Annotated in this window: 109 protein-coding genes (1 of these 109 cut by a window edge); 59 read left to right on the plus strand and 50 right to left on the minus strand. The window is 66.6% G+C overall.

Translation table 11 applies throughout. From position 1 onward, the window contains the following. Both flhC and flhD read right to left on the minus strand, forming a co-directional pair. Positions 1-440, minus strand: partial view of a flagellar transcriptional regulator FlhC gene (gene flhC, locus F9K07_RS25970; protein ID WP_159596157.1) — the 5' portion only. The gene continues 97 nt to the left of window position 1, outside the view; only the first 440 of its 537 coding nucleotides appear in the window; it begins with the start codon at positions 438-440; its stop codon lies beyond the left edge, outside the window. A 48-nt stretch (positions 441-488) separates the two neighbouring features. Beyond that, complete coding sequence (gene flhD / locus F9K07_RS25975) at positions 489-830, minus strand: flagellar transcriptional regulator FlhD (RefSeq protein WP_159596158.1); 342 nt, start codon at positions 828-830, stop codon at positions 489-491. A gap of 478 nt (positions 831-1,308) precedes the next feature. On the opposite strand from flhD, the gene F9K07_RS25980 reads away from it, so the two are divergent. From F9K07_RS25980 to F9K07_RS26010, 7 genes are all read left to right on the plus strand, one after another. Next, positions 1,309-2,499, plus strand: a complete 1,191-nt coding sequence (locus F9K07_RS25980) for a flagellin (RefSeq protein ID WP_159596159.1) — start codon at positions 1,309-1,311, stop codon at positions 2,497-2,499. A gap of 76 nt (positions 2,500-2,575) precedes the next feature. Then, positions 2,576-3,985, plus strand: coding sequence for a flagellar filament capping protein FliD (gene fliD / locus F9K07_RS25985; protein WP_159596160.1), 1,410 nt, complete (start codon positions 2,576-2,578; stop codon positions 3,983-3,985). Between the two features lie 145 nt (positions 3,986-4,130). Continuing rightward, complete coding sequence (locus F9K07_RS25990; protein ID WP_159596161.1) at positions 4,131-5,327, plus strand: flagellin; 1,197 nt, start codon at positions 4,131-4,133, stop codon at positions 5,325-5,327. A 133-nt stretch (positions 5,328-5,460) separates the two neighbouring features. Continuing rightward, a complete protein-coding gene (locus F9K07_RS25995) occupies positions 5,461-6,612 on the plus strand; it encodes a flagellin (protein WP_159596162.1) in 1,152 nt (383 codons plus the stop codon). Positions 6,613-6,889: 277 nt separating this feature from the next. Next, entirely contained in the window at positions 6,890-8,065 is a 1,176-nt protein-coding gene (locus F9K07_RS26000; RefSeq protein WP_159596163.1) for a flagellin, read from the plus strand. Positions 8,066-8,286: 221 nt separating this feature from the next. Next, complete coding sequence (gene fliS / locus F9K07_RS26005; protein WP_159596164.1) at positions 8,287-8,700, plus strand: flagellar export chaperone FliS; 414 nt, start codon at positions 8,287-8,289, stop codon at positions 8,698-8,700. A gap of 3 nt (positions 8,701-8,703) precedes the next feature. Then, a complete protein-coding gene (locus F9K07_RS26010; protein WP_159596165.1) occupies positions 8,704-9,003 on the plus strand; it encodes a flagellar protein FliT in 300 nt (99 codons plus the stop codon). Positions 9,004-9,076: 73 nt separating this feature from the next. On the opposite strand, the gene fliE is transcribed toward F9K07_RS26010, so the two are convergent. Further along, the gene (gene fliE / locus F9K07_RS26015; protein ID WP_159596166.1) at positions 9,077-9,391 is read right to left on the minus strand and encodes a flagellar hook-basal body complex protein FliE; all 315 of its coding nucleotides are present in this window, start codon (positions 9,389-9,391) and stop codon (positions 9,077-9,079) included. 181 nt (positions 9,392-9,572) lie between these two features. On the opposite strand from fliE, the gene fliF reads away from it, so the two are divergent. The 6 genes from fliF (at position 9,573) to fliK (ending at position 16,530) form a co-directional block, all read left to right on the plus strand. Next, complete coding sequence (gene fliF, locus F9K07_RS26020; RefSeq protein WP_159596167.1) at positions 9,573-11,270, plus strand: flagellar basal-body MS-ring/collar protein FliF; 1,698 nt, start codon at positions 9,573-9,575, stop codon at positions 11,268-11,270. A 21-nt stretch (positions 11,271-11,291) separates the two neighbouring features. Continuing rightward, a complete protein-coding gene (fliG, locus tag F9K07_RS26025) occupies positions 11,292-12,290 on the plus strand; it encodes a flagellar motor switch protein FliG (RefSeq protein WP_159596168.1) in 999 nt (332 codons plus the stop codon). 160 nt (positions 12,291-12,450) lie between these two features. Further along, on the plus strand, positions 12,451-13,158 hold the full coding sequence (locus tag F9K07_RS26030; protein WP_159596169.1) for a FliH/SctL family protein: 708 nt from the start codon (positions 12,451-12,453) through the stop codon (positions 13,156-13,158). A gap of 162 nt (positions 13,159-13,320) precedes the next feature. Beyond that, a complete protein-coding gene (fliI, locus tag F9K07_RS26035) occupies positions 13,321-14,745 on the plus strand; it encodes a flagellar protein export ATPase FliI (protein ID WP_236582062.1) in 1,425 nt (474 codons plus the stop codon). Continuing rightward, positions 14,742-15,206, plus strand: coding sequence for a flagellar export protein FliJ (gene fliJ, locus F9K07_RS26040; protein WP_159596171.1), 465 nt, complete (start codon positions 14,742-14,744; stop codon positions 15,204-15,206). Before fliI ends, fliJ begins: the two co-directional genes overlap by 4 nt. A gap of 22 nt (positions 15,207-15,228) precedes the next feature. Then, positions 15,229-16,530: a flagellar hook-length control protein FliK gene (fliK, locus tag F9K07_RS32110; protein ID WP_159596172.1), complete on the plus strand. Its 1,302-nt coding sequence runs from the start codon at positions 15,229-15,231 to the stop codon at positions 16,528-16,530. A 61-nt stretch (positions 16,531-16,591) separates the two neighbouring features. Here the strand turns inward: fliK and F9K07_RS26050 are convergent, their stop codons facing one another. After that, a complete protein-coding gene (locus F9K07_RS26050; RefSeq protein WP_159596173.1) occupies positions 16,592-18,754 on the minus strand; it encodes an ankyrin repeat domain-containing protein in 2,163 nt (720 codons plus the stop codon). 168 nt (positions 18,755-18,922) lie between these two features. Here F9K07_RS26050 and F9K07_RS26055 point away from each other — a divergent pair, with 168 nt between their 5' ends. The 8 genes from F9K07_RS26055 to F9K07_RS26090 all read left to right on the plus strand — a co-directional run bounded on the left by F9K07_RS26055 (position 18,923) and on the right by F9K07_RS26090 (position 24,984). Continuing rightward, complete coding sequence (locus F9K07_RS26055; RefSeq protein WP_159596174.1) at positions 18,923-19,498, plus strand: flagellar basal body-associated FliL family protein; 576 nt, start codon at positions 18,923-18,925, stop codon at positions 19,496-19,498. 19 nt (positions 19,499-19,517) lie between these two features. Next, positions 19,518-20,522: a flagellar motor switch protein FliM gene (fliM, locus tag F9K07_RS26060; protein ID WP_159596175.1), complete on the plus strand. Its 1,005-nt coding sequence runs from the start codon at positions 19,518-19,520 to the stop codon at positions 20,520-20,522. Further along, positions 20,512-20,937: a flagellar motor switch protein FliN gene (gene fliN / locus F9K07_RS26065; protein WP_159596176.1), complete on the plus strand. Its 426-nt coding sequence runs from the start codon at positions 20,512-20,514 to the stop codon at positions 20,935-20,937. Before fliM ends, fliN begins: the two co-directional genes overlap by 11 nt. Positions 20,938-21,006: 69 nt before the next feature. After that, positions 21,007-21,357: a FliO/MopB family protein gene (locus F9K07_RS26070; RefSeq protein ID WP_159596177.1), complete on the plus strand. Its 351-nt coding sequence runs from the start codon at positions 21,007-21,009 to the stop codon at positions 21,355-21,357. Positions 21,358-21,376: 19 nt separating this feature from the next. Continuing rightward, entirely contained in the window at positions 21,377-22,120 is a 744-nt protein-coding gene (gene fliP / locus F9K07_RS26075) for a flagellar type III secretion system pore protein FliP (RefSeq protein WP_159597114.1), read from the plus strand. Positions 22,121-22,127: 7 nt separating this feature from the next. After that, on the plus strand, positions 22,128-22,397 hold the full coding sequence (fliQ, locus tag F9K07_RS26080) for a flagellar biosynthesis protein FliQ (RefSeq protein ID WP_159596178.1): 270 nt from the start codon (positions 22,128-22,130) through the stop codon (positions 22,395-22,397). Positions 22,398-22,405: 8 nt separating this feature from the next. Then, positions 22,406-23,173: a flagellar biosynthetic protein FliR gene (fliR, locus tag F9K07_RS26085; protein ID WP_159596179.1), complete on the plus strand. Its 768-nt coding sequence runs from the start codon at positions 22,406-22,408 to the stop codon at positions 23,171-23,173. 248 nt (positions 23,174-23,421) lie between these two features. After that, positions 23,422-24,984, plus strand: a complete 1,563-nt coding sequence (locus tag F9K07_RS26090; RefSeq protein ID WP_236581537.1) for a methyl-accepting chemotaxis protein — start codon at positions 23,422-23,424, stop codon at positions 24,982-24,984. Positions 24,985-25,334: 350 nt separating this feature from the next. Here F9K07_RS26090 and F9K07_RS26095 read toward each other — a convergent pair whose 3' ends face one another. Genes F9K07_RS26095 through F9K07_RS26105 form a run of 3 tightly spaced genes read right to left on the minus strand, consistent with a single transcriptional unit; the run spans position 25,335 to position 30,160 of the window. Next, positions 25,335-26,990, minus strand: a complete 1,656-nt coding sequence (locus tag F9K07_RS26095; protein ID WP_236582064.1) for a class I adenylate-forming enzyme family protein — start codon at positions 26,988-26,990, stop codon at positions 25,335-25,337. Then, positions 26,980-29,151 carry an acetate--CoA ligase family protein gene (locus F9K07_RS26100; RefSeq protein ID WP_159596181.1) on the minus strand — a complete coding sequence of 724 codons (2,172 nt, stop codon included), beginning with the start codon at positions 29,149-29,151 and terminating at the stop codon, positions 26,980-26,982. Before F9K07_RS26100 ends, F9K07_RS26095 begins: the two co-directional genes overlap by 11 nt. A 40-nt stretch (positions 29,152-29,191) precedes the next feature. Next, positions 29,192-30,160, minus strand: a complete 969-nt coding sequence (locus F9K07_RS26105) for a Bug family tripartite tricarboxylate transporter substrate binding protein (protein ID WP_159596182.1) — start codon at positions 30,158-30,160, stop codon at positions 29,192-29,194. 174 nt (positions 30,161-30,334) lie between these two features. Between F9K07_RS26105 and F9K07_RS26110 the strand changes: the two genes are divergently transcribed. The 7 genes from F9K07_RS26110 to F9K07_RS26140 all read left to right on the plus strand — a co-directional run bounded on the left by F9K07_RS26110 (position 30,335) and on the right by F9K07_RS26140 (position 36,892). Further along, positions 30,335-31,501 (plus strand): thiolase domain-containing protein, encoded by a 1,167-nt coding sequence (locus tag F9K07_RS26110; protein ID WP_159596183.1) that lies wholly within the window; start codon positions 30,335-30,337, stop codon positions 31,499-31,501. Between the two features lie 4 nt (positions 31,502-31,505). Beyond that, a complete protein-coding gene (locus tag F9K07_RS26115; protein WP_201451482.1) occupies positions 31,506-31,922 on the plus strand; it encodes a Zn-ribbon domain-containing OB-fold protein in 417 nt (138 codons plus the stop codon). Then, a complete protein-coding gene (locus F9K07_RS26120) occupies positions 31,919-33,097 on the plus strand; it encodes an acyl-CoA dehydrogenase family protein (RefSeq protein ID WP_159596184.1) in 1,179 nt (392 codons plus the stop codon). The genes F9K07_RS26115 and F9K07_RS26120 overlap by 4 nt, the downstream gene beginning before the upstream one ends. Beyond that, a complete protein-coding gene (locus F9K07_RS26125) occupies positions 33,094-34,194 on the plus strand; it encodes an acyl-CoA dehydrogenase family protein (protein ID WP_159596185.1) in 1,101 nt (366 codons plus the stop codon). The genes F9K07_RS26120 and F9K07_RS26125 overlap by 4 nt, the downstream gene beginning before the upstream one ends. A 2-nt stretch (positions 34,195-34,196) precedes the next feature. Then, positions 34,197-35,045 carry a MaoC/PaaZ C-terminal domain-containing protein gene (locus tag F9K07_RS26130; RefSeq protein ID WP_159596186.1) on the plus strand — a complete coding sequence of 283 codons (849 nt, stop codon included), beginning with the start codon at positions 34,197-34,199 and terminating at the stop codon, positions 35,043-35,045. Between the two features lie 58 nt (positions 35,046-35,103). Continuing rightward, positions 35,104-36,090 (plus strand): Bug family tripartite tricarboxylate transporter substrate binding protein, encoded by a 987-nt coding sequence (locus F9K07_RS26135; protein WP_159596187.1) that lies wholly within the window; start codon positions 35,104-35,106, stop codon positions 36,088-36,090. Between the two features lie 61 nt (positions 36,091-36,151). Then, positions 36,152-36,892: an enoyl-CoA hydratase-related protein gene (locus F9K07_RS26140; RefSeq protein ID WP_268894730.1), complete on the plus strand. Its 741-nt coding sequence runs from the start codon at positions 36,152-36,154 to the stop codon at positions 36,890-36,892. 59 nt (positions 36,893-36,951) lie between these two features. On the opposite strand, the gene F9K07_RS26145 is transcribed toward F9K07_RS26140, so the two are convergent. The 7 genes from F9K07_RS26145 to F9K07_RS26175 form a co-directional block, all read right to left on the minus strand. Then, positions 36,952-37,911, minus strand: a complete 960-nt coding sequence (locus tag F9K07_RS26145; protein WP_159596189.1) for a Bug family tripartite tricarboxylate transporter substrate binding protein — start codon at positions 37,909-37,911, stop codon at positions 36,952-36,954. 31 nt (positions 37,912-37,942) lie between these two features. Beyond that, complete coding sequence (locus F9K07_RS26150; protein WP_159596190.1) at positions 37,943-38,458, minus strand: hypothetical protein; 516 nt, start codon at positions 38,456-38,458, stop codon at positions 37,943-37,945. After that, positions 38,458-39,663 carry a phosphotransferase family protein gene (locus F9K07_RS26155; RefSeq protein ID WP_159596191.1) on the minus strand — a complete coding sequence of 402 codons (1,206 nt, stop codon included), beginning with the start codon at positions 39,661-39,663 and terminating at the stop codon, positions 38,458-38,460. The genes F9K07_RS26150 and F9K07_RS26155 overlap by 1 nt, the downstream gene beginning before the upstream one ends. Further along, a complete protein-coding gene (locus tag F9K07_RS26160) occupies positions 39,660-40,643 on the minus strand; it encodes a DUF7065 domain-containing protein (protein WP_159596192.1) in 984 nt (327 codons plus the stop codon). The genes F9K07_RS26155 and F9K07_RS26160 overlap by 4 nt, the downstream gene beginning before the upstream one ends. Positions 40,644-40,651: 8 nt before the next feature. After that, the gene (locus tag F9K07_RS26165; protein WP_159596193.1) at positions 40,652-41,656 is read right to left on the minus strand and encodes a Bug family tripartite tricarboxylate transporter substrate binding protein; all 1,005 of its coding nucleotides are present in this window, start codon (positions 41,654-41,656) and stop codon (positions 40,652-40,654) included. Positions 41,657-41,700: 44 nt separating this feature from the next. Then, on the minus strand, positions 41,701-43,866 hold the full coding sequence (locus F9K07_RS26170; protein WP_159596194.1) for an acetate--CoA ligase family protein: 2,166 nt from the start codon (positions 43,864-43,866) through the stop codon (positions 41,701-41,703). 194 nt (positions 43,867-44,060) lie between these two features. Beyond that, positions 44,061-44,978, minus strand: coding sequence for an SDR family NAD(P)-dependent oxidoreductase (locus F9K07_RS26175; RefSeq protein ID WP_159597117.1), 918 nt, complete (start codon positions 44,976-44,978; stop codon positions 44,061-44,063). 183 nt (positions 44,979-45,161) lie between these two features. Between F9K07_RS26175 and F9K07_RS26180 the strand changes: the two genes are divergently transcribed. The 3 genes from F9K07_RS26180 to F9K07_RS26190 are packed head-to-tail and all read left to right on the plus strand — an operon-like array spanning position 45,162 to position 47,857. Next, positions 45,162-46,127, plus strand: coding sequence for a Bug family tripartite tricarboxylate transporter substrate binding protein (locus tag F9K07_RS26180; protein ID WP_159596195.1), 966 nt, complete (start codon positions 45,162-45,164; stop codon positions 46,125-46,127). Between the two features lie 46 nt (positions 46,128-46,173). Further along, the gene (locus F9K07_RS26185) at positions 46,174-46,956 is read left to right on the plus strand and encodes a CoA-transferase (RefSeq protein WP_159596196.1); all 783 of its coding nucleotides are present in this window, start codon (positions 46,174-46,176) and stop codon (positions 46,954-46,956) included. A gap of 34 nt (positions 46,957-46,990) precedes the next feature. After that, positions 46,991-47,857, plus strand: coding sequence for a CoA transferase subunit A (locus F9K07_RS26190; RefSeq protein WP_159596197.1), 867 nt, complete (start codon positions 46,991-46,993; stop codon positions 47,855-47,857). Here the strand turns inward: F9K07_RS26190 and F9K07_RS26195 are convergent. Genes F9K07_RS26195 through F9K07_RS26205 form a run of 3 tightly spaced genes read right to left on the minus strand, consistent with a single transcriptional unit; the run spans position 47,854 to position 51,024 of the window. Continuing rightward, positions 47,854-48,990 (minus strand): CaiB/BaiF CoA transferase family protein, encoded by a 1,137-nt coding sequence (locus F9K07_RS26195; RefSeq protein WP_159596198.1) that lies wholly within the window; start codon positions 48,988-48,990, stop codon positions 47,854-47,856. The two genes, F9K07_RS26190 and F9K07_RS26195, sit on opposite strands and share 4 nt — an antisense overlap. After that, positions 48,983-50,149: a CaiB/BaiF CoA transferase family protein gene (locus F9K07_RS26200; protein ID WP_159596199.1), complete on the minus strand. Its 1,167-nt coding sequence runs from the start codon at positions 50,147-50,149 to the stop codon at positions 48,983-48,985. The genes F9K07_RS26195 and F9K07_RS26200 overlap by 8 nt, the downstream gene beginning before the upstream one ends. Beyond that, on the minus strand, positions 50,146-51,024 hold the full coding sequence (locus F9K07_RS26205; protein WP_159596200.1) for a FadR/GntR family transcriptional regulator: 879 nt from the start codon (positions 51,022-51,024) through the stop codon (positions 50,146-50,148). Before F9K07_RS26205 ends, F9K07_RS26200 begins: the two co-directional genes overlap by 4 nt. 39 nt (positions 51,025-51,063) lie before the next feature. Here F9K07_RS26205 and F9K07_RS26210 point away from each other — a divergent pair, with 39 nt between their 5' ends. Genes F9K07_RS26210 through F9K07_RS26235 form a run of 6 tightly spaced genes read left to right on the plus strand, consistent with a single transcriptional unit; the run spans position 51,064 to position 57,518 of the window. After that, entirely contained in the window at positions 51,064-52,233 is a 1,170-nt protein-coding gene (locus tag F9K07_RS26210; protein ID WP_159596201.1) for a CaiB/BaiF CoA transferase family protein, read from the plus strand. Positions 52,234-52,248: 15 nt separating this feature from the next. Next, entirely contained in the window at positions 52,249-53,154 is a 906-nt protein-coding gene (locus tag F9K07_RS26215) for an enoyl-CoA hydratase/isomerase family protein (RefSeq protein ID WP_159596202.1), read from the plus strand. Next, on the plus strand, positions 53,151-54,350 hold the full coding sequence (locus tag F9K07_RS26220; protein WP_159596203.1) for a CaiB/BaiF CoA transferase family protein: 1,200 nt from the start codon (positions 53,151-53,153) through the stop codon (positions 54,348-54,350). The genes F9K07_RS26215 and F9K07_RS26220 overlap by 4 nt, the downstream gene beginning before the upstream one ends. Before the next feature lie 16 nt (positions 54,351-54,366). Further along, a complete protein-coding gene (locus F9K07_RS26225) occupies positions 54,367-55,326 on the plus strand; it encodes a tripartite tricarboxylate transporter substrate binding protein (protein WP_159596204.1) in 960 nt (319 codons plus the stop codon). 37 nt (positions 55,327-55,363) lie between these two features. Next, positions 55,364-56,506, plus strand: a complete 1,143-nt coding sequence (locus F9K07_RS26230) for an acyl-CoA dehydrogenase family protein (RefSeq protein WP_159596205.1) — start codon at positions 55,364-55,366, stop codon at positions 56,504-56,506. Positions 56,507-56,531: 25 nt separating this feature from the next. Beyond that, positions 56,532-57,518 carry a Bug family tripartite tricarboxylate transporter substrate binding protein gene (locus tag F9K07_RS26235; RefSeq protein WP_159596206.1) on the plus strand — a complete coding sequence of 329 codons (987 nt, stop codon included), beginning with the start codon at positions 56,532-56,534 and terminating at the stop codon, positions 57,516-57,518. A 27-nt stretch (positions 57,519-57,545) separates the two neighbouring features. On the opposite strand, the gene F9K07_RS26240 is transcribed toward F9K07_RS26235, so the two are convergent. Further along, the gene (locus tag F9K07_RS26240; RefSeq protein WP_159596207.1) at positions 57,546-58,343 is read right to left on the minus strand and encodes a FadR/GntR family transcriptional regulator; all 798 of its coding nucleotides are present in this window, start codon (positions 58,341-58,343) and stop codon (positions 57,546-57,548) included. Between the two features lie 83 nt (positions 58,344-58,426). Between F9K07_RS26240 and F9K07_RS26245 the strand changes: the two genes are divergently transcribed. After that, the gene (locus F9K07_RS26245; protein ID WP_159596208.1) at positions 58,427-59,323 is read left to right on the plus strand and encodes a PaaX family transcriptional regulator; all 897 of its coding nucleotides are present in this window, start codon (positions 58,427-58,429) and stop codon (positions 59,321-59,323) included. A 25-nt stretch (positions 59,324-59,348) separates the two neighbouring features. On the opposite strand, the gene F9K07_RS26250 is transcribed toward F9K07_RS26245, so the two are convergent. Next, positions 59,349-60,938 (minus strand): class I adenylate-forming enzyme family protein, encoded by a 1,590-nt coding sequence (locus F9K07_RS26250; protein ID WP_159596209.1) that lies wholly within the window; start codon positions 60,936-60,938, stop codon positions 59,349-59,351. Further along, positions 60,935-62,173, minus strand: a complete 1,239-nt coding sequence (locus F9K07_RS26255; RefSeq protein ID WP_159596210.1) for a CaiB/BaiF CoA transferase family protein — start codon at positions 62,171-62,173, stop codon at positions 60,935-60,937. Before F9K07_RS26255 ends, F9K07_RS26250 begins: the two co-directional genes overlap by 4 nt. A 77-nt stretch (positions 62,174-62,250) precedes the next feature. Between F9K07_RS26255 and F9K07_RS26260 the strand changes: the two genes are divergently transcribed. Both F9K07_RS26260 and F9K07_RS26265 read left to right on the plus strand, forming a co-directional pair. Next, positions 62,251-63,111 (plus strand): enoyl-CoA hydratase/isomerase family protein, encoded by an 861-nt coding sequence (locus F9K07_RS26260; protein ID WP_159596211.1) that lies wholly within the window; start codon positions 62,251-62,253, stop codon positions 63,109-63,111. A gap of 6 nt (positions 63,112-63,117) precedes the next feature. Then, positions 63,118-63,957: an enoyl-CoA hydratase-related protein gene (locus F9K07_RS26265; RefSeq protein ID WP_159596212.1), complete on the plus strand. Its 840-nt coding sequence runs from the start codon at positions 63,118-63,120 to the stop codon at positions 63,955-63,957. A 19-nt stretch (positions 63,958-63,976) separates the two neighbouring features. On the opposite strand, the gene F9K07_RS26270 is transcribed toward F9K07_RS26265, so the two are convergent. Together F9K07_RS26270 and F9K07_RS26275 are read right to left on the minus strand one after the other, a co-directional pair. Then, positions 63,977-64,336 carry a YciI family protein gene (locus F9K07_RS26270; protein WP_159596213.1) on the minus strand — a complete coding sequence of 120 codons (360 nt, stop codon included), beginning with the start codon at positions 64,334-64,336 and terminating at the stop codon, positions 63,977-63,979. Between the two features lie 27 nt (positions 64,337-64,363). Then, entirely contained in the window at positions 64,364-65,110 is a 747-nt protein-coding gene (locus F9K07_RS26275; RefSeq protein WP_159596214.1) for a sulfite exporter TauE/SafE family protein, read from the minus strand. Positions 65,111-65,206: 96 nt separating this feature from the next. Between F9K07_RS26275 and F9K07_RS26280 the strand changes: the two genes are divergently transcribed. Further along, entirely contained in the window at positions 65,207-65,449 is a 243-nt protein-coding gene (locus F9K07_RS26280; RefSeq protein ID WP_159596215.1) for a glutaredoxin family protein, read from the plus strand. 123 nt (positions 65,450-65,572) lie between these two features. On the opposite strand, the gene F9K07_RS26285 is transcribed toward F9K07_RS26280, so the two are convergent. From F9K07_RS26285 to F9K07_RS26300, 4 genes are all read right to left on the minus strand, one after another. Continuing rightward, positions 65,573-66,940 carry a Kelch repeat-containing protein gene (locus F9K07_RS26285; RefSeq protein ID WP_159596216.1) on the minus strand — a complete coding sequence of 456 codons (1,368 nt, stop codon included), beginning with the start codon at positions 66,938-66,940 and terminating at the stop codon, positions 65,573-65,575. Between the two features lie 247 nt (positions 66,941-67,187). Continuing rightward, positions 67,188-68,771: an MFS transporter gene (locus F9K07_RS26290; protein WP_159596217.1), complete on the minus strand. Its 1,584-nt coding sequence runs from the start codon at positions 68,769-68,771 to the stop codon at positions 67,188-67,190. 500 nt (positions 68,772-69,271) lie between these two features. Further along, a complete protein-coding gene (locus F9K07_RS26295) occupies positions 69,272-69,901 on the minus strand; it encodes a response regulator (protein WP_159596218.1) in 630 nt (209 codons plus the stop codon). Then, positions 69,879-71,027 (minus strand): hybrid sensor histidine kinase/response regulator, encoded by a 1,149-nt coding sequence (locus F9K07_RS26300; RefSeq protein ID WP_159596219.1) that lies wholly within the window; start codon positions 71,025-71,027, stop codon positions 69,879-69,881. Before F9K07_RS26300 ends, F9K07_RS26295 begins: the two co-directional genes overlap by 23 nt. 159 nt (positions 71,028-71,186) lie before the next feature. On the opposite strand from F9K07_RS26300, the gene F9K07_RS26305 reads away from it, so the two are divergent. The 6 genes from F9K07_RS26305 (at position 71,187) to F9K07_RS26330 (ending at position 76,857) form a co-directional block, all read left to right on the plus strand. After that, complete coding sequence (locus tag F9K07_RS26305) at positions 71,187-71,630, plus strand: hypothetical protein (protein WP_159596220.1); 444 nt, start codon at positions 71,187-71,189, stop codon at positions 71,628-71,630. A gap of 64 nt (positions 71,631-71,694) precedes the next feature. After that, entirely contained in the window at positions 71,695-72,057 is a 363-nt protein-coding gene (locus F9K07_RS26310; RefSeq protein WP_159596221.1) for a response regulator, read from the plus strand. Positions 72,058-72,087: 30 nt separating this feature from the next. Further along, positions 72,088-74,178 carry a chemotaxis protein CheA gene (locus F9K07_RS26315; RefSeq protein WP_159596222.1) on the plus strand — a complete coding sequence of 697 codons (2,091 nt, stop codon included), beginning with the start codon at positions 72,088-72,090 and terminating at the stop codon, positions 74,176-74,178. A 13-nt stretch (positions 74,179-74,191) separates the two neighbouring features. Next, complete coding sequence (locus F9K07_RS26320) at positions 74,192-75,115, plus strand: CheR family methyltransferase (protein WP_159596223.1); 924 nt, start codon at positions 74,192-74,194, stop codon at positions 75,113-75,115. Further along, positions 75,102-75,731, plus strand: coding sequence for a chemoreceptor glutamine deamidase CheD (gene cheD, locus F9K07_RS26325; protein ID WP_236581544.1), 630 nt, complete (start codon positions 75,102-75,104; stop codon positions 75,729-75,731). The genes F9K07_RS26320 and cheD overlap by 14 nt, the downstream gene beginning before the upstream one ends. Before the next feature lie 28 nt (positions 75,732-75,759). Further along, positions 75,760-76,857, plus strand: coding sequence for a protein-glutamate methylesterase/protein-glutamine glutaminase (locus tag F9K07_RS26330; RefSeq protein WP_159596225.1), 1,098 nt, complete (start codon positions 75,760-75,762; stop codon positions 76,855-76,857). Between the two features lie 3 nt (positions 76,858-76,860). On the opposite strand, the gene F9K07_RS26335 is transcribed toward F9K07_RS26330, so the two are convergent. Further along, complete coding sequence (locus F9K07_RS26335) at positions 76,861-77,577, minus strand: hypothetical protein (RefSeq protein WP_159596226.1); 717 nt, start codon at positions 77,575-77,577, stop codon at positions 76,861-76,863. A gap of 231 nt (positions 77,578-77,808) precedes the next feature. On the opposite strand from F9K07_RS26335, the gene F9K07_RS26340 reads away from it, so the two are divergent. The 7 genes from F9K07_RS26340 (at position 77,809) to F9K07_RS32335 (ending at position 83,035) form a co-directional block, all read left to right on the plus strand. Next, positions 77,809-78,378 (plus strand): DUF2889 domain-containing protein, encoded by a 570-nt coding sequence (locus F9K07_RS26340; protein ID WP_159596227.1) that lies wholly within the window; start codon positions 77,809-77,811, stop codon positions 78,376-78,378. Between the two features lie 77 nt (positions 78,379-78,455). Next, on the plus strand, positions 78,456-79,364 hold the full coding sequence (locus tag F9K07_RS26345; RefSeq protein ID WP_159596228.1) for a c-type cytochrome: 909 nt from the start codon (positions 78,456-78,458) through the stop codon (positions 79,362-79,364). Between the two features lie 108 nt (positions 79,365-79,472). Then, a complete protein-coding gene (locus F9K07_RS26350) occupies positions 79,473-80,639 on the plus strand; it encodes a hypothetical protein (protein ID WP_159596229.1) in 1,167 nt (388 codons plus the stop codon). After that, positions 80,636-81,451, plus strand: coding sequence for a GSU2403 family nucleotidyltransferase fold protein (locus tag F9K07_RS26355; RefSeq protein WP_159596230.1), 816 nt, complete (start codon positions 80,636-80,638; stop codon positions 81,449-81,451). The genes F9K07_RS26350 and F9K07_RS26355 overlap by 4 nt, the downstream gene beginning before the upstream one ends. 12 nt (positions 81,452-81,463) lie before the next feature. Beyond that, positions 81,464-81,898, plus strand: coding sequence for a DUF1810 domain-containing protein (locus F9K07_RS26360; protein WP_159596231.1), 435 nt, complete (start codon positions 81,464-81,466; stop codon positions 81,896-81,898). Between the two features lie 338 nt (positions 81,899-82,236). Continuing rightward, entirely contained in the window at positions 82,237-82,638 is a 402-nt protein-coding gene (locus tag F9K07_RS32330; protein WP_236581546.1) for a hypothetical protein, read from the plus strand. A gap of 37 nt (positions 82,639-82,675) precedes the next feature. After that, positions 82,676-83,035: a DUF3883 domain-containing protein gene (locus F9K07_RS32335; protein ID WP_236581548.1), complete on the plus strand. Its 360-nt coding sequence runs from the start codon at positions 82,676-82,678 to the stop codon at positions 83,033-83,035. A 111-nt stretch (positions 83,036-83,146) separates the two neighbouring features. Here F9K07_RS32335 and F9K07_RS26370 read toward each other — a convergent pair whose 3' ends face one another. Continuing rightward, positions 83,147-83,929 carry an SDR family oxidoreductase gene (locus F9K07_RS26370; protein WP_159596232.1) on the minus strand — a complete coding sequence of 261 codons (783 nt, stop codon included), beginning with the start codon at positions 83,927-83,929 and terminating at the stop codon, positions 83,147-83,149. Continuing rightward, on the minus strand, positions 83,926-84,252 hold the full coding sequence (locus F9K07_RS26375) for a nuclear transport factor 2 family protein (protein ID WP_159596233.1): 327 nt from the start codon (positions 84,250-84,252) through the stop codon (positions 83,926-83,928). The genes F9K07_RS26370 and F9K07_RS26375 overlap by 4 nt, the downstream gene beginning before the upstream one ends. A 102-nt stretch (positions 84,253-84,354) precedes the next feature. Here F9K07_RS26375 and F9K07_RS26380 point away from each other — a divergent pair, with 102 nt between their 5' ends. Next, positions 84,355-85,293 carry a LysR family transcriptional regulator gene (locus F9K07_RS26380; protein WP_159596234.1) on the plus strand — a complete coding sequence of 313 codons (939 nt, stop codon included), beginning with the start codon at positions 84,355-84,357 and terminating at the stop codon, positions 85,291-85,293. A gap of 355 nt (positions 85,294-85,648) precedes the next feature. Here F9K07_RS26380 and F9K07_RS26385 read toward each other — a convergent pair whose 3' ends face one another. The 5 genes from F9K07_RS26385 to F9K07_RS26405 all read right to left on the minus strand — a co-directional run bounded on the left by F9K07_RS26385 (position 85,649) and on the right by F9K07_RS26405 (position 90,677). Further along, the gene (locus F9K07_RS26385) at positions 85,649-86,956 is read right to left on the minus strand and encodes a DUF445 domain-containing protein (protein WP_236581558.1); all 1,308 of its coding nucleotides are present in this window, start codon (positions 86,954-86,956) and stop codon (positions 85,649-85,651) included. 120 nt (positions 86,957-87,076) lie between these two features. Beyond that, complete coding sequence (locus F9K07_RS26390) at positions 87,077-87,577, minus strand: hypothetical protein (protein ID WP_159596235.1); 501 nt, start codon at positions 87,575-87,577, stop codon at positions 87,077-87,079. Between the two features lie 152 nt (positions 87,578-87,729). Beyond that, complete coding sequence (locus F9K07_RS26395) at positions 87,730-88,689, minus strand: succinylglutamate desuccinylase/aspartoacylase domain-containing protein (protein ID WP_236581573.1); 960 nt, start codon at positions 88,687-88,689, stop codon at positions 87,730-87,732. Between the two features lie 8 nt (positions 88,690-88,697). Next, the gene (locus F9K07_RS26400) at positions 88,698-89,678 is read right to left on the minus strand and encodes a Bug family tripartite tricarboxylate transporter substrate binding protein (RefSeq protein WP_159596237.1); all 981 of its coding nucleotides are present in this window, start codon (positions 89,676-89,678) and stop codon (positions 88,698-88,700) included. 105 nt (positions 89,679-89,783) lie between these two features. Further along, positions 89,784-90,677 (minus strand): LysR family transcriptional regulator, encoded by an 894-nt coding sequence (locus F9K07_RS26405; RefSeq protein WP_159596238.1) that lies wholly within the window; start codon positions 90,675-90,677, stop codon positions 89,784-89,786. A 166-nt stretch (positions 90,678-90,843) separates the two neighbouring features. Between F9K07_RS26405 and F9K07_RS26410 the strand changes: the two genes are divergently transcribed. Further along, on the plus strand, positions 90,844-92,190 hold the full coding sequence (locus F9K07_RS26410) for an NAD(P)/FAD-dependent oxidoreductase (RefSeq protein WP_159596239.1): 1,347 nt from the start codon (positions 90,844-90,846) through the stop codon (positions 92,188-92,190). 121 nt (positions 92,191-92,311) lie between these two features. Here the strand turns inward: F9K07_RS26410 and F9K07_RS26415 are convergent, their stop codons facing one another. The 5 genes from F9K07_RS26415 to F9K07_RS26440 all read right to left on the minus strand — a co-directional run bounded on the left by F9K07_RS26415 (position 92,312) and on the right by F9K07_RS26440 (position 98,107). After that, positions 92,312-93,052, minus strand: a complete 741-nt coding sequence (locus F9K07_RS26415) for a class I SAM-dependent methyltransferase (RefSeq protein WP_159596240.1) — start codon at positions 93,050-93,052, stop codon at positions 92,312-92,314. 269 nt (positions 93,053-93,321) lie between these two features. Then, positions 93,322-93,768: a universal stress protein gene (locus F9K07_RS26425; RefSeq protein ID WP_159596242.1), complete on the minus strand. Its 447-nt coding sequence runs from the start codon at positions 93,766-93,768 to the stop codon at positions 93,322-93,324. Between the two features lie 92 nt (positions 93,769-93,860). Then, a complete protein-coding gene (locus F9K07_RS26430) occupies positions 93,861-96,506 on the minus strand; it encodes a PAS domain-containing protein (protein WP_159596243.1) in 2,646 nt (881 codons plus the stop codon). After that, on the minus strand, positions 96,503-97,552 hold the full coding sequence (locus F9K07_RS26435) for an ABC transporter substrate-binding protein (RefSeq protein WP_159596244.1): 1,050 nt from the start codon (positions 97,550-97,552) through the stop codon (positions 96,503-96,505). The genes F9K07_RS26430 and F9K07_RS26435 overlap by 4 nt, the downstream gene beginning before the upstream one ends. A 117-nt stretch (positions 97,553-97,669) precedes the next feature. After that, positions 97,670-98,107, minus strand: coding sequence for a BON domain-containing protein (locus F9K07_RS26440; protein WP_201451483.1), 438 nt, complete (start codon positions 98,105-98,107; stop codon positions 97,670-97,672). 154 nt (positions 98,108-98,261) lie between these two features. Between F9K07_RS26440 and F9K07_RS26445 the strand changes: the two genes are divergently transcribed. Together F9K07_RS26445 and F9K07_RS26450 are read left to right on the plus strand one after the other, a co-directional pair. Continuing rightward, positions 98,262-99,071, plus strand: coding sequence for a trypsin-like peptidase domain-containing protein (locus tag F9K07_RS26445; RefSeq protein WP_159596245.1), 810 nt, complete (start codon positions 98,262-98,264; stop codon positions 99,069-99,071). Beyond that, positions 99,071-99,898 (plus strand): DNA-binding transcriptional regulator, encoded by an 828-nt coding sequence (locus F9K07_RS26450; RefSeq protein WP_159596246.1) that lies wholly within the window; start codon positions 99,071-99,073, stop codon positions 99,896-99,898. Before F9K07_RS26445 ends, F9K07_RS26450 begins: the two co-directional genes overlap by 1 nt. A gap of 153 nt (positions 99,899-100,051) precedes the next feature. Here F9K07_RS26450 and F9K07_RS26455 read toward each other — a convergent pair whose 3' ends face one another. From F9K07_RS26455 to F9K07_RS26485, 7 genes are all read right to left on the minus strand, one after another. Next, complete coding sequence (locus F9K07_RS26455) at positions 100,052-100,894, minus strand: hypothetical protein (RefSeq protein WP_159596247.1); 843 nt, start codon at positions 100,892-100,894, stop codon at positions 100,052-100,054. Between the two features lie 20 nt (positions 100,895-100,914). After that, positions 100,915-101,541 (minus strand): flavin reductase family protein, encoded by a 627-nt coding sequence (locus F9K07_RS26460; protein ID WP_159596248.1) that lies wholly within the window; start codon positions 101,539-101,541, stop codon positions 100,915-100,917. 9 nt (positions 101,542-101,550) lie between these two features. Further along, the gene (locus F9K07_RS26465; protein ID WP_236581575.1) at positions 101,551-102,006 is read right to left on the minus strand and encodes a nuclear transport factor 2 family protein; all 456 of its coding nucleotides are present in this window, start codon (positions 102,004-102,006) and stop codon (positions 101,551-101,553) included. Continuing rightward, positions 102,003-102,977, minus strand: coding sequence for a Bug family tripartite tricarboxylate transporter substrate binding protein (locus tag F9K07_RS26470; RefSeq protein WP_159596249.1), 975 nt, complete (start codon positions 102,975-102,977; stop codon positions 102,003-102,005). Before F9K07_RS26470 ends, F9K07_RS26465 begins: the two co-directional genes overlap by 4 nt. Positions 102,978-103,015: 38 nt before the next feature. Continuing rightward, the gene (locus F9K07_RS26475) at positions 103,016-103,897 is read right to left on the minus strand and encodes an amidohydrolase family protein (protein WP_159596250.1); all 882 of its coding nucleotides are present in this window, start codon (positions 103,895-103,897) and stop codon (positions 103,016-103,018) included. A 114-nt stretch (positions 103,898-104,011) separates the two neighbouring features. Continuing rightward, positions 104,012-104,992: a Bug family tripartite tricarboxylate transporter substrate binding protein gene (locus tag F9K07_RS26480; protein WP_159596251.1), complete on the minus strand. Its 981-nt coding sequence runs from the start codon at positions 104,990-104,992 to the stop codon at positions 104,012-104,014. 45 nt (positions 104,993-105,037) lie between these two features. After that, a complete protein-coding gene (locus tag F9K07_RS26485) occupies positions 105,038-106,072 on the minus strand; it encodes a TauD/TfdA family dioxygenase (RefSeq protein ID WP_236581577.1) in 1,035 nt (344 codons plus the stop codon). A gap of 122 nt (positions 106,073-106,194) precedes the next feature. Between F9K07_RS26485 and F9K07_RS26490 the strand changes: the two genes are divergently transcribed. After that, positions 106,195-107,115 (plus strand): LysR family transcriptional regulator, encoded by a 921-nt coding sequence (locus tag F9K07_RS26490; RefSeq protein WP_159596252.1) that lies wholly within the window; start codon positions 106,195-106,197, stop codon positions 107,113-107,115. 74 nt (positions 107,116-107,189) lie between these two features. On the opposite strand, the gene glxR is transcribed toward F9K07_RS26490, so the two are convergent. The 4 genes from glxR to F9K07_RS26510 form a co-directional block, all read right to left on the minus strand. Then, complete coding sequence (glxR, locus tag F9K07_RS26495; protein ID WP_159596253.1) at positions 107,190-108,101, minus strand: 2-hydroxy-3-oxopropionate reductase; 912 nt, start codon at positions 108,099-108,101, stop codon at positions 107,190-107,192. 32 nt (positions 108,102-108,133) lie between these two features. Further along, on the minus strand, positions 108,134-108,922 hold the full coding sequence (locus F9K07_RS26500; RefSeq protein WP_159596254.1) for an HpcH/HpaI aldolase family protein: 789 nt from the start codon (positions 108,920-108,922) through the stop codon (positions 108,134-108,136). 34 nt (positions 108,923-108,956) lie between these two features. Further along, on the minus strand, positions 108,957-110,291 hold the full coding sequence (gene gudD, locus F9K07_RS26505) for a glucarate dehydratase (RefSeq protein WP_159596255.1): 1,335 nt from the start codon (positions 110,289-110,291) through the stop codon (positions 108,957-108,959). Between the two features lie 134 nt (positions 110,292-110,425). Beyond that, positions 110,426-111,376 carry a Bug family tripartite tricarboxylate transporter substrate binding protein gene (locus F9K07_RS26510; protein WP_159596256.1) on the minus strand — a complete coding sequence of 317 codons (951 nt, stop codon included), beginning with the start codon at positions 111,374-111,376 and terminating at the stop codon, positions 110,426-110,428. Positions 111,377-111,429: the final 53 nt, after the last annotated feature.

Raw genomic sequence — 111,429 nt, forward strand, 5'->3', positions numbered from 1 at the left:
CTCACGAAGTGGCCGCCGCAGCAGGAGCACTTGGTCAGGGTCAGCATGCCGTTGTCGACGAACTTCACCAGGCGCCAGGCGCGGGTGACGGAGAGCAAGGGCTCGACGGCGCTGGCCGTCATCTGGTCGCTGTAGAGGCGGAAGGCCTTGATGACCGTGTCGATCTCTTCGAGCTCGCTGGTCTTGGAGAGGTATTCGTGGATGTTGAGGAACAGCGACGAATGGATGTTGGGTTGCCAGGTCAGGAACCAGTCGGTGGAGAAAGGCAGTTGGCCCTTGGACGGCGACTTGCCCGCGACTTCCTTGTACAGCCGCAACAGCCGTTCATACGAAAGGCTGGTTTCGTACTCCAGTACCTGCAGGCGCGCGCCCAGCTGGATCAGGGCCACCGCGCGTTCGATATCGCGCGATTCGTTGAGGATGCTTTTGCCTGCGGCCATGGTCGGCTCCTGGAGATGTAACGGCGTGAGAGGAAAACGAGACAGCGATCAGTGCGCCGTGGCCGCCATGGATTCGGCGAATTTGCCGGCCATGAGGATGCTGGCGTGCAGCTGGGTGGTGGTGCTGTTGTCCACCTTCTTCACGTTGTGGCTGGTCAGCAGGTTCCACACCAGATCGTCGTCCACACGGAAGCGGCACAGCAGCATGTTGCTCGACGCGATCTTGAGCAATTGCGCGGTAGACAGCATGCCCAGCAGGTCGGCGGCTTCCTCGGTGATGCCCAGGCGGAACAGCGCTTCGGCGCGGTCCTTGCGGATCAGGTTCTGCGCCAGCATGAGGTAGGTCAGGTTCGCTTCGCGGATTTCGGCGAGGATTTGGTCGTTGTCCATGGTGAGGGTCCTTCGTTCGGTGGGCACCGCCGTGTGGGCGTTGCGTTTACATGTGCTGACTCGATGTGTTGAATTGTGTCGACGGGTAAAAAAACTTGAATCGGCGAATGGCTGCGCACACCGTCAGGTGCGCAATACCCCCCTGTCATCCAGATTCCTACATCTTTGGTGTTCAGTTGGGCGCTTTTCGTGATGCACCGCACGAACGGGCGAGGGACAAGGCACCAGGCCGCTGCACGGCAAAGCCTTGAACAGACGGCAAACACACCGGTTTATTGGCCCGTTGTGGCGCGGTCAAACCTCAAGAATCTCCAGTCATCACCGAAATTGACTCAACGAACTTCCAAATGGGTTCGTCGTGCAGCCCGGCAAGGGCGGCGAGCAGCGACGGTGGAGGCCCGAAAGGGTCGACGCGGCGATGGGCACAAGAGCCTGTCAAACCGGTTCACTTTCCAGGTCCCATTTACAGGAGTTAGCCATGTCCACCACCATCAACACCAACCTGATGTCGATGAATGCTCAGCGCAACCTGAGCAGCACGTCCAGCTCGCTGGCCACTTCCATGCAGCGCCTGTCCTCGGGCCTGCGCGTCAACAGCGCCAAGGACGACGCCGCCGGGCTGGCGATCTCCGAGCGCATGAACACCCAGGTGCGCGGCTTGAACGTGGCCGCGCGCAACGCCAACGACGGCATCTCGCTGGCCCAGACGGCCGAAGGCGCGCTGGGCAAGGTCGGCGACATGCTGCAACGCATGCGCGAACTCGCCGTGCAGTCGGCCAACGCCTCCAACAACAGCAGCGACCGCACGGCCCTCAACGCCGAAGTGACGCAGTTGCGCCAGGAAATCGACCGCGTGTCCAAGACCACGTCGTTCAACAGCACCAACCTGCTCGACGGCTCGTTCGCCAACGCCACCTTCCAGGTCGGCGCCAACGCGGGCGAAGGCATTTCCATCGACAGCATCGTCAACGCCAACACCACCGCGCTCGGCCAGACCGCCGTGCACATGACGGCCAAGATCGTGCCGCCGGCCACGCCGGTCGCGCCGGCCGTGCTGGCCGCCATTCCCACCGGTGGCGCAACGCCGCTGACCATCAACGGCGCCGACGGCGTGGCCGTGAACCTCGGCCCGATCGGCGAGGCCACCACACTGGCACAGCGCGCGGGCCAGATGGTGGACGCGATCAACGCCAAGTCCACCGACACCGGCGTGTTCGCCCGTCCCACCTACACCGCCGGCGTGGTGGATGGCTACGAGGTGTTCTCCGACCGCGCCCTGGTGGCCGGTGACTTCGGCAACTTCGGCGCTGGCACGACCGGTGCGGGCGCGGCCACCGCGGCCGCCGCCGACTCGTTCGTGGCCGACATCAACGTCAACAGCTTTGGCGATTCGCAACTCGCGCTCAAGGTGATCGACAACGCCATCAACGCGGTGAACAGCTCGCGCGCCGACCTGGGCGCGCTGCAAAGCCGCTTCGAGAACGCGGTCTCCAACATCCAGATCACGGCGGAAAACCTCTCGGCCGCGCGCGGGCGCATCGTGGACGCCGACTTCGCCAAGGAAACCTCCAACCTCTCGCGCGCGCAGATCCTGCAACAGGCCGGCACCGCCATGGTGGCGCAGGCCAACCAGGTTCCGCAGGGCGTGCTCTCGCTGCTGCGCTCCTGATCCACCACACACGCCATGACACCACACGCCACCTGCTCCTTCACGCAACCGTGCCGCGCCGGCGGGGAGATCTGACATGGGCATTTCCTCCACCGGCCTGGCCAGCGGCGTTCCCATCGACAGCATCGTCTCGCAACTGGTGGCGCTCGAACGCGCCCCGCTGGTGCCCCTGCAGGCGCAGGCGACCAAGTTCCAGAGCAGGATCTCGGTCTTCGGCACGCTGACGTCGATGATGAATTCGCTCGGCGAACTGGGCACCAAGCTGGCCGACCCGAACGCGTTCAAGGCCGTCAAGGGCAGTTCCTCGCAGGACAAGGCGGTAGGCATTACCGTGGCCGCGGGCACCGCACCGACGGCGATGTCGGTCGAGGTGCAGCAGCTGGCCAAGGCGCAATCCACCGCCAGCGTGGCCGTGCCCAAGGACACCGCCATGGGCGCGGGCAGCCTCAAGATCACCATCGGCGACTGGAGCTCCGGCTCGTTCGTGGCGGGCGACAAGACCCCGGTGGACATCGAGATCGCCGAGGGCGAAGACACCCTTACCCAGATCGCCGCCAAGATCAACGCCGCCGACGCGGGCGTCACGGCCACCGTTCTGCGCGACGCCTCGGGCGAGCGGCTTTTGATGCGCTCGAAGGAAACGGGCGAAGCCCTGGGCTTCGAGGTCCAGGCCACCGACGCCGACGGCGTGGCCACCGACGGCCTGTCTCGCCTGGCGGTGCAGACCGGCGTGGCCTCGGGCGTGCAGATCACGCACGGCGCGAACGCACTGGCGACCATCAACGGAATCGACATCGTCTCGGCCAGCAACACCTACAAGGACGGTATCCCCGGCATCACGCTGCAGTTCTCGCAGCTCACGACCTCGCCGGCCGAGGTCGCGGTGACCCTCGACAAGGAGGCGATGACCAAGACCATCCAGTCCTTCGTCGACGCGTACAACGCGCTCAACGACATGCTCACCAGCACCACCGGCTACAACCCCGACACCAAGGTGGCCGGGTCGCTGCAGGGCGACAGCACCGCCGTGGGCCTGCAGGGCGCGCTGCGCGGCATGATGCGCTCGTTCACCCCCGGTGGCGAGTTCACCACGCTGGCCGACATCGGCATCGAGATCAAGTCGGGCGGCAAGATGAGCATCAACAGCACCAAGCTCAGCGAGGCGCTGGACAAGCCGGATGCTGTGCAGAACCTGTTCAACGCCGACCACATCGACCCCACGGCGCAAGGCTTCGGCGAGAAACTCAAGACGTTTGCCGAAGGCTTCGGCGGGGCCAGCGGCACGCTGACGTCGCGCACAGAGTCGCTGCGCGCGGCCGTCACGCGCAACACCAAGGAACAGGACAAGGTGAACGAGCGCGCCTCCCGCGCCGAGACGCGCTACCTCAAGCAATACAACGCGATGGACGCGATGGTGGGCCAGCTCAATTCGCTCAACGCCTTCGTCACGCAACAGATCGCGCAGTGGAACAAGGCCAGCTCCTGACAGCGCGCAGCCGACTTTCTCCCTCGCCCTGGCGCCCCGCGACCAGGGCTTTTTTTTGCGGGCTACGCCTCAAGAATCCAAGCGCGACACCGAAGTGAGAACCATCGGGTGAACGGTTCCGCCCCCCTCTCTCATGAGTTCCTCCATGACGACGATCAACACCAACGTGATGTCGATGACGGCCCAGCGCAACCTGGGCACCACGTCTTCGTCGCTGGCCACGTCCATGCAACGCTTGTCTTCGGGCCTGCGCGTCAACAGCGCCAAGGACGACGCCGCCGGCCTGGCCATCTCCGAGCGCATGAACTCGCAAGTGCGTGGCTTGAACGTGGCCGCCCGCAACGCCAACGACGGCATCTCGCTGGCGCAGACCGCCGAAGGCGCGCTGGGCAAGGTCGGTGACATGCTGCAGCGCATGCGCGAACTGGCCGTGCAATCGGCCAACGCCTCCAACAACAGCAGCGACCGCGCGGCCCTGCAAGCCGAAGTGACTCAGCTTACCCAGGAAATCGACCGCGTGGCGAGCACCACCTCGTTCAACGGCACCAAGCTGCTCGACGGCTCCTTCGCCAACGCCACCTTCCAGGTCGGCGCCAACGCCGGCGAGGCTATCTCTCTCCAGAGCACGGCCGACGTACGCTCTGCGAGCCTCGGGGGCGCCACATTCCTCTCCACGGTGGGAATGAGCTGGGCCGCAGGAACGGCCACGTCGGCAGGCACCATCAGCGGCATTTCGGTGACGGGCCCGAAGGGGAACATCATCTCCGTGAGGGATGTGGACGTCGCCTTGGGGGACACGGCAGCGCAAGTCGTGAAAAAGATGGAGGCAGCCTTCAACGCCGCCACCTCCGAAACCGGGCTGATTGCGCGCGCGGTCGCGGGTACCGCCCAGATGTCGCTCGACTCCGTGACCGACTGGGTGGACAGCAGCGGTGCTGCAGCGGGCTTCAACATCAGCGGGGGGACCAGCAGCGCCGCAGGTCTTGGCACCTTTGGCTTGACTGGTGGCCCCGGAGCCAACTGGGTCCAGCAGCTGGAAGACCTGGACGTCAGTACCGTGATCGGCGCAGGCCGAGCGATCACGCTCGCCGACAAGGCAATGACCACCATCAACTCGGCTCGTGCCGACCTGGGTGCCCTGCAAAGCCGTTTCGAGAACGCGGTGGCCAACATCCAGATCACGGGCGAGAACATCGCCGCCGCACGCGGGCGCATCGTCGACGCCGACTTCGCCAAGGAAACCTCCAACCTTTCGCGCGCCCAGATCCTTCAACAGGCCGGCACCGCCATGGTCGCCCAGGCCAACCAGGCGCAGCAAGGCGTGCTCTCGCTGCTGCGCTGACCGTCCCGGGAGACCGGTGGGCTAAAGAATTCGTGGCGTCCTCCGAAATAGAAACCAACGAACTTCACCGAGGGTTCGTGGCCCGGGCAACCGGACAAGTTCAGCTCACTCAACCGCTCAACAGGAGTTTTTCATGTCTACCACCATCAACACCAACGTGATGTCGATGACCGCCCAGCGCAACCTGGGCACCACCTCTTCTTCGCTGGCCACTTCCATGCAGCGCCTGTCCTCGGGCCTGCGCGTGAACAGCGCCAAGGACGACGCCGCCGGCCTGGCCATCTCCGAGCGCATGAACGCACAAGTGCGCGGCCTGAACGTGGCCGCCCGCAATGCCAACGACGGCATCTCGCTGGCCCAGACCGCCGAAGGCGCGCTGGGCAAGGTCGGCGACATGCTGCAGCGCATGCGCGAACTCGCCGTGCAGTCGGCCAACGCCTCCAACAACAGCAGCGACCGCACGGCCCTGCAGGCCGAAGTGACGCAACTGAGCAAGGAAATCGACCGCGTGGCCGGCACGACCTCGTTCAACGGCACCAAGCTGCTCGACGGCTCGTTCGCCAACGCCACCTTCCAGGTCGGTGCCAACGCCGGCGAAGGCATCGCCATCGACAGCATCGTCAGCGCCAAGACCAGCTCACTGGGCGACACCTCGCTGATCACCGGCGCCGGCACCATCACCACCACGGCCGGTGCGAACGTCGCCATCGCGGCCGGCGACCTGACCGTCAAGGGCGTGGAGCTGGGTCCGATCGCCGCCGCAACGACCGCCAGCCAGCGCACCCTGCAAGTGGTGGACGCGATCAACGCCAAGTCTTCGGATACCGGTGTGTTCGCCAAGGCCACGCTGGACGCCAACGGCAACGCGACCGCCTTCGAAGTGTTCGGCGAAAGCGCGATCGCCGTGGCCGATTTCGGCGGCTTCACCGCCGCTGCCACCGGCACGGTGGCCGTCGGCGCCGCCGCCACCAGCCAGCTCGACGACATCAACGTCAACAGCTTCGGCGACGCACAAAAGGCGCTCAAGGTGATCGACACGGCGATCAACGCGATCAACAGCTCGCGCGCCGACCTCGGCGCCCTGCAAAGCCGCTTCGAGAACGCCGTGGCCAACATCCAGATCACGGGCGAGAACATTTCGGCTGCGCGCGGCCGCATCGTGGACGCCGACTTCGCCAAGGAAACCTCCAACCTCTCGCGCGCCCAGATTCTGCAGCAGGCCGGCACCGCCATGGTCGCCCAGGCCAACCAAGGCGCCCAAGGCGTGCTCTCGCTGCTGCGCTGATCGCGTCGCGGGCATCGCCTCCAGTGGCGGTTGTGCGGTGAACACCGCGCAACCGCCTTTTTTCTTTTCAATATCCCGTTCGGGCTGAGCTTGTCGAAGCCCTTGCAAACCAACATCACAAGAAGGCTTCGACAAGCTCAACTCGAACGGAACATACGTAACGCGCTAAAGATTCCGACTGCGCCACCGAAGTTAGACACAACGAACTTCACTGAGGGTTCGTGGCCCGGGCAACCGGACAAGTTCAGCTCACTCAACCGCTCAACAGGAGTTTTTCATGTCTACCACCATCAACACCAACGTGATGTCGATGACCGCCCAGCGCAACCTGGGCACCACCTCTTCTTCGCTGGCCACCTCCATGCAGCGCCTGTCCTCGGGCCTGCGCGTCAACAGCGCCAAGGACGACGCCGCCGGCCTGGCCATCTCCGAGCGCATGAACGCCCAGGTGCGTGGCCTCTCGGTGGCCGCGCGCAATGCCAACGACGGCATCTCGCTGGCGCAGACCGCTGAAGGCGCGCTGGGCAAGGTCGGCGACATGCTGCAGCGCATGCGCGAACTCGCCGTGCAATCGGCCAACGCCTCCAACAACAGCAGCGACCGCACGGCCCTGCAGGCCGAAGTGACGCAGCTGAGCAAGGAAATCGACCGCGTGGCCGGCACGACCTCGTTCAACGGCACCAAGCTGCTCGACGGCTCGTTCGCCAACGCCACCTTCCAGGTCGGTGCCAACGCCGGTGAAGGCATCGCCATCGACAGCATCGTCAGCGCCAAGACCAGCTCGCTGGGCGAGCTCTCCGCCACCGAACATTTCGTGGCAACCGTGGCGGCGCCTTCCACCGCCGCCAACGCCGCGATCCCTGCGGGCACCGCCGGCTGGTCGATCAAGAATGCTGCGGGCGTGGACGTGGCCCTGGGTGGCATCGCCGCCTCCACCACCGCCGCGCAGCGCACCACGCAAGTGGTGGACGCGATCAACGCCAAGTCTTCGGATACCGGTGTGTTCGCGCGCGAACTGGCCGCTGGCGGCTACGAAATCTTCTCCAGCCGCGATCTGACCGCCGCCACCGACTTCGGCGCGGCCTTCACCGCGGCCACCACCGGCGCGCCTGGCGACACCGCGCCGCCCGCCACGCTGACCACGCTGTCGGCCATCAACGTGAACAGCTTCGGCGACGCACAGAAGGCCCTGCAAGTGATCGACAAGGCGATCAACTCGATCAACAGCTCGCGCGCCGACCTCGGTGCCCTGCAAAGCCGCTTCGAGAACGCCGTGGCCAACATCCAGATCACGGGCGAGAACATCTCGGCTGCGCGCGGCCGCATCGTGGACGCCGACTTCGCCAAGGAAACCTCCAACCTCTCGCGTGCCCAGATCCTGCAGCAGGCCGGCACCGCCATGGTCGCCCAGGCCAACCAGGGCGCCCAAGGCGTGCTCTCGCTGCTGCGCTGATCGCGCGGCGGCCCCATCCGTTCTCCTCCAGGGGGTGGTCGCGCGGTGAAAGCCGCGCGGCCTTTTTTTTGCCCGTGAGACGGCCGCCACGTCGGCGCGCCGGCGCAAAAGAGAAGGGGAAAAAGCACACCATTGCCCCACCAATTGCTGCCGTTCAGACCTACAGACACGCCGCTGAGTGCCGATAAGAAAAGCATCAGACCACAGCAGGAACCCAAGCCATGTTCACCTCTGTCAATACCCGCGCCGCTTCCGCCTACAAACGCGTTGCCGTCGACACCGGCGTGCAGACGGCCGACCCGCACACGCTGGTCGCCATGCTGTTCGAGGCCCTGATCCAGAGCCTGAACCTGGCCCGTGGCGCCCTGGAACGCCAGGACGTGGTGGCCAAGGGCATGGCCATTGGCAAGTCGATCCGCATCATGGAAGAAGGCCTCAAGGCCGGCCTGAACCTGAAGGAAGGCGGACAGCTGGCGGCCAACCTGAAGAGCCTGTACGACTACAGCATCCAGCGCCTGACGCTGGCGAACCTGCGCAACGACATCGCCCCCATCCGCGAGGTGCTCAACCTCATCGAACCCTTGGCCGACTCATGGAAGCAGATGCGCACCGAAGGCGCGTTGCAGGGAGCCTGAAAAATGGAACACGGTTTGATCGACTACTACAAGGCCATCGAAAACACCAGCCAGCAGATGCTGGTGGCCGCCCAGGGCGAGAACTGGGACGAAGTGGTGCGCCTCGAAGGTGCCTGCGCGGTGCTGATCGCACAGCTGCGCTACAAGTCCAAGACCGACGAACTCGGCCCGGACGAGCGCAAGGAGAAGGTGCGGATCATGCAACGCATCCTGCGCACCGACGCCGAGATCCGCTGTCTGGCCGAGCCCTGGTTGAGCGATCTGGCGCAGATGATCGACAGGGGCAGCCCGGCGGTGCACTAGAGATCAGAGATCACCCCCCTGCGCCGCTGCGCGGCTTCCCCCCTCCGTGGCGCGCCTTGCGGGGAGTCCTGCTCTAGACGCTCATGTTCATGATGTCGGAATAGGCTTGCACCATGCGGTTGCGCACGTGCAGCGTGGCCTGGAACCCCACCTGGGCTTTCTGCATGGCGAGCATGGTTTCTTCCAGGCTCACCTTGGGGTTGCCCAGTTGCACCTGGGTCTGCAGGTTGGAGGCGGCTTCCTGCGAGGCGCTCACTTCCTTCAGCGCATTCTTGAAGTTGGCGGCAAAGCCGGACTCCACGCCCCCCGCCGCCCCCGGCTTCTTCAAGGCCGATGAGCCGATGCCGTTCAGGGCCTGGCTGCCCAGAGGGGAAATGCGCATGTCCATGGGGGACTCCTTCCAAGAAAACGAATGGGACGATGCTAGGCCGGCCCTCCCCGCCGCGGGCCGGGAATAAGGGTGCAATCCCCCGCCTTTTCATGGCTATGGCGGGGGCACCGGGACCGAATAATCGACCGCACCAGGGGTTCCGCCCCCGTGCATCGACCCCCAACCCGAAGCCCATGCCATGAGCACCACCGCCGTTGCCGAACTGGACATCACGCCGACCACCGCGAAACCCCGCAGTGCCTTCGGCGAAGGTTTTGCGCGCATGGACCCGGCGCAGAAGGTCAAGCTCGGCGTGGGCGCGCTGGCCCTGATCGCCGTGGCGCTGGCCTTCTTTTTCATGGGCCGCCAGCCCGAATGGCGCGTGCTCTATGCCAACCTGGGCGACAAGGACGGCGGCGCGGTCGTGGCCCAGCTCTCGCAGATGAACGTGCCCTACAAGCACGCCGAAGGGGGCCAGGCCATCATGGTGCCGGCCGACAAGGTGCACGACACGCGCCTGCGCCTGGCCTCGCAAGGCCTGCCCAAGGGCTCGGTCACCGGTTTCGAGCTCATGGAAGCCAACCGCTTCGGCATGACCCAGTTCCAGGAACGCCTGACCTTCCAGCGCGGCCTCGAGGGCGAGCTCACCCGCTCGATCCAATCGCTTTCCTCGGTGGCCTCGGCGCGCGTGCACCTGGCCCTGCCGAACCAGAATGGCTTCTTCCGCGAGCAGCAGAAACCCAGCGCCTCGGTGCTGCTCACGCTGCACGCCGGGCGCACGCTGGACCGCGCGCAGGTCGCCGGCATCGTGCACCTGGTGGCCTCCAGCGTGCCCGAGATGAACCCCAAGGCGGTCAGCATCGTGGACGACGCCGGCTCCCTGCTCTCCAGCCCGCCCGATGGGCAGGCGCAGGGCGCGGACACCCAGAAGCTGCAGTACGTGCAGCAGCTCGAACAGCTCTACACCCGCCGCATCCTGGACATGCTGGAGCCCCTAGTGGGCCGCAACAACGTCAAGGCACAGGTGAGCGCCGAGGTCGATTTCTCGCAAGTCGAATCCACCAGCGAACAGCACCGCCCGAACCAGGGCGCCGACACCACGGCCACGGTGCGCAGCACGCAGACCCTGGAGGACGGATCGGGCGCGCGCGCGCAGCCCTCGGGCGTGCCCGGCGCCGTGAGCAACCAGCCTCCGGCCACCGGCACCGCGCCCATCAACGGCGCGGCGGCCCCGGTGGGCGTGGCCAGCGCCCAGAACGGCACCGACCAGGCCGGCAACATGCGCCGCCAGTCGGTGGTGAACTACGAGGTCGACAAGACCGTGAAGGTGGTGCGCGAGTCCAGCGGACAGGTCCGGCGCCTGAGCGCGGCGGTGGTGATCAACCACCGCACCACGCTGGACAAGGCCGGCAAGGAAACCACCGCCGCCATCCCGCCCGAACAACTCGAACAGATGACGGCCCTGGTGCGCGAAACCATCGGCTTCAACCGCGAGCGCGGCGACTCGGTGAACCTGGTGAACGCTGCCTTCAACGTCGAGAAGACCAGCGAAGCGGACGAGGCCGTCTGGTGGCAACAACCCGCCAACCAGGACGTGATGCGCAGCCTGGCCTGGCCGATCGGCATGGTCGGCCTGGGTCTGCTGCTGCTGCTGGGCATGGTGCGCCCGGGCCTCAAGCTGATCAAGAACCCCGCGCCGCGCCTGGAGGCCACCGCCGTGCAGCCCCTGAGCGCGGTGCTCAACGAAACACCGGAGCGCCCAGGGCTGCCGATGCCGAGCAACGAGCCCACGCCCGAAGCCCTGCGCCTCTCGGACGCCAAGCGCCTGGCGCTCGAAAATCCGGCCGCCGTGGCGAACATCGTCAAGGGTTGGGTCAACGGCGAAGCGCCGGCCTGAGCGCGCACAGGGAGCAAGATCATGGAAGACCAAGGCATTCAGGACGCGGCCATCTTTCTCATGTCGCTGGGCGAAGAGGAAGCGGCCGAAGTGTTCAAGCACCTCTCGCCCAAGGAAGTGCAGAAACTGGGAGAGACCATCGCCAAGACGCGCTCGGTGTCGCACGAGCGCGTGGACCAGGTGATGCAGAAGTTCACCGACGCGGCGTCCTCGCAGAGCCTGCTGGTGTCCGACACCGACAACTACGTGCGCGCGGTGCTCAAGCGCGCGCTGGGCGACGACAAGGCCTCGCTGCTGATCGACCGCATCCTGCAGGGTGGCGACGTCTCCGGCATCGAAAGCCTGAAGTGGATGGACCCGCTGTCCATCGCCGAACTGCTGCGCAACGAGCATCCGCAGATCGTGGCCGCCATTCTGGTGCACCTGGAGTCCGACCAGACCGCGGGCGTGCTCAAGAACTTCACCGAGCGCACACGCAACGAAGTGATGCTGCGCATCGCCACGCTCGAAGGCATCCAGCCCACCGCCCTCAAGGACCTCAACGAAGTGCTCTACAAGGTGCTGGCCGGTGGCGACAAGATTCGCAAGACCTCGATGGGCGGCGTGAAGACCGCCGCCGAGATCATCAACATGATGGGCACGCAGATCGAGACCTCGGTGATCGAGTCGATCCGCGAGTTCGACGCCGACCTGGCCCAGAAGATCATGGACAAGATGTTCACCTTCGAGGACTTGCTCAAGCTCGACGGCAAGTCGGTGCAGATGGTGCTCAAGGAAGTGGCCACCGAGTCGCTGGTGATCGCGCTCAAGGGTGCCACCAACGAGCTGCGCGAACTCGTGCTCTCCAACATGTCCAGCCGCGCGGCCGAAGCGCTGCGCGAAGACCTCGAATCGCGCGGCCCGGTGCGGCTGTCGGAAGTGGAAGCGCAGCAGAAGGAAATCCTCAAGGTCGTTCGCCGTCTCTCCGACGAGGGCCAGATCGTGATCATGGGTGGCGGCGAAGAAGAGGCTTTTGTATGAGGAAGAAAACACCCCCCGCGCCGCTTCGCGGCTCCCCCCTCTCTATCGCCTTCGGCGGGAGGGGGGCGACACCTGGGGCCGGCGAAGCCGGACCCTCGGTGCCCCTGGATGACGTCACCTCTTTCGTGGCGCCTCGCGCTGACGTGTCGATCTGAATTCCATGGCATCCAGCAAACCCAATCCCCATACCCGCTTCATCCCGCGCGAAGAAATCTCGGGCGTGTCGGCCTGGCATTTTTCCGCTGTCGATGGCAGCGACGACACACCCAAGGCATCGGTGAGCGAAGATCCCGTGCCCGCCGAGGGCGTGACCTCCGAGGTGCTGCAGGAAGCGCGCCAGCAGTCCTACGCCGAAGGCTTCGCGCGCGGCCGCGATGCCGGTGGCCAGGAAGTGCGCGACGCGCTCGAAGCCACGGTGCGCAAGACCGCCGAAGAGACCGCCGTGCGCATGGCGCAACTGCTGCACAACACGCGCGACCACCTCAAGAAGAGCGAAGCCAAGATCTCGCGCCAGATCCTGGAACTGGCCTGCGACCTGGCGCGCCAGGTGGTGCGCCAGGAACTCAAGAGCGACACCGAGCACATGAAGCCGGTGATCGCCGAAGCCCTGGACCAACTCGTGGACGACGGGCAACCCGCCACCGTGCGCATGAACCCCGGCGACCTCGCCCTGATGCAAGGCGCACTGCAGGAAAACATGGGAAACCACCCGGTGGAATTCGTGGCCGATGCGGCCATCAGCCCCGGCGGCTGCCTGATCGAATCGCCCTCCATGCGGGTGGACGCCACGATCGAAAAACGCTGGACGCGCGCCGTCGGCAACCTCGGCCTCGAAACCCCGTGGAACCCGGAGAACGCCGATGTATAGACAGGACACACCCCTGCCGCGCTTCGCGCGCCCCCCTCAAGGGGGCGTCGCTGGCCGTCCGGCAAAGCCGGCCCGGCGGCGACTCTGGGTTAGACCCGTGAGCGCGAGGAGCACCGCATGACCGACAGTGTCTTTGGGCCAGAAAGCCGCTGGGGCAACTTCATGGAAGACGTGCGCGCCAGCGCCAGCGTGAAGACGCCGCTGGAAGTGCGCGGCACGCTCACCCGGCTGGCCGGCCTGGTGCTCGAAGCCGTGGGCCTGAAGGTGCCGGTGGGTTCGCAGTGCCTGATCGACAACGGCCACAAGGAGCCGGTGCTGGCCGAGGTGGTGGGTTTTTCCCAGGACCGCGCCTACCTCATGCCCGCTGGCGACACGCATGGCCTGTCCAGCGGCGCCAGCGTCACGCCGCTGGCGCCCTACCGCACCGTGCCGCGCGTGGGCCAGGCCAACAAGCCGCCTTCGCCCGACGACCGGGGCACCCTGCGCCTGCCCCTGGGCCGTGGCCTGCTCGGCCGCGTGGTCGACTCGCACGGCAACCCGCTGGACAAGATGGGGCCGATCGAGAACGTCGACATCGAACCCATGGACCGCGCACCGCTCAACGCGATGGAACGCGACCCGGTGCGCACGCCGCTGGACACCGGCGTTCGCGCCATCAACGCCTTGCTCACCGTGGGCCGTGGCCAGCGCATCGGCCTCTTCGCCGGCTCCGGCGTGGGCAAGAGCGTACTGCTGGGCATGATGGCGCGCTACACCAAGGCCGACGTGATCGTGGTCGGCCTGATCGGCGAGCGCGGCCGCGAAGTGAAGGAATTCATCGAGGACATCCTCGGCGTCGAAGGCCGCCAACGCGCCGTGGTCGTGGCGGCTCCCGCAGACGCGCCCCCGCTGGTGCGCATGCAGGGCGCGGCCTACGCCACCGCGATCGCCGAGCGCTTCCGCGACGACGGCCTGGACGTGCTGCTGCTCATGGATTCGCTCACCCGCTACGCGATGGCGCAGCGCGAGATCGCGCTGGCCATCGGCGAGCCACCCGCCACCAAGGGCTATCCGCCTTCGTGCTTCGCCAAGCTGCCGCAGCTGGTGGAGCGCAGCGGCAACGGGCTCAACGGCAGGGGTTCGATCACCGCGTTCTACACCGTGCTCTCCGAAGGCGACGACCAGCAAGACCCGATCGCCGATGCGGCGCGCGCGATTCTCGATGGCCACATCGTGCTCTCGCGCGCGCTGGCCGAGTCGGGCCACTTCCCCGCCATCGACGTTGAGGCCTCGGCCTCGCGCGTGATGCACAACGTGGCCGGTGCGGTGCACCTGGACATGGCCCGCCGCTTCCGCGGCCTGTATTCGCGCTATCAGAAGAGCCGCGACCTGATCCAGCTCGGCGCCTATGTGGCCGGCAGCGACCCCGAGACCGACCGTGCCATCGTGCTCTACCCGGCGTTGCAACGCTTCCTGATGCAGGGCATGCACGAAGCCGCTTCGCTGCCCGAGAGCCTGCAGCAGATGAAGGAGGCGCTGCAGGACGAGAAGGAGAAGGCCGCGCCACAGCGCCAGGCCCGCCCGCACCACAACCCATATAGCGCATGACCCAGCTACAAACCCTGCACAAGGTGGTGGACATCGCGGAAAAACGGCGCGACGAAGCCCTGGGCGCGTTGGCCCAGAAGCAGCGCGAGCTGCAAGCCGCGCAGAGCCAGATGGACCAATTGGCCGCGTACGCGAAGGAAGCCGAAGCCCGCTGGGCATCGCGCAGCGCGGTGGGGGTGGACGCGGCCCTGCTCATGCACCACCGCCAGTTCATGCAAAAGATTCACCACGCCATGGAATTCCAGCACAGCGTGCTCAGCGAGCGGCAGCAACAGATCGACCAGGCCCAGGCACAGGTGCACGTGGCCGAACGCGACCTGGCCGGCCTGCGCAAGTTCACCGACCGCAAACAACAGGCCATCGACCTCAAGGTCCAACGCCAGGACCAGAAGCAGACCGACGAGATGGCATTGACCATCCACCTGCGCCAGCACCTGGCGCAATCCCTGGCCCGCCATTGAAGCCCCCAGACGAGAGCAGCCCATGACCACCACCGCCTCCACCGGCAGCACAGCCGCCAAGCCCGCCGAGCACGCCCACAAGCCCCAGCAGGACAAGGCGCGCCCCGAAGCGGACAAGGCCGGCCAGGCCTCGGACCTGTTTTCCGCGATGCTCGCGCTGATGAGCGACGCCCAGGGCGACGCCAGCGCGGCGGACGAAGCGCTGGACACCCACAAGAAGGAGGCCGATGCCAACGCTCTCGATCCCTTGGGCGCCATGCTGGCCTGGATGAAGCGGGACCCCGCCAGCGACGCCGACGGCCAGGCGCGTGCGGGCACACCGGGGGCCGCAGCCGGCACCGCCACCCAAGCGCCGCGCGAAGGCGGCATCGGCATCGATGGCATGGCACGGGTCGATGAACCCGCCCCGCCGCTGGCCAACCCCAGCGCGCAGGCACGCGCCGCCTCGCGCCCCGCCTTCAGCCCTCTCAACCCGCACGCGCCCGTCCCCGCCGCATCGGCCGCCGACGGGCAGGCATCCGGCGGTGGACCCCAGCCGCTGGCGTGGCAACGCGGCGGCCCTGTGGGCAGCACCGATGCGCTGCAGCAGCAACAGGCGGCGCAACTGGCCCAGGTGCGCACCACCGTCGCCATGAACGAGCGCTTGGGACTGGCCAGCCCGTCGCCCGAGCGCGGCGCGGTGGCGCTGGCCCCAAGCGAATTCGCGTCCACCCAGAACGCCTTCAACATGGCGGGCGGCAATGCCGCCGGCGTGAAGACCGGCCCGGTGTCGGGCATGGCCGCAACGGGCGACAGCAACACCGCGGGCCTCGTGGGTGTGGGTGCTGCCAACGATGGCAGTGGCGGCAGTGGCGGCGCCAGCGGAGACGCTTCTGCCCAGGCACAAGGCAACGACGCGCAGAACCCCTACGCCGCCGAAGCCGAGACCAGCACCGTGAGCCACTGGGGCACGCAGCACCTGCGCCACGCCAGCCTGCGCGTGGGTGGCGAAGGCAGCGCCGACGCGATCGACATCCAGTTGCAGCTTCAAGGCCAGGAGGTGCAGGTGAACTTCCAGACCGACAACGCCGAAGCGCGTGCGCAACTGCGCGAGAGCGCGGGCGAATCGCTGGCCGATCTGATGCAGCGCGGTGGCATCCAGCTGGGCAGCGTGTCGGTGGGGTCGCAGGGACCGTCGCACGGCGACGGGTCACAGGCGCATGCGGCCACGGCACAGATGCCGCGCGCCGCACAACGCCAGCCGTCACCACCGCAGGCGGTGTCCCGGGAGCCCATCGAGCACACGCGCGCCGACGGCTCGCGACCGCTGGATGTGTTTGCCTGAAGGCTCGTCAGACCATGGGGTTCGAGGCCCGCAGTGGGGCCTTGTCACGCACACACATGCGTCAGACGCGCATCGCGCCCGCAGCGGCTCTCAACAGCCGCACCGTCTCCTCGTGTTTCCATTCAAGCGCCAAGTGCAGCGGCATGAGCCCCGCCGTGTTGGCCTGATGGATCGAGGCCTTGTGGTCCAGCAACAGCTGGACCACACCATGGTGGCCCGCTCTGCTGGCGGCGTGCAGCGGCGTGTCGCCTTGTTTGGCGGTCGCGTGCACTTGATGTGGCGCCTGCGACAGGATGAACCGGACGATGTCCAAATGGCCTTTCTGGCTCGCGTGGTGGAGTGCCGTCAGCCCGAATGCATCGCACTCGTTCAGATCCACACCGTGTTCGATCACCAGCGCCTTGACCTCGGCAAAGTGGTTGTCGCTGGCATGCATCAACAGCAGGCCGACCCGGATTCGGTGCGCATCCCGCGGCTGCAGATCACCGAGCTCTTGCGCCTTCAGCGTGGCGCGCTCATGGATCACCAGCGCTTGCTGGTGGGCATCCCACGTCAAGGTGTTCATGGGGGGCGCGGAGCGCTGCAACAACGCAATACCGGGTTGGCCGGTGGTTCGCTCAGTACCGCCATCTTCGATCCACAAGACCAGCGCCTGCATGTTCAGCTCGATCAAATTCGTGCCGTCGCCGCCAACCGTGGTGATGTGAAGCCCCTGATAGCCGCCATCCTGGTGACGCGGCCGAGGAATGCCCGGATCGTGTTGAAACCGGCCGCGCATGGCTTCGATGGCCCGCTTGATGTCACAACCCAAGCCGAGGATGCGCAACACGCCTTTTTCAAACAGCAAGCGAAACACCTCGACCAAGGGCGCACGCTCGCTGCGGCCCAAGATCACCATCACCTGCTGGTAGGCGTCGTCCCAGTACGAGTGAAAGTTCAGCGCGACCATGTCGCCATCCATCCTGGGCAGATCCATCAAGCCTTGCCAACTCAGGTCTTGCATACCATCGCCCAGCTTGTGCATCTCGATCCCGGCCGCGGCACCGCATTTGAAAAAGGGGCCGTGGTCCCAAGCCGCATGGTCTGCGCCCACGATGATCCAACACCGCTTGAACGTCGTCGGGGCGAGCTGGATGGGCTGGGCCATTTGTGTCATTTGCAGGGATTGGATGACTTTGAGCGGCTGGCCACACTGCGCCGCCAGACCCACCGGCAAGGTGCGCCAGTCGTTGGGCTGGTTGGCCATTTCCCGGAACTTGTCGGCTGGCATGGCGGCCCGCAGCGCCTCGGTGTTTTCCGGATGGCGGGTGTTCATGGCAGCCATGTGCAAGGCGGTATGACCGCGAATGCCCCGCGCATGCAGGTCCACGCCTTGCTTGATCAGCCAAGCCACTGTGAACGGGCTCCCGTCCCGACAGGCGACCAGCAGTGGAGACCATCCGTTGGGCAAGGATGTGTGAACGTCCGCCCCTTTGGACTGCAACAACTTCGCCATGTCGAGAAGCTCGTGTGAAATGGCGAGGTAAAACGGGGTGGCACCGGCGGTGCGGCGGGCGTTTACGTCGGCCACACCAAGCCCCAGCAGCATTCGAACGACGGATTCCTGGCGGTGGGCCAGTGCCAGGTGCAGCGGCGTCGAGTGGTTGTCGACCGTGCGGGGGTTGGGATGGGCCTTGCGGTTCAACAGCGCAGCCACGATGGTGAAATGGCCCGCCTTGGCCGCTTCGTGCAAGGGCGTCATGCCTTTGTGGTCGGCTTGGTTCACATCAGCGGTGCCCTGCCACAACAGGACATCGACAATGCCTTGCTCCACCGCCCCCGGCTGCCGCACGGCCAGCTGCAAGGCGGTTCCTCCCGTGCTCAAGGGCTTGTTCAGCACGGAGGGATGTGCCTTCAACAGCGCCTCCACCGCCTTCTTGTCGCCATCGACGATGGCCCGTTCCAGCTGCTGCGCGTGGCTCAGACCGGCTTCGCGAACAGCCTGCGCCTGGATGGAGAGCGTAGGCTGTGGCGCCAACGCCGTCGTCGTGGTGGTCACGTCACCCGGCAATGCGGTGGCGGTCGTTTGTGTGGTCGACGTGGTGGTCGTGGTAGTCGTGGTATTTGTGGTGGTCGTGGTGGTGGCTGGGCCGCCTGGCCCGCTCGGTAGGTGGAGCGGGGGTGCGGAATCGGGTTGCAGCCCGGTCGGTTGTCGGGTGTACGGCGTCGCAGAGGTGTTGTTCATAGAGCGTCTCATCGGGGTGATGAGGTTCATGAAACGCGACAGTCTGCGAGGTTCCCGCACGGAATAGCCGGCTTTTCAAGCCCTTTTCCAGCGACCACCGCAAGGGTGAGCGCTGAATAATTCTTTCCACCCCACACGGCTTCCCGTGTGCGTCGTTGAAGGAATTCCATGTCTGCCGCTGCTGCCACCGCCACCGCTGCCGCTCCCGAAGCGCCCAAGAAGAAAAGCAAGAAACTGCTGTTCATCGTGCTCGGCGTGGTCGTGCTCGCCGTGCTGGGCGCGGCCGCGGCGCTGTTCATCCTCAAGAAGAACACCGCCGAGGACGACTACGAAGAAGACGACGGCCATACGCCCGTGGCGCAGGCCAAGACCTCCAAGACCGCCCCCACCTTCCTGCCGCTGGAAAACATGGTGATCAACCTGGCCGATCCGGGGGGCAACCGCTTCATCCAGCTCGGCCTCACGCTGCAGTTGCAGGACGCCGTCACCGAAACCGCGGTGAAGTCCTACCTGCCAAGCATCCGCAGCCAGGTGCTGGTGCTGATCTCGCAGCGCACGACCGAGGAACTGCTGGTGGTCGCGGGCAAGGAAAAGCTGGCCAACGACATCATCGCGACCATCTCCAAGGAAATGGGCTACGCCATGCCTGCCGAGAAGAACGCCGACGGCACACCCCCGCGCCGCACGCGCGCCGCACCCAACCCGGTGCAGGCCGTGCTGTTCTCCAGCTTCATCATTCAATAACCGAACCGGGCAACGCGCCATGGCCGACTCGTTTCTGTCCCAGGAAGAAATCGACGCCCTGCTCGAGGGCGTGACCGGCGAGAGCCAGAAGCTCGCCAAGGAAGAGGCCCCCACCGGCGGTGTGCGGGACTACAACCTCTCCAGCCAGGAACGCATCGTGCGTGGGCGCATGCCCACCATGGAAATCGTCAACGAACGGTTCTCGCGCAACCTGCGCCTGGGCCTGTTCAACTTCATACGCCGCAGCCCCGAGATTTCGGTGGGCGCGGTGCAGGTGCAGAAATACAGCGCCTTCCTGCGCGAGCTGGTGGTGCCGACGAACTTCAACATCATGGCAATCCGCCCGCTGCGCGGCAACGGCCTGGTGGTGTGCGAGCCTTCGCTGCTGTTCGGCGTGATCGACAGCCTGTACGGCGGCACCGGCAAGTTCCACACCCGCATCGAAGGGCGCGACTTCTCGGCCACCGAACAGCGCGTGATCAACCGCCTGGTGGACGTGGTGTCCGAGGAATACAAGAAGGCCTGGCGCGGCGTGTACCCGATCGAGCTGGCCTACCAGCGCTCGGAAATGCAGCCCCAGTTCGCCACCATCGCCACGCCCAGCGAAATCGTGGTCTCCACCAGCTTCTCGCTGGAGATCGGCGACATCTCGGGCTCGTTGCACATCTGCATGCCCTACGCCACGCTGGAGCCGATCCGCGACGTGCTGTACTCCGCCGTGCAGGGCGATGCCATCGAAGTCGACCGCCGCTGGGTCAAGCTGCTGAGCCACGAGATCCAGGCCGCCGAGGTGACCATGGTGGCCGAGCTGGCCCAGACCGAGGCCACGGTGGAACAGCTGCTGGCCATGCAGATCGGCGATTTCATCGAGCTCGACCGCTCGCCCACGATCAAGGCCCACGTCGACGGCGTGCCCGTCTTCGAATGCCAGTACGGCACCCACAAGGGCAAATACGCGCTGCGCGTGGAACGCAATCTGCGCGGCACCGAATCGCACTGGTTGGGAGATTCCTATGTCAACTGATACCACCACCAACACCATGAACGACGCCGCCGTTGCCGACGAATGGGCCCAGGCCCTGGAAGAACAGGCTGCCACCACCGAAACGGTGGCCGACAGCGCACCCGAGTTCGAGGCCAGCACCGCGCCCGCGACACCCGGCGCAGGCCCGATGCAGGACATCCAGATGGTGCTGGACATCCCCGTGCAGCTCTCGGTGGAACTGGGCCGCACCCGCGTGCCGATCAAGTACATCCTGCAGCTCGCACAGGGCTCGATCGTCGAACTCGATGCGCTGGCCGGCGAACCGATGGACGTGCTCATCAACGGCTATCTGATCGCCCAGGGCGAGGTGGTGGTGGTGAACGACAAGTTCGGCATCCGCCTGACCGACATCGTGACGCCGTCCGAACGCATGCGCCGGGTGAGCCGTACTTAAGGCCGGGACGGATTCGGGGCTGGGCTCTCTACACTGGCGCCCTCCTCCTCCGCTCAAGGACCGATCGCCATGTTGCAAAACCTCACCCCCGTCCTGGTGCTGCTCGCCGTTCTGGTGGGCATTGCCTTCGCACTGAAATGGGCGCGCCGCCGCCTGCCCGGTGCGGCCGGCCACAGCGGCCCGCCGATGCAATTGCTCTCCCAGCTCTCGCTGGGCCCCCAACAGCGGGTGGTGACGATGCAGATCGGCCAGGGCGAAGACCGCGTGTGCCTGGTGCTCGGCGTCTCGCCCGGCAGCGTGAACACGCTGCACCAGATGAAGATGCCGGCCGACCTGCCCGAGTCGCCCATTGCCACGCCAGCGTCCGGTTTTGCCGCGCGGCTGGCCCAGCTCACCCAACCTCCCAAACCCCATGCTTGAGAAGGCTTCACACCGCCACATGCTGTTGGCCGGCCTGCTGCTCCTGTGTGCCAGCGGCGCCTGGGCACAAGGCGCTCCGGCCTCCCCCGGCCCCTCGCTGCCGATCATGATCGGCCAGGGCGCGGGCGGCAATTCCTACTCGGTGCCGATCCAGACGCTGCTGTTCTTCACCGCGCTGTCCTTCCTGCCGGCCGTGCTGCTGCTCATGACGGGTTTCACCCGCATCGTGATCGTGCTCTCGCTGCTGCGCCAGGCGCTGGGCACGCAATCGGCGCCCCCCAACCAGGTGATCGTCGGCCTGTCGCTGTTCCTCACGCTGTTCGTGATGGGCCCCACGCTGGACCGCGTGTACGCCGACGCCTACGAGCCCTATTCCCGCAACGCGATCAGCTTCGAACAGGCACTCGATCGCGGCCAGCTGCCCATGCGCGAATTCATGCTCAAGCAAACGCGCCAGTCGGACTTCGAACTCTTCGCCAAGCTGGCCAAGCTGCCCGCCGACGTGACCGCGCAGAACGCGCCGTTTCGCGTACTGGTGCCGGCCTTCGTGACCAGCGAACTCAAGACCGCGTTCCAGATCGGCTTCATGATCTTCATTCCGTTCCTGGTGATCGACATGGTGGTCGCCAGCGTGCTCATGTCGCTGGGCATGATGATGCTCTCGCCCGTGCTGGTGGCACTGCCGTTCAAGCTCATGCTGTTCGTGTTGGCCGATGGCTGGAACCTGTTGATCGGCTCCTTGGCCGCATCCTTCTCGACTTAGGAAAGCCATGGATCCCCAAGCCGCTCTCACGATGGCGCAGAACGCGCTGTTCATGCTGCTCATGGTCGCCGCGCCGGTGCTGGCCACGGTGCTGGCCGTGGGCCTGCTGGTGAGCCTGTTCCAGGCCATCACGCAGATCAACGAGGCCACGCTGGCCTTCGTGCCCAAGCTCATCGCGGCCATCGCGGTGTTCGCCATCGCCGGCCCCTGGATGATGACGACGATGGTCGAGTTCATCCGCAGCACGATCCTCTCGATCCCCAACTACGCGGTTTGAGCGCGGCGATGCCGACCTTCACCGAAGCCCAGATCATGGCGCTGGTCATGCCGGTGTTCTGGCCGTTCCTGCGCATCCTGGCGGTGTTCTCCAGCGCGCCCATCTTCTCCTCGCGCTCGGTGCCGATGCGCACCCGGGTGGGCCTGGCAATGCTGGTGGCGCTGTGCGCGCAGGCGGGTTTGCCCGAACAACCCATGGTGGCCCTCACCGATCCGGGCGCGTTCGCCGCGGTCGTGCAGCAGGTGGTCGTGGGCGTGGCCATCGGCCTGGCGGTGCGCATCGTGTTCGCCGCGGTCGAACTCGCGGGCGAACTCATCGGCTTGCAGATGGGCTTGAACTTCGCGGGCTTCTTCGATCCGTCCACCAACTCGCAATCGAGCACGGTCGGACGCTTCTTCGGCAACACCACCATGCTGCTGTTCGTGGTGATGGGCGGCCACCTCATGTTGCTGCAAGCGGTGATCGCCAGTTTCAACACCTTCCCCGTGGGCGCAAGCGCCTTCGAGTCGGTCAACCGCATGCAGCTGCACGAGCTGGGCGCGGTGGTGTTCCGCTACGGTCTCTGGATCGCCCTGCCGATGATCGGCATGCTCATCTTCATCAACATCGTGCTGGGGTTCATCTCGCGCATCGCGCCGCAGATGAACGCCTTCGCCATCGGTTTTCCGCTGACGCTGTCAGCGGGCCTGGTGGGCATCGCCTTCACGCTACCGATGCTGGACGCGCCAGTGGCCGCGCTGATGCGTCTGGCGACCAACATCTTCACGGGTGGATAGGAACACCCCCCTGCGCCGCTGACGCGGCTTCCCCCCTCCGCAGCGCGCCTTCGGCGCTTCGAGGGGGGACGGCATCTCGGGCCGGCAAAGCCGGACCCTTGATGCCCCTGGACCGACTCCCCCTCGCGCGTCGCCTCTCTTTGCGCCGCCGCCTGTCCAGCCACACTCAAAAAGACGCGCAGCGCGCCGACATTCCTGGCGAGACCGTGTATGTTCGCATCGTGTCCCCTCCTCCACGGAAGCCATTCATGAAACTTCGCACCCAGATTCTGTGTCTCGGCCTGGCGGGCGCCGCACTGGTGTCCGCCGCGGGCGGCATCGGCCTGCTGGCCGTCTCCTCCATGGCGACCAAGGTGGAAGCTTCGGCACTCGCCAGCCAGGCGCTGCATGCCGCGCTGAGCGCGGACATGATGCACGATGCCCTGCGTGGCGATGCGCAGCGCGCCTTGCTCGGTGTGATGAAGGGCGACGCCGCCACGGTCGCGGCCGCGCGTGCCGACCTGGACGACCACGTCACCACACTCGACGCGGCGCTGCAGAAGATCGCGCAAGCTGGCATCGACGCCGAGGCGCAGAAGGCACTCGACGCGGCCCTGCCCGCGGTGAACCAGTACAAGGCGGCCGCACTGGCGGTGGTCGGCGGCGCGGCGCAGGACGTGGCCCAGGCCGAAGCCCAGGCACCCGCGCTGAACAAGGCGTTTGCCGAACTCGAAGACGCGCTGGAAAAGCTCTCCGGCATGATCGAGGAAGACGGCGCGGCCATCTCCGAGGCGGCAGCGGCCAGCGTGAAGCAATCGCTCTGGACCATCGCACTGGCCGTGCTGGCGGCCACCGTGGCCCTGGTGATCGGCGCGCTGTGGGTCGCCCGCCTCATGGCGATCCCCATGGACCAGGCCGTGTCCGCCGCCGGCCACCTCGCCCAGGGCGACCTGACCATGCCGATTCGCCTGGTGGGCAACGACGACACGCGCCAGTTGCTCGAAGCCATGCGCACCATGCAGCAGCGCATCGGCGAAACCGTGGGCCACGTACAGGACAACGCCGCGCTCGTCTCCGAAGCCAGCGCGCAGATCGCCCAGGGCAACACCGATCTCTCCACCCGCACCGAGCAGCAAGCTTCGGCGCTGGAAGAAACCGCGGCCTCGATGGAACAGCTCGGCACCACCGTGCGCCAAACTGCCGACCACGCAGGCAAGGCCAACGAGCTGGCGCGCAACGCCTCGCAGGTGGCGGCCGAGGGCGGCGATGTGGTGGGCAAGGTGGTCGAGACGATGCGGGGCATCAACGACAGCTCGCGCCGCATCGCCGACATCATCGGCGTGATCGATGGCATCGCGTTCCAGACCAACATCCTGGCGTTGAATGCCGCCGTGGAAGCGGCGCGCGCGGGCGAACAGGGGCGCGGCTTCGCGGTCGTAGCGGGTGAAGTGCGCACGTTGGCGCAGCGCAGCGCCGAAGCGGCCAAGCAGATCAAGGGCTTGATCGACGCCAGTGTGGAACGGGTGGCCAGTGGCACGGTGCTGGCCGATCAGGCCGGTGCGACCATGCAAGGCGTGGTGAGCGCGATCCGCCGCGTCTCGGATCTGGTGGGCGAGATCAGCAGCGCCACCAGCGAACAGAGCGCGGGCGTGGGCCAGGTTGGCGAGGCCATCGGCCAGATGGACAAGGTCACGCAGCAGAACGCGGCGTTGGTGGAGGAAAGTGCGGCGGCTGCCGACAGTTTGAAACAGCAGGCGGTGCAGATGGTGCGGGCGGTTTCTGTGTTCAAGGTGAACCGGGAGGCTCGCTTGGGGTTGTCTTCTTTGGGCTGAATTGCCCTTTGCCCTTTGCCCTTTGAAGTAGCTTTTTCTCTTTCGTGGCGAGCCGGGTCTCGGCCCGGCGGCCGACTCACTTTTCTTTGCTTCGCCAAAGAAAAGTAAGCAAAAGAAAGGCGAGCCGAAGACCGGGCCCCTTCGGGGCTCCTTGCGCTGCTCGGTGTGCGGGGAGAAGTTCGCAAACTCGCTTCGCTCAAACACGCGAACTTCTTTTTCCCCGCACCCCTGCGCTGCTCAGCCCGGCCTCACGGCAGATGCGGATGCGGGTGCGGGTGCGGGTGCGGGTGCGGGTTTCCTCAGAGATCGGCTTTAGCGTGACCAGTTGCGCGGTAGCGCACGTTGTGGACTCAAACCTGCACCGGTTTTCGCGAGGGTTTCTCAAACGGTTCGGGCTTGAGGGCGCCTTGCGCGATCTGCTCGCGCAGAGCGTACTTCTGGATCTTTCCAGAACTGGTGGTGGGAAAACTGTCCACGCAATACCAGCGTACTGGCAGCTTGTAGGCCGCCAGCCGCGAGCTGCAGTGGTGGTAAAGGTCAAGTGCGGTGGGGCGCGCCACACCAGGGTTCAGCTGCACCACGGCCGCCACCACTTCGCCCCACTGCGTGTCGGCCTCGCCCACAACCTGCACCTCCTGTACGGCAGGGTGCTGCCGCAACACCTCCTCGATTTCCATTGGGTAGATGTTCTCGCCGCCGCGAATGATGCAGTCCTTCAGGCGTCCGGTGATGCGCAGGTAACCCGCGGCGTCCATCGCCGCCACGTCACCGGTGCACAACCAGCCATCGGCAGTGACGGCGTCGGCCACGCCCGCCGGCAGCGAGAAGTAGCCCTGCATCACCTGGTAGCCACGCACCCAGATCTCGCCGGGCTCGCCAATGGCGCGCACCGCGCCCGTGGCCGGGTCGGCAACCTTGAGTTCCGCACAGCGCGCCGGGCGGCCAATGCTGGTGGTCTGGCGCTCCAGCGTGTCGTCGGGCGAGGTCTGGCAAATCACGCCGTTGGCCTCGGTCTGGCCGTAGGTGATAGTGAAGCGACTGCCCAGTTCTTCGCGCGCGCGGCGCACCAGCCAGTCGGGCACGAGGGAGCCGCCGCTCATGAGCGTGCGCAGCGAGCGCAGATCGCGCTGCGGCCGCTCGGGGTGGTCGAGCATGCGCATGACCATGGTCGGCACACCGTGGAAATGGTTGACCTGCTCGCGTTCAATGATGCGCAGCATGTCGCCCGCATCGAACTGCGGCTGCAGCACGAAGGTGCCGCGCGAGGTCAGCGCGCCCAGGTGGCTGCCGGCGCTGCCGCCGACGTGGAACAGAGGCATGGCCGTGGCCCACACGCCGCCATCGGGAAAGGTGGCGCGCTGCGCTGCGAAGCGCGAGGCATTCACCAGGCCCAGGTGGTGCAGGCGAGCCCCCTTGGGTTTGCCGGTGGTGCCGGAGGTGAACTGAATCTGCGCCACGTCGTGGGGCGAGACCACCGGCAATCCAATGCCGGGCTGGCTTTGTGCGGTGAAGTCACCCCATTGCGCCAGCTCGAAGCACTCGCGCAAGGCCGGCAGACGGCCCCGCAACTGCGCGACCACGTTCGCCACGTCCAGACCACGGTACTCGCGCACATGGAACAGCCCCACCGCGCCAGAGGTCGAGAGCACGTGGTGCACCTCTTCGCCGAGGTAGGCCGGGTTCACCGTCACCAACACCAGCCCGGCCATGGCGGCGCCATGCTGCAGCAGCACCCACTCGGCGCAGTTCGGCGACCACACGGCCACCTTCTCGCCAGGCCTGAAATGGCGCAGCAGCGCGCGCGCCGAGCGCTCGGCCTCGGCCAGCAGTTGGGCATTGGTCCAGCGCCGCGTGGGCATGGGTGGCAGCGGGGCTTCCACGAAACCGATGCGCTCGGGCACTTCGCGCGCGAGTTGGCGCAGCAGATCGCCGATGGTGATGTGCAGCAGCGGTTGGTCGACCTCGGCCGGCCACAGGGATTCGGTGAGCGCGACCTCAGGCGGCATGTGCACGCGGCTGTTCGGCCGCCTCCACTGGAGTCAACACGATCAGGGCGTCCACCGCGATCACCTTGCCGTCGGACACCACCAGGGGGTTGACGTCGAGCTCGTCGATCAGCGCCGGGTGGTCGGCCAGCAGCTCGCTCACACGGGCCACGGCCTGCGCGACCTGCGCCACGTCGGCCGGCGGTGCACCGCGAAAGCCGTCGAGCAAGGCGCGCCCGCGCAGGCGGTCGAGCAGACCGCGCGCCTGCCCTTCGCTCACCGGTGCCAGCGCCACCGCGCTGTCCTTGAGCAGCTCCACGAAGATGCCGCCCATGCCGACCACGATGGTCGGGCCGAACAGCGGATCGCGCCGCCCGCCAACGATGAGTTCCAGGTCGCGCCGCACCATGGGCTGCACCAGGATGCCGTCGATGCGCGCACCGGGCACGTGGGCCGAGGCGCTGCGCTGGATGGCCTGCCAGGCCTCGCGCACCGCGTCAGCGTTGTGGATGTGCAGCTTCACGCCACCGGCTTCGGTCTTGTGCGGAATGTCGGCCGATTGCACCTTGAGCACGACCGGATAGCCAAACTGCTCGGCTGCGGCCACGGCCTGTTCGGGCGAGGTCGTCAGTTGCTCGGCCACCACGGGTACGCCATACGCGGCGAGCACGGTTTTGGCGGCGCTCTCGGTGAGCGTGTGGCCCTGCGGCACGGCGTTGACCAAGGCACGCGCGGCCGAGGCTTGGCTCAGGCGCGCGGCCTGCTGGCGCTGTTGCTGCAGGCGCTGGCCATACAGGTGCCAGGCGCGCAGCGTGGCCATGCAACGCTCCATCGAACGGAACAGGCACAGGTAAGGGCTGGCTTCCACCTCCTTCGCACCGGGCCCGTCCAGCCACTGCGACAACCAGACGCAGCACACCGGTTTGCCAGACGCGCGCGCGGCTGCTTCCAGCGCCAGCAGGCGCGAAGTGCCAGGTGCGTAGGCATAGGGGTGCGGGATGACGAGTGCGCCGTAGGTGTCGCTCTCCAGCAGGGCGCTGGCACACGCGGGCAAGGACGCGGGGTTGCTGAGGATCTGCGCCGTCACGTCGCAGGGGTTGCGCGCCGAACCGAACTCCGGGATGTGCGACTTGAGCACCGCCTGCACCTCGGGCGAGGGCTGCGGCAAAGGCACCGCGTGCAGCTCGGCCTTGTCGGCCACCATGATGGTCGCACCGCCCGAGGTGGCCAGCGCTGCCACGCCGGTGCTGCGCGGCAGGCCGGCCTTGGCGAAGAAGGCCGCAGTTTCCACCAGGGCTTCGAAATCGTCCACCTCCACGATACCCACGCTCTCGAAGGCCGCGCGGTACACCGCCGCCGAGCCGGCCAGCGACCCAGTGTGCGACATCGCCGCCTGCATGCCCTCTTCGCCGGTGGCGATCTTGTGCACGATCACCGGCTTGCCCGCGCGCGTGGCGCGCCGCGCCGCTTCCAGCAGGCGCTGCGGATCGGCCATGCCTTCGAACAGGCAGGCAATCACCTTGCAGGCCGGGTCTTCGGCCAGGTAAGCCACCTGGTCGGCGACGTCCACATCGCAGGAATTGCCCGCCGACAGCACGTGCGAGAACACGTAGCCGTGCTGCGCGGACTGCGCCAGCGCCAGACCCAGACCACCGGACTGGCTCACCAAACCAATGCCCATCGTGGTCAGAGCATCCGCGTTCATGTCGGGTGCTTCGGCGAAGGTCAACCGCAGTCGCCCGCCGTCGGACAGGATGCCGATGCAGTTCGGGCCGAGGATGCGCATGCCGCTGCGCTGCGCCAGGGCCGCCAGGTCGTCCTGCATCTGGCGGTGTTCGGCGTGGCCGGTTTCCGCATAGCCCGAGGCGTAGACGATCGCGCCGCGAATGCCGTGGTCGGCGCAGTCCTGCGCCACGGCCTGCACCGCGTCGCGCGGCACGGCGATGACCGCGCAGTCCAGGCCGCGAGGCAATTGCGCCACCGAGGGCACGACCCGTTCGCCGCCGTCGCCCGCACGCTTGGGGTTCACCACCCAGACGTCAATGCCGCTGCCGGCCAGGTTGGCCGCGGTGCGTGCGCCGAAGGAGAAAGGCTTGGACGAGAAGTCCACCACCGCCACGCTGCGGGGTTGGAGCAAGGGACGGAGTTCGGAAGCGGCGAACAGGTCGCGGTGAAAGGTCATGGGGAACAACAAAAGGATCAGGAAAAGGAACGACGAAGCGTCATTGCGGCTTGATGCCCAGGGACCGGATGAGTTCGGCCCAGGTCTTCATGTCGGCGTCGATGTCCTTGCGGAAATCGGCAGGAGCACGCCAGTCGACCTGCAGATCGCGATCAGCCCACTCGCGCTGGAACTCGGCATCGCGCGTGATGGCATGGGCCGCTTGCGTCAGCTTCGCCAGCACCGGCTGTGGCGTGGCAGCGGGCGCGAACAGGCTCAGCCACACGCCGGAAGAGCGGTAGCGCGGGTAACCCTGGTCGGCCAGCGAGCGCACGTCCGGCATGGACGCGATGCGACCGGTGGACAGCGAACCCAGCGCCTTGACGCGGCCATCCTTCACCAGCCCCTTCACCGACGGGATCGAGAAGATGCCGCCCTGAACCTGGCCACCCAGCACGTCGGTGATGGCGGCGGACTCGCCCTTGTAGGCCACCACCGGCAGGTTCAGACCGTTGTCCTGGATGAAGGCGCGGCTGAACACGTCGCCCGCCGAGGCCGTGGCATAGGTGCCGAGCGACCAGGACTTGTTGGCCTTGGCTTCCTCAATGAACTCCTTCATGTTGTTCGCCTTGACCTGCGGGTGCACCACGAACACCAGCCCGGTCGTGCCCAGTTGGCCGATGGGCGCGAAGTCGCGCACCGTGTCGTACGGCAGGTTGGTGCTGAGCGCGGCCTGCTGGATGTGGGTGGTCGACGTGAACAGCAGTGTGTAGCCATCGGCCGGGGCCTTGGCCACCGTGGCCGCGCCCAGCTGGGTGCCGGCGCCCGGTCGGTTCTCCACCACCACCGGTTGCCCCAGGCGGGTGGAGAGGCGGCCCGCGAAGACGCGCGCCCAGTTGTCGGTGCCGCCGCCAGCGGCAAACGGCACGACGATACGAATAGGCTTGTCGGGGAAAGTGCCTTGTGCCTGCGTGGCACCGGCCATGGTGAGTGCGGTCAGCAGCAGCAGGCCGCGTCGCGTCGAGCTCATACGCTTCATCTGGTTTCCATAAATTTCGTTGATTGGGTGATCCATTATGATGGAGCCAAAATTCCACGTCAACACGGCGCCAGCGCCGGGCATGGTCATTGGGGTTTTCTCGCAATTGCCCTAGACTGGATGACCCAAACAACCGACAACGAGAGACGAAAGGACGGCCCTCAATTGAGCATCCATGGAAAAGCCTATCTCGTGGGGGCATACGAACACCCCACCCGCGAAGCGAAGGACAAGTCGCTCGCCCAACTGCATGCCGAAGTGGCCAAGGGCGCGCTGGACGACGCGGGCCTGACGCACCGCGATGTCGACGGCTTCTTCTGCGCCTCTGACGCACCTGGCCTGGGCCCGATGTCGATGATCGACTACCTCGGCCTGCGCGTGCGCCACCTCGACTCCACCGACATCGGCGGCGCCTCGTACCTGGCGCACGTGCACCACGCGGCCCAGGCTATTGCGCTGGGCAAATGCAACGTCGCGCTGGTCACGCTGGCTGGCAAACCGCGCTCCAGCGGCTGGAGCGGCACGCAGGCCCGCACCTTTGGCGACGAAGCACCCGACGCGGCATTCGAGTACGCCTACGGCATGGGCACGGCCAACGTGTATGCCATGTCCGCCAAGCGGCACATGTACGAATTCGGCACCACCAGCGAGCAGTTGGCGTGGATCAAGGTCGCGGCCTCGCACCACGCCCAGCACAACCCGCACGCCATGCTGCGCGACGTGGTCACGGTCGAGCAGGTGGTCAACTCCAAACTCGTGGCCGACCCCTTGCACAAGCTGGACTGCTGTGTGGTGAGCGATGGCGGTGGCGCGGTGATATTGGCCCGGCCCGAGATCGCGCGCGAACTCAAGCGACCGCGCGTGAAGCTGATCGGCGCGGGCGAGTCGCTCAAGGGCCTGGACGGTGGCGATATCGACGTGACCCACACCGGTGCGGTGTGGAGCGGGCCGCGCGCCTTCGAAGAAGCGGGCGTGAAGCCATCGGACATCCAGTACGCGTCCATCTACGACAGCTTCACCATCACGGTGCTGCTGCAACTGGAAGACCTGGGTTTCTGCAAGAAGGGCGAAGGCGGCAAGTTTGTCGCCGACGGTGGGTTGATTTCTGGCGTGGGCAAGCTGCCATTCAACACCGACGGCGGCGGGCTGTGCAACAACCACCCGCGCAACCGCGGTGGCATGACCAAGATCATCGAAGCCGTGCGCCAGCTGCGCGGCGAAGCCCACCCTGCGGTGCAAGTACCCAACTGCCAGCTCGCGCTGGCCCAGGGCCTGGGCGGTTTCCTGGCCGGCCGCCACGGCAGCGCCACGCTCATCATGGAAAGGGAGTGAACCGATGACCACCATTGCCCAAGACCGCGAACTGCACCCGCCCGCGATCACCCCCGAGACGCAGCCCTTCTTCGACGCCACCGCGCGCGGTGCGCTCATGCTCAAGTTCTGCGACGCCTGCCAACGTTTCCACCACTACCCGCGCGCCCTCTGCCCGCACTGCTTCAGCGAGCGCACGCGCTGGGTCGAGACCAAAGGCACGGGCAGCATCTACACCTTCAGCGTGCTGCGCGCGGGCACGCCCACGCCGTTCGCGCTGGCCTATGTGCAGCTCGACGAAGGACCGCGCATGATGACCAACCTGGTCGACTGCGATCTCGATGCCCTGGACATTGGCCAGCCGGTGCGCGTGGTGTTCAAGCCGGCCACCAACGGCGCGATGATTCCCATGTTCACGCCGACGCAAGGCAAGGCGCCATGAAGCGCGAGAGCGAAGCTTTGCAGGCCTTGCGTGGCGAGATCCGCGCCTTTCTGGCCGAGCGGTTCGACCCCGATCTGCGCGCGCGCCTGCGCCGTGGCGAGTTTCCCAAACGCGCCGACCTCGTGGCCTGGCAGCGCGCGTTGAACCAGCGCGGCTGGGGCGCGCCGAACTGGGCGCGCGAATTTGGCGGCACCGGCTGGAACGACTTCGAGCAGCTCGCGTTCCTGGAAGAGTGCTCGGCCGTGTGCGCACCCGCGCCGCACGTGTTCAACATCACCATGCTCGGCCCGGTGCTGAACCAGTTCGGTTCGCCCGAACAGCGCGCCGAGTGGTTGCCGAAACTGCTCAACGCCGATGTGCTGTTCTGCCAGGGCTTCTCCGAACCCGGTTCGGGCTCGGACCTCGCGTCGCTGCGCACCCGTGCGGAGCGGGACGGTGACCACTACGTCGTCAATGGCCAGAAGATCTGGACCACCGCCGCGCACTACTCGGACTGGATTTTCTGCCTGGTGCGCACCGACCCACAGGCAAAGAAGCAGAAGGGCATTTCGTTCCTGCTGATCGACCTGAAGTCGCCCGGCATCACCGTGCGCCCCATCATCTCGATCGACGGTCGACACAGCCTGAACGAAGTGTTCTTCGACAACGTGCGCGTGCCCGCCGGCCAGCTCGTTGGCGAAGAGAACAAGGGCTGGGACTACGCGCGCTTTCTGCTCGGCAACGAGCGCGCCAGCATTGCCGGCGTGGCCAAGTCGCGAGAACGCCTGGGCTATGCGCGCGAACTCGCGCGTGCCACGCGGCAGGCCGGCAACGGCCGCTCGCTCGCAGACGACCCGCTGTTCCACGCGCGCGCGCTGCGGCTGGAGGCAGAGATCGAAGCGCTGGACCGCACCCAGTCGCGCATGTTGAACGACAGCAACCCGGCGGGCCGCGTGGCGGGCGCTTCGGTGTTGAAAGTCAAGGGCACCGAACTGCAACAGCGCGTGCAGGACTTGCTGGTCGACATCAGCGCAACGGCGGGATTGCGCCTGCCCGGCGACAGCGGCTTCGGCGCGGATGTGCGCGAAGCCCTGGGCGTGGCCCACCTCTACTCGCGCGCGGCCTCCATCTACGGAGGCACCAACGAAGTCCAGAAGAACCTTCTGGCCAAGCACGTTTTCGACACCACGCCATGAGCACACTTTCCACCGAAGACAGCGCATCGCTCGGCGACGCATTGCAACGCCTGCTGCAGGACCGCTACGGCTTTGCCGACGCGCGACGCCGCGACCTCACCACGCCGGCAGAGCGCTTGCCCGTCATCTGGGCTCCGCTGGTCGAACTCGGCCTTACCGGCCTGGTGGTGCCCGAAGCCCAGGGTGGCTTTGGCGGCGGCCCGGCCGACGTGCAGCGCGTGCAACGCGAACTGGGCCGCGCGCTCGTGGTCTCACCCTGGCTGGGTGTGGCGCTGTGCGCGCACGCCATCCAGCACGCGGCCAGCGCCGCACAACAAGGCGCATGGCTGCCGGCGATCGCCGAAGGCCGCATGACCGTGGCCCTTGCGCGCGACGACGTGCAGGCCCTGAACGAGACGCCGGTGCCCGCACTCGCACAAGCAGCGAACGGCGGTTGGCGGCTCGATGGCCGCAAGGCCAACGTGCTGCACGCCAGCGCCGTGAGCCACCTGCTGGTTTCTGCTTGCCTGACCGATGGCAGCGCCGCGTGGTTCCTGGTGGACGCGGCGCAGGCGGGCGTCGAGCGGCAAAGCCACCGGTTGGTGGACCACGCGTGGTCGGCCGATGTGTCGTTCGCGAACGCGCAGGCCGAGCGTCTCGACGCGCCTGCGCCGAACCTCGACGGTGGATTGCGCGCGCTGGAAGTGGCTGCCTGCTGCGCCGAGATGGTGGGCGGCGCCGAAGCGGCGCTGGAACTGACCGTGCAATACCTGCGCACGCGCCAGCAGTTCGGCCAACCCTTGGGCGACTACCAGGCGCTGCGCCACCGCGTGGCAGAAATGGCCATCGCCCTGGAACAACTGCGCAGCGCCGAGGCGCTCGCACTCGAAGCCACCGAAGCGCAAGCGCCGGCAGAACAGACGCGTCTCGGTGCGCAGGCGCTGCTGGTCGGCAGCGAGTCTGCCACCTGGGTCCAGCGCCAGGCGATCCAGTTGCACGGCGGCATGGGCATGACCGAGGAGTTCGCGGTCGGCCACCACTACCGGCGCCAGCTGGTGATCAATGCGCTCACCGGTGGCGAAGCCGCCGCGCTGTCCGCCTTGGCCGGGAACGCGTGACGATGGCGATCGACCCGCAACGCCTGAAAGCCCTGGTGCTGCCCGAGACAGAGCAGCACTACAGCGCGCGCGACGCGATGTTCCACGCCCTGGGCGTGGGCTACCACCCGGACGCTGACCGCGAGCTGGACTTCGTCTATGAGAAAACCTTGAAGGTGGCGCCTTCGCTGGCGCTGACCTTGTGCGTGCGCTCGCTCTCGACCATGGACCTGGGCATCGACTTCCGCAAGGTCGTGCACGCCGCGCACGCCCTGCACCTGCACACGCCCTTGCCCAACGAAGCCACCGTGGTCTGCCAGACGCGCATCACCGAGGTGTGGGACCTGGGCGCGGACAGGGGCGCGCAACTGGAGCTGGACCGCGAGCTGCGCGACAAGGCCAGCGGCGCGCGGCTGGCCACCTCGCGCATGTCGGTGCTGTGCCGGGGCGATGGCGGCTTTGGCGGTGATGCGCCGCCGGTGCGCAAGGCCGCGATGCCCACGGGCCAGCCCGACCACGTGTTCAGCTGGAAGACACTGCCGGAACAGGCCGCGCTGTACCGCCTGCAGGGCGACATGAACCCGCTGCACATCGACCCGGAACGCGCACGCGCCGTGGGTTTCGAGCGGCCCATCCTGCATGGCCTGGCCACGTTCGCCGGCTGTGTGCGCGCGGTGCTGGCCACGGCGCTGGACCACGAGCCTGCGCGGCTGCGCTCGGTGCAAGGGCGTTTCAGCGCGCCGTTCTTTCCGGGCGAGACCTTGCAGGTCGAGCTGTGGCGCACCGGTGCCGGTGCACTGGCTTTTCAGGCGCGTTCGCTGGAGCGCGATGTGCCCGTGATCAAGGATGGGGTGGCCGCCACAACGTCCTGATGTCTGGCCCATTCCGGGCCGTCCCTTGCAACCAAGCGAAGAAAACACAGGAGACAACATGAGAAGACGCACAGCCATTGCCGGCGGGATCGGATCGCTGCTGGTGAGCAGCGGCGTGGCCCACGCCCAGACCCCCGACGCGGCGCGGCCCTTGCGCTTGCTCATTCCGTTTGGCCCCGGGTCCGGGCTGGATGCGATGGGGCGTGCGTTGAGCCTGTACCTGAAAGTGCCTTCGGCGGGCGCCATGGTGGTGGAGAACCGGGAGGGCGCTGCGGGTGCGATCGGCGCCCGCGCAGCCGCCAGCGCGCCACCCGATGGCCACACGCTTCTGTTGGCCGCGAGCCCGCCGTTCGCGGTCACCCCCACCTTGCAGAAGAGCCCGTCGTACCACCCGGTTCAGGACTTCACGCCCATCGCTCGCATCGCCGAAATGCCGATGGTGCTGGTGGCGTCGCGCAGCAGCCCGGTGGGCACGTTTGCGGAGCTGGTCGCCTACGCGAAGGCGCAACCGGGCAAGCTGGACTACGCGTCTGCCGGTGCAGGCGTGCCCAGCCATCTGTTCATGGAACAACTCAAGCGGTCTCTGGGGCTCAATCTCACCTACGTGCCCTACAAGAGCACAGGCCAGATGTACACCGACGTGATCTCCGGCCTTGTGCCGCTGGCCACGGTGTCGTTGGGTGTGGCCAAGCCCCATCTGGCCTCGGGTGCATGGAAGGCGTTGGCGATCGGGCTCGACAAGCGGCATCCGCTCTTTCCGGACATTCCCACCATCAGGGAAGTTTCTCCCACCGTCGATCTCGCCAGCAACATGAAGGTCTGGTATGGGCTGCTGGGGCCGAAGGGCCTGCCACGTCAGACTGTCGATGCCCTCTACCAGGGCGTCGAAAAAGCCGTGCAGACACCCGAGTTTGCCGCCTCCGTGCGGGCCCAGTTCGCAGAGCTTGCGTTGCAAGGGCCGCGTGAATTCACGGACAGCCTGGCGTCGCACTACCAGATGAATCTTCAGCTCATCAACAGCCTGGGCCTGGCGGCCACACTGTGACAGGCGTTGCGGTTGCCCCCACCACACCATGACGCATTGCCGGGTGGACACACAAGGGCCCTTGCTTGTGGTCACCATCGACCGGCCGCAGGCCATGAACGCGCTGCCGCCAGACGCCAGCGCGGAAATGGCCGAGGTGTTCGATGCCTTCGCCGCTGACCCGGCACAGCGTGTTGCGATCCTGACCGGCGCGGGTCAACGCGCGTTCTGCGCCGGCACCGATCTGCGCCAGCATGCCGAAGGTGCGAGCGTCGGTTTGCCGTCCAGCGGGTTCGGCGGCCTCACCGCCAGAACGGGTCTGCACAAGCCGGTGATCGCCGCGGTCAATGGCGCGGCGGTGGGGGGTGGGTTCGAACTGGTGCTTGCCTGCGATCTGGTGGTGGCGGCCGCACATGCTTGGTTCAGCTTGCCCGAGGTGCGCGTGGGCCAGATCGCGCGGGCGGGTGGCCTGGTGCGGCTGCCGCAACAGATACCGCAGAAGGTGGCCCTTCACATGGCACTGACAGGCCGGCGCATGCCCGCACAGGAAGCGCTGCACCTGGGTCTTGTCAACGAGGTCGTGCCCGAAGATGGCGATGTGATGGTCGCTGCCCGCGCGTTGGCGCACCGGTTGCTGGAAGCCGCGCCGTTGGCGGTGCAGGCCACAAAGGAGATCGCATCGCTCGCGGCACGCGGCGCACACGGCGATGCGGGGTGGGGCGAGCAAGACGCACTGGCCTTGGTGCGGGCCTGGCGGGCATCGGGCGAACGCCAGGAAGGCGCCCAGGCCTTCATGGAGAAGCGGCCGCCACGCTGGTCCTGAGCGCCGGTGCAGTGGCCCCCATGCGCCCTATCGGCGCGCCGCCCGCCCCATCACTGGCGTCAGCGCGCGACCTTCATCGCCTTTCGCGCGCTCTCCTGGTCCTGCGCCAGGGCACGCTCGAAATCCTTCGGCGCCTGCAGTCCGGGCAGGATGCCCTGCCCCTTGAGCGACTGCTGCACCGCGTCGCTGCGCAAGGCCGTGGCCATGCTCTCGTACAGGCGGTCCACCGTGGCCTGCGGCATGCCCGCCGGGCCGAGAAAGCCGTACCAGACGCTGGCGTTGAAGTCCTTGTCGCCGGTGAGCTCGGCCAGCGTGGGCACGTTGGGCATCAGCTCGACGCGCACACCCGAGCCCACGGCCAGCGCACGCAACTTGCCCGATTCCACCAACGTGGCCACCGCCGGCAACGAGGCGAAGGCCGAGAGGATGTGCCCACCGGCCACGTCCACCAGCGACTGCGGCGTGGACTTGTACAGCACTTCATCCATGTTCACACCTTTGGTCGCCTTCAGGCGCTCCATGGCCAGATAGCCCGCCGAGCCCACCCCCGGCGACGCGTACTGCGCCTTGGTCGGGTTGGCCTTGGCGAAGGCAAGGAACTGGTCAAAAGTCTTGATCTCGCTCTGCGCCGACACCACCAGCACCATGGGCACAGAGCCCACCTTGGCGATCGGCGTGAAGTCTTTCACCGCGTCGTACAGCGGCGGGTTCTGCGTCAGCGGAAAGGTCACGAAGGGCGGATTGGCGTTGAGCAGGAGCACCGCGCCGTCCGGTTTGGCGCGGGCCACGCTGGAAGAGCCGATCGCGCCATTGGCACCGACCCGGTTCTCCACCACCACCGGCACCTTCAGCGTGGCTTGCAGCGCAGGCGAGAAGCTGCGCGCCACAGCGTCCACACCGGTGCCCGCCGCGTGCGGCACGACCAGCATCACTTCGCCGGGCTGGGCATGAACGGCGAACGGCGTCGCCAGCGTGAACGAGAGGCCAACGATGCGGGCGATTTGGGTGAGGTTCTTCATCGCTTGTCTCCTGGGTTTCAGTTTGCAGTTGTCACGCAGGCAGGAACGTTGCCAGCGGTTGCACGTCGTGCGGATCCGGGTCCAGCCCCAAGGGCAGGTACCAAGCTCGCTCGAACGCGATGCGGTGCTCGCTCGCGTGCAAGACGGCACGCTCGATGTCGCGTTGCGCCGCCGCCACCAGGCTGGCCGATCCGCGCACCACCGCCGACACGGCCGCACTCAGCGCCGCCGTGGCCTGCCGCACGTCGGCGGTGGACGGGCCTGCGCGCTCCAGCATCTGTTGGGCCGCTTCCATCGCCGCCGCCAGCTCGGGCGCAGAGGACGCAGGCAGTGCCGCGTGCACTTCGCGCGCCATGGCGAGGTGGTGCGAGAGCTCGAAACGGTCGCGCTGGTGCAGGTGCGGCAAACGCTCGATCACGAAGGCGAGGTAATCGGTGGTCAGGCGCAACTGGTCGCGCGCCTGCGCATGCTCCTTGCCCACCACGGGTTCGACCACATCGTTCAGCGCACGGATCGCGGCCTGCAAGCCCACATCGGTGTGGTCCATCAGAGCACCTCCTTCAACAGTTCGGCGAGTTCATGGGCTCCCACCGGCGCAATGGCCTTGAGCCGCGCCAGCAAGATGTCCTGGTGCGACTTGCCCAGCTTGGCCACCCGGTACATGGTCGCCATCGTGGTAGTGATGACCTGGAAGCAGTTGAGCACTTGGTACCAGCGCAGTCGGTCCATGTCGACGGTGAGGCCCGAGGCTTCCTGGTAGCGCTGGTAAAAGTCTTCGATCGGGATCAGGCCGCAGACCAGGTATGTCTTGCCGTCTTCGGCCAGGTGGCCCTTTTCGCGTTGGGTCATCCAGGCCAGGTCGCGGTGGCGGTCGCCGAGGTGGCCGCGCTCCCAGTCGAGCCAGGCGGTGATGCGGCCTTCCTCTTCGTTGAACAGGAAGTTGCCACTGCGGTAGTCGCCGTGCACCACGCTCACGCGGTCCAGCGTGGGCAGGTTGCGTTGCAGCCAGTTGGCGGCCACGTCCATCAGGGGAAAGTCTTCGCCGCGGTCTTCTTCCCACACGCGGCGCGCGCGGTTCAGCTGCCACTGCGCGCCATCGGTGGTGCCGGTGGGCGGCACGTCCATGCTGCTGAAGCGCATGCGGCCGACGTCGGCGGTGTGGATGGTGGCCAGGTGCTGCAGGAACTGCGGGGCGAGTTGCTCGCGCAACTGCGGGCCGAAGTTGGTGCCCAGGCCCACCACCTGACCGGCGCTGGCGTTGCGCGGCTTGGCCACGCCAGAGACGAAGGTGTAGACAATGGCGGGCTCGGGAAACCAGCGCGCATCGCGGTCGAGCCAGAACACCTTGGGCACGGGCAGGACACCTTCGAAGGCGGCGAGCAGTTCCACTTCGCGCACACGGCTGGTGGTGTTCGACGCTTCGGAGGGATCCATGCGCACCACGAGTTTGTCGCGCACGGCACCGCGACTCGGTGCGTTCCAGCTCAGGTCGAACGCGATCTGCACCTTGGACGCGCCACCGGTGAGCCAGCGCGGGTCGTGCAGCTCGAAAGCGCCTTCGATGTTTTCGCGCAGCATGGCGTTGAGCCAGCTCACCATCTCGTCGAGCGAGACTTGCCGGTAGGCCGGGCCGGCGCGGCGCTGCATCTTTCGGGTCAGCAGCTCGTCGGTTTCGCGCTCGGTCGGGAACTGCTCGCGCAGGCCCTGGATGAATGCCTCGCTGGGTTGGTCGCGCAGGTCCACACTCGTCATGATTCATTGCGCGCAAGCCGTTGCGCGAGGTAGTTGAGACCGAACAATTTGCCGTGTCCGCCATGGCCCACATGGCCGGCGTACTGGTAGCGCATCAGGGAGACGAAGGCGGCGATGGACGGGTTGATCGAACCCATGGGCCGCGTGCCGATGGCCGAGCCGAAGAACTCGTGGCGCCGGCCGCGCGCGTCGGTGGCGACGATGTGGTCGCTGATGGCCAGCATGTCGACCGTGGTGGCTTCCACCGTGGCCGAGATCACCGGCGTGACCACACCATGCTCCACGATGAAGCCGGAGTTGACCTTGTCGTAGCTCACATGGCCATCGGGCGACACGTCCAGCATGGTGGTCAGCCACATCGACATGGCTTCACCGCAGTTGACCGAGATGTAGCAGGTGGCGCGGTCCGGCGTTTCGTTGCGCGGCCCCCAACTGCGGTCCATGCCCTCATAACAATCCACCGCGTACTGCTCGCCGCGCACAGTGAGCGTGCCGGTGATTTGCCCCTTCAGATCGAAGTGGCCATTCGACCATGCGTCGCCCAGCCGAGGGTCGGTGTGCGCGGACTTCTTCGCGGCACCGGGGTTCTCTTTCGGATCGGTCGGGTCGTAGGGGTGGTGCAGGCCGCGCAGTTGCAGATCGAAGCTGCACGCGCCGAGCTTGTGTTCGTACTGGAAGCGCCAGTCGGTGAGCGACTTCGCCTGCACCGACAGGCCGTTGGCCAGTGAAAAGTCCGAGTAGGACGCGGGGCACGGCAGGTGGATCTGCGGGTCGCAGAAGTCCACCTCGTGCGGGCGGCGGCGCACGCCGCGCGCGATGACCACGGACGACATGGCCACGCCCAGGTTGGGGCGCGCCAGCACATACAAGGTGCCGTGCAGCGCCGCTTCGGGCACATTGAAGGCCACGTAGGTGGTCTCGGTCCAGATGCGGTCGTTCGGGTCGCGCGGGTGGAATTCGATGTCGGTGTCTTGGATCATCGTGGTGGTCAGTCGATCTGCAGATTGCGCTCACGCGCGAGCTTGGTCCACATGGCCTGCTCGGTGCGCAGCTTGCGGTTGAATTCGTCGGGCGTGGTACCGCTCGGGTCGAAGCCCAGCGCCGAAGAGCGCTTGGCCACCTCGGGGTCTTTCATGATGGCTATCACGGCCTCACCGAGCCGGTCCACGATGGGCTTGGGCGTGCCGGCGGGTGCGAGCAGGCCGATCCAGGCGGTGATGTTGAAGTCCGGGAAGCCGGCCTCTTCCACCGTGGGCACGTTGGGCAGCAGCGCCGAGCGCTTGTTGCCGGTGACGGCCAGGCCGCGCAGGTTGCCCGCTTCCACCTGCTTGTGCAGCGTGTACACCGGGTCCGCCACGAGCTGGATGTCACCCGCCATCACGGCAGCCACGGCCTCCGCGCTGCCCTTGTAGGGCACATGCAGCATCTCGATGTTGGTGAGCGACTTGAGGTATTCGAAGATCATGAAGGACGTGGTGCCCGCGCCATTGGTGCCGAACGACAGATCCTTCGGACGTTCGCGCGCAAATTTCACCAGTTCGGGCACGGTCTTGAACGGCCGCGCGGTCTGCGTGGCAATCAGGAAGGTGCTGCGCACCATTTCGCTGACGGGCGCGAGGTCGCGCTCCAGGTTCACGTCGAACTTCTTGTTCACCGCCGCCTGAATGGTGAGCGCCGAGCCGGTGAACAGCAGCGTGTACCCGTCCTTGGGCGCGCGGATCACCGACTGTGTGCCGATCAGGCTGCCCGCGCCCGGCCGGTTCACGACCAGCACGGGTTGCCCCAGCGTGTCCTTCAGTTGATCGGCGAGCAGGCGCGCCAGCGCATCGCTCGCGCCGCCCGGCGGGTATGGCACGACGACGGTGACGGGCTTGCTGGGGTAAGGCTGCGCCAGCGCGGGTGCCGAAACGCCCAGGCCTGCCACGGCGGCACAGGCCAGCAGCACGCTGAAGGCGCGCCGCTGGAGGCGGCGGATGGGGGTGTGGTTGATCATGTCTTGTCTCCTGTTGCTGGGGTGGATGGAAGCGCCTTCGCCACTCAAGAGGTGGCGTTCGGACGCAGGATCACCAGGGCGTCCAGCGCCATGGCCTTCCCGTTCGAGATGGCAAGCGGGTTCACGTCGACTTCTTCGATGCGGTCCGCATGCGAGGCCATCAGGTGGCTCACGCGGCTGATCAGGCTCGACAGTTCGTCCAGGTCGGCCGGTGCCGCACCACGGAAGCCTTCAAGCAAACGCCTGCCGCGCAGGCGCGAAAGCATCTCGCGCGCATGCGCTGGCGTGACGGGCGCCAGGTCGACCACGGTGTCCTGCAACACTTCCACGAAAACGCCGCCCAGGCCGACCACGACCACCGGGCCGAACAGCGGGTCCTGGCGTGCGCCGACGAAGAGCTCGAAGTCCTTTGTCGCCATGGGCTGCACCGAGACGCCCAGGATGTTCGCGTTGGGCGCGTAGGCGCGGGCGTTGCGCATCACCTCGTCGAAAGCGTTGCCCACCTCGTCGTCGCTGCGCAGACCCAGTCGCACCGCGCCAGCCTCGGTCTTGTGCGGGATGTCGGGCGAATCGACTTTTAGGACCACCGGGTGGCCCGCGCGGCGCGCCACGTCGACGGCGGCTTGCCGCTCCGTCACTGTGGTACCGGCCACCACCGGAATGCCGCAGGCCTGCAACACGCGCGCCGACTCGGATTCGGACAACACGGTGCGATCACCCACCGCCAGCAGCGGCCCCACGCCCGCCATCGGCACCGCGCCCTGGCCCACGTCCTGGGCCTGCGCGCTGCGCAGCCGGTGGAACTCGTGCCAGGCGCGGATGGCCTGCATGCAACGGTCCATGGAACGGAACAGGGCCAGGTGGCCGTGCTGTTCCACGTCCTTCGCACCGGGTCCGTCCAGCCATTGCGACAGCCACACGCAGCACACCACCTTGCCGGTTTCACGACCCACGTCGCCCAGCGCCTTCAGCCGCGCCACGCCGACCTCGGTCGCGGTCATGTGCGGCACCACCATGGTGCTGTAGTCGTCTTCGCGCAGGATCGCGCGGGCACAGGCCGGCAGCGATTGAGGGTTCGACAGGATCTGTGCGGTCACATCGCAAGGGTTGCGTGCGGAGCCGAACTCGGGAATGTGCTGGCGCAGTTCTCGCGCGACAGCTTTGCTGGGCTGCGGCATGTGCACGCCCGCCTGCTCGGCCTTGTCGGCAATCAGAATCGCCGCGCCCCCCGACGTGGCCAGACTCGCAACGCCGCTGGACGACGGATGCCCTGCCTTGGCCAGAAAGGCACAGGTTTCAAGAATCGCTTCGAAGCTGTGAACCTCGATGAAGCCGTGGCGCGCAAACGCCGCGCGGTAGACATCGGCGGCACCTGCCAGGCTGCCGGTGTGCGACTGCGCCGCGATGCTGCCCTCTTCCCCGGTGGCCAGCTTGAACACCACCACTGGCTTGCCCGCCTGCAATGCGCGCGCGCCGGCGGCCATGAGGCGCGATGGATCGGCCATGCCTTCGAACACGCAGGCGATGACATCGCAGTCGGGCTGGTCCACCAGATACGACACCTGGTCGGCCACGTCGACGTCGCAGGCGTTGCCAGTGGTCAGCACATAGGAGAAGGCGTAGCCGTGCGTGGCGGCCTGCCCGAGTGCAAATCCCATGCCGCCAGACTGGCTGACAAGGCCAATGCGCGAATGGCTGGCTTGGCCCAGGTCGGGCGCGTCACCAAAGAATGTGAGGCGCAAGCGCCCCTGCTCCGACATCAAACCCATCGTGTTGGGGCCGAGGATGCGCATGCCGCTCTCGCGCGTCAGATCGGAGAGTGCCTGTTGCAGCGCGACGTCTTGCGGACGGCCGGTCTCGGCAAAGCCCGATGCGTAGACGATCGCACCGCGAATGCCTTTGGCCGCGCACTGGCGGGCCACGTCGAGCACGGCGTCGCTCGCAACCGCGATCACCGCGCAGTCGGGCACCACGGGAAGATCGGCCACTTGGCGGAAGGTAGGACGGCCATCGATGGGCTCGCCCTTGGGATGGACCAGGAAGGTGGTCACGCCACCCCGCTCGAGATTGCGCAGGGTCTGGTTGCCAAAGGAGCCAGGGCGCGCGGAGGCCCCGACGATGACGACGCTGCGCGGACTCAGCAGAGGCTGCAGCGCAGCAGAGGCATGGAGCGGCCGGGCGGTGGACCGCGTTCCTTCATGAACAGACACATTGTCTCCTGATCAGGTGATCGGCCCGCTGAGGCCGATCGTTGTCTTTTGGATCACCCTTTATTTTTATGGGTGACCCAATGAATTCTGCGCAAAAATCGGCGGCGAGTCAACCATGCGACACCCGGGGGAATTCCCTGCCCCGAAATGCAAACGGCCGGGACGAGCCCGGCCGTTTGCTTATCTGGTGATGCTCAGATAGGGTCCCAGGCGTAGTGCTGCGAGCTGGACTGCAGCGACATGAAGCTGGACTGGAAGGCCGGCATCGCGTGGTCGGCGATCGACTCCGGCGTCCAGCCCTCAGCTCGGTGCACGCTGCGCAGCATGCGCGACTGGCTCATGAGGTAGATCTCGTGCAGGCGCACCGCGAAGATCTGTGCGTTGACGTGTTTGGCCGCGTCGGACGCGAGGAACACCGCCAGCGGCGCGTTCTTCTCGGGTGTCATCTTCTTGAGCTTGTCCACCAGCGCCTTTTTCTCCGGCGTGTCTTCCGGGATGGAATTGGTCATGCGGCTCCAGGCAATCGGGGCGATGCAGTTGGAGCGCACGTTGTAGCGCCCCATGTCGAGCGCGATCACCTTGGACAGCGCGGTGATGCCCAGCTTGGCCGCCGAGTAGTTCGCCTGCCCCACCATGCCGATGAGGCCCGAGCCGCTGGTCATGTGCACGTAAGCACCGCTCTCCTGCTTGCGGAAGTGTTCGGCCGCCGCGCGGCTCACGTTGAAGGTGCCGTGCAGGTGCACGTCGATCACGGCGCGCCAGTCGTTCGGGTCCATCTTGTGGAAGATCGAATCGCGCAGGATGCCGGCGTTGTTGACCACGATATCGATGCGGCCGAAGTTGTCCAACGCGCATTGCACGATTCTCTGGGCGCTGGCCCACTCGGACACACTGTCGGTGTTGATCGCGGCGCGGCCACCGGCAGCTTCGATCAGCGCCAGGGTCTCCTGCGCCGGGCTGCCTGACAGGCCTTCGCCCTGCAACGAGGCGCCCACGTCGTTGATGACCACCGATGCGCCCGCCTGGGCCATGGCCACCGCCACCGCTCGGCCAATGCCGCCGCCCGATCCGGTGACGACGGCAACTTTTCCTGATAGGTCCACGCTGGCCATGTGCAATGCTTCTTTCATAAACGAGATTATTGGGTGATCCATTAATTGTGCAACGGATGCGGGCGGTGGTCAAGCCAGCTGCAGCGACGCGCCGATCGCACGGGCACTGCCCACATTTCCCGTTTGACAAGCGGCTGCGTGCAACTTCATAATGGGTCATCCAATACAACGATGGAGACAAGCTTGAAACTTTCAACCTTCTTTCGCCGCGCCGTCCTTCTCGTCTGCGCGCTCGGCTGCACTGCCGCCATGGCGTTCCCCGACAAGCCGATTCGCATCATCGTGCCGTTTGCGGCCGGTGGCGGCACCGACGTCTGGGCGCGCACCTTCGCGACGCGCCTGTCCGCCCGACTTGGCCAACCGGTCATCGTCGAGAACCGTGCGGGTTCGAACACGCAGATCGGCGCCAACGCCGTCGCCAAGGCGGATCCCGACGGCTATACGCTGCTGTTCACCAGCGGCACGCACGTGCAGGTTCCGGCCTTGTCGCTGACCGTTCCCTACGACGTGGTGCGCGACTTTGCCCCCGTCGGCAGGCTGGGCACCACAGGCCTGGTGTTTGTGGTGCATCCCTCCGTCAAGGCCACCAACATGAAGGAGTTCCTGGCAGAGGCCAAGGGTGCCGAGAAATGGTCGCTGGCGACGTATGCCGCTGGCTCGACGGGCGACGTCTTTTCGCGCGCCTTGATGCAGGACCACAACCTGAACATTCCCGTGATTGCCTACAAGGGCGAAGGCGTGGCCATCACCGATGTCATCGGCGGCCAGGTGCAGGGCGGGTTCTTCTCCATCCCGACGACCAAGCAGCTGGTGGCCAGCGGCAAGGTCAAGGCGCTCGGGTCGCTGTCGACCGGCCAGATTCCCTCCATGCCAGCGGTGCAGTCGCTGCCCGACCAGGGCTTGACGAACTACCGCTGGCCAGGCATCTGGCTGGGCATGTTCGCCCCGGCCAAAACCCCACAGCCGGTGCTGGACAAGCTGAGCCAGGCCGCACAGGCCATCACCCAGGACCCCGAGTTCCAGCGCGATTGGGCGTCTCGGGATTTGAACGTGGGCTGGCGCGGCCCGGCCGACTTTGCCCAGGACATCCAAGGCGAGATCAAGACGTGGGGCGATCTGGTCAAGGCCCTGGGCATCAAGCCGCAGTGAGCGTGCATCGGCTGAACACTTCGAACCCCGCCGAGCGGAAACTTCCATGCCCCCTGAACCCACCATGGCCGAGACCATGGCCATCCTCCTGGCGCGCGACATGGCCAACGGAGAGAAGGCGATCATCGGCACCAACTCCGACATCCAGGTGGCGGCGTGCAACCTCGCCCGCCTGATGCACGCACCCGACCTCTGGTGGATATCGGGCCCCGGCGGCATGGTCAATCCCGAGCGGGACCATCTCGTGTCCACCGCAGACCACGGCAACATCGCGTCGGCAGAGGCCTGGATGGACCTGCCCAACATGATCGACTTCATTGACTGGAAGATCCACTTCTTCGACTTCGCCATCCTGTCGGCGCTGCAGGTGGACCAGTACGGCAACATCAACACGGTGGTGGTGGGCGACCAGACGAAGCCGAAGCTGCGCGGCCCCGGCACCGTCGGCATCAGCGCCTTGTGCGGACTGTCGCGCTACTTCAACGTGGTGATGGCCCATCACAGCAAGGCCGCCTTTGTGCCACGGGTGGATTTTCTCTGCGGCCCCGGCCACATGGAGGGCGGCACCTCGCGCGAAGACCGAGGCCTGCCACCCGGAGGCCCCCGGCTGGTCATCTCGCCACTGGGCGTGTTCGACTTCGAACCGGGTTCCCGCCGGATGCGCATCCGGTCGCTGCACGCGGGCGTGGAGGTTCAGAAGGTCATCGACGCCACCGGGTTTGAGCTGGTCGTGCAGGGCGAACCTGCGGTCACGCCAGCGGTGACGCCACAAGAGATCGAGCTGCTGCGATCGCGCGTGGACCGCGCGCAGGCCCTGCGCAAGGGTTAGGCCGAATCACAGAACCCCATTCGCCAGAAGCACCATGAAAAAACCTGTGTTCGTTTCACTGTCCGAGGCCATGGCCGACATACCCGATGGCTCGCGGGTGGCCTTGGGCGGATGGATTTTCAACGGGCAACCCATGGCCCTGGTCCGCGCCCTGATCCGCAAGGGCGCGAAGAATCTCGACCTGGTGCCAGCACCCGGATCGATCGCGCCCGACATGCTGATCGGTGCGGGATGTGCGCGCTCAACGTGCTGCGTGTTCATCAGCTTCGAGCAGTTCGGCCTGGCGCCGCACTTTCGCAAGCAGGCCGAGGCCGGGACGTTGAAGGTATACGACCTGGATGGCCCTGCGATCGCCGGCGGGCTGCGCGCCGCCATCTGCGACTTGCCGTACATGCCTGTGCCGGACCTGGGCACCGACCTGCCCCGGCATGCGCCTGAACACTACCGGGAACTGCCCACTGCGCCGGGCGAGCGCAAGTTGCTCGCGGTCACGGCCATTCACCCCGATGTCTGTCTGCTGCACGCGCAGCAGGCCGACGATCTGGGCAATGTGCAGTACCTGGGCACGCCATTTTTCGACGCGATGCTGGCGCAAGCCTCGCGCAAGGTCATCGTCTCGGTGGACCGCATCGTCTCCCGGGAAACAGTCAGGGCGTCCAACCACCTGACCAAGCTGCCCCGGTCCATGGTGGACATGATCGTGGAGGCGCCTTTCGGCGCGCACCCGACGTCATCACCGTCTCTCTACCGCAACGACGAGGCGCATCTGCGCGCGTATGTGGAGGCGAGCCGGACAGACGAGGCCTTTCAGGCGTACTTGCGGCACTACGTTCACCCCGAACGCCACGACGCGTACCTGGACGCGGTGGGGGGCAGCATGCTCGCGGGCATTTCACACTAAGAGCGCCACATCGACCCGATGTCGTTGCGCGCGTGTGCCGCGCGTGCGACATCAGAGTGTTCGCCCAGCGCGGGCACCCGACCGGGGTCGGTGCGCAGACCATCGAAGCGAGGGGCCGGCGATGCCTGGAGCATGCCTTGCCGCTCGAAGAAGGTGCCGCGCGCCGCCATGTGCGGGTGCGATCCGGCCTCCTGCGGTCTCAGCACCGGCGCAAAGCAGGCATCGCTGCCATCCAGCAATTGCGACCATTCGGCGCGCGTGCGCTCGGCGATCCGTTGCGCCACATGTGCCTTCAGCGTCGGCCACAGCGCGCGGTTCCACTGGGCCGTGAAACGCGCATCCCCGGACAGGCCCAGCTTGTCCAGCATGACCTGGTAGAACGCGGGCTCTACCGCAGCGAACGTGATGAACTCGCCGTCCCTGCAGCGGTAGGTGGCAAAGAAGTGAGATTCATCGTGCATGTTGCCGCCGCGGTTCAAGCCGGTCATGCCCTTGGCCTGCGTGCCCAGCAACACGTGCAGCATGTGGGCGCAGCCGTCCACCATGGCGGCATCCACCACGATGCCAAGGCCGGTTGCGCGCGCCCTCAGAAGGCCGGCAAGGATGCCCACGGCGAGGTAGAGAGCCCCACCGCCGATGTCACCGACCAGGGACACCGCCGACACCGGCGGCTCCGCCGCGGTGCCGTTGAAATAAAGCGCCCCGGCCAGGGCGGCGTAGTTGTTGTCGTGCCCTGCGGCGCGGGCCAGCGGCCCCTCTTGCCCCCAGCCGGTCACGCGCCCGTAGACCAGGCGCGGGTTGCGCGACATGCACAGCTCGGGCCCGAGGTTCAGGCGCTCCATCGCGCCCGGCCGCATGCCCTCGATCAGCGCGTCGGCACCGTCCAGCAGTGCCAGCACCAGCTCGCGGTCGGCCGGGTCCTTCAGGTCGGCAACCACCGAACGCTTCCCACGCCGCACGGGTTGCAGCGCCAGGCGGGTGTCGGCGCGTTCGATGGAGATCACATCGGCCCCCAGATCGGCCAGGTGCATGGCACAGAACGGCCCGGGGCCGAGGCCACTGATCTCCACGATGCGCACACCGCTGAGGATGCCAGGTGCGGCGACAGGCGCCGTCTGCGAAGACTCAGGCATGGCCGTCTCCTGCGCCCATGCCGATTTCTGCCAACACTTCTTCGGTGTGCTGGCCCAGCAGCGGCGGCGCCAAGCGGACACGGGCAGGTGTGCCCGAAAGCTGCAGCGGATTGGCAAGGACGCGCACCTCGCCAGCCGTCGGATGGGCGATGCGAACCACCATGTCGCGCTCGATCTCCGGGTCGGTGAACACCTCTTCGAAGGAGCGCACCAACGAGAAAAGAACGCCCTCGTTGGTCAGCCGCCGCATCAACTCGTCAACGCACACGGCTCGGCATGCCTGGGCGATCAGGGCGTTCACATCGGCCCGGTGCGCGAGGCGGCCTTTGCCGGTGGCGAAGCGCGCATCGTCCAGTTCGGCATGCGCCAAGGCCCGGACCAGCGCAGCCCAGTACTTGTCGTTGTGCGCAATGATGAAGACTTGGCGCTGGTCGCTGGTTTCGTAGGCGCCGTAAGGCACGATCTGGTAGTGCTCATTGCCGTGCCGCTCGGGCGTGCGGCCCGTGGCGAAGTAGTAGCCCTCGCGCGGCACCATGGCAGCCACCGTGGCATTGAGCATGGACAGGTCGATGCGCTGGCCAGATCCGTTGCGCTCCCGGGCCAGCAGGGCCAGTGCCACGCCATAGGCAGCGAAGATCGGTGTGGAGAAGTCCGACACCGCGAAGCCGGTGCGCAGCGGTCCCGTCTGCGCGGTGCCAGACAGTTGCATGACGCCAGACATCGCCTGGATCACCGGGTCCAGTGCCGGCCGGTCCCGGTTGACGCTGTCCTTGCCAAAGCCAGAGAGCGAGCAGTAAACGATCTTGGGGTTGACGGCCCGCACCGCTGCGTAGCCAATGCCGAGCCGATCGGCCGTGCCCGGTCTGAAGTTCTCGATCACGACATCGGCGGTCTGCATCAGCCGCATCGCAGCTTGCAGGCCATGTGCGGACTTGAGATCGAGCACGACGCTGCGCTTGTTGCGGTTCACACTCAAATAGAACTCGGTTTCGCCGCCGATGCGCGTCTCGCCGGTGTTGCGCATCGCGTCGCCCTCGGGCGGTTCGATCTTGATCACGTCGGCGCCAAAGTCGGCGAGCATCGTCGCGCACAGCGGGCCCGCCATCATCTGAGAGAAGTCGAGGACGCGAAACCCCTCGAGTGCGCCAGGTGCGATCATGGTGCGCCCTTCCTCTTCATCGGCTGGCCGCCTGTGGTTTCAGCCGCGCTCAAGCGGGCGGCCTCTTTGAGATACAGCGTCTGCTGCCGCAAGAGATGGCGACGGATGGCGTCGGTGCTGGCCACCGCGTCCCGGGCCCGAAGGCTTCGCAGCAAGCGGCGCCGAAACGGCATCACCAGGCTGCTGGGCGTGCGTTCGATGCGGCTCACGAACTCCCGGGTGATGGCGATCACCGCGTCGGTGATGGCCACCAGCAGTGCATTGCCTGTCATGCGCGCCAGCAGCTTGTGGAACTCCAGGTTGAGCTCCGTGCGCCTGGCCAGATCGTTCTGGCGAATGGCCTCTTCGGCAGCGGCCACGTTGGCCTCCAGCTGATCGAACTCGGCTTCGCTGGCACGCTGGCACGCCAGATGAACGACCTCGGTACCGATCAGCACGCGCACCTCCGTCAGGTCCTGGGGCCGTATCGTGCCCAGCGAGAACAGGTCGCCCAAAACCGCTTCCACCGCCGTGCCGCCATTGCTGCGGATCACCGCACCACCGGCAGGGCCATGCCGAATCTCCAGAAGCCCCTGCTCCTGCAGCGATCGCAGCGCCTGTCGCACCGTGTTGCGGCTGACCTGCAACTGTTCTGCCAGCTCCCTTTCGGGCGGCAGCCGATCGCCCGACTGAAGCTCCTGACTGCGCAGCATGCTGCGCACCTGTTCAATGATTTCGGCCGCCGGTCGCGCGCCGGTCACGGGTTGGAAGTGCGGGCGTTTCGCACCCCTTTCTGCGGTGCGCACAGGCGGCTGGCGTGGTGTCGCCACGCCATGCGCAGAAAGACCTGTGGCACGGCGTCCGGCCGGCACGGTTCGGCTTGAAATGCTGAGCATCGGTTGACTTTCCAAAAAAGGGTGACCCATAATATCACTATGGATGACCCAATAAAATCCCCAGCACAGACCGCCAGCAGCGAGCCGAACGAAGCGCCACTCGCAGGCATTCGCGTCATTGATCTGAGCAGCTACATGACCGGACCATTGACTTCCACCACGTTGGCAGACCTTGGCGCCGAGGTGATCAAGGTGGAGCCGCCCGGAGGCGATGGCTTTCGCGGGTTTGGCCACAAGGTCAACGGCTGGAGCGCGCTGTGGTCGACCTGCAACCGCGGCAAGCAAAGCATCGTTCTGGATCTCAAGCAGGACACCGGCCTGGCCACGCTCAAGCAGCTCCTGCTGGAGGCGGACGTCCTGGTCGAGAACTGGCGCCCACATGTCGCCGCTTCGCTGGGTCTGGGACGCGAGGTGCTGGAGGCGTTGTTCCCACGCCTGGTCCACCTGTCCATCACGGGCTACGGGGAAAGTGGTCCGCTGTCCGAGGAGCCTGCGTACGACTCGCTCATTCAGGGCTACAGCGGCATGGCGCATCTGCACGGTGGCGGTGGAACGCCGGCCGTGGCGGCCTATTGGGTGGTGGACAAGGTGGTCGCCGCCTATGGCGCGCAGGCGGTTCTGGCGGCCCTGGTGCAGCGCGGCCGCACCGGCAAGGGCGGACATGTTGCCCTGCCGATGCTCGATGTGACGGCCTACTTCAACTTCTGCGACATGGCGCAGCACCGCACCTTCGTCGGCGACGAGACGCCCTGGAAGGAGCCCTTCAACCCGGTCGTGCGCACCGCCGATGGGCACCTGATCATTGCGCCTGTGAATGGCGGGCAGCTCTCACGCACGCTCAAGGCTGTTGGCCGCTCCGACCTCAAGGAGCAGATGCTGTCGATGAAGAACCACGGCGAGATGATCGACTTCTTCTACCGCCATCTCAACGAGATCCTGTCGGCCCGGCCAAGCGCCCATTGGCTGGAAGCGTTCCGCCAGTTCGACGTTCCCGCCGCGCCGGTGCGCACGCTGGACGAACACCTGTCGGATCCCCAGGTGGTGCACAACCGCATCTACCACGAGGTGCCCTCCCCGGCCGGCATGCCCCTGCGTGTCACCCGGTACCCGGCGCGATTCGACGGCGCCATGCTGCGCCCGGCTGGCGCCCCTCCCGCGGTGGACGCCGACGCCCAAGCCATCCGCGAGCGCCTGAGCCCTCTTCCTTGAAAGACAGACAAGTCCATGAACACCACGACATCTGCAACCAGCGATCCCCAAACGGCCGTGCTCTTCGAGAAGAAGGATGGCAAGGCCTACATCACCTTCAACCGCCCCGAAAAGCGGAATGCGCTGAGCTATGCGTCTTTCGACAGGATGATGGAATGCCTGTCGGATGCCGAGCGGGACGACGACATCCGTGTGGTCGTCATCCAGGGCGCAGGCGGGCACTTCTGTGCCGGCCACGATCTGGTCGAGATCGGCAGCGAATACGGTTTCGATCCGAGTGGCAAAGCACGTCGACCCAGCCAGCGGGCGCGGCTCGACTTCGATCGCCGGCATCTCAACCAGTTTCGCGACCTGCTCTACTGCAGCAAGCCGACCGTTGCTCTGGTGCGGGGATATTGCGTGGGTGCGGGCCTGCACATCGTCGAGGCGTGCGATCTGGCCATTGCCAGCGATGCGGCCCGCATCGGACACCCGGAACAGAAGTCGGGTCTGGCCGGCGCGGCCTACATGACGGCCTGGAACATCCTGGCCGCTGGCCCGAAGAAGGCGCGGGAACTGCTGCTGATCGCCGACGTGCTGCCGCCACAGGAAGCGGTGCAGATGGGCCTGGTCAACAAGGTGGTTCCAGACGACCAGCTCGATGCCGCAGGCGAGGACTGGGCCGACCGCATTGCGCGGCTGCCGCGCGACGCCATTGCCATCGGCAAGGCAGCGGCACACGTGGCGCTCGATTCGCTGGGCATGACGAGCCAGTTCACGCATGGGTACGTGATGCATGCGCTGTCCACCAACATCCGCTATGAAGAAGACGAATACAACTTCATGAAGCAGCGCCGAGAGAAGGGCGTGCGCGCGGCCTCTCACGGACGCGAGGAACGTTTTGACCAAAAGGGTGAGAAGCGCCCGGGACAGGGCGAATGACAAGCCCGCATGCCGCAGCAGGCGTGCTGCGAGGCCTGCGGGTGGTGGACTTTTCCACCATGATCGCAGGCCCATACTGCACGCGATGGCTGTCCGACCTGGGCGCCGAGGTGATCAAGGTGGAGCCGCCCGAGGGTGACCACATGCGCCACCGACCACCGCTGCGCGACGGACACAGCGCCTTCTTTGGCCATCTCAATGCGGGCAAGCGCTGCATCTCGCTGGACCTGAAGCAGCCGGCCGGGCTGGGCCTCGCCCGTTCACTGGCGGCCTCGGCCGATGTGGTGGTGGAAGCCTTTCGCCCGGGCGTGATGCAGCGCCTGGGACTGGGCGCGCAGGCGTTGCGCGAGCAACGTCCTGCGCTGATCTACTGCTCCATTTCCGGCTTCGGACAGGACACCGACTGGTCGGCCCGACCGGCCTACGCGCCGGTCGTGCACGCCGCCAGCGGGTTCGACATGGCGCTGGGAAAAGGCCCGAACGGCGAGCCCATCAGTGCGTCCATGCCGATGGCCGACATGCTCACCGCGATGTTTGCGGCGATGTCCATCCAGACGGCGTTGCTGCAGCGCCAGCGCACCGGACGGGGCACCGTGATCGACGTGAACCTGATGGACAGCGTGCTCAACGTGATGCCCTACGAGTTCCAGAGCGCGCAACAGGCGCAGCAGCAGCCACGGCCGGTGTACCGGCCGATGCGTGCCAGCGATGGCTGGGTGCTGGTCACGCCCATCAACCACCGCAACTTCCTCAACCTCTGCGACGCCGTGGGGCAGCCGCAATGGCGCGAGGACCCGCTGCTGGCGACCGATGCGGACCGCTTTCAGAACTGGGACACCTTCATGGACCGCATCGAGGACTGGACCCGCCACCGCAGCGCCGTGGAATGCGAGCGCACGTTTGCCGCACAGGGTGTGCCTTGCGCCCGCTACCGCGACTTGCGCGAGGTCATCCAGGACCCGCAGTTCCAACAGCGCGACAGCTTCGCATCGGTGCAGGACCCCGCCGGCAGCTTCCTCACGACCCGACTGCCGTTTGCGCTGGACGGTGTGCGGCCCGGCACGGGCGCGCATGCGGCGCCGTTTGGCGCCGACACGCAGGCTGTGCTTCGCGACGAACTGCGCCTGACCGCAGAACAGATCGACGCACTGGTTCGCCAGGGCGCTGCCTTCCGCCTCGCCACACCACACCCCTGAACACAAGGAGACAAACATGTTGAACCGTCGAACCGTTTTAAGTGCATGCCTGATCTCGGCTCTGGCATGCACCCCTGCGTTGGCCCAGAACCCGCCCGAGGGGCCGCTGCACATCGTCGTGCCCACGACACCCGGGTCCACGCCCGACCTGCTGGCGCGGTTGATCGGCCCGAAGCTGTCGCAGCGCCTGGGCCGCCCGGTGGTGGTCGAGAACCGCACCGGCGCGTCCGGCAACATCGGCGCCGAGGCGGTCGCCCGTGCGGCGCCGAACGGCTCCACCGTGCTGATCGCGGCCAGCACGCTGGCCACCGGGGCCATGCTGCAACCGTCTTCCACGTTCGAGGCGACCAAGGACCTGGCGCCTGTGATGCTGATGGGCTGGAGCCGACTGGTGCTGGTGACGCACACGGGAACCGGCTTCAAGTCCATCGACGATCTGCTCCAGGCCGCGCGCAAGGCACCGGGCAAACTCAACTACGGCAGCCCCGGCAACGGCACGCCCAACCACCTGGCCGCCGAGCTGTTCAAGACGGCCACGAAGACCTACATCATGCACATCCCCTACCGGGGGTCGGCCCAGCAGTTGACCGATCTGGTCGCCGGGCAGATCGACATGGCGCCGCTGACCGCCAGCGCCGTCGCGCCGCACGTGCGCAGCGGCAAGCTCGTGCCGCTGGCGGTGACGGGCGACAAGCGCTCACCGCTCCTGCCGGGCGTGCCAGCCTTGTCGGAACAAGGCATTCCGGGCGTGGACGGCAACATCTGGTACGGCATGTTTGCGCCACGCGGAACACCCACCGAATTTGTGTCGCGGCTCAACACCCTCATCAGCGACATTCTGCGCGGTGAAGAAGCTGCCCTGTCCGCGCAAGGCTTCGAGCTGGAGACATCCACTCCGCAGGACCTGCAACAGCTTCTCACGCGCGACACGGTGCGCTGGGGTGAGCTGATCAAGCTGCAGGGCATCAAACCCTAGTCCGGGAAGTCATCGCAATGGAAACGAGACGCTGAACATGCAATTCAACGAAGAACAGACCGCCTTTCAGGACACCGTGCGCCGCATGGTCGCGCGCCACGTGGCGCCCATCGCGGCCGAGATCGATGAGACCGATCGCTTTCCCCTCGAGCTGGTCAAGCTCTTTGGCGAAATGGGATTGATGCAGTTGCTCGTGCCCGAGCAATACGGTGGACCCGATGGAAACCTCACCATGATGTGCATTGCGCGGGAAGAGATCTCGCGCGCCTCGCCGGCCTGCGCCACGCTCGCCGGCCTCAACACGATGTTTGCCATGCCCCTGCTGCACTTCGGCAGCGAAGAGCAGCGGCAGCGCTTCCTTCCCCAGCTGGCCGCAGGCGGTGTGGTGACCGCCACCGCCATTTCCGAACCGCAGGCCGGCTCGGACGTGAGCGCCATCGCCACCCGTGCCGAGCGCAGAGGCGACGGCTACGTCCTGAACGGCAGAAAGCAGTGGTGCAGCTACGGCTGCGAGGCCGAATACATCATGCTGTACGCGCGCACCAGCGACGAACCCGGGGCTGCCGGCATCAGTGCCTTCGTGATCGAGCCCAGGAAGATGAAGGGCGTGACCTTCGGGCGGCATGAGCGCAAGATGGGATTCCGGGGTGCGCCGAACACGCCCATCTTCCTGGACGAGGTGCACGTCCCCGCCGAGAACCTCGTGGGCGAGGAGGGAAAGGGCTTCCGCGCCTCCATGCGCGCACTGGACATGAACCGGCCCACCATCGGCGCGCAGTGCGTCGGCCTGGCGCAGGGCTCACTCGATGCGTCCCTGGCCTATGCGCGGGAACGCAAGCAGTTCAAGAAGAGCATCGCGGAATACCAGGGCATCCAGTTCATGCTGGCCGACATGGCGATCCAGACCGAAGCGGCGCGCTGCCTCGTCTACGAATGCGCCCAGGCCGCAGACGCCGGTGACTGGAAGCGCTTGAGCTACTTCGCCAGCATGGCCAAGTGCTTCGCCAGCGACATGGCCATGAAGGTCACCACCGATGCGGTACAGATCTTCGGCGGCTATGGCTACACGCGCGACTATCCCGTGGAACGCTGGATGCGCGACGCCAAACTCACGCAGATCTTCGAAGGCACCAACCAGATCCAGCGGCTGGTGGTGGCCCGTGAACTGCTGAAAGCCTGACACCCCACACCCCCAAGGAGACAACATGACCAGCACCTTGCGAATCCTGAACGCAGCCATCCTGGCCTCTTCGGCTCTGATGGGCATGCAGAGCGCGCTTGCCCAAAAATTCCCCAGCGACCGTGTGACCCTGATCGTGCCTTACTCGCCCGGCAACGGCCTCGACCTGTTGGCGCGCGAACTGGCGGGCGAGCTGCAAACGCAGGAAGGCGTTCCCTTCGTGGTGGAGAACCGGGAGGGCGCCGCCGGCGTGATCGGCACGCAGCACGCCGCCCGCGCCAAGGCGGACGGCTACACCCTGCTGTTCACCGCCAACCCGCCCTTTGCCACGTCCCCCTTTTCGCTCGACAAGCCGCCCTACGACCCGCTGAGCTCCTTCGTGCCGGTCGCGCGGGTGGGTTCGGTGCCGCTGGTGCTCGTGACCGCGCCACAGTGGCCGATCCAAAACCTCGAGCAGCTCAAGGACTACGTGGCCAAGAACCCGGACAAGGCCAACTACGCGTCGTCGGGTGTGGGCTCGCCCGGCCAGCTGTATGGCGAAAAGCTCAACCAGGCCATGGGCATCCGGTTGCAGGACGTGCGCTACCGCGCCACCGGCCAAGCCCTGCTGGACGTGGTGGCGGGCAGTGTGCTGGTGAGCATCGTGTCGGTCACCGCTGCGGAGCAACACGTCAAGGCCGGCAAGTTGCGGATGCTGGCGGTCGGCTCCAGGAAGCGCCTGAGCAGCTTCCCGGATGTGCCCACACTGGCCGAGGCAACAGGCCAGCGGGACTTCGAGGCGGGCGTCTGGTACGGCTTCTTTGCCCCCGCCGGAACGTCGAAGGAGCGCGTGACCGCCCTTTTCGCGTCCGCATCGAAGGCCGCCTCCTCACCACGGGTGCAATCCTTCATGGACCGGGTGGGCATGGTGCCCGAGCTGCTGGATCCCGACGCGTTTTCGAAGCAGCTGCAAGCGGACGTCAGTTCCTCGAAACGCCTGGTCGAAGAAGCCAGGTCCCGACCTGAGCGCTGACGCGACGCATGCGGCTGAGCAACGGGCTCAGCCGCCGTTCTTGCCCGCCTTGCTCGACGCCTTGCTGCGCACCGCCACTTCGTCCAGGTAGATCTTCTGCAATCGGAGCAGGTGGTCGCGCATCAGCGTGGCCGAGGCCTCGGCGTCGCGCTTGCGCAGCAGCACCAGCAACTCGCGCCGAAACGGCATCACCGTGATGTTGGAGGTGCGCATGAAGTCCTCCACGAATTTCAGCGTGATCGCCATCACCGCGTCGGTCACGATGACCAGCAAGGGGTTGTGCGTCATGCGCGCGAGGATGCGGTAGAACTCCAGATTGATGGCGGTGCGGCGCGGCGCATCGCCCGCTTTCGCGGCGGCCTGAGCCTCTTCCACGTTCTTCTCGAGCTCGACCAGCTCTTCCTCGCTCCCGCGCTCGCAGGCCAGGCGCACCACTTCCACGCCGATGAGCAGGCGCGTCTCGGTCAGGTGCTGGGGCTGGATCGCGCCAAGCGAATACAGGTCGACCATGCCGGCGCGCACCGCATCGCCCCCACCGCCACGGATGAACGCGCCACCAGTGGCGCCCTTCTTCACCTCCAGCAAGCCGCCATCGGCCAGCGAACGGATCGCCTGGCGCACGGTGTTGCGGCTGACTTCCAGCTGTTCCGACAGTTCGCGCTCGGTCGGCAAGCGGTCACCCTGCTTGAGTTTGTGCGACGCGATGAGCTTGCGGATCTGCGCCTGAATCGCCTCGGCCGGTCGCGTGCTGTTGACCGGCTTGAACGCCAGGCGGCGCGACTTGCGGGCGGCGGTGGTTTTGGAGGTGTCGCTGGTGGTGGCCATGGAAGAGAGTGGTTGCGGATTGGGGTGCCCGTGGGCATGCCGTCAGTATCATGTCATATGGTCATCCATTTTCCAGTTCGCGCATGAGCGCAGCGCCGGGCCGCCCCAAGCAAGCTCGCGCCGCAGCCCGACAGGGCGAAGGCATCCCAGTGAGCGCCAACCCGCCGCCCGCCGCGCCTGCGGCCAGCGCACGCTCGCTGCTGCTCACCCTCCTCGGCGAATACGTCTACCCCTCCACCGAAGGCGTGTGGACGCAGACCTTGCTGCAGGCCTTCGCCTTGGTGGGCATTGCCGAAAAGGCCGCCCGGCAGGCGCTGGCGCGCGCGAACACCGCGGGCTGGATCGAAGGCGGCAAGGAAGGCCGGCAGGCCTGGTGGGCGCTGTCGCCAGGCGGCTCGGCACTGATCGCCGAAGGGTCCCGCCGCGTGCTGGGCCTGGCGCAGAACAAGCACGAGTGGGCCGGCGGCTGGTTGTTGCTGCACGTGACCCTGCCCGAAACGCGCCGTGCCGATCGACTGCGGCTCTACCGCGTGTTGCACTGGATGGGCTTTGGCTCGCCCACGCCGGGTCTGTGGATCTGCCCGCACGCCGACCGTGCCGACGCGGTGCGCGCGCAACTGCGGGAACTGGGCCTGGAGGACGACACGCTGGCCTTCCAGGCGCGCTCGCTGGACTTCGGCATTCCCCAGCCCACGCTGGTGCAAAAGGCGTGGGACGTGCCCGCGCTGGCCGAGCACTACCTGGAGCTCGAATCGCGCTTCAGTGCCCTGCGCCCGCGCAACGCCGAAGACCACTTCCAGGCCCACGCCCAGCTGGTCAACGCGTTCCAGCGTCTGCCCGCGGTCGACCCAGGCTTGCCGCATTCCTTGCTGCCCAGCGACTGGGTGGGCACGCGCGTGACGAAACGGCTCAACGAATTGCGCGCGCGCTGGCGTGAGCCCGCGCACGCGCAGTGGCAGGCCATGAGCGAGATCGCCTGAACGGGGCGCCCCATACGAAACCGTTTTAGCCGCCGCGCCAATCTGCCTTGAGCTCGGCCTTGGCGATCTTGCCGGTGGCGTTGGTCGGCAAGGCTTCGCGGCGCAACCACCAGCGGCTGGGCACCTCGAACTTGCCCAGCAACGATTGCGCATGCGCCGCAAGCTCTTCGGCGCTGGCGCTCTGGCCTTCGCGCAGCACCACCACCGCCGCCACTTCTTCACCCAGATCCGCGTGCGGCAGCGGCACCACCGCCACCTCCTGCACCGCCGGGTGGCGCAGCAGGCAGTGCTCGACGTGCGCGCAGGCGATGTTTTCGCCGGCGCGGATCACGATGTCCTTCGAACGTCCGCTGAGGTAGAGGTAGTCGCCCTCGACCCGCCCCAGGTCGCCGGTGCGCACCCAACCATCTTCGTCGGTCGCGCCTTCGGCCTCGCCCCACACCCCGAGCGTGACCGTGGGCGTGCGCGCCTGGATCTCGCCCACACCGCGCTCGTCCGGGTTGGCGATGCGCAGTTCGACCACCGGCAAGGCCTTGCCCACACAACCGGGCCGCTCGCGCAGCGTGTCCGCGCTGCCGGCCGCGAGAATGCCACCGGCCTCGGTGCAGCCATACAGGCTGCCCACGCTTTTCTTCACGCCGGGAAACACCTGCGGAATGCGCGCGCGCAACTCGGGCGAGATCGCCGAGCCGCCCATGGGAATGGAGCGCAGGCTCGACACGTCGTAGCGGACCGCGTCGGGATGCTCCAGCACGCGCGAGACCATGGTGGGAATGCTGCCCCACACGCGCACGCGCTCCTGCTGGATGAGGCGCAGCACCGCGCCGGCATCGAAGCGACCTTCCTGCAGCACCAGCTTGCCGCCGGTGAGCAGGGTCGAGATGCTGACCTGCACGCCGGCCAGGTGGAACAGCGGCACCGTGAGCAGGCTCACCGTGCCGGGCTGGTCCAGCGACATCTCGCTGGGCAAACGCCCGGTGAGCACCAGCAGGTTCTGCAGGTTGGCCACCACGCCGCCTTGCGACATCAGCGCACCCTTGGCGCGGCCGGTGGTGCCGGAGGTGAACATGATGATGGCCAGCGCGTCCTCGGCCACCTCGGGCAAGGGCGGCAACGGTGGACGCTCACCGCCATTCACCCATTCCCGCACCGTGGCCATGTCGATCACGTTCGGGTCGTCCTGCAGGCCGCGCTTGGCGAGCCAATCGGCCAACACCCAGGCGGGCTCTACGTCGGCGATGGCTTCACTGGTTTCCTGCGCGCTCCACCAGGCGTTGCACAGCACCGCGACAGCGCCCAGCGACTGCACGGCCCAGAAGGCCGCGAGCCATTCGATGCTGTTGTAGGCCAGCAGCACGATGCGCTCGCCTGGGCGCACGCCGCGCGACTGCAGTTGCTCCGTCACACGCGCCACCGCCGCTTCGAACGCGCCAAAGCTCAGGCGGCGTTCGCCCTCGACGATGAAGGTGCGGGCGCCTTCTTGCCAGCGGCGCGCGTCGCGCAAGAGCGCGCCCACCGAACGCGGGCGGTTTGCATAGAGGCGGCACGGGTGCCCCTGGACCCGGCCCGCTTCGACCTCGCGACCCCAGAGCGGCGTTTCAACGACCGCGTTCAAGGCTGTTCTCCTGGCGCCGCCACGGCGCTGAGCCGCTGCACCTCTTCGGCCGTGAAGCCATAGTCGGCCAGCACCTGCGCGGTGTGTTCACCGGTCTGCGGCGCGCGCGGCGCTTCGCCGCGCGGCATGAAATCAAAGCGCACCGGCGCGTCGACCGACTGCTTGCCCTCCACCGTGGTCCAGGCGCCGATCGCTTCGGCCTGCTGGTCGTTCAGCACTTCCGCCGGCACCTGGATCGGCGCCCACCACACCTCGTGGCGGTCGAGTTGCTCGGCCCAGTACGCCATGGGCTGGCTGTTGAAGGCCTGGTCGAACAGCGCGATCAGCTCGGCCGCGTGCGTGCCGATACCACGCCCATCCTTGAAGCGCTCGTCGTCCACCAGATCTTCGCGGCCGATGGCGCGCAACACCGTGGGCAGGTGCCGGCGCGCTTCCACTCCGACGAGGAAGAACCAGCGGTCGTCGGCCGTGCGGTAGGAGTTGTACATGGGCGTGCGCGATTGTTCGCGTGGCTTGGGTGGCTTGGGGTTGCCGCCCAAAGCCTGCTGGCCCAGTTCTCCCCCCAGCGCCCACATGCCGGTGCGCATGAGCGAGGCCTCCACCACGCGGCCCTGGCCGGTCTGGTGGCGCTCCATGAGCGCGGCCAGGATGCCGGTGGTCGCGGTCATCGCGGTGAACGCATCGCCAATGCCTTGCAGCAGGGCGGGCGGCGGCGTGCCGGCGGTGGTGATCTCGTGCGCCACGCCGGTGCGACCGTAGAACGCGGCGATGTCGTAGCCCGGCCGGTCCTGGTCCGGGCCGCCCCAACCGTATGCGCTGACCGAGCAGTAAACGAGACGCGGGTATTTCTGGCGGATCTCGGCCGCGCCCAGGCCCAGGCGCTGCAGTGCATCGGGGCGCAGGTTGGTCAGCAGCACGTCGGCGTTGGCCAGCAGCTTGCCCAACGCGGCCAGGCCTTCGTCGGTCTTCACGTCGAGCACCAGCGAGCGTTTGCCGCGGTTGGCCAGCGTGAAGGCCGCGTTCGGCGTTCCGGCGCGCGCGCCCATCTTGGCAAAGATGGTGCGCATGGGTTCACCACCCGGTGGCTCGACCTTGATGACGTCGGCGCCCCAGTCGGCCAGCAGGCCGCCCGACAGGGGGCCTGCCATCCAGTGGGCAAATTCGATCACGCGCACGCCCTTCAAGGGCTGTGCAGGTTGATCGGAAAGAGGCAATACAGCGTTTGATGAAGTCATGCCGAAATGCTACAACCGATTGACGTTACGGTCAAACGATGTATCATTTCACCCAGATTCATTCAGGAGATACGCCCATGGACGATGCTGTGATCGTCGAGAAACAAGGACCCGTCGCGCGGCTGGTGATGAACCGCCCGGACAAACACAACGCGCTGCGCTTCGACGACCTGGACCGCCTGGTCGCCGCGCTGCACGAAGCCGAGGAAGACGACGACGTGCGCGTCATCGTCCTCAAGGGCAATGGCCCCTCGTTCTGCGCCGGGCACGACTACAACGACGCGCTGAAGTCCTACGGCCTGGAGCCCGCAGCCGACGGCAAGAAGCCGCGCCGCCCCAGCCAGCGCACGCGCCTGCTGCGCGACCGCAAGCTGGGCATGAACTACATGGCGTTCCAGAACTCGATGAAGCCGGTGATCGCGCAGGTGCACGGCCACTGCACCGGCGTGGGCATGTACCTGGTGGAGCTGGTGGACCTCGCGGTGTGCGCGCACGACGCGCAGTTCAGCCACGCCGAGCAGCGCCTGGGCCTGGCCGGCAACACCTGGCACATGAACAGCCAGATCCTGATGTACGGCGCGAAGAAGGCACGCGAACTCATGTTGCTGGGCAACAGCTTCGACGGCCCCACCGCCGAACGCCTGGGACTGGTCAACCTGTCGGTACCTGGCGACACACTGGACGCAGCCGTGAGCGATTGGGCGCAACGCATCGCCAAGCACCCGCGCGACGCCCTGGTGACCGGCAAGGCCATGCACCAGATGGCGCTGGAGAGCCTGGGCGGCGCGGCGCAGTTCTCGCGCGGCTATGTGGGCCACACGCTCGGCACCAACCTGCGCTTCGAAGACGACGAGTTCAACATCCTGCGCAACCGTTCGCAAACGGGCACCACCGCCACGTTCAAGCAGCGCGACCAGCGTTTCGACGACACGGAGTAATACGACATGGAGCTCAAGGTCACCGAATCCAGCGTGCAGGACGGCGTGGCGCTGGTGCGCCTGAACCGGCCCGAGCGCGGCAATTCCTGGACGCACCGCATGAACGCGGAATACCGCTGGTTGATGCAATCGCACGACGAGAACCCGGAGGTGCGCGTGATCGTGGTCACCGGCGCGGGGCGCCAGTTCTGCGTCGGCGCGGACTTCCGCGCGCTGGAACACCACCAGGCCTCGACGAAGGACTACAGCAAGGCGACGGAAGAGCTGGAACTGGCCGAACCCGGCAAGGGCGTGCACGAGGAGTTCGAACACGAGCTGGTGTGGCACTGGGGCATGAACAAGCCGGTGATCGCCGCCGTGAACGGCGCGTGCGCGGGCATCGCGGTCTCGCTCACCGCGTTCTGCGATCTGCGCTATGCCGCGGCGGGCGCAAAGTTCACGGCAGCCACGTCCAGGCTGGGCCTGCCCGCCGAGTACGGCCTGTCGTGGGTGCTGCCGCGCCTGATCGGCTTGTCGCCGGCGGTGGAGATCCTCTTCACGGGGCGTGTGGTGCTCGCGGAGGAAATGCAGACCCTGGGCTTCCTGCACGGCGTGCTGCCGGCCGAAGACTTCGAAGCGCAGGTGCTGGCGCGTGCCCGCGCCTTGGCGGCCACGGTCTCACCGGTCGCGGTGCGCGCGGCCAAGCGGCAGGTCTATGCGGAACAAATGCACCTGCAACCGGGCCGCTCGGTGGAAGACGCCAAGCGCCTGACCGGGGAACTGCTCAAGCACCCCGATTGCAAGGAAGGGGTGAAGGCGATGCAGGAGAAGCGTGCGCCGGCGTTCCAGCCCTTGGGCAAGCCCTGAGTCTGCACGACGTCAGCCTTCAAGTCCTCGCCGCGCGCACGGACGGTGGCGTCTCGCACGTCGTGCTGAGCGCGTTGCAGCGCTCGTCGTCCACCGGCCGAACCTCCAGTTGCAGGCCGAAGGCCAGGAAGAACCAGTAGCCCCCGACGATTTCCTTGGCTTCGGTGAAGGGGCCGTCGATCACGCCCTGGCGGCTGACCAGCTTGGTCGGCATGGCCAGGCGCTGGCCGCTCTTCATCCGGCCTTCGGCCACGAGCCGGTCGTGCCAGATATAGAAGTCGTCGATCGCCCGCTGAATGTCCTCGGGGGACGCGTCGGCGTCCCATTGACCGCGCGAGAGCACGAGGTAATCGGACACGGTGTTGGACTCGGTGGTCATGGAATGGGGGCTCCTTCGTTCGTTCGTTCATGAAAGCAGGCGCGGCACCGCCGACACCAGCATGGCCACGCCAGAGAAACTGAGCAGCGTCAGCACCAGCTTGCGAAACGCCGCTTCGCTCAGGCCCACGTACAGGCGGGTGCCCAGCAGCACGGGCACCAGCAACGCCCCCGCCACCCAGGGCAGCAGTGGCCACAGGTCGCGCGTGACGGTGCCGGTAAGCACGTAACCCAGCATGGTGCAGGCCAGCGCCGCGAGGTTGAAATTCTGGATGGTCGCGCGCTGCTCGTCTTTCGCCCAGCCGCGCAGGGTGCACCACAGCGTGGGCACCACGCCGGTGAAGCCCCCGATGCCGCCCATGAATCCGCCGGCCGCGCCCGCCACGCCATCGGCGAGACGCCCGCCCGCCTGCACCTTGGGCAGATGGGAGGAGAACAGCATCACCGGGCACCAGAGCACCAGCACGCTGCCCAGCACCAGCTTGAACAGATCGGGATTGAGATGCGGCAGCACCGCGATGCCCAGCGGAATGCCCAGCGCGCCGCCCATCAGGAACGGGGCCAGCGCCCGCCACTGGAAAGCGCGCCGGCTCGACACCACGGCCACGATCTGCCCGGTGAGCGAGCCGAACACCGCCATCACCGCCGCCACGCGCGGCTCGATGCCCCAGACCCAGAACGACATGGCGACCATGCCGAACGCAAAACCGGAGAGCCCCTGGACGAAGCCCGCCACGGCCGCGCCCAGCACGAGCAGGGCGAGCTCAGGTGGCATGGGACGGCGGTGTCAACGGACACCCCTTCGAAGGACGTGGAAACATCCGTCGGACTGTACCCGGGTGCACCGGGGCAACCCGTAAACTCCGGCCCTATGTCACTCAAAATCACCGTCTATTCCAAGTCCGCCTGCCCGCAATGCGAGTCGGCCAAGATGCTGCTGAAATCGCGCTCCTTGCCGTTCGAGGAAATCAAGATCGACGACGAGGCCGAACGCCTGGCGTTCTATGAGAAATGCGGCCCGTCCGTGCGGCAGATGCCGCAGATCTTCATCAACGACCAGCGTGTGGGCGGCCTCACCGGCTTGCAGGCGGCGTTGGTGCAGATGGGAAAGTAAGCCCGTTATTTCAGTGCATGCCCGCACCGGCGCTCCACCAAGAATGTCTGGGAGGCGCAACCGCGGCGGCCATGAACAGGGGGACCGGCACCCGCGGTAGTCGCACGCCGGTCTCGAAGCGATTCAAGGGATATAGCGTTCGCTCGCATCTACCATGCCGAGCCCAATACCGCTCACCATGAGCACGCTGCCATCGCCCAACAAGGTGGCCGCAGCCCGATTGCGCTCGACAGCCACGGGCGCTGCGGCGGTCCAGCGATTGACGTCCGGGTTGTAGATTTCGGCGGTGTTTGTGGCAGCCCCACCAGCCACGAGCACGCGGCCATCAGCCAACGCCGTCATGGTTGGGAAGATGCGTTCGCCGTACAGCGGGGTGCTCGTGGTCCAGCTCGACGTGAGCGGGTTGAACCGTTTCGACTGCCCGGCGCAAATGACCAAGACACTGCCATCGTCCAATTTCACCGCCTGGTGTTGGAAGCCCTCGAGACCGTATGGAATCACTTTGGTGGCGCTGCCGTCCACCTTGTAGAGCTCAGCCGTCGTGACCCCGTTGCCCCCCGCCACCAGCAGCGTCGTGCCACCCGGGAGCAACGCTGAGGCGTGCAGGTACCGCTCGGTCGATAAGCGCGTGGGCAGTGGGGTCCAGCCCTCTGTGCTCGGGTCATACAGCTCGGCGGTGTCGATGGGTTCACCCGTAAACGGATTTTGCCCACCCACCACCAGCACCTTGCCGCTGGCCAACAGATGCGCCGTACACCTATCGCGCGCCACGTTCAGACGGCCAGTTTCCGTCCAGCTCGATGTGTAGGGATTGAAGATCTCCGTGGCGCCGGGATCGGCACTGGTGAGGTCACCGCCCAGGACGAGCACGCGACCATCGCGCAGCGCCACGGACAAAGGGAGATTGCGAGGCTTCAGCATGGCGGCTGCAGAACTCCAGGTGGCCGACGAGGCATCGTAAATGGCGGCCGTTTCTGTCACACCCCCGCCGGCCATCAGCCCACCTGCCACCAGAAACTTGCCTCCGGGCAGCGGCGCGATGGTGGTGGAATACCTGGCGCCGGGCACCGTCGCCACAGGAACCCAAGCACCTCGGCCCGTCACCGTGATGCGCACACGTGTCTCTGCGGTGCCCCGGTTGTTGCGGGCCGAGACCGTATAGCTGCTCTGCCGCTGCAGCTGGGTGGGCGTGCCGGAGATCACACCGGTCTGGGCATTCAGCGCCAAGCCGATGGGCAGTGCCGGCTTGACGGAGAACGTAGGCGCGGTGTGGCCGGCGGTGATCTGGTTTTTGGTGGCCAGTTCCGGAATGTTGGGCGTGATGGGCTCATCCACGAAATACAGCGCCTGCTCGGTGTCGTAGCTCAGATCGGCACCGCCACCGCAAGCGGTGAGCGCCGGCAGTGCGCAGGCGGCCGGTAGTGCCAACAGCAGTCGGCGGTTGCGCTGGGTGGGCGTGGCGGTGGATGCGTGGGAAATGGGGCGGGTCATGGGAGATCACTCCAGTGGGCATTGGCTGAACCGGCCCTTGCGCCGGGGTCTGCACCGCCACCGCCTCGGACCGCCTATGTGCTGCTGACCACGCTGCATAGGCGCCCTGCCGTCAGCCCTCCCACGGGCGAAATCTTGCGCCTGCCATCGCCTTTCGAATCCCCGCCTCATGGCCGCTTTGAGCCCCGTCCGAAGGCTTGCCGTTTTCACCGACCTCGGTGCTATCCCCGTGGGGCTCCGCGCGGCCTCATCGCTCGGCGATGTAGTGCGACATGCGCGCACTCTCGCCTTCGGCCAGAAATGCACGCACCTCGGTTTCGATCGCGTGGTCGGCCACCGTGGCGCGGGCGCGCTGGTGCAGGTAATCGGCCCAGGAGGTCACGATGAAGCGTTCGACATAGCGCGAGGGCTCGCCCAGGTCCTTGTAGACGCGCCAGAAGGTGGCACCGTCGCGGCGTCGCGGGTCCTTCATGCGGGCGATGGTGTCGAGAAACGCGGTGTCCACGCCCGGGCGGATGCGGTAGCCCACCTCCACCGCGATGGGGCCGGCCTCGGGGTTGGGCTCGTCGACGATGAACAACTCGTCCCACGGCGTGCCCTGCGTCACCTCTTGGTCGCCGCCCACGCGCAAGGGGAAGGGGCGCACGAGCAGCAGGCCGGCGGCCATGGCCACGGCGGCGGCCACCAAGGCAGCGCTCAGGCCGATCACGTCGGACACGGCGCCCCAGAACGCCGAGCCGATGGCGAATGCGCCCAGGGCCGAGAGGATGTGCATGGCCACCGCGCGCGAGCGTACCCAAGCGGGCGCGCTGGCCTGGGTGGCCGTGTTGATGGTGGACATGGTGGCCATCCAGGCCGCGCCGCCAAACGTCATGGCGACATAGACCACGGCGGGAATGCGCACCCAGGCCGCGATCAGCATCACCGCTGCGAAGACCACGCAGGCGAGGGCCACCAGGCGGTCCAGCGGGAAACGCGCGCGCAGCCGGCCGATGACCAGGCCCGAGGCTACCGCGCCGGTGCCCAGGCAGCCCATGAGCAGCCCGAAGCCTTCGGCACCGGTGCCGAGCTGGCGCTGGGCGATCACCGGCAACAGCGCCCACAAGGCCGCGCCGGCGGCGCTGAACGCCATCACCCGTACCAACTGCGCCAGGATGATGCGCGAATGCCAGGCGAAACGCAGGCCGCTGAGCGTGCCGCCCCACAGACGCTCGGGCGGCAAGGACGACGGCGGGTGCGCGCGCGGCGGCCAGCGGCGGATGCCTTCCCACATTACCGCCGTCGTCATCACGGTGACGGCGAACACCCAGCCCGCACCCAGCTGGGCAAACAGCAGGCCGGCCAGCGTGGGGCCGATGGCGCGTGCGGCGTTGTAGGCAATGCCGATGGCGGTGATGGCCTGAGACCATTCGCCGCGCGGCACCGGATCGACCACCGAGGAGTTCCAGGCGGGCGTGAGCGCCGCCGTGCAGCAACCGGCCACGAACACCAGGAACAGCACCGACGCGGGACCGCCCTTGCCGGCGAGCACCAGCACGGCCAGCAAGAGGCTGGCCACCCCCTGCGCGATCAGTGCGCCAGACATCAGGCGCCGGCGGTCGGTGGTGTCGGCTAATACACCAGCGGGCAGGGCCAGCAGGAACATGGGCAGGAACACCGCGGTCTGCACCAGCGCAGCCAGGAACGAAGAGCCGGTGAGCTCGACCATGAGCCAGGCGGCCGCCATGGTCTGCATGCCGTTGCCGATGAAGAAGACCGCGCCACAGATCCAGAGCCAGCGGAAAGCGGGTTGGCGAAGAGGACTCCAGATCGAGGTGGATGGCGCGGGCATCGGGGGATTATCCGCAGCTGGCTGGATCTGCGCTGGCGGTTGGCTTGCTTGGCTTGCTTGGCGCTGGCGTAGCTTTATCTCTTTCGTGGCAAGCCGGGTCTCGGCCCGGCGGCCGACTCACTTTTCTTTGCTTCGCCAAAGAAAAGTAAGCAAAAGAAAGGCGAGCCGAAGACCGGGCCCCTTCGGGGTTCCTTGCGCTGCTCGGTGTGCGGGGAGAAGTTCGCAAACTCGCCCGCTGCGCGGACTCAAACACGCGAACTTCTTTTTCCCCGCACCCCTGCGCTGCTCAGCCCGGCCCAACGGCAGAAGACGGGATCGGGGTCACCCTCACCCCAACCCTCCCCAGAGGGGCGAGGGAGCGAAGACACAGCCGCCGGAGCGAAGTGCCCCATCCAGAGGCATCGAGGGACAGCTCAGCCGGCCCAAGGTGTCGTCCCCCCTTCGAAGCGCCGAAGGCGCGCCACAGAGGGGGGAAGCCGCGCAGCGGCGCAGGGGGGTGCTCACACGATTCCATTGCGGATGGCGTAGACCGTGAGTTCGGCGTTGTTCGTCAGGTGCAGCTTCTCCAGCACCCGCGCGCGGTACACGCTCACGGTCTTGGGGCTGAGCATGAGCTCTTCGGCGATGTCCGAGAGTTTCTTGCCCGAGGCGATCTTCTGCAGCGTCTGCAGTTCGCGCTCGGACAGGCTGGCGTGCAGCTCCTCGCTCTCGGGCGCGTTGAGCGTGTCCACCAGCATCTGCGCCACCTCGGGGGTCACGTATTTGCGCCCCTGCATCACGGTGCGGATGGCGGCCACCAGTTCGGCCGGTTCACCGGCCTTGTTCAGGTAGCCCCGCGCGCCCGCGCGCAGGCAGCGGATGGCGTACTGGTCTTCCGGGTACATCGAGACCACCAGGGTCTTGACGGGCGAGCCCTCTTCTTTCAGCGTGCCCAGCACCTCCAGCCCCCCGCGCCCGGGCATGTTGAGGTCGAGCACCAGCACGTCGCATTCCACCTTGCGCATGACCTCGCGCAGCTCCGGATAACTCGCCGCCTCGCCCACCACCTGGATGTCGGTGGCCTCCGAGATGGTGTCGCGGATGCCCCGGCGCACCATCGCGTGGTCGTCACACAAAATCACTTTGATCATTCGATTCCTCATCGGCCTTGGCCGCGTTGTCCGGGTTCTGCGCCAGTTGCAAGGGCACCGACAGGATCACCGAGGTGCCCTTGGGCGACGAGCTCACGTCGAGCCAGCCGCCCACCTTGGCCGCGCGCTCGCGCAGGCCCAGCAGCCCGAACGACTTGGCCTTGCGCAGCGCGTGCGCGTCCAGGCCCTTGCCGTTGTCGCTCACTTCCAGCGTCAACACGCCTTCGCCGTCGCTCAGATCGATGTCCACCGCGCTGGCCTGCGCGTGCTTGTTGATGTTGGTCAGGGCTTCCTGCGCGGTGCGGTAGGCCACCAGCTGCACCTCGCGCGGCACGTCGATCGTGGCGGCCGAGCGCCGCACCACCACGCGCAAGCCGGTGCGCCGCTCGAAGCCCGCCGCCAGCCAGTCCACCGCCGCCACCAGCCCCTGGTCCAGAATGGGCGGGCGCAGGTTCATCATGATGCGCTGGCTCGCATCCAGCGCGTGCTGCACCATTTCCAGCGCCGAGCCCAGGTGGCTCTGCATGCTGGCGTCGTCCGCACGCCGGGCGACCAGCGCCAGATCGAGCTTGACGGAGGCCAAGGCGCCGCCGATGTCGTCGTGGATCTCGCGCGCAATGTCGGCGCGCTCCTGTTCGATGCTGGTCTGCAGGTGTTCGGCCAGTTCGGCCAGGCGCCGGCGCGACTCGGCCAGCTCGGCCCCGGCGGCATCGGCGGCCCGCCGCGTCTGCGCCACTTCGATCGCACGCTGGATCACGTGCGAGAGCCGGTGCATGCTGTCCTTGAGGATGTAATCGCTGATGCCTCGGTGCATGGCGTCCACCGCCGCCGCCTCGCCGATCGCGCCCGACAGGACGATGAAGGGCAGGCGCAGGCCCATCTCGCACACCACGTCCCAGGCATCCATGCCGGTGAAGCCGGGCAGGTGGTAGTCGGCCAGCACCGCGTCGAAAGGCGCGGTCTCCAGCTCGCGACGGAAATCCTCCAGGGTGTCCACCAGCACCATGTCGCTGGCGAGCTGGCTGCGCTGCAGCGCGAACTTCACCAGCGCGTGGTCGACCCTCGAATCTTCGAGGTGCAGGATGCGCACGGGTGCTTTGTCCGGGGTTTGAGGCGTTCCGCTCATGGTGTGGAAAGAGGAGCGGCGGCCCTGGGAGCCCCAGGCGCCGCCATGGCAAGCGGGAAATTGGTCCTGAATTCGGCCCGTTATCTGCCGATACAGCGACAAGCAATTGTTGAAAATTGTAATACCCCACACCCCTTCTCGGCACCGCAAACGACCACCATGGAAACCACAACGACGCAGCAGACACCTCCCTCTGTCTCCGTGCCCGTGAATCTGGTGGCCGATCTCCAGGACGCGCTGCTCATGGCCATGACCGACCTCCAGCGCCTCGAAGGCCTGCTGGACCATGCCACGAGCAATCTGCTGGAACGCTTCGGCTCGGCCAACCAGGCATTGAGCGACCTGAGCGCCGATCGCGCCGAGGAACTCGGCCCGATCCGCCACAACCTGCACCAGGCCGTGACGGAGCTGCAGTTCCACGACATGGCCACCCAGCTCATCGTGCACACCGGCAAGGTGCTGCAGAGCTGCGCCTGGCGTCTGGCCGACCAGGCCATGGAGCCCGAGGAAGGGGAGTTGCCCCTGGAGCTCGATCCGATGCCCGAACGCCCCAGCCCGGTGACGCAAAGCGAGATGGACGCCGGCTCCATCGACCTGTTCTGACGGGGACAGGGGCCGATTCAAGCCGCGGCGTCACGTGCCGATATTTGAACCATTGGAGTAAATCATGCAATCGATTCTTGCCGTAGACGACTCGGCTTCCATGCGAAAGATGGTGACCTTCACCCTCACGGGGGCGGGCTACCACGTGGTCGAAGCCGTGGACGGACAAGATGCCTGGGAAAAGGCCCAGAAGCACAGCATCGACCTGGTGCTGACCGACCAGAACATGCCCAACCTGGATGGGCTGGGCTTGACGCGCAAGCTGCGCGAGCACCCGAAATTCAAGACCGTGCCGATCCTGATCCTCACCACCGAGTCGAGCGACCAGATGAAGCAACTCGGCCGCGCCGCAGGCGCCACGGGCTGGATGGTCAAGCCCTTCGATCCGACACGCCTCCTGGAAGTCATTCAAAAAGTCATGCGGTGATGCCAACCGCCAAGCAAGCAAGGAAATTCCATGGGTGAAACGATGAACGAGGGCCAGGGCCTGGGCAACGACATCGACCTGAGCCAGTTCTACCAAATCTTCTTCGAGGAAGCCGGCGAGAACCTGGACCAGATGGAGCAGATGCTGCTCGCGCTCGACGTCGACAAGGCCGACGACGAGGAACTCAACGCCATCTTCCGCTGCGCGCATTCCATCAAGGGCGGCGCGGCCACCTTCGGCTTCGCCGACGTGGCCGAGCTCACGCACCAGATGGAGTCGCTGCTGGACAAGCTGCGCCGCCACGAACTGACGCCGACCGCGGCCATGGTGGATGTGCTGCTGGAATCGTCCGACGCGCTGCGCGGCCTGCTCGGCGCGCACCAGGGCCGGGGCGGGGAAGCGCCGGCCACGGCCGACCTCGTGGCGCGCATCAGCGTGCTGGCCCACGGTGAAGACGCTCAGAATGGCGAAGACGTGGCCCTGGCGGCGCCCGTCATCGTGGTCGCGCCGCCCGCGCCGCAGCCACGCAAGGCCGCCGCCAAGAAGACCGAGCGCGACCTGGAAATCCACATCGGCCCGCTGGACAACCCGGCCCAGGCCGATGGCATCGCCGAGCTGTTCCGCGACATTCCCGGCCTGGGCACCGTCGAGCCCATGGCCTGCGACCTCAGCACCCACCGGGTCTGGCGCGCGCGCACCAGCGCCACCGACAGCGACCTGATGGACCTGTTCACCTTCCACGTCGGCAAGGACGAGATCCGCATCGTCGACAACAGCGTGGCGGCTGCGGCATTCGTGGAAGAGGAAGAGCCCGTGGGCACCGGCCACCCCCACCCCACCACCGAGGGCCGCGACTACGGCTTCTTCGAGGGTGCGCCCGGCGTGCCGACCCCGGCCGTGGCCAAGGCCGCGCCCAAGGCAGAGGCGCGAGCGCCCACCGCAGCGGGTGCCGGCCTCGAATCGAGCACGCTGCGCGTCTCGGTGAGCAAGGTCGACCAGCTCATCAATCTGGTAGGCGAACTCGTCATCACCCAGGCCATGCTGGCGCAGAAAAGCCGCGAGCTCGACGATGCCAGCAACCAGCCGCTGCTGGCCGGTCTGGCCGACCTCGACCGCAACACCCGCGACCTGCAGGAAGCGGTGATGTCGATCCGCATGATCCCGATGTCGGTCGTGTTCAACCGCTTCCCGCGCATGCTGCGCGACCTGGCGAGCAAGCTGGGCAAGAAGGTTGAACTGGTCACGCAGGGCGAATCGACCGAACTCGACAAGGGCCTGGTGGAGAAGATCACCGACCCGCTGACCCACCTGATCCGCAACAGCTGCGACCACGGCATCGAAATGCCGGAGGAACGCCGCGCCAAGGGCAAACAGGAGCACGGCACGATCACGCTGTCGGCCACGCACGAGGGGGGATCCATCCTGATCGAGGTGCGCGACGACGGCAAGGGCCTCTCGCGCGAGAAGCTGCTGAAGAAGGCGCGCGAGAAAGGCATCGACGCGCCCGACTCGCTGAGCGACAGCGAGGTGTGGAACCTGATCTTCGCGCCCGGCTTCTCCACCGCCGACACCGTCACCGACGTCTCCGGCCGTGGCGTGGGCATGGACGTGGTGAAGAAGAACATCGCCGCGCTCAACGGCACGGTGGAAATTGCCTCGGCCGAAGGCGTGGGCATGCGCGTGTCGGTGCGGCTGCCGCTCACGCTGGCCATCATGGACGGCATGTCGGTGCGCGTGAGCGACGAGGTGTACATCCTGCCGCTGTCCAACGTGGTCGAGTCGTTCCAGATCAAACCCGAAGACATCAACACCATGGCGCAGGACGCGCAGGTGGTGAAGGTGCGCGACGAATACATGCCGGTCGTGGAGCTGGAGCGCGTGTTCCAGGTGCCGCGCGTCAAGAGCAGCGACAGCAGCCCCATCATGGTGGTGGTGGAAGCCGAAGGCTCGCGCGTGGCGCTCATGGTCGACGAGCTGCTGGGCCAGCAACAGGTGGTGATCAAGAACCTGGAGTCCAACTACCGCAAGGTGCCCAATGTGTCGGGCGCGACCATCCTGGGCGATGGCAAGGTGGCCCTGATTCTGGACACCTCCGGCCTGGTGCGACGCTCCAGACATTGAACATGAGCTGAACATGAGCACCCCCGCCGCGCTTCGCGCGACCCCCTCAAGGGGGCAACACCAGCGGCCCGGCGGAGCCGGTTCCGCGGTGTTTCTGGATGGCATGGCTTCTGCCGGCGATGGGCCTGTAGAAGAAGGCCGCGAGTTCGTCTGGTCCGACGCGGACTTCACGCGCATCAAGGCGCTGATCTACAAGAAAGCCGGCATCAGCCTGCACGACGGCAAGCACGCCATGGTCTACAGCCGCGTCTCGCGCCGCCTGCGCGAGACCGGCCACGGCAGCTTCAAGAGCTACCTCGATGGGCTCGAACAACACGACGGCGCGGAATGGCAGGAGTTCATCAACGCGCTGACCACCAACCTCACGGCGTTCTTCCGCGAGCAGCACCACTTCGGCGTGCTGCACGAGCTGATGGCCGCCAGGCGTTCGCATCCGTGGCGCATCTGGTGCTCGGCCGCCTCCACCGGCGAAGAGCCCTACTCGATCGCCATGACGGCCACCGAAGCGCTTGGCCCCTCGGGCTCGTTCGAGATCGTCAACAGCGACATCGACACCAAGGTGCTGGCGGCCGCGCAGCGCGGCGTCTACAAGCTCGACGGCGTCAAGGGCCTGAGCCCCGAGCGCCTGCAACGCTTCTTCATGCGCGGCAAGGGCGGCAACGCCGGGCTGATGCGCGTCAAGCCCGAGCTGCAGAAGCACATGCAGTTCCTGAGCGTCAACCTGATCGAGAACCTGCCCTTTCGGGAACCCTTCGACGCCGTGTTCTGCCGCAACGTGATGATCTACTTCGACGCGGCCACGCAGCGCGCGGTGCTGGAGCGCATCCACCGCGTAATGAAACCGGGCGGCATGCTGTTCGTGGGCCATGCGGAGAACTTCAGCGACGCGCGCAACCTCTTCGTGTTGCGCGGAAAGACCGTCTATGAAAGGCTTTGAGCGCTCCCCGCTGGACGCCTTGAAGGCGCGCACGCCCAAGCCCGGCGAAGCGAGTTTCTTCTACCACGACCACCACTTCAAGCACGACGCGGTGAAGGTCTTGCCCGGCGAGTACTTCGTGACGCCCGACGACCTGGTGGTGATGACGGTGCTGGGCTCGTGCATCGCCGCCTGCATCTGGGACCCGCGTGTGCGCGTGGGGGGCATGAACCACTTCATGCTGCCCGACGGCGGCAGCGACGCCAGTGGCCGTTACGGCTCGTACGCCATGGAATTGCTGATCAACGAAATGATCAAGCTTGGCGCACGGCGCGAAACCATGCAGGCCAAGGTCTTTGGCGGCGGACAGGTGATGAGCAGCTTCACCAGCATCAACGTGGGCGAACGCAACACCCAGTTCGTGCTCGACTACCTGCAGACCGAACGCATTGCCGTGGTCTCCAAGGACGTGCTCGACATCCACCCGCGCAAGGTCTGCTACTTCCCGGCCACGGGCAAGGCCATGGTCAAGCGGCTGGCGCACTCGCACCCAGAAACCCTCGAAACACAGGAACGCAAAGGCAGCGCGGCCGTGGTGGCGAAAGCCACCGCCGGCGGCTCCGTGGACCTGTTCTGAGCCGGCTGCGGCGAAGAGAGAAAACGACATGGCCAAGATCAAAGTGGTGGTGGTGGACGACTCGGCTCTGGTGCGCAGCCTGCTCACCGAAATCATCAACCGCCAGCGCGACATGACCTGCGTGGGCGCGGCCAGCGACCCGCTGGTGGCGCGCGAAATGATCCGCGAACTCAACCCCGACGTGATCACGCTCGACGTGGAAATGCCGCGCATGGACGGGCTCGAATTCCTCTCGCGCCTCATGCGCCTGCGGCCGATGCCGGTGGTGATGGTCTCCACCCTCACCGAGCAGGGCGCCGAGACCACGCTGCGCGCGCTCGAGATGGGCGCGGTCGACTTCGTGGCCAAACCGCGCATCGGCATCAGCAGCGGGCTCAACGAGCTGGCGGGCGACATCGTGGAGAAGATCCGCACCGCCGCCGCCGCGCATGTGAAACGCATCGCCATGCCGGCCCCCGGGACCAGCAGCCCGGCACCGCATGGGCCCGCCGCGCACGACGCACCGCGCGCCGCCCTGCCGCGCGTGGCCACGGAAAAAATCATCTGCATCGGCGCCTCCACCGGCGGCACCGAGGCGATTCGCGAAGTGCTGGTGCCCATGCCGGCCGACGCGCCGGCGATCGTCATCACCCAGCACATGCCGCCGGGCTTCACCACCAGCTTCGCGCACCGGCTCGACACGCTGTGCCGCATCCGCGTGGCCGAGGCGCGCGATGGCCAGCGCATCCTGCCGGGCCATGCCTACATCGCGCCGGGCGGTCGGCACCTGCGCATCGACCGCAGCGGCTCGAACTACGTGGCCGTGGTCGAAGACACCGAGCCGGTCAACCGCCACCGCCCCTCGGTGGAGGTCCTGTTCAAGTCCGCCGCGCGCGTGCTCGGCCCCAACGCGCTGGGCATCATGCTCACCGGCATGGGCGCGGATGGCGCGACCGCGATGCGCGAAATGAAGGACGCCGGCAGCTACAACTACGTGCAGGACGAGGCCAGCTGCGTGGTGTTCGGCATGCCGCGCATGGCGATCCAGCACGGCGCGGCGCACGAGGTGCTGCCGCTGAACCAGATCGCCAATGCGGTGCTGACGCGCTTGGCCAGCTCGCCCTCAGGCGTGCGCCACCGGATCTGACCCTTACACCCGTTCGTCGACGATGCTGCCGGCTTCCAGGGGTGCCAGGCTGCTCACACCACGCTCGTCGTAAGCGATCACTTCGGCGGGATTGATTAACGGGTCTGCCATCGCGACGGTACCGTCCTCGCCGTCGATCGCATCGGAAGCGCCTGACCAAGCCAGGGCGGGCGGCTCCTGCGCCGGTTTGTCCAGGCGTTGCGACACCGCCAGCTTGCGCGGCACCAGCGCGCCGGTGACCGCCGACAGGTCGGGCGCGGTATCGCTCTGGTTGCCCAGAGCATCGGTTTTCGAGGGCTCGATGCCCAGCGCGCGGTCGACCACGGCGGCGCTGGCTTCCCACATGCTGGAGAGCACCTGCTGCAAGTGCTCTACCGTCTTCTTGCCCTTGGCCTGTTGCTGCTCGGCCGCGGCAGTGGCTTCCTGCCGCGCCTGCCGCTGAGCCACCGGATCGTGTGCCGGGGCCTGCGGACCCGCCGGGATCGATGGGGGTGCGGCGCTGTTGTCGGTCGACGGCGCACGCGCGCCCTCCCCGCCCATGCGCACCACAACGCCCTGCTGTTGCTCCGCCTGACGCTCACGGCCGAACCCTGTCTGAGACTTGCCATCGTGGCCGCCGGCCTGCACCGGCTGCACGGCGGCGGCAGGCGACACCGGCGCGACGGCGGTGGACGCGGGCGTCGGCCAAGACACGGCGGTGGTGCTCGAAATGTTCAGCATGGGCTTCCCCTCACGGCGGCCGCCGAGCGCAAACAGGCCCGGCGTTCAGATTCCTTTTGTCGGCAAGGTTCACCGCAACTTGAGCACTTTTTTCGACACCCGCCCGCAAGGCCCTCCCTCTGCATTGGTCGGCGCGCCGCCCGCCCGGGCCGAGGGATTGCGGGCACCCGACTGCAGCCCAGGCCCGGTGGCGAGAAAATACCAGGCAGCCCCAAGACCAGGAGATCCGTTTTGCCATTGCCCCCAGCAGCCCCCCGCCAGCCCATGCACACCCGCCGGGTGACCTACCAGGGCTTTCGCCGCGACGACGGCCTGTGGGATATCGAAGGTGAACTGCACGACAGCAAGCCCCACGACATCCAGATACGCGGCGAAGGCGAATGGAAGGCGGGCGAGCCTATCCACCACATGCACATCCGCGTCACCTTCGACGAAACCATGGTGATCCGCGCGATCGCCGTCGCCATGGACGCCTTCCCTCACGACCACTGCACCCATGCCCCGCCCAACATGCAGCGCATGGTGGGCGAAGTGCTCGGGCGCGGCTGGCGCCACACCATCCAGCGCCACCTGGGCGACATCCAGGGCTGTACACACCTGCGCGAACTGCTGTTCAATCTCGCCACGGCGGCCTTCCAGACGCGCACGGGGTCCTTCACCCCGTCCACCGAAGGCCTGCCGCCCGCGCACCTGGGCCAATGCGTGGGCTGGGATTTCAACGGGCCGGTGGTCGAGAGGGTGTACCCGATGTTCTTCCGCTGGCAGCCGCCGGATAGGAAGAAGCCGCGCGTGAACACCTGAGCCGTTCGCCTGCCCGCCCACGGGGACGGTGGGAACTCCAGTCTCTTGACGAACGAAGAACGAACGAGGAGCAAGACATGGCGGCAGCAGGAAGATCTTGGGTGCGGTTTGTGCTCGGTGGCTTGGTGGGCCTGGCGGTATTCGCGGCCCTGCTGGTCGGCGTAGGGCTGTACCTTTCCAAACAGAAGATGCAGCGCACCGTGGAGGTGCCGGTGCAGCCCGTGGCGCTGCGCGACGATGCGGCGTCCATCGAGCGCGGCAAATACCTGTTCAACTCGCGCGGCTGCGTGGACTGCCACGGCAAGCAAGGCACGGGCGCCCTCTTCCTGGACGACGGCAAGGGCTTGCGCATCGGCGGCCCCAACCTCACCACCGGCGCGAACAGCGTGGTGGCGGCCTACCAACCGGTGGACTGGGTGCGCAGCATCCGCCACGGCGTGAGCCCCACCGGGCGCGCGCTGCTGATCATGCCGAGCGAGGACTACAACCGCTTCACCGACGACGACCTGGCATCGCTCGTGGCCTACATCCGCTCGCTGCCCGCCGCGTCCGGCCAGGGCGCGATCGTCGAACTGCCCCTGCCCTTGCGCGTGCTCTACGGCTTCGGCGTGATCCCGGACGCCGCCGCGCGCATCGACCACCGCGTGCCTCCGCAACAACCGGTGCCCGAAGGCGTGACCGTGGCACACGGCGAGTACGTGGCCAACATGTGCCTGGGTTGCCACGGCGTGGGCTTCGCAGGCGGCAGGGTGCCCGGCGGCCCGCCCGACTGGCCGCCGGCGGCCAACCTCACCCCGGGAGAAGGCAGCGTGATGGGCCGGTATCCGACGGCCGAATCGATGATCGCGATGTTCCGCAGCGGCAAGCGGCCCGATGGGAGCGAGGTACAGGTGATGCCGTTTGGCTCGCTGGGGGCGATGAGCGAGACGGATCTGCGGGCGCTGCATCTGTATCTGAAAGGATTGCCGGCGAAGCCGCATGGGTGACGGAGCGCGGACAGAAAGCGAATAAGACAGATCCCCGCGATCTAACACGCCCATGTTTACAACCACGGACATGTTAGATAACATGTCCGCGTTACATTGAACATGCCCATGTCTCAGCACCCTCCAACCACACGCGGTCAAGAAGCGGAAGAATTTGTCGCCAACTGGCTCGAGGGCAAAGGTTGGAGAGTGGAAGCGCATCCCGCCGGGCCTCTGAGCGGTGCAGATCTGGTCGCTCGGGAAGGCACCAAGGTCTATGTCGTCGAAGTCAAGTCGCTCGGCGAAGGCCGGCCCGATCGCGTCATTCCCAGCCTTTCCCAAGCGGTCCTGCAGGCTCAAACGCATGCCGCCAAGAAACCTAACGCGAAGCCTTTGGCGGTGGCCTATGTGGAACAGGCATCCCCGTCCCTCTTGAAGCAGGCCGCGCTATTTGCAGAACAGTACGTCCAAGGCGCAGGCGTGGGTATCGTGTCTTCCAATGGGTTGAGCCTCTGGCGACCGGGCCCCAATGGGCCTGTTGAAATCAGCGATACCCCGCAGAGCCGGACACGGAGCCGTTGGCAGGAAAAACCGCCGGTGCCCGAGGTTCTCAACCTCTTCTCGGATCTCAACCAGTGGATGCTGAAAGTCCTGCTGGCGCCCGACATTCCGCCGGAACTGCTGCACGCGCCTCGAGGCCGTTATGACTCCGGAGCGGCATTGGCAGAGGCAGCGTTGGTTTCGAACATGAGCGCATCGAGGTTTCTCAAAGCCCTGCGCCGCGAGAAGTTTCTAGACGAATCCAAGAACCACATAGCGCTGGTTCGACGAGAAGAGCTCTTCATGCGTTGGCGCGCAGCAGGCTTGCGCAGTTGTCCCGAGATTCCCATGCGCATCTCCATCAGGTCCACGGCGCAGCAGCAGATCCACAGGTTCATTGGCGAGCAAAACGGACAGGCCTGCCTCGGCCTCTTCGCGGCGGCTGACGGCCTGGGGCTGGGACATGTCAGTGGAGTCCCTCCCTACATCTGCGTGGCCAAGCTGCCCCAACTGGGATCCCCAGGCATTGCAGTGCCTATGGTGGCTTACCCCGAAGGCGTGCCGGACTTCATCCTCCGACAAACCTTGTCGCCCCAATCCACGTTTCGCGGGGCGGTTCGGCGGGACGGCACAGCCTACGCAGATGTCATTCAGACCTGGCTCGATGTGTCCAACCATCCATCGCGCGGCCAAGAGCAGGCGGACCACATCCAACGCAGTTTTCTGCGCAAGGTGATCGAGGCAAAGCACACATGAACGACCTCGGGGCCTTCGCCCAACTGGTTCGGGCTGTGGCGCCTTGGAGAGGTCAACTCGTCTTCATTGGCGGATGGGGGCACCGATTGCACACCTTGCACCCATCGGCCGGGAACGTGGACTTCGCACCCGTCTTCACCCGAGATACCGACTTGGCATTTGCGGACAAGCGTCCCTTGCAAGGCGACATCAAGTCTGCGCTGCTTGACCAAGGCTTCCACGAAGAACTTTCGGGCGATTTCAAGCCGCCGACAGCGCACTACACCCTGGGGAACGATCAAGGGGGCTTCTATGCCGAGTTCCTGACGCCGCTGGTGGGCAGCGGCTACAAACGCAATGGGGAAAAAGATGCCACCGTGAAAACGGCTGGCATCTCAGCGCAGAAAATCCGGCACCTCGACATACTCATGGTCGACCCCTGGGCCATCACGGTGAGCAAGGCCAATGGCTTTCCTCTTGAAAACCCCGTCGACGTCCAGGTCGCGAACCCGCTGTGCTTCATGGTGCAGAAGCTCCTCATCAAGCAAGATCGCCCTCCGCGAAAGCAAGCGCAGGACCTGCTCTACATCCACGACACCATCCAGCTCTTTGGCCATCGACTGCCCGCCTTCAAAAAAAGCTGGGAGGACACCGTCGGCCCGGCACTCGCAGCCGCGAGCAAGACGGTCTTGCGGGAATGCATGGAGTCGTTCTCGCAAGTGACCGACACCGTGCGGCAGGCCGCAGCCATTCCACAGGATCGCAAAATCTCCGCCGAAGAGTTTCAGGCGACTTGTCGCTACGCGTTCTCCGAAATCCTGGGGATGGGGTGACGAGGTGGCGTGATGAACGACAACACCTCTTCTGCTTCACTCGAACGTTTTGTTCAGGCACAGCAGCGCGATTACGCGCAAGCCCTGGCAGAACTGCAGGCCGGGCGCAAGCGCACGCACTGGATCTGGTACGTGCTGCCGCAACTGCGTGGGTTGGGACACAGCGCGATGGCGCAGCGGTACGGCATCGACGGGCGTGCGGAGGCCGAAGCGTATGTGGCGCACCCGGTGCTGGGGCCTCGGCTGGTGGCTTGCGTGCGGGCGTTGCTAAGCCACCCGGAACTCAGTGCGCAGGAGATGCTGGGTGAGGTGGACGCGATGAAGTTGCGGTCTTGCCTGACGCTGTTTGCGGAGGTGGCGCCTGGAGAGGGGTGTTTCGCTGAGGCGTTGGACACGTTCTATGGCGGCCAGCGAGACGCGAGCACGTTGGCGCTGCTGGCGACATAGCGGGTCGGTTCGCAAGCCGCCGCCGCACTTGCGAACTACGTCACGCAATCGCCAGCCAATCGCACACCCGTTCTTCTTCCACCGGCAATCTCCGCAGTGATTGAACATGGTCTCGCATACGATTTGCAACCGATGCACCTAGCGACGCAAAGCACAGCGCACCCGTTGCACCGAGATCGCCAGGATGAAAAGAACCATTGCCCTCATCGCATTCACGCTATTGACGCTGGGTGGTGCATCCGCATCAGACCCGTGGGTGTCCCTGTGCGATGCGCAGGACGCGCTGCAGCACGGCGGAGGGCTCAACGCATGCGGGTGCCATTTCAACCGCAAGACGGGTGACTGTCATTGCCACCAGCGCAGAGGATGCGGGTGTGCGTGTCAGCCGGCGAGCTGCGGATGAACCGCTGATGGCGGCTGATCTTGCGCGCCTTCAAAGTCCCGCAGCTGTTCAAGCAGCGTTGGACGAGTTTTCTCGCCTCGGCCGCACGGCCTTCCTCTCCCGATACGGGTTTGGCAAGTCTCGTGACTTTCTCGTGCGCGATGGCAAGACGGGGCAGCTGTGCGACTCCAAGGCCATCGTTGGTGCCGCGTTCGGCCATCAATTCCCGGACGAAGGTCCCCTCAAAACTGCCGACTTTTCGGGTGGCGAAGCGACCGTCGTTCCGCGCCTGCAACGTCTTGGCTTCGAAGTGGTGCGCATCGGTGAGGACTGGACATCGGACGGCCCAACGCGATGAGGCCAACCGAACACTGGGACGCGCGGGCGAGCAATGGGTGATCGGCTTCGAGCAGCGGCGACTTGTCGATGCGGGGCATCCGGAGCTTTTCCAGAAGTTGGACTGGGTGTCGGACCGGCTTGGTGATGGCACCGGGTACGACATCCTCTCGCACGACGGGCCGGGTGTGCATCGCTTCATCGAGGTCAAGACCACGAACGGTGGCTATGCTTCGTCCTTCATCATCAGCCGCAACGAGTTGGATTTTGCGAAAGAGGCGGAGGATGCGTTCCATCTCTACCGAGTCTTTCAATTCCGAGAAGAGCCGAGGCTCTATATTCTGAAGGGGCGGTTGGCAGAGCAGCTTCATCTGGAGCCCATTGACTACAGGGCGTCGTTTCGGCGCTTGGCGGGGTGATCGAAATGACGCAGCGGTATCGGCCAACGAAAGACCCGCTCAGACTGACAGCGGAAGTTCGCCCTTGCTGTCCTCGCCGGTAGATTTCGCCCCATAGCAGACCTCAGAAATCTAGACCGTGGGCACCGTCCCACCATCGATCACATGTTCCGAGCCCGACACCGATGCCGCGCGCGGAGACACCAGGAAGGTGATCAGGTCTGCGACCTCCTGCGGCTTGGCGGGACGCCCGACCGGAATCCCGCCGAGCCAGTCCATGACCATCTTCTTGCCGCCCTCGTAGTCTGTGCCCGCTTGGGCCGCCATTCGCTCGGCGAATGCAACCGAGGCCTCGGTCTCAATCCAGCCTGGCGAGACGCGCAGAACGCGAACGCCCTTGGGCGTGACCTCCTTCGACAGGGATTTGCTGTAGGTCGAGAGGGCGCCCTTGGCCGCGGCATAGGCGGTGGTGGACGCCGGAAGCGGAAGCACACGTTGAATCGAGGTCACGTGCAGGACGACGCCTGCGCCCTTTGCCAACATGGCGGGCAGCAGTGCGCGGTCAAGACGGACCGCGGACATGAAGTTCAGGTTCAGCTCACTGAACCACATCGCGTCGTCAAGGGCCGCAAAACCCCCTGCCGGCGCGTTCGATCCACCGAGAGAATTGATCAAGATGTCGACGCCGCCCCAGCGCTCGGTTACTGTGCGCGCGAGCCGTACCACGCCTTCTGCGGTCGTCAAGTCGGTCTGTACGTAGGACACACCTTCAAGCGGCTTCTCGGGAGCAGAGCGCGCAGTCGTCATCACTTCTACGCCGGCATCCTGCAGGCTCTTGACGAGAGCCGCGCCCAGGCCCTTGGTGCCACCCGTCACCAGGGCACGCTGCCCTTTCAGTTGGAGGTCGAAGCTCATGCCGTGATCTCCAGCGATGCGATCAGGCCGCGCTCGAGTCGAAAGCGGTAAGACAGATCGATAGGGCTGCCCGGAAAGTTGCCCGTGACGTTTGCGCGGACAACCTGGAAGCCGTCCTCCCGCTCCAGCGCGAGCGGCACGGTGGTTGCGCTGTATTTGGCGGATGCCGCCGCCATAAAGGCCTTGATGGCGTCAACGCCCGTGTAGGTGCGCCCATCGTCCTTCATCACGGCTTGCGCTGTGAAGCAATACGCCAAGGCCTCGGGGTTGTGTTCGGCCGCAAAGTACGCGGCAATTGGTTCGGGAAGGGTCAGGGTGTGCATGCTTTGGGGTCCATCTGGTGAATGAAGCCCTTAGGATGCGCGCCGAGATGAATTTAGAGAATGGCCTAGAATGTTTATGAGCTGTGTAGAAAGAAATACATAATGCGCGGAGCCGAATTCGCGGAGCTGAAGGCCTTCGCGGCCGTGGTCGAACGAGCGAGCTTCGCCCGGGCGGCAGAGCATTTGGGCCTATCGCCTTCTGCGCTCAGCCAGACCATTCGGCAACTTGAAAGCCGGATCGGCGCACGCCTTCTCAATCGCACGACACGAAGCGTCGCGCCATCGGCCACTGGCGAACTGCTCTACAAGCGCATCGCCCCACTGTTCCGCGAGATGGCTGTTGCAGTAGCCGAAGCCAGCGAAGCCGCAGGACAGACCACTGGCACGCTTCGCATCAACACGCTGGGAATCGCCGCTAGAACCATCATTGCGCCCAGGCTTTCACGCTTTCATCAGGCGTACCCAGACGTGGTGCTCGACATCGTGGTCGATGACGCATTGGCCGATATCGTCGTTGGTCGTTTCGACGCCGGCATCCGCGTGGGTGGGCGGCTTGAGAAGGACATGGTTGCCGTCCGTCTCACGCCAGACCTCAACATGGTTGCAGTGGCGTCTCCCGAGTACCTGGCTGCTCGGGGTGTACCCAAGACACCCGCCGATCTGCACAGCCATGCATGCATCAACTGGCGGCTCCAGATGGATGGCAGGCACTACCGCTGGGAGTTCGAGAAAAGGGGAAAAAGACTTGAAGTCGCGGTCGACGGCCCCGTCGTCACCAATCACGCCGACATCGGCATTGCGGCTGCGCTGAACGGCCTCGGTATCGCTTATCACTTCGAGCAAGACGGCGTGGGCGACCTCCTGGCCCAGGGCCGGTTGGTCCAGGTCCTGGCGGACTGGTCAATCTCGCGGCCGGGGATGTTCCTCTACTACCCGAACAGGCGGCATCGACCAGCCCTCCTTGGTGCTTTCATCGACTGTCTGTTGGACAAGGACCTGGAAGGCATCCCCCGCAAGCCCCGGGTCGCCAGATCGACTTGACCATAAGGCTTCGAGGTCGGTTCAAGACTGAACCCGGTCCTCCGCGCCTAGCTTCATGAATGACCGCTGATTCGAAGAGCGGTCAGTGCGCCTCCACCTCACCGACTTAGCGAAGACCGCCCGTTACCGGTCTTTGCGCTGGTGCGGCCGGGAGGGTCCATCTGGACGACTACCGTTGAGTTTCCAGATGGGGTGAGTCATACAGCCGGCTTGGGAAAGGAAGGCGTCGGACTTCAGTGCGAGTTCATCCACGTGATCCGCTTCTTGTCATCGGCGACGACGCTCTGAGGTGTAGGGACGTCCTGCATGGAATTTCCTTTCCGGAGAAAGATTATTCCCACGGCCCGAAGTGTTGCTACTGCAACAGCTCATGCCCATGCGACACCAGAAACAACAGCACCCCAATGCAACACCCCACGGCCGTGCCGCTGATGCGGATGTATTGCAGGTCCGGGCCGATGCTCACTTCGATCTGCCGCGACATGGCCTTCGCGTCCCACTGGCGCACGGTGTCGCGGATGTGGCGCGTGAGAAAGTCGGCGAACGGCGGCGCGGCCGATGCGGCGATGGACTGGATGTGGTCGTTGAGGGAGGTGCGCAGCTCGGCGTCCTGCGCGATCTTTTCGCCGAGCCACACGCCGATGCGCTCAACACGCCGCTGCAGCTCGGGTGAGCTGGAGGCCAGGTCGTTGGACAGCCAGGTTCTGAGCGCCTTCCACAGGCTGCTCGCGTACGCCGCCAGCTCCGGGTTGTTCAGCACATAGGCCTTGATCTCTTCGCCCTTGCGGCGGAAATCCTCGTCCGTCTTGAGCTTGCCCACCAGGGTCTGCAAGGCTTCGTCGAAGGCTTCGCGCAATTCGTGCGCCGGGCTGTTCGCCACCTCCGCCAGAAAGCGCTTCACGCCCGCGCTGGCTGCCTGGGCGGCCTGGTTGCCGATCCATTCCGTGGGCAGAAGCATCTGCTTGTACTTGTGGTCTTCCTTCAGCCAAGCCACGACGCGGGCGGCGATCTCGTCGCGCACCTCGGGCCGGCTCAGCCACTGCGCCAACTGGGTCAACCCGGCGTCGAGCAACTGCTGGTGCCGCCCGCCTTTGGTCAGCATCTCGAGCACCGAGCCCAGGGCGGGCGAGAAGTCCAGCCGGCCCACCACGGTGCGCGCGGCATCGCTGATGAAGCTCTGGATGCGCCGGTCGTCCACGAGGTCGAGCCAGCCGTTCACCAGATCTGCCGTGTGCCGGCCCACGCGCCGCGCGTTGGTGGGCTGTCGCAACCAGTCGGCGAAGCGCTGGACGGGATCGCTCTGCTGTATCAGCGCCGCCAAGGCCTGCGGGTTGAGGAATTTGTCGCGCACAAAGTCGGCCAGGTTGGCCGCGATGCGGTCCTTGTTCTCCGGAATGATGGCGGTGTGGGGAATCGGCAGTCCCAAGGGGCGGCGGAACAAGGCCACCACCGCGAACCAGTCGGCCAGGCCGCCGACCATCGCGGCCTCTGCGCCCGCTTTGAGCAAGCGCATGGCGAAGGTGGGCGGAAGGAAGAGCGTGGCAACGAAGACGGCCGTGGCGACAGCCAGGCAACCCAGCGCGACCAGCTGCATGCGCCGCAGCCGCACCTCCGCACCGAACCCGCTCGGGTCCCTCCCCTGACGCATCTGCTTTTCGACCAAGCGCTCACCTCCTCGACGTTCGCCCTGAGCGGCGCAGTGCGCGCCGCAGAGCTACATTCTTGCGCTTTTGTGCCCGTCGGTTTTCGAGCGGGGTGTGGCGCAGCGGCTGCGCAGGCCGCCTCAGCGTTTCCCGTTGGGATGGCCGGGCGCCGGTTTCGGCGGCACCGCGTCGCCCTCAGGCTCTTCACCCCCCGGCGCTTCGTCGGCCTCCTCTTCTTCGCCCGGCGGTGCGTCGGTGATGGCTTGTGCCCCATCCATGAAGGACAGGTCCAGGTCTTCTTCCGCATCGGCATCGGCGTCACCGCCGCCCGGCGCAAAAACCCGGTCCACGCCGATGTCCCAGCCGTCCTGCCTGCCGCCGTCGCCCGTGGCACTGCGGCTCTCTCCGGTCCCGGAAGCGTCGCTGGAAGAATCGAGCGCTTCGGGCGTGAGCGGCGCGGCGCTCTCGTCCTCGCGGGCCGCGACATCGGCAGGAATGTTGGGATCGCCGCCCTCGCTGTCGTCGATGCCCATCATGTCGCTGCCGCTGTCGGAGGAGTCGCCGGGGCCGAGGGCGGCGGTGTCGCGGCCGGCGGGTTCGGTGGGCGCAAGGCTCGCGCCTTGGATGCTGCTGCGTGCCATGGTGTTTCCTTTCCAATCTTGTTGGCGATGGACAGGAAAAGGGCAGTTGGCGTGCCCGGCGGCACGGCGGGCCTTGGCGGGGGGTGGTACGCCGCGTTCGGCAACTCTTACGGAAATACATCCGCGCGCAGCCGACACAAGCTGCCAGCGATCTACCTCAACAACTCCCGCCGCGCGAACCGCACCACCGTCACACCCTTGCGCGCCTGTCGGGTGGAGGGCATCACGAGCACGCAGTTGTCGTACGGCGTCTTCACGGGTTCGCCATCGTTGGCGCCGATCACCGTGCCAGCTTCGGGGATCACTTCGAGGCCTTGGAAGGTCTCGCTGAAGGCAAAGCGCTCACTTCTCGCGACCACGGCATCCGTCACATGCAGGGCCCACTGCAAGGGAGCGTCGGGCTGCCGCCAGCCCGGCATCCAGCGCTGCTCGCACGCCTCGGCAACCGTGCCCGCTGCCAGCAGAAAGCGAGCGCACTGGTCGCGCGCCACGACAAGGCTGGCGCGGTCGCCGTGGTGGCCGCACTCGATCAGCAGCGAGCGGGTGTCGGGCTGCTCGGCATCGGACTGGCCGAAACGACCGTAGTCGCGCATGCGCACGCCGTCCTGGTGGCCGGCGTCCACGACCACGTGCGCCGGGGCACGCAGAAGGCGCGCCAGTGCCAGGTTGCGCGCGTGGGTGCCCACCAGCGAGAGCGGCAGGCCGGGTTCGTGCATGGAATGGAGGTCGAGCAGCCAGTCTGCACGCTGGACGAAGGGCTCCAGCACGGCCGCGCGGCGGCGTTCGCGCGAGTCCGCCTGGAACAGGCGCGCAGGCGCCCATTGCCGGTTCATGTCTTCGTCAACGAAGCGCGAGGCGTCGCCGTTGTTCGCGTCGAAGCGGTCGAAGGCGTCGAGGTTGCAGAACGCCAGGGTGAGAGATCCGCATGCGGGGCGCACGCCGGCTTCGAGCAGTTCCTTCAAGGCCCATGCGCCACAGAGCTCGTTGCCGTGCACCAGTGCGCTCAACATGACGCGGCGCCCGGGTCGCTCGGCGTCGAAGTGCCACACGCCTTCGACGCCGGTGTTGCCCGCACGCCAGGGGCCCAGATCGGGAGGGGTCAGCGAGAACACGGTGCCACTCACTCCTTGATGTTCGCGAAATCAACGATCTTCTGGTACTTCGCCGTCTCTTCCACCAGGAACTTGCCCATGTCGACGTTGAGCGGCGCCACAGTGGAGCCGGCGTCTTCCATCTTCTTGCGGAAATCCGGCGTCTGCAGGACTTCGGCCAGCGCCTTGCGCAGGCGGGTGGTGATGGCCTCGGGCAGGTTGGGCGGTGCCATGAGGGCGAACCAGACGCTGATGTCCAGATTGCTGAGCGCGGGGTGATCGGCCAGCGGGGCGATCTCCGGTGCCACGGCGGAGCGCTTCTTTTCGGTGACGCCCAGCGCGACCACCTTGCCGCTGCGGATGTGCGAGAGCCCGCTGGAGAGCACGTACACGCCGAAGTCGACCGTGCCGCCATACAGATCCGTCGTGAGCGGCCCGACGCCGCGGTACGGAATGTGCGACATGAAGAGACCGGCCTGCTGCTTGGCCATTTCGGCGGCGAGGTGCAGCGCGGTGCCCACGCCCGAGCTGCCGTACATGTATTTGCCCGGCCTGGACTTCACCGTGCCCACGAATTGGTCCACCGTCTTGATGCCGCTTTGGGTAGAGGCCACCAGCACCATGGGGGTGGAAGCGACCAGACCGACGGGCGTGAAGTCCTTGTAGCTGTACTTCACCGACGCCGAGATGAGCCGGTTGATCGCGATCTCGTTGTTGGCCCCCAGCAGCAGCGTGTAGCCGTCCGGCGCCGCGCGGGACACCTTGTGCGCGCCGATGGCGCCACCCGCGCCGCCCACGTTCTCCACCACCACCGGTACGCCGAGCTTCTTCGAGAGTTGATCGGCCACCGCGCGGCCGGTGAGGTCCGTGCTGCCGCCGGGCGGATAGCCGACCACGACGGTGATCGGACGGTCCGGGTAAGTGTCGGTTTGTGCATACGCCGGGGGCATCAGGCCGGCGGCGACCACCAACGGCAGAAACGGGGCAAGGCGCTTGGGGTTGAATCGCATGGGTGTCTCCTCTTTGAATAGCTGCGATTCTTGGTTCGCTGTCTCGATGTGAATGTGCCAGAACGGCACCGACCCGTGCTTTTTTGAAATATCGACGCGGGCCGGTCATTGCGCCGTGGAGGCGTCCCACAGCGATTCGGCCAACGGAGACAGGCGGCGCTTGGTGCGGACCATGCGCACCTCGAACGCGATTTCCAGGGCCTTGCCCGCCAGCGGCGCAAGCTTGCCTTCCCGGTGCGCACCCACCGCCAACGACCACGGCAGCCAGGCCACGCCGAGGCCCTTGAGCACGTATTCGAGCAGCGCGTCTGCGGAATCGCACTGCAACACGGGTTTCAACCGCGGGGCCTGCGCGTGGTTCGAGAGGTGGTCGGACACCAGTTGCCCCAAGGCCAGGGTGTTGGCGTAGGCCAGGTAGGGCACGGGTTTGCTGGCGGAAAAGCGAAAGAGCGTCTTGCCGCCGGCCTGGGCGCGTGAGACGGGTACCAGCCGGTCGTGCGCCATGGTGTGTTGCAGGTACAGGGACGGCTGCAGGCGCTGCGTGACCGCGGGGTGGTAGTAGGTCAGCATGAAGTCGGCCTCACCGCGCTCGAAGCGCTGCAGCGTCTCGGCCATGGAGCCGGTGCGCACCTGGACACGCGCGGCGGCGGTGTGCGATCGCATGCGCCACAGCCAATCGGCGGCGAGGGTTCGGGCCAGGGTGCGCCCCGTTGCCAGCGTGACCACGCCCTGCCCCGGCACGGCGTCGTCCTGGATCTCGCTGCGCGCGAACGCAAGCGCCTCGACCGCCTGACGGGCGTGCTGAAGCAAGGTCTCACCCGCGGCGGTGAGCGTCACCGGGCCCGCGTCCCTGAGCACCAGCTCGACGCCGGCCCATGCCTCCAGGCTCTTGATCCGCCGGCCGAACGCCGGGTGCGTCACATGGCGCTGTGCGGCGGCTCGCACGAAGCTGCGGGTCTCGGACAAGGCGATGAGGTCTTCCAACCATTTGATCTGCATGGGCTTCCCCCGTTGAGCGACTGGGACCGGTGCGCACTGGGCGCGCGCAGTGCCCCGGCGCTGACTGTATCCGGCCGTGCTTCGCGTTCCATGTTCCCGGGCCGATCCACGCCGCCGTGGTATTTTTCGCCTGCCCATTCGCACCTCAACAACGGGAGACGATTCGATGCGATCAGACGAAGTGACGAAGCCGAACGAAGAAGCCTGTGATGTCCTGGTCGTCGGCGGCGGCCCCGCCGGCTCTACCATCGCCACCCTGCTCGCGCGCGAAGGCCGCAAGGTGGTGCTGCTGGAGAAGGACCACCACCCGCGCTTTCACATCGGCGAGTCGCTGCTGCCCGGCAACGTGGCCTTGTTCGACCAGCTCGGCGTGCGCGATCAGGTGGAGAAAATCGGCATGCCCAAGTTCGGCATCGAGTTCGTGCCACCCGATCTGGACTACTGCAGCTATGTCGACTTCGCCGAGGGTTGGGACCCCTCGATGGCCTCGGCCTGGCAGGTGCGCCGCTCCGAGTTGGACGAGCTGCTGTTCCGCCATGCCGCGAGCCAGGGTGCCCAGGCGCTGGAAGGTGCGAAGGTCACCGACGTGGCGTTCGACGACGCGGGCGTACGGGTTGAGGCGAAGCTGGAGAGCGGCGAAGCCCGCCACTGGCGCGCGCGCTTCGTGGTCGACGCCTCGGGCCGCGACACGCTGCTGGCCAACAAGTTCAAGTGCAAGGAAAAGAACAAGGACCACAACAGCACCGCCCTGTTCGGCCACTTCCACGGTGCGCGGCGTCTGCAAGGCAAGCGCGAAGGCAACATCAGCATCTGCTGGTTCGAACACGGCTGGTTCTGGTTCATCCCGTTGGCCGACGGCACCACGAGCGTGGGCGCGGTGTGCTGGGCCTATTACCTGAAGGCACGCGACAAGCCGCTGAAAGACTATTTCTTCGACACGATCGCCCTGTGCCCAGAGCTGCACGACCGCCTGAAGGACGCCACGCTGGTGGACGACAAAGTGCATGCCACGGGCAACTTCTCGTACTCCAGCACGCACGCCACGGGCGATCGCTACCTGATGGTGGGCGACGCCTACACCTTCATCGACCCGATGTTTTCTTCGGGCGTGTTCCTGGCGATGCAGAGTGCCTTCGATGGCGCGCAGCTGGTGGCGACGGCGCTGGACCGGCCGCAAGCGCTGGCCGCGGCACGCGCCGCGCTGGAGAAGCGCATGCGCGTGGGTCCGCGCGACTATTCCTGGTTCATCTACCGCGTGACCAACCCCACCATCCGCGACATGTTCATGCACCCGAACAACCGCTTCAAGGTGAAACAGGGCCTCATGTCGCTGCTGGCGGCCGACATCCACCACGGGCCGGCCTACCGCATGTCGCTGGTGATGTTCAAGCTGATCTACTACGTGGTCTCGGTCGCGAACTGGCGGCGCACCTACGCGGGGTGGAAACGGCACCGCTTCAACATCCGAGAGATGGGACCTCTGCGCGGCGAGACCATCATGAAAGCGGATTGAAGGGGAGTTGAACCAGAGGCACCGAGGGACGGCTTTGCCGGCCCAAGATGCCGTCCCCCCTCGAAGCGCCGAAGGCGCGCAACAGAGGGGGGAAGCGGCGCAGCGGCGCAGGGGGGTGTTCTTATTTCACTGCCGTGTATTCGGAAAACACCCCCAGCTCGGTGTGGCGCTGCACCTGGATAAAACCCGCGCGTTCCATGGCCTGGAGAATCTGCGCAGGCGGAATGCAGCTCTCGATGGTGTCCCAGTAGTAGCGCCACAGCTCGGCGCTGTTGCGCTCACGGGAGACAAAACGCGCCAGGGTCGGTACGATGCGCCGCATGTAGAACTTCACGCAGGCGCGCGAGAGGCGGCTCTCGGGCTGGCTGATTTCCAGAATGAGCAGCTTGGCGCCGGGCCTGAGCACGCGGTGGAATTCGCGCAAGGCAGCGTCCACGTCCGACACGTGGCGAAACGCATAGCCAAAGCTCAGAAAGTCGGCCTCTCCATCGGCGCACGGCAGCGCTTCCGCGCGGCCAGCCCGCAGCTCGACGCCGGGCAGGTTCACCTGCGCGAGCATGCCCGGGCTGGGGTCGACGCCGATGAGGCGTCCCTGGTCGCCGATGAGGGCGCAGGCCTGGCGCGCCAGCAGCCCGGTGCCGATGCCCACGTCCACCACCGTGTCGCCGGCCTTCAAACCGGCCCGCCTCAGCGCTTCGCGCCGGTACCAGCCACCCGAGCCGAACGCCATGGCGCGTTCGATGCGGTCGTAGTCGACGGCGGTCTCGTCGAAGATGCGGCGCACGTAGCGCGCATGGTCGGCCTCGTCGCGGTAGTAGGCGGGCAGCGGCGCGTGCGGCAGTTGGGGGGACGGTTCGATCAATGTGGGCTCCTGCAGAAGCCCGCATGTTAATCCGCGCGCTTGCAAGAACCTAGAAGGACCGATATGGAGGCGCTCTACCGCGCCTGCCGCTCAGCGCAGGCCGAAGAAGCTCAGGATGATCCCGATCACGACGACAAGGCCCACGATATAGATGATGGTGTTCACGACAGTCTCCTTTGCATGTGTGTGAACCCATCGTAAGGAGCCTGATGCGCCGGGCTTGTCGGCCGTGTCGCGCTTGGGCTGTAGGACAAGGACGGCAGCGCAAATCAATCGGGCTGTGCGTCCAGCGGCACCTTCACCAGGGTCACGGGCACGGGTGACTGCTGCACCATGTCCTGCGACACCGAGCCCAGCACCGCGGCGCGCAGGCCGCTGCCGCGCGTGCTCATGATCACCGCGTCGCAACTGTGGCTCTCGATGAGCTCGACCAGCATGTTCGCCGGATCGCCGCTGGCCACGGCCTGTTCCACCTGCAGACCTGCCGCGCTCAACAGCGCCACGGCCGGGCGCACGAGATCGCGGCCTGCGGCATCGCTCACCTGTTGCAGCACCACCGGGTCGTGCGCCACCACCAGTTCGTACAGGTTCGCGCCCTCCTGAACGTTGGCGACCAGGAACCGCGCCTTGAGCCCGGCACCAACGAGGCGCAAGGCGTGGTGCACCGCCAACAAGGCGTGCGAGGAACCGTCGACAGGGATCAGGATTTTCAGCATGGGCACTCCGTGAAACAGCAGGACCGACAAGACCGCGCGCCGGACCGTGCAGGGCGCGGCGGTGACGAGGCCATCCTAAACCGGAATGCGCGTCACGCGCGGAACTCGAGGTAGAACGTGGCGCCTTGCCCGAGGCTGCTGTCGGCCCACACGCGCCCGCCCATGCGCTGCACCGCCTTGGCCACCAGCGCCAGGCCCACACCCGTGCCGGCGTAGTCCTCGGCGCGCTGCAGGCGCTGGAAGATGCCGAAGATGCGGTCGTGGTACTGCATGTCGAAGCCCACACCGTTGTCTTTCACCCAGAGAATGTGCCTGCCACCCTCGGTTCGCGCGCCGACTTCCACATGCGGTTGGTCGCGGCTGGCACTGAACTTGATGGCGTTGCCGACCAGGTTGCGCAGCACCACGGCCAGGCCGTCGCGGTCCAGCCGCAGCGTCATCGGATCCAGTTGCAAGCGCACCTCGGTGCCGGCCGAGGCGATGTCGGCGGCATGGCTTTCCAGTACCAGATCCACCAGGGGCCGCAACTCCACGGCCTGCGGCTCCATCGCACGCCGCTCCATGCGCGAGTAGTCCAGCAGGTCGGAAATCAGCGTGGCCATCTGCTGCACCCCCCGGCGAATGCGTCCCACGAACTGGCGGCCTTCGTCGTTCATTTGCCCGGCGTGTTCTTCTTCCAGCAACTGGCTGTAGCCATCGATGCCCCGCAGGGGCGCCTTCAGGTCGTGCGAGACGGTGTACGAAAACGCCTCGAGTTCACGGTTGGCCGCGCTGAGCTGCGCGGTGCGCTCGGCCACGCGCTGCTCCAGCTTGGCGTTGATGCGCTCCAGGTTGGTCTGCGCCTGCCGGAGTTGCGTGATGTCGAGCAAGGTGCCGCTGTACTGGAAGCCGGCCTCATCGGCCAGTGCGCGGCACTCCACGCTGGCACGGAACCAGCGTTCGCGGCCCAGCGCTGGATGGCGGCGGAACTCGGCGTGCATGCGACCTCGGTGGGGCAGCGCCTGCATGAACCTCTCGACGCGCGCACGGTCCTCGGGGTGCAGGCAGTCGAGATAGCTGCCGAGGTCGGGCGGCGGTCCCTCACCTTCCTCGCGGCCGATGTTGCGGTACATCTGCCGCGACCACCAGATGCGCTGCGTGTTCGTGTCGTACAGCCAGCTGCCCAGGCCGGCCATGGCTTCGGCCTGTTCGAGCAGTCCTTTCTGGTCGCTCAACGCCTGGCTGGTCTGCAAGCGCTCGGTGATGTCCTGGACGATGGAGAACAGGTGCTTCAAGCGGCCGTCCGGCTCGCGCACTGCGCGCACGTGGATTTCGGTATGCACGAAGCTGCCATCCCAGCGCACGAAGCGCTTGTGCATCTGGTAACTCTCGGACAGGCCAGCCTTCATGCGGTCGAGCAACTGGATGTTGCGCTCCAGGTCGGGCTCGGGCGTCATGTCGGCCCATCGCATTTTCAGCAGCTCTTCGCGCGGGTACCCCAGGATCTCGCACAGGCGGTCGTTGACCTGCAGCCAATGTGTGCTGTTGGGCGAGGAGATCGCCATGCCGATCAGGGGCAGTTCGTAGAACAGCCGCTGGAACTCGGCCTGTTCGCGCTGCGCGATCTCGGCTTCCTTCTGCACCGTGATGTCGAGCAGCACACCACTGATGCCGGTGACCTTGCCTTCGGCGTTGCGCGTGAGGGCGCTGCGGTCGTCGATCCAGATCCAGCGCCCGTCGGCGCAGCGCAGGCGGTATTCCTGGCGGTACTGGTCGGGGCCATGTTCGAGGTAGTGGTCGATCTCGGCGTTGACGCGCCCGACGTCGTCGGGGTGGATCAGATCGTCGTAGGTCATGCGCCCCTGCAGCAGGGGCTCGGGCGCGTAGCCCCACTGCGCGATGGAAGGGCTCACGTAGTGGATCGGGCAGCCGATGACGTTGAACCACTCGATCACCACCAGCGGCGAGCGTTCGACCACGTCGGTCATGCGCTGCAGCTGGGAATGGCTGGCTTGCAGCCGTTCGGCCATGCGGTCGGCCGCCGCGCCGATGAGCGCGAGTTCGTCGCGCCCTTGCAAGCCGCTGCGCGCCTGCAATTGACCCTCGCCCATGGTGGTGAGCGCGCGGGCCAACTGCTCGGCGCGGCGGAACCAGACCCAGTGCAGCAGCAAGGCGAGCGCGCCCACGAGCACGGCCAGCACCACGCTTTCGCGCAGCATCTGCGCACGCAAGCCCGCAATGCGGGTGGCGATGGGCTGGCTGAGGTCGACCACCGTCAGCAGCTCGTGGCCCGGCTCCAGCACGGCCCGCCCCAACAGGAGCGCAGAACCCGCTGGGCGGGCCACCTGCAAGGTCGCGCCGGTCAACGGTGTGGCGAACGCCGGGGCCAGCAAGGCCAGGCCGGGCTGGTCTTGCAGGTCGGCGAACGCGCGGCCGATGTCGGCACGGTTCAAGGACGCCTGCACCTGGCCTTGCGGGTTGACCAGATAGGCGTGCTGCATGCCGCCATACAGGCCCAGCCCCCCCACGAGCCGGCGCACCACCAAGGGGTTGCCGTTGCCCACCTGAACGCTCAACCGGCTTTGCTCCACGCTCAGGCGCTCGCGCAGGCGACGGGTTTCGCTGTCGGTCACCTGCTGGTCCACGTCGCGCCATTCCAGGGCCAGATTGATGGCGGTGGTGGTCAGGGCAAAGGCGGCCAGCAGCAGGGGCGCGAGCCAGCGCGCGGGGATCGACAGCAGGCGGGTCACCGGTTTCATGGCAAGGGCAGTTGGAGGCGGGTGCGCTCGGCCGGCGCGGTGTCGATCAGCGCGGCCCAATTCGGCGCCACGCGCAACAGCCCCAATTCCCGCATCAAACTCGCCACGCCGTCGCCCTGTTGCGCCAATGGCGGCGGGTCGCCGCGCAGCAGGTCGAGCGACTGCGCGGGTGTGTAGAAACTTATACCCTGCTGCACGGCCAGGTACTGCGCGGCCGTGAGTTCAGCGCCAGGCGCCAGCGAGGCAGCGGCGCCGGCAGCGTCCTGCTGCAGCATCTGCAAGCCTTGCGCCCAGGCCAGCAGCAGCGCATCCACCGCCTCGGGCCGCCGGCGCAGCACATCGGTGCGGACCACGAGCACGTCGACGATCTCGCCCGGCATTCGGCGGCTGTCGAAGATGGGGCGGTAACCCTCGGCCTGGATGGCGCCGTCGATGGGCGCGTAGCTCACCGCCGCGGCCACCCGACCACTTTCCAGCGCCATGAGGTGCCGGGGTGCGTCCATGCGAACCACCGTCACGTCTTCGCGCTGCAGACGGGCCTCGCGCAGCAGGCGCTCGAGCACCAACGTGCCGACGGTCGCGTCTTCCACGGCAATGCGCTGGCCGCGCAGCCCTTGCAGGCTGCGAATGCTGGGCGCGGCAAGCACCACATCGGCACCTGCCGAGGTGTCGAGCAGCGCGACGATGCGCACGTCGAAGCCGCTGTCCACAAGGCGCAGCGCCTCGTCCATGGTCAGGCCTGCGGCGTCAAGCAGCCCATTGCGCAGGTGGCGCAAGGCTTCGGCGCTCGAAATGAGTTCGACCACCTTGACCTGGCGGGCATCGGACAGGCCACGGTCGCGTGCGAGCACCAGCGGGTCGTAACCCACCCAGGCGTTCAAGCCCACCACGATGGGCGGTTGAGGCGGCTCGCTGCATCCCACCACTCCCAGCGCCACCACGGCGGCCGCCACGGGGCGAACCCACTGCGCGCGCAGCCGGCTCAGCCAGGCGCGCAGCCTCCCGTTGTCAGGCCGTCGGCCCTGCTTTGACTTCCCATGGTCCATGGAAACATTCTGACACCAGTAAAAGCAGGGATTTTAGGCAATGGGTGACCATGGGGGCGAAACACACGCCTGCGCAGGCGGCGCTGCGCCCCTTCCCGAAGCGTCAGCGCGCCGGGGTCACTTCTTGAGCGTCATGCCGTTCTGCACGCGCGCCGCACCCTCGACACCCTTGGCGATCTCCACGGCACGGTCCATCTGCGCCTGCGTTTCAACCTCACCGGCGAGTTGCACTTCGCCGGCCACGGTGGTCACCTTGATGTCCATGCCCTTGACCGTGTCGTCGGCCAAAAAGGCGGTCTTCACCTTGGTGGTGACCACGGTGTCGTCGATCTTCTCGCCCACGGTGGTGTTGGTCGACGAGCCCATGTCGGGTGCGCTCGCGGCGGGCGGCGTGGCGGGGGGTACGGCTGGCGCCGGGGCAGGCTCCATGGGGGCGGGTGCGGAGGCCGGTGGAGCATCCATCGGCGCTTCGCTCTTGTTGCAAGCGGCCAGTGCGGCCACGGCCAGCGCAATCGCGCAGGCGGGAACGAGTCGTCGGGTGTATGAAGTGTTCATGTGCATTCTCCTGTTAGGGGGCCGTCGACCGTGACGACCACGGAGCCACTTTCCCTGCGCGCCCGCCTATGCGTCGGTTCGCTAGCGCACACAGCGCCGCACGGTGGGAATCCGTCCTACAAAGTGCGATGCGCGGGAATGCGACACTTCGCCGATGAAAAACAATGCCCGTACCAGCACCGCAACCCAGGCCGCCAAGGCCGCGATCGACCCACCCTCGCCGCCTCCCGCGCCGATCGACCCGCTGTTTCTGGCCGCGCCGCAGGTAGCCACCTTCGTCGGCACGCAGCCGCTGACCAATGCCAGCGGCTTCTTTTTCGAGCGCGACGGGCGGCTGTATCTGGTCACGAGCCGGCATGTGCTGTTCGACGAGGGTAGCGACCACCGGCCCGACCGCATCGAGATCGGCCTGCATGTGGACGCGACCGACCTCACGCAGTCCACGGGCTTCTCCGTGCCACTGTACGACGACGGCATCGCGGTCTGGCACCAGGGCAGCGACAGCGGTGGTGAGATCGATGTGGCGGTGATCGAACTCGACCGCACGGCGTTTCCCGCCAAGGCAGTGGTGGCAGCCTTCACGCCAGCGCACATCCAGACCGCCTTCAGCGCCGTGCCCGCCGACACGGCGTTGCGGGTGGTGGGCTTTCCGCTGGGCTTCCACGACACGGTGCACTACCTGCCGGTGCTGCGCCATGCGGCCATCGCCTCGCCCTTCGGCATCCGGTTCCAGCGCCAGGGTTACTTTCTCACCGACGCGCGCACCCACCGAGGCACCAGCGGCGCGGCGGTGGTCATGCGCGACGCACAGCCCAGCGCGGACACCGCGGCCCTGCCCTGGAAGCTCATGGGCGTGCATTCCTCGCGCATGGACATGGGCAACCGCGACCTGGTGCTGGACGAGTCGCTCGGCCTGAACTGCGCGTGGTACGCCGACATCCTGCTCACGCTGACGGCGGCGTAATGGCCTCGTTTCCGCCCGTCGAAGCGGTGGTGCGCACCCTGCGCGTACTGGAAGTGCTCAACTGTTATCCGGTGGTGGGCATCGCCCAGCTGCACCGGCAGACCGGCATTCCCAAGCCCTCGCTGGTGCGCCTGCTGCAGACACTGGCGGTTGAGGGCTATGTGCGCAACGAACCGAGGCGCGGCTACATGCTGACCTCCAAGGTGCGCGCACTGGCCAGCGGCTTTCACAGCGAACCGCGCATCGTCGAGGTGCTGGCGCCGCTGATGGACGCGCTCACCGCCGAGGTGAAGTGGCCGGTGGCGCTGGCCGTGCCCGACAGCGACGCCGCCGTGATCCGCTACAGCACGGTGCCGCGCTCGCCGCTGGCGCTGCTGCACTCCAGCATCGACATGCGCCTGAGCCTGGTCACGCGGGCGCTGGGCCTGGCCTATCTGGCGTTCTGCGACCCGGACGAACGCGAGATCCTGATCGGGATGGCGCTGCGTTCTGTGGGCGACGCCGAGAACGCGATCGCGCACCAGCGCGAATCGCTGGACGCCACGCTCGAACTGATCCGCCGCAGAGGTTATGCGCTGCGCCATCCGAAGGTGAGACCGGTGTCGAACACGCTGGCGGTGCCGGTGTTCGACGGCCAGCGTGCCGTCGGCGCGATCGGGCTGACCTGGTTTGCTTCGACCATGCCGGCCAGCGAGGCGGTGGAGCGTTACCTGCGGCCGTTGCAAGACGTGGCGCAGCGTGCGCGCGAGGCATTGGTGGATAGAAGTGGCAGTGCTTCTGGCGTGCCCCTCACCCCTACCCTCTCCCCAGAGGGGCGAGGGAGCTAAACCCCGCGCGCCGGAGCTCTCCACCCGGCGAGACGTGCCTTCATCCAGAGACACCAAGGCACGGCTGCGCCGGCCCAAGGTGTCGTCCCCCCTCCAAGCGCCGAAGGCGCGCCAGAGAGGGGGGAAGCCGCGAAGCGGCGCAGGCGGGAGCCCCTAGCCAGCGACGTAGTCGCTGGCGTTGTACACCCATTGATTGGCAATGAAATCGGCTCGCGGCGGCGAAAAGATATCGATCAACACATGGTGCCCCGGGCCCACACCTTCGCTGGTGTGGATCAGGTTCACCGGCACGACCATCAGCGAAGGAGCACCCAACGCAGCGTGACGGTCGTCCTGCCAGAGACCGGCATCGGCGCCCCACGGCGTGCGCAGGTGGTGCACGAAATCGCCCGCCAGCGCCAGCGAACCTTGTTCGAATTGGCTGTGCGCATGCGGGCTGAGCGCGCTGCGGTCACGCGGGCCTTCGTACTCCACCCAATTGATGGACATCGTGGCGGTCTGCAGCATCTTCAGCCGCGGCTTGTCCTTGGACGCCTGCACCTGGTCGATCGGCAGCAGCCGCACCGCATCGGCATCGCGCAAGGCACGGTACGGCGCGCCCACGGGCACGATGCGCGGGTCGCGCTCGCGGTAGGCCTGGGCATTGCGGGCCGGTGCGTCCACCGCGTCCTCGCGCAAGGAGCGCAGCACGGCGCAGGTGGCCCGGGGCGCCAGCGCCAGATGCCATGCGCCGGCGGGCAGGATGGCGATGGTGCGCGCCGGCGCGTTGACCGGCGCGCGGCCCTCGGCTTCGATGGCCACCGGCGCGTCCAGCACGATCAGCATGAGTTCGTCGGCCGACGCGGTCTCCATGCGCAGCGGCGCGTCGCCGGCCCGCCGCCAGGCGACATGGAAGTTCTGGCCTCGCGCGTCCCAGGCGGCCGCGCCCGCCGTGGCGCACTCGTTGGAGACATCGAGCAAAGTGGGAGGCCGGACGGTCGAAAGGTTCTGAGACATGGTGGTAGTTCGTGTGGGGTTCAGGTTCTTTTGACGAAAGGCGCGGCCATCTCGAAGATCGCGCCGGCCTCGGCGTACTGGTTGCCGCCCAGTCGTGTCATGGGGCGCGCGCGCGCGGTGTCGAAGCGGCCGTTGGCATCGATGAAGCCCTCGGCCGTGTGCAGGCCGATGATGCGGCCGAACACCACGATGCTGGCGGTGTCGCCGGGCAACTCGGGCTCGATCTCCACGAAACGCAGCAGGCGGCATTCCATCGACGCGGGCGAGGCGGCCACGCGCGGCGCGCGCACGAACTGGCACGGTGCCTTGGTCAGGCCCGCCACCTCGAACTCGTCGGTGCCGTGCGGCAGAGCGGCCGAGGTGGCGTTCATCTGCTCGGTCAGGTCGCGCGAGACCAGGTTGTAGACGAACTCGCCGGTCTCGCGCACGTTGGCAATGGTGTCCTTCTCGGGCCGGTCGCCCGGCGTGTTGCACGAGAACATGAGCACCGGCGGCGCGGTGGACACCATGTTGAAGTGCGAGAACGGCGCGAGGTTGCAGTGGCCCGCCGCGCTCATCGAGCTGATCCAGCCGATGGGGCGCGGGGCGACGATGGCGTTGAAGATGGACCGCTTGAAGGCGGGGGCGTTGCGAAGGTCGTGGAACACGTTATCCGTTCATCCTGTGGTAGGCGTGGCGCTCTTGAAGACCGGCACGATGGTGCGCGAGGCATAACGCCAGCGGCCATCGGTGCCGCGCACGCATTCGTCGTGCACGTCGGCGATCATGATCGCCGACTCCGAGGGCAGCACCGGTGCACCGTCGGCGGCGTAGAGAAGCAAGATCCAGTCCGCGCTGGCGTGCTCGGCGTCCCGCACCTGCACGCGCAGGTTGCTGATGACGTGCCGCGCGGTGCGCACGCGCCCGTCCTGCCGGCCGCGGTAGAAGGCGGCAATCGCCTCGTGGCCGGTGCGGCTGCGGATGCTGGTGGTGAAGACGCCGTCGTCGGTATAGAAGGTGTGCGCATGCACGCCTTCGTGGTGATCGACGTCGAACCAGTAGTCGACGTTGAGCCGTTCGATGGCCGCCTCGATGCGGGCGGTGTCGATGGGCGTGGTGTCGGGCACGCTCATTGCCGCGGCAGTTTGGCGATCACCGGCTCGAAGGCGGCCGCTTCGGCCACGAGCGCGCGGGCAAATTCGGCCGCGGGCTTTACATCCACCGGGGTCTGCATACCTTCGAGCACAGACAGGAACGCCGGGTCGCGCGCCGCATCGGCAATGGCCGCCGCCAGTTTCTGGACCACGGCCGACGGCGTTCCCCTGGGCGCCAGGAAACCGAAATGCGTGGTCACGTCGATCGGCGCGCCGGCCTCGGCCAGCGTGGGCAGGTCGGGCATGAGGGGCACACGCTGGCGCGTGGTGACGCCGATGGGCCAGAGCTGGCCCGAACGCACCTGCGGCATGACGGCGCTGGGCGCGCCGATCACGGCCTCGATGTGGCCACCCATGATCGACTGCACGGCAGTGGCGATGCCGCTGAAGGGCACGTGGTTCACGCTGGTGCCCAGGCTGGCGGCCAGGGCCTCCATGCCGAGGTGGGGCGCTGCGCCGATGCCGGGCGAACCGTAGTCGAGCTTGCCCGGGTTGCGCTTGATGTAGTCGACGAAATCGCGCCCGCTGCGGATGTTGGACGCCTTGCGCGTGGCGATCACATAGGGAATGGTGGCCAAGTTGATCACCGGTTCGAAGTCGGCCGGCGAGAGCGTGTCGTTCTGCAGCTTGGGTGCGATGGTGAGCGCGCCGGAGCCGCAGAACAGCAAGGTGTAGCCATCGGCTGCCGCGCGCTTGACGCGGTTGGCGCCCACAGTGCCGCCCGCGCCGACGATCGACTCGATCACCAGCGTGATGCCGTGCTTCTTGCTCAGGGTGTCCTGCAGCGGACGGATGTAGCTGTCGGCGCCGCCGGCGGCGTAGGGCACGATGACGCGGATCGGCCGGCTGGGGAAAGCGTCGCCCTGGGCGACAGCGGGAACGGCCAGGAGCGAGCTGGCCGTGGCGGCGGTGGCTGCCGTGAGCAGACGGCGGCGGGAAATCGATGTCATGGAGTCTCCTGAGTGTGGAAAGAGAAGGCCGCGCGTGTTCAAGCGGCCAGCGGCTGGAAACCGAAGATGCGCGCCGGGTTGTCGCCCAGCACTTTCTGGCGGTCGGCCTCGTCGGGCAGCCAGCGGTGCAAGGCCGCGAGCAGCGTGGCGTGGTCCACGCGGTGGCTCGCGCGCAGGTAAGGCCAGTCCGAACCCCAGACGCAACGATCGATGCCGAAGGCGTCGATCAAGGCCGCGGCGTAGGGGTCTGCCGCGGTGTAGGGGAACTCGCCGCCGAAGCGGAACACGCCCGAGAGCTTGACCACCGCGTTGCTGCGCCGACCCAGGTCGAGCAACGCGCGAAAGCCCGGCTGGTCCAGCCCGGCCTGGGCATCGGGCCGGCCACAGTGGTCGACCACAATGGGCAGGCCAGCGCGCTCCAGGATGGGCAAGGCGCGCAGCAGCGTCTCGCCTTCGTAGTGCACCTGCGCGAACCAACCCTGCTCGCGCGCCAGGGCCAGGGTGCGTTGCGCACCTTCGGCGTCGAGCGTGGGGCTGGTCGGAAAGTTGAGGTTGAAGCGCAGGCCGACGATGCCGGCGGCCGTCATGCGCGCGAACTCGGCTTCGGATGTGCCATGGGCCACCACGGCCACACCCTTGAAGCGGCCCTCGTAGCGTTCGAGTACGTCGAGCAGGCAGCGGTTGTCGGTGCCATAGCCGCCCAGCGGATTGATCAGCAGGCCATGGGTGAAGTCGTGTGCGTCCAGCACGCAGGCGAACTGCTCGGCGGTGCCCACCTCGTTGTCGCTCGCGTCGAAGCCGCGCGTGCCGTGGAAGGGATACCGCGCCAGGTCGTACACGTGGGCGTGCGCGTCGACACGCATGGCCGGGAGCTGGCGGTGGCCGCTATGGCCGAGGTGGCCGAGCGATGGGGTCTTCATGTTGTCTCCGGGTTGTCGATGCGCACTGTAGAAGCGGGGTGCAGGCCTCACAAGGCACCTGCACGCCCGTTTCGATGAGCGAAACAACCGGGAGAGGATGAAGCTTTGCTTTGGCTACTCCAGCTTGAGCTCGAGCTTGCTCACGACACCGCGCCACTTGCCGATGCCTTGCTCCATCGAGCGCGCGGCGTCGGCGGTGGTGCCGCCGATCGGATCCGCGCCCTCGGTCTCCAATGCCGAGCGCACGTCCGGCGATTTCAGGATGCGGTTGACCTCGGCGTTGAGCTTGGTGACCACGTCCTTGGGCGTTCCCTTGGGCACCATCAGCGCGAACCAGCCGTTGCCCTCATAACCGGGCAGGCCCGCCTCGGCCACGGTGGGCACATCGGGCAGCGCGGGCGAACGTTGCGAGCCTGTCACGGCCAGCGCGCGCAGGCTGCCGGCCTTGATCTGCTGGCGCACCAGCGGCAGCGGCGCGAAGTTGAGCTGGATGGTGCCCGCCATCAGATCGGTGATCGCAGGGCCGCTGCCCTTGTAGGGCACGTGGGTCATGCGCACGTCGGCCATGGAGGCGAACAGCTCGCCGAACAGGTGGTTCGACGTGCCCGCGCCCGAAGAGCCGTAGTTCAGCTTGCCGGGGTTGGCCTTGGCGTAGGCGATCAGGCCCTTGATGTCCTTGACCGGCAGGCTCGGCGTGACGGTGACGATGGTGGGCGGCGTGGCCAGCAGCACCACCGGGATCAGGTCGGTCGCGGGGTCGTACGGGAGGTTCTTGTACAGGCTCTGCGCCACGAGGATGTTGCCGAACGCGGCGAGCACCATCGTGTGGCCATCCGGTTTGGCGCGCACGACCTGCGTCACGCCGGTGGTACCACCGGCGCCGGGGCGGTTTTCCACCACCACGCTCTGGTTCCAGGATTCGCCGAGCTTCTGCGCAATGATGCGGCCCAGCAGATCGGTGTTGCCCCCAGGCGTGTAGGGAACGATCAGTTGAATGGCCCTGCTCGGGTACGGTTCGCTCGCGGCGGCCAATGGGCTCGCCACGGCCACGGCGGCGACCAGGACCGCAGAAAGAAGTGCTTGCAACAGGCGCATGGTGGGGGTTCTCGCGGTTGTCTCTGTGGTGTGGGGAAATGGCGCTCAGGCGGTGGCCGCCGTTTCGCCATGGCGTGCCAGGTAGGACCCGCGGAACTCGCGCGTCAACTCGAAGGGTGGCGGCAAGGGCCGGCCATTGGGCAAGGTGAGCCAGGCGCGCAGCAAGTGACGGCGCTCGACGGGATCGTCAAAGTCCTCGTACTTGGTGCGTGCGTGCAGCACAGCATAGTTGTTGCCGATCTGCAGGTCGCCGGGCTGCATGGAAAAGCTCAGCTGTACCGCGGGGTCGTTGCAGATGTCTTCCAACAACTGCACGGACTGCTCCTGCTCCGGTGTGAGACGGGGAACTTCGGGAAAACGCTGCGCGGCCAGCAAGTAGCGGCGTTTGTAGAGCGCACTCAGGCGGCCTTCGAAGAAGTTGAAGATGGGCGAGGTCTGCACCTTCAAGCCCGTGGGGTGTTGTTCGCGCGTATCGAAATGGAAGGGCTGTTGCAGCACGTCGATGAGGTCGGGCCGGCGCTGCATCACCTCGTTGTAGAGCGTGGCCACGCTCACCAGCTTGCTGATGCCGCCGGACTTCGCGACCTTCAGGCACAACAGCATGAACGCGTCCCCGCCATCGTTGTGAAAGGTCAGTTCGTCGTCGGTCTGGTAGCTGCGAACCGAGCTGGTGCTGTCCACGCGCAGGCCGGTGTTGGTGACCGAGTGCATGCGGTTGCCCTGTTTGTCCTGACCTTGCGGGTCGCCCAGGTGCACGGCCATGGCCCAGAAAATCCGGCGCGCCTCTTCGGTGGTGTAGCGCTGCACCGGCAGGCCGCGCAGCAACGCGAAGCCGCGCCCGCCTTCGAGTTCGTGGCGCACCGCCTCGAAGCGCCGCGCCAGATGCGGCATGGGGAAGTCCTCGCGCGTCAGCTCGGTGAGCGCGGTGGTGTTGCCCCGGTGCGCGGCGAGCATGGCATCGATCTCGGCCACCTCGCGCGGCTCCAGATGCTGGATCCAGTCGGTGCGCGCGCTCAGGCTCGGGCCGCTCCACACCTCGGGCCCCCTCAACAAACCTTGGGACTGACCATCCATCTCCATCTTTCTGTCTCCTGTGTCTGGATTTCCTGCGCGATCGCAGGCCGATGGGAACTCTATGGCCTCGTCATTTATTTGCCAAATTTCTATTTTTGATAAACCTATCCATTCATAGAATAAAAGACATGAACATCACGCTCAAGCAGATCGAGTCCTTTCTGGCCGTCGCGCGCACCCTGAGCTTCAGCCAGGCCGCCGAGCAGATCCACCTGTCACAGCCCGCATTGAGCGCCAATATCCGGCGGCTGGAGGACATCGTGGGCGCGCGCCTGTTCGATCGGGACACGCGCACGGTGTCCTTGTCGATGGTGGGCACGGCCTTCATGCCCATCGCCACCGGCTTGATGGACAACGTCGAACAAGGGCTCACGCACATACAGGACATCCTGGCCGGTCAGGAGGGTCGGCTGAACATCGCGGTGGCCCCTTCGGTGGCCGCGGGTGTGCTGCCCGACATCCTCGTGCGCTTCATGGCCGATCACCCCCGCATCCGCCTGCGCGTGCACGACGTGCTCTCGCAGGGTTGCGTGGACATGGTGCGCTCGGGCGCCGCGGATCTCGCACTGATGCCCATGCGCGGCGACGTCGACGACCTCGCACAGCAACTGCTGTTTCGCGATCCGCTCGTGGTGCTTTGCGCGCCGCACCACCCGCTGGCCGGGCGGCGCAACCTGCAGTGGAAGGACATCATCCCCTGCCAGTTGATCGTGCGCAGCACGGACAGCAGCGTGCGGCAACTGCTGGACGCGCAGTACCTGGCGCACGGTGCCGTGCTGCGACCGGCATTTGAGGTGGCACACGTGGGCACGGTGCTCGGCCTGATCGTTGCCGGGCTGGGCATCGGCATCCTGCCTTCGTCGGTGATGCGCACCGTGAACATGGAGGGGCTGGCCATCGGCCACTTCGGCAAGCGTGCCACGCCTTACTGGTCGATTGGCGCCTGCACGCCGAAAAACCGTTCGAGCCCACCCACCGTGGCGTTTTTCATTCAGCAATGTCTCGAGCGGTTTCGCACGGGGGCGCAGGACCGTGCCAAGGCCGTCTAGCGCAGGAGGGACCTATCGCGGCCGACATGGCCAACGGCTTGAGCGCGGCCCGCAGCTTGGCGGCCTGCCCGGCCTCAGCCCTGGGCCACCTCGTGGTTCGCCATCAGCTCCAGCGCCTTGACCAGGGCCGAGTGGTCCAGGTCTCCCATGCCGTTGGCAGCGCAAGCTTGCATGAGTTGCGCGGCATTGGCGGTTTGCGGCAGGCCCACGCCGAGTTCCTTGGCACCTTGCAGCGCGAGGTTCAAATCCTTCTGGTGCAGCTTGATGCGGAAACCCGGGTTGAAGGTGCGTTTGATCATGCGCTCGCCGTGCACTTCGAGAATGCGGCTGGCGGCAAAGCCGCCCATCAGCGCCTGGCGCACCTTGGCCGGGTCCGCGCCAGCCTTGCTGGCGAACACCAGGGCTTCGCTGACGGCGGCGATGTTGAGTGCCACGATGATCTGGTTGGCGACCTTGGTGGTCTGACCGTCGCCCACGCCCCCCACCAGCGTGATGTTCTTGCCCATCAGTTCCAACAGCGGCCGCACGCGCTCGAACACGGCCTCTTCACCGCCGCACATGATGGTGAGCGAAGCCGCCTTGGCGCCGACTTCGCCGCCGGAGACCGGCGCGTCGACATAGTCGCAACCCAGCTCCTGGATCGACTTGGCGAAGGCCTTGGTGGCCATGGGCGAGATGGAGCTCATGTCGACCACGACCTTGCCGACCCGGCCGTCAGGGCCCGCTGCGCTGGCCGCCAATCCTTTGGCCACGCCGTTCTCACCGAACAGCACGGCCTCCACATCGGGCGTGTCGGGCACCATGGTGAACACCACCTCGGCCTCGCGCGCAACGGCCGCCGCGTTCTCGCAACGCGTCGCGCCGGCGGCTTGAATGGCTTCGGGCACCTGGCTGCGCGTGTGCACGAACAGCTGGTGGCCGGCGTTGGCGAGGTGCAGGGCCATGGGCGTGCCCATGATGCCCAGGCCGATGAATCCGATCTTCATGTGGAGTCCTTGGGAGAAAGAGAGAACAAAACTCAGTAGCCGCCCGACACGTTGCGCGGCTGCGTGGCGCGCAAGGTGGCCAGCACCTGCTGCGACCCCGCGGCGATCAGGCGTGCGTCCGAACTGATGGTGACGAACTGGAAACCCATGGCGATGCGCCGCGCCGCCGCTTCGGGCGAGCCGTTGTGGATGCCGGCCACCAGGCCGTGTGCCTTGGCACGCGCCAGGATGTGCTGCACCGCCTGTGCGGCCTTGGGGTCGAGATCGTCGAAGGTGGGCGTGCAGCCCAGCGCGAGCGAGAGGTCGGACGGGCCGATGTAGATCGCATCCAGGCCGGGCGTGGACAGGATGTCGTCCAGGTTCTCCAGCGCCTGCGCGGTCTCGATCATGGCGAAGGTGACGATGGTGTCGTTGGCGTGCTGCGGATAGTCGGCGCCGCCGTAGAGCAACGCGCGCACCGGGCCGAAGCTGCGCGTGCCGCGCGGTGCGTAGTGCGTATAGGCCACGAGCTTTTCCGCGTCCTCGCGCGTGTTGACCATCGGGCAGATCACGCCGTAGGCGCCCGCATCCAGCGTCTTCATGAGAATGCCGGGTTCCAGCCAGGGCACGCGCACCACGGGCACGGTGTCGGTGGTGGAGATGGCTTGCAGCATGGTCACCATGGTCTGGTAGTCGACCACGCCGTGTTGCAGATCGACGGTGAGCGAGTCCCAGCCCTGGTGCGCCATGGTCTCGGCGGAAAAGCTGTTGGGGATGGCCAGCCAGCCGTTGGCCACCGCGCCGCCAGCGGCCCAGATTTCGCGCAATCGATTCGGTCTCATGACAGTGTGTTCCTCGTTGTTGTTGTGTCTCGGGCTACCGATCCATCGCCGGGCGCTTGGGGTTGAAGGACCAGTTCGGGATCAGGCTCTGCATGGCCATCGCGTCGTCGCGGGCGCCCAGACCGTGCTCACAATACAGCCGATTCGCTTTCTCCACCTCGGCCATGTCGAGTTCGACGCCCAGGCCGGGCTTCTTCGGCACCTGCACGTGGCCGCGCGCGATCTGCAGCGGCTCTTTGGTCAGGCGCTGGCCGTCCTGCCAGATCCAGTGCGTGTCGATCGCGGTGACCTTGCCCGGCGCCGCAGCACCGACGTGGGTGAACATGGCGAGCGAGACGTCGAAGTGGTTGTTCGAGTGCGAACCCCAGGTAAGCCCCCAGTCGCGGCAGGTTTGCGCCACGCGCACGCTGCCGGCCATGGTCCAGAAGTGCGGGTCGGCCAGCGGGATGTCCACGCTTTGCAGCGAAAGCGCGTGCGAGAGCTGGCGCCAGTCGGTGGCGATCATGTTGGTGGCCGTGGGCAGGCCGGTGGCGCGGCGAAACTCGGCCATCACCTCACGGCCCGAGAAGCCGTCTTCCGCGCCGCAGGGGTCTTCGGCATACGCGACCACACCGCGCATGCGCTGGCCCAGGCGAATCGCGTCTTTCAGCCACCAGCCACCGTTCGGGTCGAGCGTGACGCGGGCGTCAGGGAAGCGTTCGTGCAAGGCGGTGACGGCGTCGACCTCTTCGTCGCCGCGCAGCACGCCGCCCTTGAGTTTGAAGTCGTTGAAGCCATAGCGTTCGCGCGCCGCTTCGGCCAGGCGCACCACGGCTTCGGGCGTCATGGCTTTCTCGTGGCGCAGGCGGCACCAGGCGTTGTCGGCGTCGGGTTCGCTGGCGTACGGCAGGCCCGTCTTCTTCTTGTCACCGACAAAGAAGAGATAGCCCAGCATCTCGACCGCGTCGCGCTGCTGGCCTTCACCGAGCAATGCGGCCACGGGCACCTCCAGATGCTGACCCAGCAGATCGAGCAACGCGGACTCCACCGCGGTGACGGCGTGGATGGTGGTGCGCAAGTCGAAGGTCTGCAGCCCGCGGCCGCCCGCGTCGCGGTCGGCAAACTGGGTCTGCAACCGTTGCAGCACGCGCTGGTGCGCGCCGATGGGCTGGCCCACCACCAGCCCGCGCGCATCCTCCAGCGTCTGGCGGATCTTCTCGCCGCCAGGCACCTCACCCAGCCCGGTGCGTCCCGCGCTGTCGGTAAGGATCAGCAGGTTGCGCGTGAAGAACGGCGCGTGCGCGCCGCTCAGGTTGAGCAACATGCTGTCGCGCCCGGCGACGGGGATGACGCGCAGGTCGGTGACGCGTGGAGTGGAGGCTTGGGACATACGGAGGTTCAAAGAGTGGGCATTGCCGGCGCGCGAGGTCCAACGTCCAGGGCTCTCGAGGATCCGGCTCCGCCGGTCCGAGAGTGCGCCCCCTGGTATAGGGGGTCGCGCGCAGCGCGGCGGGGGTAGGCCGATCAATCGGCCTTGATACCTCGGGTTTCGATCAGCTTCTTCCAGCGGGCGAACTCCGCGGCCTGGAAGGCGGTGAACTGCTCGGGCGTGTTGGCCACGATCTCGAAACCCAGTTCCAGCAGCTTGGGTTTGACTGCAGGGTCGTTGAGCGCGTCCTTGATGGCAGCCTGCAGCTTGTTCTTCAGATCCGCCGGCATGCCTTTGGGGCCGGCCACGGCCTGCCAGGAGTTCACGTTGGCGTCCTTGATGCCGAGTTCGTTGAGCGTAGGCACGTCGGGCAACAAAGGCGAGCGCTGGGCGCTGGTGATCGAGAGCGCGCGCAACTTACCGGCCTTGATCTGCGGCATGGCCGTGTTGATGTTCATGAAGGACGAGTCCACCTGGTTGCCCAGCAGGTCGGTCATCACCGGGCCGCCCCCCTTGTAGGCCACGTGCACGCCGGAGGTGCTGGTCTGCTGCCAATACAGCTCGGCGGTGAGGTGGTCGCTGCTGCCGTTGCCGGAGGACGCGAAGGTCATCTTGCCGGGGTTGGCCTTTTGGTAGGCCATGACGTCTGCCATGGATTTGTGCGGCGAGGCGGCGGGCACCACGAGCACGTTGGGCGCTTGCACGGCGACGGTGATGTAGTCGAGGTCCTTGGTGGCGTCGTAGGTGACCTTGGTGAGGTGCGGCGCGATGACGAAGGGGCCGAGGGACGACACGAACAGCGTGTGGCCATCGGGTGCCGATCGCACGACCTGGGTGGCGCCGATGGTGCCGGTGGCGCCGGGCTTGTTGTCCACCACGAAGGTGCCGCCGAATTTTTCCTGCAGCTTGGGCTGGAGGGTGCGGGCGATGAGGTCGGTGGAGCCACCCGGCGGGAAGGGCACGATGATGGTGACGGGCTTGTCGGGCCAGGCCAGGGCGGCGGTGAGTGTCATGGACGCGCCGAGCGCAATCAGCAACTTCTTCATCTGTCTTGTCTCCTGTCGGTGTGGATTTGGGTGGCGATGCAGCCCCATTTGGT

Source organism: Hydrogenophaga sp. BPS33 (assembly GCF_009859475.1).
Taxonomy (GTDB): Bacteria; Pseudomonadota; Gammaproteobacteria; order Burkholderiales; family Burkholderiaceae_C; genus Hydrogenophaga.

Excerpts from the sequence above, each read along its gene's own strand:
- flhD (WP_159596158.1), bottom strand. The coding sequence starts at position 830 with ATGGACAACGACCAAATCCTCGCCGAAATCCGCGAAGCGAACCTGACC.
- F9K07_RS25980 (WP_159596159.1), top strand. The coding sequence starts at position 1,309 with ATGTCCACCACCATCAACACCAACCTGATGTCGATGAATGCTCAGCGC.
- fliD (WP_159596160.1), top strand. The coding sequence starts at position 2,576 with ATGGGCATTTCCTCCACCGGCCTGGCCAGCGGCGTTCCCATCGACAGC.
- F9K07_RS25990 (WP_159596161.1), top strand. The coding sequence starts at position 4,131 with ATGACGACGATCAACACCAACGTGATGTCGATGACGGCCCAGCGCAAC.
- F9K07_RS25995 (WP_159596162.1), top strand. The coding sequence starts at position 5,461 with ATGTCTACCACCATCAACACCAACGTGATGTCGATGACCGCCCAGCGC.
- F9K07_RS26000 (WP_159596163.1), top strand. The coding sequence starts at position 6,890 with ATGTCTACCACCATCAACACCAACGTGATGTCGATGACCGCCCAGCGC.
- fliS (WP_159596164.1), top strand. The coding sequence starts at position 8,287 with ATGTTCACCTCTGTCAATACCCGCGCCGCTTCCGCCTACAAACGCGTT.
- F9K07_RS26010 (WP_159596165.1), top strand. The coding sequence starts at position 8,704 with ATGGAACACGGTTTGATCGACTACTACAAGGCCATCGAAAACACCAGC.
- fliE (WP_159596166.1), bottom strand. The coding sequence starts at position 9,391 with ATGGACATGCGCATTTCCCCTCTGGGCAGCCAGGCCCTGAACGGCATC.
- fliF (WP_159596167.1), top strand. The coding sequence starts at position 9,573 with ATGAGCACCACCGCCGTTGCCGAACTGGACATCACGCCGACCACCGCG.
- fliG (WP_159596168.1), top strand. The coding sequence starts at position 11,292 with ATGGAAGACCAAGGCATTCAGGACGCGGCCATCTTTCTCATGTCGCTG.
- F9K07_RS26030 (WP_159596169.1), top strand. The coding sequence starts at position 12,451 with ATGGCATCCAGCAAACCCAATCCCCATACCCGCTTCATCCCGCGCGAA.
- fliI (WP_236582062.1), top strand. The coding sequence starts at position 13,321 with ATGGAAGACGTGCGCGCCAGCGCCAGCGTGAAGACGCCGCTGGAAGTG.
- fliJ (WP_159596171.1), top strand. The coding sequence starts at position 14,742 with ATGACCCAGCTACAAACCCTGCACAAGGTGGTGGACATCGCGGAAAAA.
- fliK (WP_159596172.1), top strand. The coding sequence starts at position 15,229 with ATGACCACCACCGCCTCCACCGGCAGCACAGCCGCCAAGCCCGCCGAG.
- F9K07_RS26050 (WP_159596173.1), bottom strand. The coding sequence starts at position 18,754 with ATGAACAACACCTCTGCGACGCCGTACACCCGACAACCGACCGGGCTG.
- F9K07_RS26055 (WP_159596174.1), top strand. The coding sequence starts at position 18,923 with ATGTCTGCCGCTGCTGCCACCGCCACCGCTGCCGCTCCCGAAGCGCCC.
- fliM (WP_159596175.1), top strand. The coding sequence starts at position 19,518 with ATGGCCGACTCGTTTCTGTCCCAGGAAGAAATCGACGCCCTGCTCGAG.
- fliN (WP_159596176.1), top strand. The coding sequence starts at position 20,512 with ATGTCAACTGATACCACCACCAACACCATGAACGACGCCGCCGTTGCC.
- F9K07_RS26070 (WP_159596177.1), top strand. The coding sequence starts at position 21,007 with ATGTTGCAAAACCTCACCCCCGTCCTGGTGCTGCTCGCCGTTCTGGTG.
- fliP (WP_159597114.1), top strand. The coding sequence starts at position 21,377 with ATGCTGTTGGCCGGCCTGCTGCTCCTGTGTGCCAGCGGCGCCTGGGCA.
- fliQ (WP_159596178.1), top strand. The coding sequence starts at position 22,128 with ATGGATCCCCAAGCCGCTCTCACGATGGCGCAGAACGCGCTGTTCATG.
- fliR (WP_159596179.1), top strand. The coding sequence starts at position 22,406 with ATGCCGACCTTCACCGAAGCCCAGATCATGGCGCTGGTCATGCCGGTG.
- F9K07_RS26090 (WP_236581537.1), top strand. The coding sequence starts at position 23,422 with ATGAAACTTCGCACCCAGATTCTGTGTCTCGGCCTGGCGGGCGCCGCA.
- F9K07_RS26095 (WP_236582064.1), bottom strand. The coding sequence starts at position 26,990 with ATGCCGCCTGAGGTCGCGCTCACCGAATCCCTGTGGCCGGCCGAGGTC.
- F9K07_RS26100 (WP_159596181.1), bottom strand. The coding sequence starts at position 29,151 with ATGACCTTTCACCGCGACCTGTTCGCCGCTTCCGAACTCCGTCCCTTG.
- F9K07_RS26105 (WP_159596182.1), bottom strand. The coding sequence starts at position 30,160 with ATGAGCTCGACGCGACGCGGCCTGCTGCTGCTGACCGCACTCACCATG.
- F9K07_RS26115 (WP_201451482.1), top strand. The coding sequence starts at position 31,506 with ATGACCACCATTGCCCAAGACCGCGAACTGCACCCGCCCGCGATCACC.
- F9K07_RS26120 (WP_159596184.1), top strand. The coding sequence starts at position 31,919 with ATGAAGCGCGAGAGCGAAGCTTTGCAGGCCTTGCGTGGCGAGATCCGC.
- F9K07_RS26125 (WP_159596185.1), top strand. The coding sequence starts at position 33,094 with ATGAGCACACTTTCCACCGAAGACAGCGCATCGCTCGGCGACGCATTG.
- F9K07_RS26130 (WP_159596186.1), top strand. The coding sequence starts at position 34,197 with ATGGCGATCGACCCGCAACGCCTGAAAGCCCTGGTGCTGCCCGAGACA.
- F9K07_RS26135 (WP_159596187.1), top strand. The coding sequence starts at position 35,104 with ATGAGAAGACGCACAGCCATTGCCGGCGGGATCGGATCGCTGCTGGTG.
- F9K07_RS26145 (WP_159596189.1), bottom strand. The coding sequence starts at position 37,911 with ATGAAGAACCTCACCCAAATCGCCCGCATCGTTGGCCTCTCGTTCACG.
- F9K07_RS26150 (WP_159596190.1), bottom strand. The coding sequence starts at position 38,458 with ATGGACCACACCGATGTGGGCTTGCAGGCCGCGATCCGTGCGCTGAAC.
- F9K07_RS26155 (WP_159596191.1), bottom strand. The coding sequence starts at position 39,663 with ATGACGAGTGTGGACCTGCGCGACCAACCCAGCGAGGCATTCATCCAG.
- F9K07_RS26160 (WP_159596192.1), bottom strand. The coding sequence starts at position 40,643 with ATGATCCAAGACACCGACATCGAATTCCACCCGCGCGACCCGAACGAC.
- F9K07_RS26165 (WP_159596193.1), bottom strand. The coding sequence starts at position 41,656 with ATGATCAACCACACCCCCATCCGCCGCCTCCAGCGGCGCGCCTTCAGC.
- F9K07_RS26175 (WP_159597117.1), bottom strand. The coding sequence starts at position 44,978 with ATGGCCAGCGTGGACCTATCAGGAAAAGTTGCCGTCGTCACCGGATCG.
- F9K07_RS26185 (WP_159596196.1), top strand. The coding sequence starts at position 46,174 with ATGCCCCCTGAACCCACCATGGCCGAGACCATGGCCATCCTCCTGGCG.
- F9K07_RS26190 (WP_159596197.1), top strand. The coding sequence starts at position 46,991 with ATGAAAAAACCTGTGTTCGTTTCACTGTCCGAGGCCATGGCCGACATA.
- F9K07_RS26195 (WP_159596198.1), bottom strand. The coding sequence starts at position 48,990 with ATGCCTGAGTCTTCGCAGACGGCGCCTGTCGCCGCACCTGGCATCCTC.
- F9K07_RS26200 (WP_159596199.1), bottom strand. The coding sequence starts at position 50,149 with ATGATCGCACCTGGCGCACTCGAGGGGTTTCGCGTCCTCGACTTCTCT.
- F9K07_RS26205 (WP_159596200.1), bottom strand. The coding sequence starts at position 51,024 with ATGCTCAGCATTTCAAGCCGAACCGTGCCGGCCGGACGCCGTGCCACA.
- F9K07_RS26210 (WP_159596201.1), top strand. The coding sequence starts at position 51,064 with ATGGATGACCCAATAAAATCCCCAGCACAGACCGCCAGCAGCGAGCCG.
- F9K07_RS26215 (WP_159596202.1), top strand. The coding sequence starts at position 52,249 with ATGAACACCACGACATCTGCAACCAGCGATCCCCAAACGGCCGTGCTC.
- F9K07_RS26220 (WP_159596203.1), top strand. The coding sequence starts at position 53,151 with ATGACAAGCCCGCATGCCGCAGCAGGCGTGCTGCGAGGCCTGCGGGTG.
- F9K07_RS26225 (WP_159596204.1), top strand. The coding sequence starts at position 54,367 with ATGTTGAACCGTCGAACCGTTTTAAGTGCATGCCTGATCTCGGCTCTG.
- F9K07_RS26230 (WP_159596205.1), top strand. The coding sequence starts at position 55,364 with ATGCAATTCAACGAAGAACAGACCGCCTTTCAGGACACCGTGCGCCGC.
- F9K07_RS26235 (WP_159596206.1), top strand. The coding sequence starts at position 56,532 with ATGACCAGCACCTTGCGAATCCTGAACGCAGCCATCCTGGCCTCTTCG.
- F9K07_RS26240 (WP_159596207.1), bottom strand. The coding sequence starts at position 58,343 with ATGGCCACCACCAGCGACACCTCCAAAACCACCGCCGCCCGCAAGTCG.
- F9K07_RS26245 (WP_159596208.1), top strand. The coding sequence starts at position 58,427 with ATGAGCGCAGCGCCGGGCCGCCCCAAGCAAGCTCGCGCCGCAGCCCGA.
- F9K07_RS26255 (WP_159596210.1), bottom strand. The coding sequence starts at position 62,173 with ATGACTTCATCAAACGCTGTATTGCCTCTTTCCGATCAACCTGCACAG.
- F9K07_RS26260 (WP_159596211.1), top strand. The coding sequence starts at position 62,251 with ATGGACGATGCTGTGATCGTCGAGAAACAAGGACCCGTCGCGCGGCTG.
- F9K07_RS26265 (WP_159596212.1), top strand. The coding sequence starts at position 63,118 with ATGGAGCTCAAGGTCACCGAATCCAGCGTGCAGGACGGCGTGGCGCTG.
- F9K07_RS26270 (WP_159596213.1), bottom strand. The coding sequence starts at position 64,336 with ATGACCACCGAGTCCAACACCGTGTCCGATTACCTCGTGCTCTCGCGC.
- F9K07_RS26275 (WP_159596214.1), bottom strand. The coding sequence starts at position 65,110 with ATGCCACCTGAGCTCGCCCTGCTCGTGCTGGGCGCGGCCGTGGCGGGC.
- F9K07_RS26280 (WP_159596215.1), top strand. The coding sequence starts at position 65,207 with ATGTCACTCAAAATCACCGTCTATTCCAAGTCCGCCTGCCCGCAATGC.
- F9K07_RS26285 (WP_159596216.1), bottom strand. The coding sequence starts at position 66,940 with ATGACCCGCCCCATTTCCCACGCATCCACCGCCACGCCCACCCAGCGC.
- F9K07_RS26290 (WP_159596217.1), bottom strand. The coding sequence starts at position 68,771 with ATGCCCGCGCCATCCACCTCGATCTGGAGTCCTCTTCGCCAACCCGCT.
- F9K07_RS26295 (WP_159596218.1), bottom strand. The coding sequence starts at position 69,901 with ATGATCAAAGTGATTTTGTGTGACGACCACGCGATGGTGCGCCGGGGC.
- F9K07_RS26300 (WP_159596219.1), bottom strand. The coding sequence starts at position 71,027 with ATGAGCGGAACGCCTCAAACCCCGGACAAAGCACCCGTGCGCATCCTG.
- F9K07_RS26305 (WP_159596220.1), top strand. The coding sequence starts at position 71,187 with ATGGAAACCACAACGACGCAGCAGACACCTCCCTCTGTCTCCGTGCCC.
- F9K07_RS26310 (WP_159596221.1), top strand. The coding sequence starts at position 71,695 with ATGCAATCGATTCTTGCCGTAGACGACTCGGCTTCCATGCGAAAGATG.
- F9K07_RS26315 (WP_159596222.1), top strand. The coding sequence starts at position 72,088 with ATGGGTGAAACGATGAACGAGGGCCAGGGCCTGGGCAACGACATCGAC.
- F9K07_RS26320 (WP_159596223.1), top strand. The coding sequence starts at position 74,192 with ATGAGCACCCCCGCCGCGCTTCGCGCGACCCCCTCAAGGGGGCAACAC.
- cheD (WP_236581544.1), top strand. The coding sequence starts at position 75,102 with ATGAAAGGCTTTGAGCGCTCCCCGCTGGACGCCTTGAAGGCGCGCACG.
- F9K07_RS26330 (WP_159596225.1), top strand. The coding sequence starts at position 75,760 with ATGGCCAAGATCAAAGTGGTGGTGGTGGACGACTCGGCTCTGGTGCGC.
- F9K07_RS26335 (WP_159596226.1), bottom strand. The coding sequence starts at position 77,577 with ATGCTGAACATTTCGAGCACCACCGCCGTGTCTTGGCCGACGCCCGCG.
- F9K07_RS26345 (WP_159596228.1), top strand. The coding sequence starts at position 78,456 with ATGGCGGCAGCAGGAAGATCTTGGGTGCGGTTTGTGCTCGGTGGCTTG.
- F9K07_RS26350 (WP_159596229.1), top strand. The coding sequence starts at position 79,473 with ATGTCTCAGCACCCTCCAACCACACGCGGTCAAGAAGCGGAAGAATTT.
- F9K07_RS26355 (WP_159596230.1), top strand. The coding sequence starts at position 80,636 with ATGAACGACCTCGGGGCCTTCGCCCAACTGGTTCGGGCTGTGGCGCCT.
- F9K07_RS26360 (WP_159596231.1), top strand. The coding sequence starts at position 81,464 with ATGAACGACAACACCTCTTCTGCTTCACTCGAACGTTTTGTTCAGGCA.
- F9K07_RS26370 (WP_159596232.1), bottom strand. The coding sequence starts at position 83,929 with ATGAGCTTCGACCTCCAACTGAAAGGGCAGCGTGCCCTGGTGACGGGT.
- F9K07_RS26375 (WP_159596233.1), bottom strand. The coding sequence starts at position 84,252 with ATGCACACCCTGACCCTTCCCGAACCAATTGCCGCGTACTTTGCGGCC.
- F9K07_RS26380 (WP_159596234.1), top strand. The coding sequence starts at position 84,355 with ATGCGCGGAGCCGAATTCGCGGAGCTGAAGGCCTTCGCGGCCGTGGTC.
- F9K07_RS26390 (WP_159596235.1), bottom strand. The coding sequence starts at position 87,577 with ATGGCACGCAGCAGCATCCAAGGCGCGAGCCTTGCGCCCACCGAACCC.
- F9K07_RS26400 (WP_159596237.1), bottom strand. The coding sequence starts at position 89,678 with ATGCGATTCAACCCCAAGCGCCTTGCCCCGTTTCTGCCGTTGGTGGTC.
- F9K07_RS26405 (WP_159596238.1), bottom strand. The coding sequence starts at position 90,677 with ATGCAGATCAAATGGTTGGAAGACCTCATCGCCTTGTCCGAGACCCGC.
- F9K07_RS26410 (WP_159596239.1), top strand. The coding sequence starts at position 90,844 with ATGCGATCAGACGAAGTGACGAAGCCGAACGAAGAAGCCTGTGATGTC.
- F9K07_RS26425 (WP_159596242.1), bottom strand. The coding sequence starts at position 93,768 with ATGCTGAAAATCCTGATCCCTGTCGACGGTTCCTCGCACGCCTTGTTG.
- F9K07_RS26430 (WP_159596243.1), bottom strand. The coding sequence starts at position 96,506 with ATGAAACCGGTGACCCGCCTGCTGTCGATCCCCGCGCGCTGGCTCGCG.
- F9K07_RS26435 (WP_159596244.1), bottom strand. The coding sequence starts at position 97,552 with ATGGACCATGGGAAGTCAAAGCAGGGCCGACGGCCTGACAACGGGAGG.
- F9K07_RS26440 (WP_201451483.1), bottom strand. The coding sequence starts at position 98,107 with ATGAACACTTCATACACCCGACGACTCGTTCCCGCCTGCGCGATTGCG.
- F9K07_RS26445 (WP_159596245.1), top strand. The coding sequence starts at position 98,262 with ATGAAAAACAATGCCCGTACCAGCACCGCAACCCAGGCCGCCAAGGCC.
- F9K07_RS26450 (WP_159596246.1), top strand. The coding sequence starts at position 99,071 with ATGGCCTCGTTTCCGCCCGTCGAAGCGGTGGTGCGCACCCTGCGCGTA.
- F9K07_RS26455 (WP_159596247.1), bottom strand. The coding sequence starts at position 100,894 with ATGTCTCAGAACCTTTCGACCGTCCGGCCTCCCACTTTGCTCGATGTC.
- F9K07_RS26465 (WP_236581575.1), bottom strand. The coding sequence starts at position 102,006 with ATGAGCGTGCCCGACACCACGCCCATCGACACCGCCCGCATCGAGGCG.
- F9K07_RS26470 (WP_159596249.1), bottom strand. The coding sequence starts at position 102,977 with ATGACATCGATTTCCCGCCGCCGTCTGCTCACGGCAGCCACCGCCGCC.
- F9K07_RS26475 (WP_159596250.1), bottom strand. The coding sequence starts at position 103,897 with ATGAAGACCCCATCGCTCGGCCACCTCGGCCATAGCGGCCACCGCCAG.
- F9K07_RS26480 (WP_159596251.1), bottom strand. The coding sequence starts at position 104,992 with ATGCGCCTGTTGCAAGCACTTCTTTCTGCGGTCCTGGTCGCCGCCGTG.
- F9K07_RS26485 (WP_236581577.1), bottom strand. The coding sequence starts at position 106,072 with ATGGAGATGGATGGTCAGTCCCAAGGTTTGTTGAGGGGGCCCGAGGTG.
- F9K07_RS26490 (WP_159596252.1), top strand. The coding sequence starts at position 106,195 with ATGAACATCACGCTCAAGCAGATCGAGTCCTTTCTGGCCGTCGCGCGC.
- glxR (WP_159596253.1), bottom strand. The coding sequence starts at position 108,101 with ATGAAGATCGGATTCATCGGCCTGGGCATCATGGGCACGCCCATGGCC.
- F9K07_RS26500 (WP_159596254.1), bottom strand. The coding sequence starts at position 108,922 with ATGAGACCGAATCGATTGCGCGAAATCTGGGCCGCTGGCGGCGCGGTG.
- gudD (WP_159596255.1), bottom strand. The coding sequence starts at position 110,291 with ATGTCCCAAGCCTCCACTCCACGCGTCACCGACCTGCGCGTCATCCCC.
- F9K07_RS26510 (WP_159596256.1), bottom strand. The coding sequence starts at position 111,376 with ATGAAGAAGTTGCTGATTGCGCTCGGCGCGTCCATGACACTCACCGCC.